Raw genomic sequence first — 113,662 nt, 5'->3', positions numbered from 1 at the left:
ACATGAGTGGTAAACATCCTTTAGTTCAAATTATTGAAAATGCTCAGTTAAGATCAGATATCCCTGCTTTTGCACCAGGTGATACTGTTATTGTATCTGTAAAAGTAAAAGAAGGTGAGCGTGAGCGTCTTCAGGCTTTTGAAGGTGTTGTGATTGCGAAGAAAAATCGTGGTTTAAACTCTGCGTTCACAGTACGTAAAATTTCAAGCGGTGTTGGTGTTGAACGTGTTTTCCAAACACATTCTCCAATTGTAGCTAAAGTTGAAGTGAAACGTCGTGGTGATGTTCGTCGCGCTAAACTTTACTACCTACGTGAATTGTCTGGTAAAGCTGCACGTATTCGTGAAAAGTTACCTGCTCGTAAAGTTAAAGCTTAATTTTAAGTTTTACTTGAGTAAAAAAATGCGCCTTAAGGCGCATTTTTTTATATTAAATATTATAGACCTTGTAGTTTTAAACGGTTGGCATGTTGACGATAGACAGCAACAGGGTCTGGGGCAAAAATAGAAAGTAGCCCAAAAAATTGGTTAATGACATCTAAATGGTTCCAGTTATAGTTATCACGAACGGTTTTACCATACTTGGCACTACAGCGTGAAACTAAGCCATCATTGTCATTAGGCGCTTGCATCAGTAAACCAGTCGCCGCCAGAAATGAGTCTGGATCGAGTACGTTAGTCAACGTTGAGTTACCCGAAAAAGAATAGAAGTAAATGCCTTTTTCCATAGCAGCCCCTTCACCACAGGCCGTTTTCGGCATACCCAGTGCATATTTTTGTGCAAAAGCTTTAGAGCCTGCCAGCGTTAAGCTTTTTCCAGCACCGAGTGAATCATGTGGGAGTGAATTTGGATTTTGTTGTTGCGCCCAAACAATGGCTTTCGAACCAAAATTGATTAAATCTACCACGGGTTGCTCTAAAGGGGTCCCTTGCACTGAAACAATGAGATCTGCTACAGGAGAACCTTTTAAAGGACTGGAAATGGCTGTGGCAGACGCGATTTTATCGGGCAAAATATTGGAGACATAAGCAATACTATGCCCGCCATGGCTATGTCCTAGCAAATTGACTTTAGGTGCATTGGTAATCGCTAAAATTTCTTCGACTTGTTGCAGCAATTGCTCACCACGCACCTCAGAGGTGTTAAACGGAGAAACACGTGTTGCCCATGCATTAGCACCATTACGGGCTAGGTCTGGCAAAATTTGATACCAATAATCCACACCAAGCTCATCTATTCCAGCACGAATCCAGCCACCCATACCATGTGCAAAAACTAAAGGGTATTTGGTTTTTGCGTAGCTAGACGTGACATAGGTGGAGTTAATGTGTGAAGCAGCTGCTTGTGTTTGTGTGGCGCTGAGTGTGCAGATAAATAGCAGTCCAGCAATCAATGATCCATATTTCATTGCTCATCCTCTTTTTTATTTTTGTGACGACAATTTAAATTGTCGAAAATTAGTATAAAGGTGGGAATAGAAAAACGTAGAAAAAATCGATTAAATTATATTCAGCTTGTGAGTGAGTAATTCATAAAAAACTTCCCTCCGAAATTTTTAAACCTCGAAGGGAAGGACTATATTAGAGGCCTTGGAGTTTTAGACGATTTGCATGCTGACGAAATAATGCAACTGGATCTGGAGAGAAAATACCACGCATCCCCAAGATTAGGTTGATCTCATCAAGGTGCGTGAGGTCATAGTTATCACGAATCACTTTACCGAAGTGAGAACTGCATGGTGTAACCAAACCATCATTATTACGATTTCCGTATGACAGTGGTGCTAAAACGCCAATGGCAGTGTCAATCGTATCAAAAATATTGGTGGTAGGTGATGCACCTGCCCATGAGTAGTAATACGTGCCATTATTTGAACTTAGGCCGTTGCTGCTACAGTTAGACGGAATAGCTGCGGTTGGATGTTCAAGATTAAACTGCGTAGAGCCTGCGACACTGATTGATTTAAGTGAACGTTCTATATTGATGGGTAAAGATGGATTACCTTCTGCCCAAGTCATGATGGGTGCAAGAATCATATCGCCAAACACGCCTACTAAGGTTGATGATGCTTTAGTACTCAATAAATCATCTGCAACTTTAGAACCTTTAAATGTACCCGCTACACCCGTCAGAGAAGCAACATATTGGGGTTTAACGCTTTCAATATAAAGTGCAGTGGGTCCTCCATGGCTATGACCAATAAGATTGACTTTACTTTTTCCAGTGATTGCTAATACCTCTTCAACCTGAGTTAAAAGTTGTTCGCCACGAATAGCCGTTGATTCTAATGGAGATACTTGAGCCGTGAACGCTGTTGCTCCATTACGCGCAAGATCAGGGAGCACTTGATAAAAATAGTCCATCCCAAATGCGCTGGTTCCTAGACGGGTAAAACCAAACATACCAGGAACCATCACAATCGGATTTTTGGTTTTGGCATACGTGGCATATTTGTCGGCTGCGATCGTTTGTAGTCCTGCTGCAGCCTGACTTTGAGTCATTGCAAATGAACTCGTTAAAGCAAGAATAGATGACAATATTATGGTCATTTTTTTGTTTTTCATCATTTTATTTTCATCCTGAAAATATAAAGTTAATGGTTATCGCTTATTCAAAAAAAGGTAATTTCCCCCCTTGGTCATGAACTGATTCAAAAGTACTGAGTCGAAGTTGTTCTTCTTTTTTATTAAAATATTGATTACGCAGTTGGTCTACCGCTTGTTGTTTAGCAGTGTCAGCTAAGCCACTTTGCATAATGCTATCGCGTTTATTTAAATAATCATTTACTTTATCTTTCCAATCAATACGTTGGCTATCCAGCTTTTCTAAGCGTTGAGTCGCTTCAGGGCCGACCAAATTGGTACGCATTTGATGAATTTCTTCTGCAGAACCGCCTCGTGTTTTAATGTCCGCAGTCAACTTTCTCAGGTCTTCAAGTTTATTCAGTTGTTCTAAATTTTCTTGCCAATCTACGGGGAGTTGATTGAATAATTCTTTTAATTTTTGAGCTTTTTGGATTTCGCTTAAACGTTTATCGCTCATGACCGCCATACGTTTTAAGGTATATTCATTGTAAATATTCTCAGCTCCAAAAAGACCTTCAATTTCATAATCAGAAAATAGCTGTTTGCGAAGATTTTTTGTATCTGCAAATATACGTTCATAATATTGAGGATGATCAGAATCAATATTGGGAGGCGTTAAGTTACCCAATTTTTCCCGATAATCGATATAACGATTCCACAAATCTAAAATTTGACTTCGTGCTGGCTCTTCATAACTTTGTTCTATATAGGATTGGAAATCTTTTTTAATCTGTTTAAGATTTTTCTCTCCAAATTGTGTAATAAAATACTCAAAACAATTGCGTGTCTGTTCATTGACAATTAAATGTTGACTGGAATCTAAGCGTAACTGACAGTTGATTTCGGTATCTTGCTGGCTTTGGCTGATGAAATGATCTTTTTGAACAGGAGTTTGAATCAAGACCGAGGCTTTTGAATTATGTTGTAAATCAGGAGATGGTTTTAAATTTATTTTTTCTGCACTGGACTGAGAAGGGGCAAGCCAAAACAGTAATGTGCATATAGCAATAATCAGAACAATGACAATTATCCATAATTTATATTTCTGCATATCCTATGCAACCTTCTTTTTTTATTTTCAGTTTAAAATATGAAATTAATCTGTCATAAAATAACAAAATCCAGAGTACAGAAGTTGTAAATGGTGACGAACGGTTGTTAACATGTGGCACGTTTGTCCTGCTTTGACTTTGCCATGAAAAAGACCTCACCCAAAATTGAACGCCGCCTCATTAGTGGTGTTTTTTTGCTCAACAAGCCTTTAGGTTTCAGTTCAAATGCAGCCTTACAAAAAGTACGTCACCTATATCGTGCAAAGAAAGCTGGACATACGGGTGCATTAGATCCACTTGCTTCAGGTTTACTTCCCATTTGTTTGGGAGAGGCGACTAAATTTTCTCATTATTTATTAGAGTCGACCAAACGTTATCACACCACTATACATTTAGGACATAGCACTACCACTGGTGATGTCGAAGGTGACGTGTTATTGACGCAAGACGTGCCGATGCTCAATGAAGAAAAAATCCAACAGGTCTTGGCTATTTTTCAGGGTGAAACTCAGCAAATACCTCCGATGTATTCTGCGCTAAAAAAAGATGGCCGACCTTTATATGAGTTGGCACGCAAAGGTATTGAAATTGAACGTGAAGCACGTCCGATTAACATAAAAGCGATTGAATTAATTTCTTTCACCGAAAATAGCTTAACTTTAGATATCACTTGTTCAAAAGGAACTTATATTCGTGTTTTGGGTGAAGATATTGCTAAAGGCTTAGGAACTTTTGGACATTTGACTTATTTACACCGGATTAAAACTGGTCATTTTGATTTGATTCCGACCTATACCATTGAATATCTCGAAAGCTTAACCGAGCTCGAGCGAGATGCATTGCTGTTACCTGTATTTGCACCTGTGGCACATTTTCCCAAAATTCAGGTTCCAGAAGGGCGTGCCGACTATTTTAGTCAAGGTATGGAAAGTAATATCGAACATGACGCTTTAGAACAGGTGTTGGTTTTTGATGAAGAAAAATGCTTGGGTTTAGCAGAAATTACCGACAAAAAGCGTTTAGTGCCTAAACGAGTTTTAAACCTCTAATTCTTCTTTTTAATTAGGTATAAAATCATATGGATATTGAACTTATCCTAAGCCTCGTTTTTTTTGCATTTTGTGCGGGTGCAATTGATGCAGCAGTGGGCGGGGGCGGCCTTATTCAGATTCCTGCATTAATGAATGCCTTTCCAAATATGGCCACAGCAACTTTGTTTGGCACCAATAAATTGGCTTCAATTTGTGGAACGGCTTCTGCTGCATTTTCATATTTACGTCAAGTTAAACTTTCATGGAAGTTACTTGCTGTGATTGGCGTCGCCGCTTTTATCAGCTCCTTTGCGGGTGCAGCATGTGTGACGCTCATTCCACAATCCGTGCTGAAACCTTTTGTTTTGGTCATGCTGATTGTGATTGCGATTTATACGTTTATGAAAAAGCAATTTGGCCAAGTACACTTTCAACAAAGCTTAACCACTAAAACTTTGGTCTTGGCCGGCATAGGTGGATTGGTCATTGGTTTTTATGATGGTATTTTTGGTCCGGGAACAGGCAGTTTCTTTATTTTTTATTTTATTCGCTTTTTAAAAGTCGATTTTTTACATGCTTCTGCTTTGTCTAAAATTGGCAATTTTATGACCAATTTTGCTGCATTGAGTTTTTTCATTCCAACAGGGCATGTACTGTTTGGTTTAGGTCTAATGATGGCTGTGGCGAATGTGCTTGGCTCAGTGATGGGCGTAAAAATGGCCTTAAAATACGGCAGTGGTTTTATTCGAATTCTATTCCTTATTTTGGTGGTGATTTTAATTTTCCGTTTAAGTTATCAAGTATTTTTCTCAGGTTAATCAAAAATTCACAAAACTTAACTGTATTATTGTGCGTCTCTGCATAAAAATAAGAATTCACAGGGGCGTTGCCCATTCTTTATAAAAAATGTTTATCACGATCATATAGCCCATCGCCAGAGGTCAATAAAACAATGAATATATTTGAAGCTTTACGTCAAAGTCATGAAATACAAAGAGCGCTTTCTGAAAAATTAATACAAACATCGGGGAATACCGAAGAACGTCGGGAGACGTTTGAGCTACTCAAAAATGAACTATTTGCCCATGCCGTAGGGGAAGATCGTTATTTGTATATTCCTTTAATGATGACCGATTCTGGTTTAAATATTACCCGTCATGCTTTATCTGAACATCATGAAATAGATGAGTTGCTTGAACAATTGACTGAAACTGAATTTAGCAATCCAGGATGGCTTGCTATTGCGAAAAAACTATCAGATAAAGTTCATCATCACTTAAAAGAAGAAGAACATGGTTTTTTTCAGCAGGCAGGTAAAATTTTAGAAGATGAGCAAAAACAAAGTTTGGCCAAACAATATTTGGCTGAATATAAAAAGTATAAAAAAGCCGATAAAGACAGTCTGGTTTAAATCTAAGCTGGATATAAAAAGAGGGTTTAAATACCCTCTTTTTTTATATCTCTGTAACTGCTTATACTTCGGGTCATTGTGTTTTTTTGGCCCTATAGGTGACCCCGACTGATGCTAACATAATGCACAGCAAGGCAATCATTTGTAAAAAGGTCATTTGCTCTTTTAATAATAACCAACCTGCTAAAGCACCTAAGGATGGGGATAAGCTGGAAAGGGTGCCATAACTGAGTTTACTTAATTGCTTAAGTGCCATGAGATCTAAAGCATAAGGAATGGCTGTTGCAAGCAAGGCAATCCCTAAGGCTTGCGGCCAGTATTGAGTTTGAATGAGTGCAGTGGGATTGTGTATGACACTGATCGGAAGCATCACCAGAGCTGACAAGACAATCGCAATACTCAATGCATGCATACCAATATTTTGTCGCACAACGCGCTGTCCAAAATAAATATAAATGGCCCAGCAAATACCTGCGCCTAATGCAAAGGCGGCACCCAAATAAGAAAAATTCTCCGCTGATGCTTGTTGCCAAGGTACCATCAATGCGACACCTAAAATCGCTAGACTCACCCAAAGATAATCACTTTTCTGTTTGATCGAAAGTAAAGCGAGAGTCAGTGGCCCTAAAAACTCTAAACCGACCGCAATCCCTTGAGGCAATTTGCCTAATGATGCATAGAACAATACATTCATTAAACACACGGAACCGCTATAAAATAATAAATCTTTCCATTTTAAATAGGGCAGGCGTCGAATGATTTTCCATGAACGGAACATCAAGATGATGAGAATAGAAGCAAAGCACAGGCGTAAGGTCACGACGGTAAGTGGGTCAAGTGCTTCAAATAGCTGTTTAGCAAATGAGGCACTGATTTGATAGGCCACCATGGATAAAACCATGAACAAAACAGCAGTCATTTGAGTATTCGGCATGATACACACAGGATGATTAAGTCAGATCATCGATGAGATGGAGGGGGGCTTAGTATAGCAATATCATTCAATTGATGAGATTCAGTTTAAAGGTAAAATGAGTATTCTCTGTGATGAGCAGGCTTATCGCTTTTTTGATAAAATCCTGCAGTCATTTTTTATCGCTTTTGTTCTTGGCTTGTTGTGTGGTGTAGGTGCAGCCGATAGAGGCACAAATAATTGTCGCAAGTGCAAGCCATTGATTCCATAACAACTGCTCACCTAAAAATATAAAACCAGAAAGTGCTGCAATAGCAGGTTCTACACTCATCAGTGTGCCGAAACTGAGTGCTGTTAAATGACGTAATGCAATCATTTCTAAAGTAAATGGCAACGCACTGGCCAGTACTGCCAAAGCAATAAAATAAATGAAATTGGACTGCTCAAATACTGCAATTGAAAAACCTGAAAATAAGGCGACTGGCATTAAACACAACATACCAATAAACATTCCCAAACAGACCGTATGATTGCCTGAAATACCTGAAGGTTTTTGTCCTGCAACAATATAAATCGCCCAGCATGCGCCAGCACCAAGTGCAAAACCAATTCCAATGAGGTCTAAATCTTCCGATACTTGATCAAAAGGAAACAATAAAATGAGCCCTAGAATCGCCAATCCAACCCATACAAAATCAAATTTTTGCCGTGCATAATATAATGCTACGCTGAGTGGACCAACAAACTCAAAAGATACTGCTATACCCAGCGGTAGTCGATCAATTGATAAGTAAAACAGCGCATTCATTCCTGCTAAAGCAAAGCCATAGCTGATAATGGCTTGCCATTTCACCTGTCTAAAATTGATTTGCCAGATTTTAAAAATCAGTGCCAAAATGAGCGCACCGAACAAAAGACGCATGGCTGCAACAGTCAAAATAGGGAAATCATGAAATAAAATTTTGGCCAGTGAACCACTACTTTGCACACTAATCATCGCAATGATTAATAAAACCAATGCTTGAACATAAGGCGTATTTTTAAAAGAGGACATGTACACATTAAACTAAATTAGATTGATGACGCGAAGCGTGGCAGATCAGCCATAAAACGATAAAAATAAAAAAACCACAGCTCTAAAGCTGTGGTTTGATATGCTCAGTTCAATTAGAACAATACACGAACTCGAATTGTACCTTCAACCTCTTGCAGTGTATCTAAGGCTTCTTTAGATGTGGTCGCATCAACATCCATGACCAAGTAACCTACATCGCCTTTGGTCATCAAAGATTGACCCGAAATGTTGATACCATGCTCAGCAAACAGGTTATTGATTTTAGACAATACACCTGGAATATTTTTATGAATATGAAGTAAACGATGTTTACCTTCAGTCAACGGTAATGCAATTTCAGGGAAGTTCACTGCAGATAAAGTCATGCCTTTATCAGAATAGGCGACAAATTTCTCTGCCACTTCTGAACCAATATTGGCTTGTGCTTCCATTGTTGAACCGCCAACGTGTGGTGTTAAAATCACGTTATCTAAACCGCGTAGTGGAGATACAAATTCTTCACCATTGGCTTTCGGTTCTTTCGGGAATACGTCAACCGCAGCGCCTGCAATATGGCCCGATTTAATCGCATCTGCTAAATCTTCAATCAAGACGCATGTACCACGTGCAGCATTAATGAAAATTGAACCTTCTTTCATTTGGGCAAATTGGTCTTTGCCAAAGAAGTTGCGGGTAGATGGCAGGTCAGGTACGTGTAGAGAAACTACGTCAGCATTTGCCAACAATTCAGCCATAGTACCGACTTGGCGTGCATTACCCATTGGAAGCTTAGTGACAGCATCATAATAAATCACATGCATGCCCAAGCTTTCAGCAAGAACTGAAAGTTGTGAACCAATTGAGCCGTAACCGACAATTCCTAAAGTTTTACCACGTGTTTCAAACGAACCGACAGCAGATTTGTTCCAACCACCACGATGCGTAGAAGCAGATTTCGCAGGCACACCGCGAAGTAAAAGAATCGCTTCAGCAAGCACAAGTTCAGCCACTGAACGTGTATTTGAATAGGGTGCATTAAAAACAGGAATACCGCGAATCATGGCAGCATTCAAGTTTACTTGGTTGGTCCCAATACAGAAACAGCCAACAGCAATCAGCTTGTTCGCTGCTGCAAAGACTTCTTCAGTCAACTGGGTGCGCGAACGAATACCGATAAAGTGGGCATCTTTGACCGCTTCTTGCAACGCTTCACCTTCAAGCGCAGTTTTACGGGAATCGATGTTGGTATATCCAGCAGCATTTAAGATGTCGATCGCGTTTTGGTGAACGCCTTCTAACAACAAGAAACGAATTTTATCTTTTGGAAGTGAAAGATGTTGGCTCATTACGGCTCCGCTACAAAGGCCAAATTTAGTTGCAGTATCATAGCATAGAGCATTGGAATATAGATATTTCGATTAAATTTACAACAATGGAATTATTTATAAACTTTCATCAATTTATTTATTTTTACGAAGTCGACAGATGTAGAAGAGACCTAATGCTATATTTTTGAAGATGAATTGTTGGATAACTAAAAATAGGATGAAATTTAATAACTTTCCTGATTCAACAAGGCAGGTCTTATATACACTTTGTGGTGATGCTATCTCTAAACCAAGCTTTATCCCGCAGCCGCTTACATGTAAAATAAAACATCATGTAGCGGTCAAACTTAAAACACTAAATTTTGGGTTTTCCGTACATCGTTCTAACTTGGACATTTTGCCAATCTTTTTTAAAAAGTCTTGATAAAGACAGTACAATCGTCCGAAAACCACTTGTTTACTTCTTGCTAGGTCTGCAAACGATGAATGCTCCAGTCGCTTTAACACCTGAGTTACTCAACCAATTGACAGTAATTGTTGGTGAAAACCGTATTAAAACTGATGGCGATAGCCTCGAAAATTGGGGGCGTGATCATACCAAGCATTTTGATCCTAACCCGTCAGTCATCGTTTTTCCGTCCAGTACAGAACAAGTGCAAGAAATTGTAAAACTTGCCAATCAATTTGATGTTGCAATTACACCTTCAGGTGGTCGTACAGGTTTATCTGCCGGTGCGGTTGCAGCCCATGGTGAAATTGTGATCAGTATGGATAAAATGAACCAGATTTTGGCGTTTTTTCCTGCTGACCGAATGGTACGTGTGCAAGCGGGCGTTGTGACGGAACAATTGCAAAATTATGCGACTGACCAAGGCATGTACTATCCCGTTGATTTTGCATCATCAGGGTCTTCGCAAATTGGCGGCAATATTGGTACCAATGCAGGCGGGATTAAAGTTATTAAATATGGTATGACACGTAATTGGGTGTTGGGTTTAACCGTGGTCACGGGTAAAGGTGATGTGCTGCGTTTGAATAAGGGCATGGTTAAAAATGCCACGGGTTATGCGTTACAGCATTTGTTTATTGGTGGCGAAGGTACTTTAGGTTTAGTCACAGAAGCAGAAATTAAACTAGAACGTCAACCACATGATCTGCAAGTGATGGTGCTCGGTATTCCTGATTTTGATTCGATCATGCCTGTATTACATGCATTCCAAAACAAAATTGATTTAACTGCATTTGAATTCTTTGGTGAATTGGCCATGCAGAAAGTGTTGGACCATGGTCATGTACAGCGTCCATTTGAAACACCATGTCCTTTTTATGTATTGCTCGAGTTTGAAGCGCCGTATGAGCCAATTATGGACGCTGCGATGGAAATTTTTGAGCATTGCATGGAACAAGGTTGGGTACATGATGGTGTTATGAGCCAAAATCTTGATCAAGTGCATAACTTGTGGCGTTTACGTGAAGATATTTCAGAATCTATTGCACCTTTTACACCTTATAAAAATGACATTTCAGTACTAATTACGCATGTTCCTGCATTTATTAAAGAAATTGATGCTATTGTCGAAGCGAATTATCCTGATTTTGAAATTTGCTGGTTTGGTCATATTGGTGATGGTAACTTACACTTAAATATCTTGAAACCTGCCGACTTAAGTAAAGATGAATTCTTTGCTAAATGTCAGGTGGTAAATAAATATGTGTTTGAAACCGTTAAAAAATATGATGGTTCAATTTCTGCTGAACATGGTGTCGGTATGACCAAAAAGCCGTATCTTGAATATTCACGTACTGCACAAGAAATTGAATACATGAAAGCCTTAAAAAAAGTATTCGATCCCAATGGAATTATGAATCCGGGTAAATTATTCGATTTATAAATTGAAGGCACATTAGCACTACAGAGTATCTATAGTGTAAACAAACAAGGCATTGCATCATAAATGTAATGCCTTTTTTTATTCTCAGATTTTTATAGGCTGGAGATTTATTTATGTTACGTTTAATGTCAGCCACTCTACTCAGTTTAGGCTTGTTGTCAGGTTGTGCAAGTACAGAAAAATTAATCAAAAAAGTCAATCTAGGGTCATCTGATACACCATTGCAACAAGTATTTAAAGTGCATCCTGATTTGAAAAAATCATCATCTAATATTGATATTCGACAGGTATTTAATCGCGTTGAATCGCCAACGGCTGCACAAGTGATTGTGACACAAACAGGATTAATGGATGATTCTGTACGTGCAATTCGAACTGTATATAGCTTTAAAAGCATTAAACAGGATTGGGCGTTGCAAAATACCCAGAAAAGTTACCAATGTGCACGTGGTAAAAATAAGGCTTTTCAAACTGCACTGTGTCCATAATCAACATTTGATTTTTGCTTGAAAGTAAAATCAGTTAGTTATATCCATAATGATTTATCAGTGTAATGCTGATCATCTAAGTTGTTGCATATCTTTTTTGAATGGAACTACATTTATTGCTATAAAAATAGCAAAAGATTTTATGTATATTAAAGAGTGGATTAAATTGAAAAAATGCCAGTTGATTGCTTAATTGACTGGCATTGGTTGGTGGGGAAATTTTATTCTTAATGTTCATTGCATTTTTGAATAAAATGACCCTATTTAAAGTTCTGAATAATTCATCAGTGGAATTTGACAGAAAAAAATGTGAATCAACTACTTCCATGTCAGCCAAATCCTAACATTAAATTGGTACAAGCCATTTTATAAGTCTGTTAAAATATAGTTTATTCATCCAGTGAATTGACTGGCTATATCATTCTCATGCTAAATTATTTTTTGATACACCTTGTGAAAACGGTGTTTTAAGTTCGTTATTACTCAATCCATTTCTAAAATTTAATTTAAAAACTCAATGCTTGTCATTGGGCTGACGCTTATCTCCCTGAAAATAGTGCCTTGCCTGACCAGCTTAAAATGATATGTAGAAAATAATGCAAAAAGTTAGAACCACCACCTTAAGCCGTGCCACGCTCATGTTTCCATTGGCATTGGTCCTGTTTGAATTTTCCGTCTATATCGGTAACGACTTAGTCCAACCCGCCATGCTTGCTATTACTCAAGACTTCGGTGTGAGCAGTTCTTGGGCACCTTCTTCTATGTCATTTTATTTGCTGGGTGGGGCATGTGTGGCATGGTTACTTGGGCCATTGTCTGACCGTTTAGGACGAAAAAAAGTATTATTGGCAGGCGTTTTGTTCTTTGTCCTATGTTGCTTACTAATTTTACTGACGCACAATATTGAAAGCTTTTTAGCCTTGCGCTTTTTACAAGGCATCGGCTTAAGCGTGATTTCTGCTGTGGGTTATGCCGCCATTCAAGAAACCTTTGAGGAACGCGATGCCATTAAAGTGATGGCATTGATGGCAAACGTGTCATTGCTTGCACCTTTGCTTGGGCCAGTACTGGGTGCATTTATGATTGACCATGTGTCATGGCATTGGGGTTTTATTGGAATTGCGTTATTGGCATTTTTAAGTTGGTTTGGTTTAAAAGCCAAAATGCCAGAAACAAACGTGAGTATTCCGAAAAAACCTTTTGCTTATATTTGGGATGATTTTAAGCAGGTCTATCAAAATAAACGCTTTTTAGCGATGACTGTAGCTTTGCCTATGGTCGCCATGCCCTTGATGCTCTGGATTGCGCTTTCACCCGTGATATTGGTGGAAGAACTCGGTTTTAGCAGTATGCAATATGGCTTAGCACAGTTTCCAGTATTGGGTGGCTTGATCTTGGGAAATATCGTGCTGCTTAAAATTATTGATAAACTGGCTTTAGGGAAATCAATTTTAATGGGTTTGCCCATCATGTTCTTCGGCACCTGTCTATTAATGCTTGGCATGATTTGGCAGGATTATCTGCTTTGGTGCTTAATTATCGGCATGACATTGATTAGTTTTGGCGAAGGCATCAGTTTTTCAGTGTTGTATCGCTTTGCTCTGATGTCATCGGAAGTGTCTAAGGGAACGGTGGCGGCTGCGGTATCTATGCTGATGATGTTTAGCTTTTTCATCATTATTGAATTGGTCCGTGTGCTCTATGAACATTACCATTTATGGGCCTATACTTTTGCCTGTTTTATTTTAATTGCGTTATGGTTTAGTTTTCCACGTGCCATGCTGAAAAAAATTCTAGCTGAGCGTGTTGAACAAGGACAATTTTAGACTGTATAGATTTTTCTTTTAAATCGCTCTCTGCGAATGATGAATAGATTCTCCTTTCCCACACCTATCGATCTAGTGGTAGGGAAAGGAAATACTGCTCTTCAGAAGCGAAGAAAAAAGAGTGGACGAACTAAAAAGTGCCACATTATTTAATGTCCTGAGCCAATAAAGCTGTTTTTAAATTCATTAATTCAGGTAAAGTTTCTAACAAAAGACTGATCTGTTTTAAGATTAATAATAAATGATCAGATAAGTGATCTTGTTCGCTGATGAGTTTAATCTCATGTAATTTCTGCTGAATATCCTGTGGTTCTAAAGATTTTTGCTGTAACAGGAGTGTAAATAATGCATTTTTACACCACAGCATTAAATCAAGCACTTGAATATCTTGAACGTATTCACGATGACTGCCTAAAGCTGATACATAGCTAAGTTGACTATGGCTATAGACCAAATAGCGAAAGGCTGAATGGATCAATTGCTGATTCGGATTCGGTTCAGTACTTAAACTCGAAATCATGCTCGACAGTTCAACTTGTGCATTATGTGCCGAACGCCGTGCTCTGCGATAATCAATACTGTTATTTTTACCTCGCTGATATTGTTTTACCACAGCATCAAAATAATCTAATGTGGCTTGATTACTTTTTTTGATGGTGTCTGAAATATTCCGAAAATCCCAATCTGGCCAAATAAAACTGACTGCACACCAAGCAATAAAACAGCCCAAAAGAGTATCAATTAAACGGGGTAAAAGAATGGCATAGCCTGCACCTTTTAAATTGAAAATCAATAACACCATTAAGGTTGCCATCAACGTCGCCATGGCATATTTTTGCGAACGTAAATAGAAAAAGGCGACCCCAAAAATAATCGTTAGAAATAATTTCCCTTCAATACTGGGAACAAAATATAAAATTGGGATACCTAAAATCACCCCCAATACCGTACCTAAAGTACGAAGTTTTAAACGCGTTTTAGTCGCGAAATAACTGATTTGGCAGACAAATAAACTGGTCAGTAAAATCCAGTAGCCATGCTGGGCAAAAGGAAGCAATGAAAAGGCATAGCCCACTGCAAAGACAGAAGCGATCCGAACAGCATGACGAAATAATGCTGATTTTGGCGTCAAATGTTGTTTCAACTTAAGCCATAAATCGGCCAAGTCATGAATATCATCATCGAGTAAATTGATGTTGTCTGGGTGCTGCATATAATTTTGTCGATAATTACTTTGCGCATCACTTAAATGAAGTAATTGTTCCTGAATATTTTTTAAGTTTCGTAAAATCAGCAGTAGGTTTTTAATTTCTAAATTGTGTGGGTTTTCTTCCATCCATAATTGAATCGAATGTTCGAAATGAGCAATTGCAATATCAGTATCTGGATTGGATTGATAAGGTTGATGCTGCAGAATATTTTGGGCCAAAGTCTGGCAGGAACTGGCATGCAGTCGAACATTTTTTTGAATACGAAAAATCAGGTCGGTACGGCTAAAATTTTGATGAATAGCTTCGTAATGTAAATAATTAGAGGTGGCCTGTTCATGAATGTCTTGTGCCAAAAAATACAGGTTCAGCCAATAAATGGTATTTTTATTGGCCCGTGATGCTTTTAAGCGAGTGAGTAATGAGGCTTTGGTGATATTTAGACTATGGACAACTTGGCTATTTTGTAGCGAGAGTTCATAAAGTAAAGATTCTATATTATCGGTATTATCAGGATCAAATAGCCGAGCTTTGGCAAAGAGAAAGGCAGCCAGTGTCTCAAAATTAGCTGCTAATTTATCTTGTAATGCTTGAGTCGGCTTCAGCAGGTAAAAAAGAATAGAACTGAAACCATACCAAATAGCGCCTAAAACAAAATAGCTAGGTTGTTGATACCAGTGATGGTATTCACCTAAACCAAACAGTGTATAAATAGACAATAAAATGGTGCCAAAAGAAATAGTCGCATAACGCTGCCCCAATGCGCCCATTAAAATAAAAAAGCCACTAGAGAATGACAAATAGAGGATAAACAGTAATTTATATGGAAGGAGGAATTCAAGAATACTGCTGACGCTAAAAAACAGAATACAGACGTAAATCAAATTGCGCAGACGAATACTTAAGCGGTCATCAAAGTCAGTCAAAGCCGCAGCAATTGTACCTAAGGTCACGGGTACAATTAAATTTTCATGACCTAAAAACAATAAGCCTAAAGTTGTCCCTGTAAAAACAATAAAAATTTGTAAACAATAAATAAGAATAGAATTTGATTTAAAGCCTTGAAACAGGTCTTTTAGATGATTCACAGTTTTTTCTAAATGAAGAATATTTTTAAATATAGACTGAGCATATTTAGCAGAGATGTCAATGAATACTCCGTCCATTTCACAATAAAACAGCAGGTCTGGAGCCTGCTGTTTTAATTGAATTGTGGATAAGTTTGATGTTACCCACAATCAAGATTATTTCATCCAACAATTTAATCAAACCATTAAATTACACCACAAGCAATGCGCTCACCACCACCACCTAAAGGTTTCGGTTGATCGGCATAGTTATCGCCACCCGCATGTACCATCACTGCTAGACCCTGAATATCAGCTACTTTCAAGCGTGGTGCAACTAAATTTTGCTTGGCATTTCCTTGAGCATCGACATTCAATACGGGTAAATCACCTAAATGACCTTGTAAAGGCGTTCCATGGTGTGGTGATTGGTTCGGGTTAAAATGACCACCCGCTGCCAACGCTGCCCCCATTTTTCCATCTTTTTCCGCAGGTTCGCATGAGCCTTTTTCATGAATGTGAAAACCATGTGGGCCAGGCGGTAGTTTAGATAAATCGGTATGAATGACGAGTCCTGCAGGACTGTCTTTGAATTGAATGGTACCAATTTCTGCTCCAACACCTGTCGCTGAAACTGTGTGTACGGAGACCTTTTCTGGAGATGAGGATGACATCGCCAAATTGGCACATCCCACCATAGTAATACTAGCGGTTGCGCATACGGTGCTGAGCTTAAGGAATGAAGACCACATTAAATTGCATCCTTTTTCTTTATCATATGATTTTCACCATTCAAACAAAGTGAGTAATGCAATTCAATATAAATTAAGTAGTTGAATGTATTAGTTTCTTAACACACTTTATTTATTTTCATCTGGATCTAAATTTTTCTCATCGCTTTCTAGATCATAAGCCATGGTGGTTTTAGGCAACATGAGTGGGCCAAATTCATTGGTTTCATGTAACCATTCACGCCAAATAGCCAACAACACCGCCAAAATAACAGGACCAATAAATAAACCGACCAGACCAAAACTGGCTATACCGCCTAATACACCAAACATAATCAGTAAGAACGGAATTTGTGTAGCGCCAGAAATCACCAAAGGACGAATCACGTTGTCTGAAGTGCTGACAATACAGACGCCCCAAGCCATAACGCCAATCGCTTCCACCGTTTGTCCTTGAGAAAATAGCCACAAGGCAACTGAACCGTAGGCCAGCGGCGTACCAAAAGGAATGAGCGCTAGCAGAAAAGTCACGATGGTCAGTACCATGGGATTCGGTACGCCTGCAACTAAATAACTTAATCCTGCCAAGACGGCTTGTGCAACTGCGGTTAGCCCAACACCATAAACCACAGCACGGGTCGTTTCAGAAATAGTATCTAAATAATGATGAATCCGTGGACCAATCACCATTTCCAAGGCTTTACTGACTTGATTTAAAATGGTTTGACCATCGCGATAGAAAAAGAACAAGGACATTACGGCAAAACAAAGCTTGATAATGTTTTTTCCAATTTCATTTAATACGAAACGACCATAATTTAAATGGCTTTGAATCCAGATAGATACCGTTTGTACAATACTATTTGGATCGGTATTGATGTCATGTAAAGTGCGGGTAATTTCTTTACCAATAAATGGCAATTGTCGAATAAAATCTGGAACATTTAAGTGACCAGAAAAAACTTGCTTCTGTAATTCGTAATATAAACTTCGACCTTCATGTTGCAACATGAAAATACCAAAGGTTAATGGAATACCAATCAACAGAATGATCAGGCTAATCATCAGTGTTGCGCTTAAGGTTGCACGCGAACCACATTTTCGATAAATCCACTGGTACCATGGCCACGTCATGTAGGCAATAATGGCGGCCCAAAGTACAGGCACAATGAAATATTTGAGTACATTGAAACTTAAAAAGAGAAGGACAAAAAACAGTCCAAACAATAAAACTTTTTGTAATGTTGGCGCGTATTGTTGCACTGCATTCACTGAATTATGTCGAAGGTCAAACCATCTTAACTGAAAAAAAAGCTCACGAAAATGGAAGCAGGGTAAGTTGTAGTGAATAATGAATTAACACATTGGATTTATTCACTACACTATTTAGCTGATAAAATTAAAACCACTTTGCTGGATCTTCGATAATACTGTTTAAAACTGGTTGCCATTGCTGTTGAATCAGCAAATAATTTTTTTGGGTTTTATCAAATACGGTTAAACCTTGCATGGCCAATTGACCATACGCCGTTCTTTCAGAAATCCAAGCCACTGGTTGCTGATCGATTTTGCTAAAAAATTCCTGAATCTCTTTAGCACTGGCGCTGTTAGATTTAACGCGGTTCGCAAGCAGTAAAATTTGAACTTTACCTTTACGAATGCGTTTTATATCTTGTAAATGTTTCAAAAAGCGACGTGTACTATCAATGTCAAAAAATGAGGGTTGTAAAGGTGTAATAATCGCGTGTGCTTCACTAATTAACTGTTCTGCCTGTTCACCAGACAAAGCGCCAGGTGCATCAATAATTAGATATTCTATATTTTTTGGCACATCTCCAATGGATTTTTCATGTCGCCAGTCAAGACTTTGAATCGGTGCAACATGATCTGGACGCTGTTTAAGCCATTGTAAGGTCGATTTTTGATTGTCGGCATCGGCCAGTGCAACGCGATATCCTTTGTGTGCTAAAGCGGCAGCAAGATTAATTGCTGTAATGGTTTTTCCGCATCCACCTTTCTGATTGGCAATTAAGATTGTTTTCATGGCCCTAACGATTTTATTCTGCTCAGACCTAGCATATCATTGTTTAATGCGATGAATATGACACGTGACCAAAGTCTTGCAAGATAAATCTGTCGCAGCCTTTTTTGATTTAGGAAAAAATAATGTCCATTTGGATGGCAATGTTAATTGGTGCAGGACTAGGTGTGATTTTGACCACGCTGATTCTGAGTAATACCCGTAATGGACGGATCAAAGCAGAATATGAACAATATATTGCAGAATTGGAACTTGAGCACCAGCAGGCGCTCATCCATGCTCAAAAACGCAGTGTCAATACCAGCCGTGCCGTCCTGAAGGGTAAAATGGCCGAGCAAATGGCGCCGATTATGCCTGAATTTCAATATCTTCCGAGTGATGCTAAATTTTTAGGTGATCCTGTGGATTATGTAGTTTTTGATGGGTATACCGACCTACGCGATGGTCAAGGCCGAGCAGAAGATATAGAAGTCGTACTGATTGATATTAAAAGTGGGGGGGCACGCTTAACCAAAGGACAGCAGGCGATTGCCAAAGCAATTGCTAACGGTCGAGTTCGTTTTGAAACCATTCGTATTGATTTTGATGATTAAATAAAGATTGAGCTTATGGGTATGACTGAAGATTTTCCGTTCATCCTGCAATTTTATAGTGATTAAATGACTGATGATTATTGAGTTACAGTTGCTGATTTGATAGCTGATTGGGTTGGTCTCTTTTGCGCTCGAGCAAAAAACATACGTTGTGCCAGTTTAGGAATACCCGTTGCATCAAAATAGTGTTGTTCTTTAAAACTAAAATTCGCTTGTAGTAAGGCTTGTTCTATATCACGGTTCAAATGACAACCATCTGCAAATCTTTTATGAATTGGAGTCATGATATTTTGTAAATAATGCAACGCCAGATTGTCTTGATATTCAACATGTTCAAGCACATGCAAAATGCCATTTGGTTTTAAGACACGATGTAATTCATTTAACGCCAGTGCTAAATGATCAACACTGCATAAAGTCCATGTGCTGACAATATGGTCAAAACTAGCATCGGCAAAAGGTAGTTTTTCTGCACGGGCTTGTACATGTTGAAGCTGTAAAGCACTTTCATGCACACGTTGTGCGGCTAATTGATATATTTCAGCGCTAGGCTCAAGCGCATATAAGGTTTCAATATTTTGATAAAAAGGTAGATTGATGCCTGTGCCAAAACCAATTTCTAGAACTTGCCCCGAAACAGGTAATAAAAGTTCTCTGCGTTGATCCATTAGACTTGGAATTTGCATAACTTGATTCAGTACATGCGGAAAAATATGCTGTTGATAAAATTGGTAAATCATTGAAAGCTCAATATTTCCGATCATTTGTTGAGTGTAGGGAATAATAACAAGAAGCAAGAAGACAAAAAAATGACTAAATCGCTCTCTATTGTTACCAAGCCTGTGATGTTATTTAATCTATTTTGTTTAAAATAAAAAATGTAAATAGAAAAATGGCAAGGCATAAAAATGATTAAACCTTTTATATTCAGTATTTTATTGGCAATCTTAATGGTGCAAGTCAGTGCAAGTGCATCTGTGGATCATAATATTTCAAAGGGTTTGGCACCGCTTGCCAAAGATCAATCCATTAAAATGCTTCAACCTTTTAAAGGCGATTTTCGGATTTTAGGTTCTAAAATTTATCACAATGATGAGCAAGCCAAGTTTTCTCCGATCGATTATGCGGTGAGTTGGGGATTATTTGCTGAACCTGAAATTGCTCGACATATTTCCGTGAATCAATATGACCGTTACTTGAACTGGAAAATGGATCGTTTACCTGTGCCTAAAGAACAAGCCATGCAAATGGTGTCAAATATGCACATTATCCCTGCCAACCCAAACATTGCTAAACAAATTAAGAATGTAAAACGTGGTGATTTAGTCCGTTTAAAGGGTGAATTGGTTGAAATTAAAGATAAAGATTTAGTCTGGACGTCATCTCTTACACCTACCGATACAGGGGATGGTGCTTGTGAATTATTTAGGGTCAGCTCAATTGAGTGGATTGAAAAAGTAAAAGGCTAATTATTTAAAAAACTATCTAAATTTATCTTACTAAAACATGAGTCCATAATGAAAGCTTTAGCAATATGTTGCGCTGTACTCTCTGGATTATGGTTAGCGGGATGTAGCAGTATGAGTCCAACTGTGGATGGAAAAACCCATGTCTATTCTCTTAAGCAACAATGTCCCAATTTACTCGAAATGAATGTCGGACAAACCTTAATGTTCACTGTTCCAGAAAACCCCTCTACGGGCTATATTTGGCAAGTGGTCAAGCCACTGCAGATTTTTAAAGTAGATGAAATTTATCAGCAGGATCAAGTCAAAAGCCAAAAACCTATACTTGGAGCTGGAGGCGAAAAGCTATTCCGTTTTACTGCCTTAAAACCGGGTGAAGAATTAATTCGTGTCAAACATGCACGGTCTTGGGAGAAAAATGCGCTTGAAGAATGGTCGTGTAGAGTAAGAGTTTCATCGTTTTTATGAATGATTGAGCGGGTAAAAAAAACATCCCTTTTGATATTCGAGAGGGATGTTTTGATCGAACTATTTAAAATGACTTATTTTGCCGTTAATGCCTGACCTTCAAATTGAATGCCATCCCAACCATTTTGCATAAACTGGCGAATATTTTGGTGATCAGTGGCATCAGGAGTAGCAACAACAGCAGCATAATGTTCAGCGAACAAACTTAATGTTTGTGCTTGATCTAAATGATTCAGTTGAGCAAAAGAAAATACTTTGGCGCTCCCTTGATTTTCATTAGCAGCATTGCTGTGTTGCCCATTTTTAAATGCAGTCGCGGTATGATGATAACGTGCTTCAATATAAGCAATGACATCGGTAAATTTAACTTCATTTGCTTTCAGTTGTTGTAATAAATTCTGAGCCATATTGTCCTCAATTAAATCGTGAATTTAAAGCCAAGACTATCACAGTTTTTGTGAATTTTATTGCGCATCATGGCTGAGTAAACACCGTCCGTTCATGCAAAATTAAAGCATTATGGTTTATCATCCGCTGAATATAAAACATTCAATAGGAAAAAATAAATGAGCTGGCTATGGGTGGCTTTAGGAGGTGCAATTGGCGCAAGTCTTCGCTATGGCACAGGTGTATTTTTAATAAAGCCGAACAGTTTATTTCCGTGGGCAACTTGGAGTATTAATATTTTAGGCTGCTTATTGGCGGGCATTTTTTTTGCCTATAGTCAAAAATTTCCCATTTTACAAAATGAAGCACGCTTATTTTTAATGGTCGGTATTTTGGGGGGCTTTACGACATTTTCAAGTTTTGGTCTGGAGACTTTTCAGTTATTAAAACATGGACAGGCGAGTTTGGCTTTTGGCTATGCTCTTTCAAGTGTAGTGGTTGGGATCCTCTTTTTAGCAGCTGGCTTTTATTTATTTGAATGGATTTTAAATAGCAAATAAACACTAGAATCATAGCTTTTATGAATTTAAAGATAAAAAAAGAAGCCTAAGTGGAGGAGGAGGCTTAGGCTTCTGAGTAATTAAAAAATAACAACTGAAACTTAATTGAATATTAACTTATTGTGAGCGTTTGAAACGTGAAAAACGCTTATTGAAATTGGCCACACGACCTTCATTACTGGTCTGACGTTGTTCACCCGTATAAAACGGATGCGAAGCGCTAGAAATATCTAAGGTGATATAGGGATACTCTTTGCCTTGATAGGTTTTAGTCTGCTGGCTGTTTAAAGTACTGCCAATAATAAAATAGGCATCCGCATTGGTATCATGAAATAAAACCTCGCGGTATGCTGGATGGATGTTAGGACGCATAAATAATTCCACACTAATAATTTGATATAGATATGTTATAACATAACAAATTATTTATCAATCACACCCAACTATAGGGTTAGGTGGTAAATCTGTTTTATTAGCGGGGTGGAACCAATTCATCAAATACATCATTCAGATTGTCATGCATTTTTAAATGAATCATATTCCAGTAATGTCCTGATACGGTGCGATTGACCATTAGGGTGTCAGGTGAGGGCTTGAACACATCCCAATATTTGAGTGATGGTTTGACTAATTCCATCCCATCATGATGTGCTGAATTTTCGGCAAAGTCATACAAAGTCGTCAGAGGGCGCATCAGGACATCTAACCATTGTTGATACAATTCAGGGGGGAATTTTCCTTGTTCTGAAATGGCATGTAGTGCATCGAGTTGCTGTTCTATACCCACTATATTGCCTTCACGTGCACACTGAATTAAATCTTTAAAATGTTGTAAGGTTGCACTGGATAATGTTTTTACGCCACCATAATCATAAATAATGACATAGCCATCTTCACGAAACGCAAAATTGCCAGGATGTGGATCGCAATGGAAACGTTTTAAATAAAAAATTTCCTGCCCAATTGCCCTAAATAAACGTCGTCCCAGTTCATTACGCATGTCTTGCGACCAAGTACTGGCCGTTTCAATACTCTCGCCTTGTTCTAAGCTTAGGGTTAAAATATGGCGAGAAGAATAGTCTTTATAGACTTGTGGAATAATAATTTTACTGTCTAAGGTTTGATGGAAAGTACGCGCTATTTCTAAATTCTGTGCTTCAATTTCATAGTTTAATTCATTGTCTAAACTTTCTTGAATTTCTTTAAATAATTGATCTTGTAATTTGCGATCAATTTTTAAAACACCCATAAGACGTAAAGCCAACCGCACCTGTTTAAGGTCGCTTTCACAGGCTTCATCTACGCCCGGATATTGTACTTTAACCACGACTTGTTGCCCAGTTGGCAAAGTCGCTTTATGTACCTGACCAATTGAGGCCGCAGCAAAGGGTTGTTCTTCAAAATGTTTAAAGATTTGAGGAAGAGGCTTACCGAGTTCTTTCTCAACTTGCGCTTTAATATCGGCAAAAGGCATGGCAGGTGCTTGACGTTGCAATTTACTGATTGCACGTGCCACTTCTGGTGGAAAAATATCTTTATATTGTGAGGCAATTTGCCCCACTTTCATGACTGCCCCTTTCATTTCTCCCAAAGTATCTGCAACCTTTAAACCAATCTCTTGAAAAAGTTGACTACGGGCAGCATTTTTTGTGTCTTCATCGGCGTTAAAGTTTTTAATTGAATTTGACACCGTTTTAGTTGCGATACTGGCCGTCATGCTGGCCAGTTTCATAAAACGACGACCGGGTGTGCGAGCCGTTTTTGCCATGCGCTATACCTTGAGATCATCATAAATGGGGTGTAATGATCATAGGCGGTAAAACTTAAATTGCATATATTAAAATGTTAAGGCTTTGTTGGTGTCTGGATATTCTGAGCAGAATGAACATGGATTTTACCTAGACCTACTTTATTTTTTATAGGATTAAGGTGATGTGTTTTGAGTGAGGCATAAAATGATTTTTACATCTGAAAACTGAATACTTTGAACTTGAATGTTAGATAAATAGAGACTCATGAATCAGATTAAATCATCGATTTGATTTCTTAAAGCAGTAGCACATGAATTTTATGACAGGAATGAAATTCACCTGTATTTTGATAAGGCTAAAAAAACGAGTTGTATTAAAACAAACGCTCGATAATTTCAGTACCAAAGCGGCATTTTTGCCGCCTACATGATGCTTAATTTTAGAGATAAATAGCGCGTTAACAGGTTTATATTGGCTTAGGAATGCTGCATTAAGCGCTGGTTATTCATATATAAACGTCTAAGCAATAATATACAGGCCACTGTTAAACCCACAATTAAGCCGACCCAGACACCTGCTGCCTTCATTTCGGTAAAGCGGGCTAGATAAATTCCGACTGGAAAAGCAATCACCCAATAGGCAAGCATGGTAATCCACATGGGCCCTTTAGTATCCTGCATACCCCGTAAACAACCTGCTGCACTGACTTGCCAAGCATCCATCAGTTGATAAGCAATTGCAAATAAAATCAAATACATCGCTACTTGTGTGACTTCAACGTCGGAGGTATAAATCGATACGATTTCTGCGCGGAACAGCCACATTAGAGCCATAGTCATTAAAGCGAAAACTGTGCCTGTCATTAAACCTAAAAATTGAACTTTTCGCATGGCCTGCCAGTTTTGTTCGCCATAATAGGTGCCAGTACGAATAGTCAGTGCAATGGCCAGTGACATTGGAATCATAAACAGTTGCGATGTGACTGAAATGGCAATTTGATGGGCAGCCACTAAAGTTTCACCCAGAGGACTCAACACAATTGCTGCAGTACTAAAAATACTGACTTCAAAAAATATGGCCAAACCAATCGGTAGACCTAATTGTAAAATCCGTTTCACCCAATATAAATCAATTTTTTCCCATGCCGCAAAAACTTGGGTTTTACGATATGCTTTGCCTTTAAAGATATATGTGGCTAAAACCAAAAGCATAATCCATTGTAAAATGGCGGTGGCAAAGCCACAACCTGCACTTCCCAGCTCAGGAATCGGACCCCAGCCATACATAAAAATAAAGTTCAGTGGAATCAACACCAGTAGTGCAGCCAGACTTATGGCAGTCACAGGTCTTGGATAGCCCAATGCTTCGGAATAACCTCTTAATGCAGCATACATCGTCACTGCAGGCATACCGAAACCAATTGCATGTAAAAATAAGCTAGATTTCGGCAATAAGGCTGCGGGCACGCCTAAAATAGGCAATAAAAAAGGCATGACTTGTAAAATTAGACCTGCAATTACGCCTAAAATAAAAGCCACCCACAGGGATTGACGCACAATAGTCGCAATTTTTTCAGGAGTACGCGCACCATTTGCTTCAGCCACTAAGGGTGTGGTTGCAATCATGATGCCACTAAATAACAACATGATGGGAATCCATAGCCCAACACCGACTGCAATTGCAGCCAGATCAGTTGGAGAAAGGTGTCCCGCCATAATGGTATCAATTAAACCCAAACCTGCTTGGGAAAACTGTGTCACCAAAATAGGAATCATCAGATGAAAGAGTTTTTTTAATTCAAAGCGATGGGTTGTCGTTAAAGCAGTGACATTAGACACAAAAAATTCTCATTATGAATGAATAAAGGTCGTGATATTTAGCGTTGCAGAGTTAAAAATACTCCAATAAAAATCACGATACTTCCTAAAAGACGTTGCCAGTGAATCGGTGTTTTTTCAGTGCCAAACCAACCAAAATGATCGAGTAACATTGACATCGAAATTTGACCAAAAATAACCACACCCGTTAGGGTCAGAAAACCAAGTTTAGGTACAGCATAAATACTTAAACTAATGGCATACACCCCTAAAAAACCACCCAGCCACAAAAACCAAGGAATTTGAATGAGGGTATTTAAAGTGGGCTTTTCTACGGATTGAAAAAACACCAGTAGGGCAAGTACTATTGTACCGACCAAAAAGGATAAAAGGGCAGCTTGCAGTGGAGAATGTAAATATTCTCTCAATTGTGTATTTAAAGCATTTTGCAAGCTCATGGCAATCCCAATACCCATCGCAAGAGGCAAGAAGAAGAGAAGTTGACTAGAAATTTTCATCATATTAAGCCATTATTCTTGTTGGATTTTTCTTAGTCTAAAACAATAACAATGAGTATTCCTTAGTGTCTTGATGCAGTCATGTTAAAATATATTTCCTGTTTCCTTGTTATTTTGAGCTTATTCCTTGGCTGAATTGAATCCTGCACTTGTTCCTTTATCTTTATATATTCATATGCCGTGGTGTGTGCGTAAATGTCCGTATTGCGACTTTAATTCGCATGCAGTACCAGATGGAAAATTATCTTTAGAATTAGAACACGAGTATTTACAGGCTTTGGTTGCAGATTTTAAGACTCAAGTGGATTTCGCTCAAGGTCGCCAGATTCACAGTGTATTTATTGGTGGTGGTACGCCGTCTTTAATTTCAGCCAAAGGTTATGTGTGGTTATTTAACCAACTTAAAAACATGATTGCTTTTGAAAATGACTGTGAAATTACCCTAGAAGCTAATCCGGGAACTGTGGAGCATGATCCTTTTGCAGGCTATCTTGCGGCAGGTATTAATCGTTTGTCGATTGGTGTGCAAAGTTTTAATACGGAGCATTTGCAAAAGTTAGGTCGTATTCATAGTAATCAGGATGCTGTGTCTGCAATTCATTTGGCGCGTGAGGCCGGTTTTAAGCGAATCAACGTCGATTTAATGCATGGCTTACCTGAACAGAGTGAAGAGCAAGCATTGTACGATTTAAAAATGGCAGTTGAACATGGCGCGACGCACGTGTCTTGGTATCAATTGACCATTGAACCGAATACTGTTTTTTTCCGGACTCAACCAATTTTGCCGACTGATGATATTCTAGAAGAGATCCAAATTCAGGGTGAAGCGTATTTAAAGGCCCATGGTTTTGTTAATTATGAAGTGTCAGCTTGGCGTAAAGAAAAGCCCTCTGCGCACAATTTAAATTACTGGCAGTTTGGCGATTATTTAGCGATTGGGGCAGGGGCACATGGGAAAGTGACACAGCCTGATGGTGTGTATCGTTTTCAGAAAACCCGTTTACCAAAAGACTATTTAGCCAAAGTTCCAGCAGAACATATACAGTTTAAACGAATTGAAGCTGATGAGATGCCATTTGAATTTATGATGAATGCACTGCGTTTAAACCAAGGAGTTGATGCACAATTATACGCAGAACGAACGGGTTTAAGTTTAGATCGCTTGGACGAACTTTTAAATTCTTTACGTTCACGAAAGTTGATGGTTGAAGATAAAGCTCGAATTTCATGTACTGAGCAAGGACATATATTTTTAAATTCGGTATTGGATCATTTTTTATAAGAAAGAATAGACATTGAAAATGCTGCTGTATCCTTAAAAGTAAAGTTATTTTCGAGTGACTTCAAGCTGGCACTTATGTACCACAATTTCGGTATATCCGTTTTAGTACGATTTATTCAAAACTAAACGACTTTGCCCTGCTAAAAATGATTTGAATTTTTGAACAGATCTTTGGTGATGAAGATGTGTTTAGTCCGAATATGAGAAAAAATCATTCGGTGGGCGGCCTGATGATTATGGAAATATTGAGTTTCATGCAATTAAGATAAAACCAGTGTGAGTTAATCGATTAAATTAAAAAAAGAGCGCCGAAGCGCTCTTTTTTTATATCTATTTATACATTAATAATCGAAACTGAAATGTTCTGCATCAAGTGACATCATGGTACGAGATGGATTAACCATGGATTCTGCATGACCTTGTGAGCGCGGTAGTAAACGCTCAAAATAAAAATCTGCCACTTTAATTTTTGCTTTGTAGAACTCAGGCGTTTCTGCACCGGTGCCAGAGGCTAATTTTTCAGAAGCAACGGCTGCTTGCTGTGCCCAGTAAAATGCCATCATTGCATAGCCTGAGAACATTAAGAAATCAACAGATGCAGAAGATACGATGTCACGGTCTTTACGAGCTGCAAGCATAATTCGAACAGTTAACGCATTCCATTGGGCACAGATTTTGGTTAAATCCCATGCAAAACGGCGCATATATTTGTTGGTAGCATGTTGCGCACAGAATCTTAAAATTTCAGCCGTATAGTCACGAACCACTTTACCTTTAGATGAAAGCAGTACTTTACGCCCAATTAAATCTAAAGCTTGGACACCCGTCGTACCTTCATATAAGGTTGCAATACGTGCATCACGTGCAATTTGTTCCATACCATGTTCTTTAATATAACCATGGCCACCGAATACTTGCATGCCGTGATTTGCAGCTTCTAAACCTAACTCAGTTAAGAAACCTTTTAAAATTGGCGTGTAAAAACCAAGTTTATCATCGTAATCTTCAAATTTGGCTTGGTCACCCTGAGATAAGGCATCCGCCATTTTATCTGCAAGTTGTGCTGCATGATAAATCATGGCACGACCACCTTCAGCAATCGCTTTTTGAGTCAATAACATACGACGTACGTCAGCATGATGAATAATGGCATCTGCAACTTGTTCAGGATCTTTTTTACCTGATAAAGCACGCATAGACATACGCTCTTTAGCATAAGGTAAAGAACCTTGGAATGCCAATTCTGCGTGTGCTATTCCTTGTACCGCGGTGCCAATACGTGCGGTATTCATGAAGGTAAACATGGCATGTAGACCTTTGTTAACTTCACCAATCAAGTAACCTGTAGCAGCATCAAAGTTGAGAACAGCCGTCGCAGACGCACGGATACCCATTTTATGTTCAATTGAGCCACAGCTCACTGGATTACGCTCACCCACACCGCCATCTGCAGTTGGAAGGAACTTTGGTACAATGAACAGCGAAATACCGCGTGTTCCTGCAGGTGCGTCTGGAAGACGAGCTAGAACAATATGGATAATATTTTCAGTCAGGTCATGTTCACCTGCAGAAATAAAGATTTTTGTACCTGTGATTTTATAGGTTCCATCCGCTTGCGGTTCAGCTTTAGATTTAACTTGTCCCAAGTCTGTACCACATTGTGGCTCAGTCAAACACATGGTGCCTGACCAAGTACCTGCGGTTAAATGTGGCATATAAGTATTTTTTTGTTCATCTGTACCAAATTGCATGATGGTATTCATACAACCCATACTCAAACCTGGATACATGGTAAATGACCAGTTGGCTGTTCCCATCATTTCAGATTTAACCAAGTTAAGTGACATCGGTAAACCTTGACCACCAAACTCTTCTGGATAAGACAAACCTTGCCATCCACCTTCTACAAACTGTTTATACGCTTCTTTAAAACCTTTTGGTGTAGTGACTACGCCATTTTCAAAATGACAACCTTCTTCATCACCTGATTGATTTATCGGAGAAAGCACATTTTCACAAAAATCTGCTGCGCCTTCCAAAATCATATCTACAGTATCGGCATCAGCAGACTCACCGTTAGATAACGTTTTGTAGTGGGCAGGATAGTCAAAGACTTCATTCATTAAAAAGCGAATGTCACGTAATGGTGTTTTATAAGCTGGCATAAAATTAATCCTAATGTAGAAATAGTTTTGGATTATCTAAATCGATGATTTAATTATTCACATTGTTCATTAAAATACATTGATGATGATGCCTTATAAAAATGTCAGAAAAGCGAATCACAATAATTGTATAGGCTTTCTAAAAATATTTTTTTGACTTTAGTCGGTTGAAAATTTTTGAACCATAATGTGAATTGATTAAGCGTTAAGTCTCAATAATATAAGGCATTTAGAAAAAAATTAGGCAAATAAACGGTTTAACTTTGTATCGGTTTGGTTTGAAGCTCGTCAATCAGCTAAAACTTGTCATTAAATCCAACCAAAAATTTAATCATGCTTAACTATAGGATGGGTTAAGGTATTTTATTTATGCATTTTTAAAGTAAATTATTACATAAAAAGCAGATTTTCCTGAAAAATCAGGGATTAAAATATTTAAAAAATTGATGGAATTTATCTAGAGGGTGTTGGTTGAATAGGGAATGCGAGATTAAATAAAAATATGTAGAGTTTAAAATCAATAATTTTTGTATACGTGCGACTTAAAAAAAATATAAGGATTTAAAGGAGCTTCATATGAAGTTCCTTTTACTTAAAGCTTATAATTATAAAAAATCTTTTAAAGACGGTTTAAGGCCATTCCAAATATAAAAAGCCTCAATCGCTTGTCCGACTAACATTCCATAACCTTCCGAGGTTGGAATGCCACGACTTTTAGCTTGATCCAAAAAGCTAGATGGTTTGCCATAGGCCATTTCATAGGCATATTTGAAATGTAAGTTCTCAGGTAAAATTAAAGCATCGCCGCTTAAACTGGCAGAAGTAGCATTAATCACTAAATCAAAATTACCCTTCAAATCATTTAAAGAAATTGCAGCGAGACTCGCTTCTGGCACTTTTTCTCTTAAATCGGCCACCAATTGTTCTGCACGTGCCAGAGTTCGATTGGCAATGACAATGTTTCTGACCCCAGCTTGAACCAGTGGATAAATGACCCCGCGTGTTGCACCTCCAGCACCAATGATTAAAATACTGGTATTCTCCAGTATCCAATCTAAGGCTTGAATAGCATCGACCAAGCCTTGACCATCTGTATTGTCACCGTAAAGTTGTCCATCTTGCATCCATAAGGTGTTGACTGCTTTGGCGATTTGAGCACGTTCAGTTAAAACATGACATTCAGCAAAGGCTTGTTCTTTAAAAGGAATGGTTACATTCATGCCTGCTCCACCTGCAGCAAAAAAAGCCTTCATGCTGGCTTCAAAACCATCAAGTGGCGCAAGGCGTTTGGTGTAATTCAGCTCAATTCCTGTTTTTTGGGCAAAGGCTTGATGAAGTTCAGGTGAGCGTGATTGTTCGATAGGATGCCCAATCACTGCAAATTGTTTGCTCATTTCAGAATATCCAGAGGCGGAAATGGTCATCAATATACGTGATTTTTAAACGCGGCTAAAGTCAGAATAAAGCAGAACAGGCCCTAATAAAAGCGTGCTCGGTTTTAAATTTCAATAGTGAAGTAAACATGTAGAGAGTGAATGGCAGATCTTTAAGGATTACAGATTTCGTGAACCATTTCTTCTAAAAGTACAACAGAGGTAAAAAATAAGGCAAAACTTGCGAAAATACTGAACGTAATCGATAAGCTATCTGAGAGTGTATTTTCAGATGACAAAGTAATGGTGATTGAGCAAAGGATCATGATCAGAATAGACCAGAATAAAAAAACTTTATGATTCAATATTTTATTTAGCATTACAGGCTCCATAAAACATGGTGTTTTTTAATTTATGCATGTTTTAAATTCGGGCAGGGGAACAATCGTGTCAGGCAGTTTAAACGATTTTATAAAATTTAAAGAGTGTAGTGCTGTAAGAAAATATGTCGGTTCCGTATATGGCAATAGCAAAAACCAACAAAAATAAAGAGAGAATAGCTTGATCAGGTTGTTATTTGAGCGATTAAAAATGATAATCAAACGAAAATAAAAGAAGTATCCAATTTATATCCCTTTGTCATCTAGTGAAAAAGGGAAGTTTAGGATCTAACTAAATGCTTGAAAATAACCCATTTAAAAGTTATTTATTTTAAACTGCTTACTTGAGTTCATTTAACCAATCACGCGGTTTTAAATAGTCATCGACTAAACGTTTTTCGGCGGAATCTTGATGCCACGCAGGTCGATATGACCAAGCCGCAAGCGGTGGCATACTGACTAAAATAGATTCAATACGTCCACCTGTTTGTAAGCCAAACAAAGTCCCTCGATCATAAACCAAATTATATTCGACATAACGTCCACGGCGATATAGCTGGAAGTCACGCTGTGCTTGAGTATAGGTTTGATTTTGATGGCGTTGAAAAATCGGTAAAATGGCTTCTAAATAGCCATTACCTACAGCTTGTATATAGTTAAAACAGGTTTCAAAATCCCACTGATTTAAGTCATCAAAAAATAAACCGCCCACACCGCGCTGCTCATCACGATGCTTTAAATAAAAATAATCATCACACCATTTTTTATGTTCTGAATACACATTTTCGCCAAAAGGTTCACAAAGATCGTGAGCTTTTTGATGCCAAGATAAAACATCAGCATCATCGGCATAAAAAGGGGTTAAGTCAAAACCACCACCAAACCACCAAATAGGCTCTTGACCTTCTGGTTCTGCAACAAATAAACGGACATTGGCATGGGATGTCGGAATATGTGGGTTTCTAGGATGAATCACCAAAGACACACCCATCGCTTGTGCTTTTGCCCCTGCTATTTGGGGATGTCGTTCTGTAGCAGAGGTTGGCAACTTTGAAATATTAATGTGAGAAAACATCACACCACCTTTTTCAATGACAGCGCCGTTTTGTAAAACACGTGAACGACCACCACCGCCTTCAGGACGTTGCCAGTCATCAATTTCAAACTGAGCAGTACTGTTGCTCTGTAATTCTTGTTGTTCTAAAGCGGAACAAATACGTGACTGTAAATCGAAGAGAAATTCGCGAACGCGTTGAATATCAGTTGAATTTGGGTTCTGCATAGATAGCCTCTATAGCACAATTTTAAGGACTCAAACCATCAAAACATAAAGTCATAAAAAAAGTAAGGGATTTTACGCTGTCTTGTTAAAATCCTTTGCTAAATGCATCAATAAAATAATGGATCAATTAAAAATCATCTTGTTTATACATGTGCGACATGCGTTCATGTTTGGTTTTTAAATAATCGGCATTCAATGGATTTAAACCCACAGTCAGCGGTACACGGTCGACCACATCAATATCCAGTTGTTTTAATGCTTCAATTTTGGATGGATTATTGGTGATTAATTTGACTTGTTTGACTTTTAAATGTTCCAACATAATCGTACACATATCATAACTGCGTGCGTCTGCAGGCAAATTTAACATGAGGTTGGCATCAACTGTATCGTGTCCTTGATCTTGTAAAGCATAGGCCCGAATTTTATTGGTGAGACCAATGCCCCGGCCTTCTTGACGTAAATACAAAATAACGCCTTGACCAAATTCATTGATGATTTTTTGTGTGGCTTGTAACTGAGGACCACAATCACATTTGAGTGAAGCAAAGGCATCACCGGTTAAGCATTCAGAATGAATACGAACCAATACAGGACCTGTAGGCGGAGTATCTAAACCCTTAGAAAGCGCGACATGTTCTTCGCCAGTTTCTGGGTCTTGAAAAACTGTAATTTTAAATTCACCAAAAGCAGTGGGTAATCTTGATGTTGCAACAAACGCTATAGGCACTGTTTAACCCGTTAAATAGTTCATTAATGCGTTAAAGTATAGCTGAATGATTGCCCATTGGTAGAACTGGTATGATGAAAATATGGATAAGATTTTCTTTTTTGTATAAAGCACACGATAATAGTTGATAAATAGTAAGATTATTCAGGATAATCTGAATTTATGAATAAACACCCAGTTGAGAGGATTCCTCAAAACTGCATCGCTAGAAATGTGGCTGATTTAAAGGTGATACAATTCGGTTAGATGATCGAATAACCCATTTTACCTAGCTTAGGATTTGCCAGGCTTTAGAAGGCTTTGCCATATATGTTGTATACAGAAATACCTACTCATCGCCCTATAACACCGTTGCTGGATACGATTGATCATCCGCAACAATTACGTTTACTTGAGCGCGACCAATTAGAAAAAGTGGCGGATGAGTTACGTCAGTACATTTTGTATGCAGCAGGTCAAAGTGGGGGACATTTCGGTGCGAACTTGGGCGTTATCGAGCTAACCGTTGCTTTACATTATTGTTTTAATACTCCGCATGATCGTTTAATTTGGGATGTAGGCCATCAAGCTTACCCACATAAAGCCTTAACGGGACGTCGTGAACAACTGACCACCATCCGTGCTAAAGCGGGTTTGGCTGCCTTTCCAACACGTGAAGAATCTGTATTTGATACTTTTGGTGTAGGGCATTCTTCAACCGCTATTTCTGCAGGTTTAGGTATGGCGTTGGCACGTCGCTATTTAAACGATCCTTGTGATGTTGTTGCGATTATTGGAGATGGCGCAATGACAGCAGGCATGGCATTTGAAGCCATGAATGATGCAGTGGCACATCAAGCTGATTTAATGGTGGTACTTAATGACAATGACATGTCAATTTCATGCAGTACTGGTGGATTTGCTAAACATCTAGCTGCTATTTGGGCACGTGGCGAGTCGGTTAATATTAGTGATGCGGGTGAAGCATATATACAACCTCATCCAGAGTGGTTGTACAACTCACGCTTACATTGTGCTGCCACAGATGCAGCAGATAATTTATTTAAAGCGATTGGTTTTGATTACTTCGGTCCATTCGATGGGCATGATGTTGTACAGTTGGTGCAAGTTTTTAAAGCTTTAAAAAAGCGTAAAGGCCCACGTCTGATTCACGTTTACACCAAAAAAGGTAAAGGTTTTATCCCTGCCGAATCAGACCAAATTAAATACCATGCGATTAATAAAATTAATACAGTGACTGCTGTGAGTACAGTACCCAAATATTCTGATGTCTTTGGGCAATGGTTATGTGATGAAGCTGCCCAAGATAAGCGACTACTTGCAATAACACCAGCGATGTGTGAAGGCTCGGGAATGGTGCAATTTTCAAAGCAATTTCCGACCCGTTTTTTTGATGTGGCTATTGCAGAACAACATGCGGTGACTTTAGCTGCGGGTATGGCTTGTGAAGGCCTAAAACCTGTTGTTGCGATTTACTCCACATTCCTGCAACGTGGTTATGATCAATTGGTGCATGATGTTGCACTACAAAATTTGGATGTAACCTTTGCCATAGATCGTGCAGGCCTTGTGGGTGAAGATGGTCCGACACATGCAGGGGCTTATGATTATGCATTTATGCGTACTGTGCCGAACATTGTGATCATGGCGCCTAAAGATGAAAATGAATGTCGACAAATGTTACATACGGGATACTTATATAACGGCCCTGCGGCAGTACGTTACCCGCGTGGTAACGGTATCGGTGTTCAAATTCAACAACAGTTGACAGCGTTGGACCTAGGTAAAGCTGAAATCGTATTAAGTTTAAATGAACAGCACGATGAGCAAATCAGTATTCTGGCTTTTGGGAGTCGAGTCAGTGCGGCTATCGAAGCAGCTCAAGCGCTTTCATTGAGGCATGATGTTGGCGTGCGTGTGGTCAATATGCGTTTTATTAAACCTCTAGATGAAGTTTTAATTTCGCAACTTGCAGAAAGTACCAACTTATTTGTGACAGTCGAAGAGCATGCCGTGATGGCAGGTGCAGGCAGTGCAGTGAATGAATATCTCGCCCAAGCCCAAATTGTTAAACCTATATTAAATTTAGGCTTAGCTGATACTTTTATGCATCAAGCCTCACATGCGCAAATGTTGGAACAGGCCGGACTAAACGCTAAAGGTATTGAAAAATCTATAGAATTGGCTTGGTTAAAACGAGCTCAAACAGCTTCTTTGTGATGCCTCAAATTTTAGAAACATTTTTTCCCTAAAAGCCCGCATATTTGCTAAAATATTCGGGCTTTTATGCATTATTCTTTATCAGTTTCTTCAAATTTGTAGTGGGTGTTCAATGGAACCTATGGTGGTTATGGCTGCGCGTGCGGCTCAGTTAGTTGGTCAAGAGCTTTTAAAAGCGCATCAAAATCGTCATAAACTCGATCTACAAGTCGAAGAAAAAGGTATTGATGGTCCAGTAACGCGTGTAGATCGTTATTTAGAAGAATTAACAATTGCAACCCTTAAAAAAAGCTATAAAAACCACAGTTTTTTAGGTGAAGAGTTTGGCATGCAAGAAGGCAAAGGTCATGATGCTGACTGGTGTTGGATTATCGATCCACTTGACGGGACTCTAAACTTCATTAATGGCGTACCACATTTTTGTATTTCTATTGCGGTTCAGCACAAAGGCGTGACTCAACACGGTGTGATTTATGACCCTGTGAAAGATGAGCTATTTTCTGCAAGTCGTGGTCGTGGGGCGATGATGAATCAGCGCCGTATTCGCGTAAATGTTAAAGACAGCCTAGAAAATACATTTATGGCTGTAGGTCATGCTTACCGTGCGCAACGTAACGGTGAAATTATTTCTTATGCGAAAAACCATTTTGAAACATTATTAAATATTACTGATGCCGGTTCGCAATATCGTCGTACAGGTTCTGCTGCATTAGATTTGGCTTATGTCGCTGCTGGCCGTTTCGATGGTTATTTTGAACTTGGTTTAAAACCTTGGGATATCGCTGCGGGTGAACTCCTCGTGAAAGAAGCAGGCGGTACAGTTGTCGATGCGCGTGGCGGTAGTGATTCAATGGAAAATGGTCAGGTCTTGGCTTGTTCAATGAAAATGTTAAAACCTTTAATGCGTGCAGTCATTCCAGCTTGGGGCGATGCCGCAAAATAAGTCAATTCAAAATAGTGAAATAAAAATGCTATTTTAAATAAATGCCAGTCAGCTCTCAGCTGACTGGCATTTTTATTTTTGAATGCATCATTTGATTGTTAAAACGTCATATCAAGCTCTAGAAAGTATACCCTAAGACAAAAATAGTTTTTTGCGATGTAGTGATGCTGAATAACAAGAGGTGGAACGATTTGCGTTATAAAATCTCACATTTTAGTAAGTAGATGGGGAATTACTCAATGCTGAATAGGAAAAATTTAAATAATTGATTTTAAAAAAGTATAATGGAGTGTATTTGGTAAGCAGATACTTCTTAGATAAGAATTCTATTTAGCATAGTTTTTTATGCGATGAACTTAAATATAGAATTTACTCACTTATCACTTATCACTTATCACTTATCACTTATCACTTATCACTTATCACTTATCACTTATTTTTCATAAATAGACTGAAAGAGAGAAAATTTATTTTATATAATTGAATAAAAAATAAACTAAATTGGGTTGTAGAATAGGTGTTTACTGAAAAAAACAGTGTGGATGAAGAATTTAATCGAAAAAAATGATTACTTTTAAAAAAAGTTCTGCTATCATGCTGCCACGCACTTAAATTTCCGTTCTTTACCTGAACATTATCTTCTAATCATTGTATGCGCGTTCTGTCCATAGAGAGGACATATCCTTCGCGCCCCAATCGCTTAAGCGATTCCTTCAGGTTTGCGGCCGTAATCATGTGTGCGTTATATCCACATCGACGTTATTCGGATCGCTGCTGAATTCATATTTTTCAGCTCTATTTGCTGTACCGCTTTTTGCCGATGTCCATATTGTAATTTATTAAATGGAGCACCCAATTTAGGGTGAACACTCTCTATGAGCAAAACTTTTGCTGATTTTTCCCTCGATGAGTCTTTAACACTAGCGATCGAAGGTTTAGGTTTTACTACACCAACTCCTGTACAAGAACAAGCAATTCCAGCGGCACTTGAAGGTAAAGACCTTCTTGTATCAAGCCAAACTGGTTCTGGTAAAACAGCTGCATTCTTACTTCCTACTTTAAATGGTTTAGCGAATCAAGATACGCTTGTACCTTTTAAAGATCGTATGAAAGCGGTAACTCAACCAAATATTTTGGTGATTTCACCTACTCGCGAACTTGCACAACAAGTATGTCAAGATGCAATTGCATTAGTACGCCATATGAAAGGTGTGCGTGTTGCTGCAATCATGGGTGGTATGCCTTTTGGTAAACAAATTCAACAGTTGAAAGGTGCACAAGTAGTTGTAGCGACTCCAGGTCGTTTACTAGATCTTGTAAACCGTCGTCAAATTAAACTTGATCAAGTTGATGCGTTAATTGTCGATGAAGCTGACCGTATGCTTGATCTAGGTTTCTCTGAAGACCTAGAAGCTATTGGTGAGTTAGCGGCAAACCGTAAACAAACTTTAATGTTCTCTGCAACTTTTGCACCGCGTATTATTACGCTTGCTGAACGTATGATGAATAATCCTGTACGTATTGCGATCGAAACTGGTCACTCTACCAATACAGACATTACTCAGACTTTGCATTGGACTGATGGTTTCGAACACAAGAAAAAATTACTTACGCATTGGTTGTCTGATGAGTCTGTAGATCAAGCTGTTGTGTTTGCTTCAACTCAAGAAGACACAGATATGTTGGCTGAAGAACTTGCTGAAGCGGGTTTATCAGTAGTTGCACTTCATGGTGCAATGCCACAAACGGTTCGTAACCGTCGTTTACGTAGTATCCGTGAAGGTCGTGCAAAAATCCTTGTTGCTACAGATGTCGCAGCTCGTGGTCTTGACGTACCAACCATTTCACACGTTATTAACTTCGGTTTACCGATGAAAAATGAAGACTATGTACACCGTATTGGTCGTACTGGTCGTGCTGGTCGTACAGGTAATGCAATTACTTTAGCGACTTATCGTGAACGCGGTAAAATTCGTGCACTTGAAGATTTCCTTGATGCACGTTTGAATGTATCTGAAATTGAAGGCCTTGAGCCATCTCCACCTCCTGCACGCGGTAGTCGTGATGGCGGCGGTCGTGGTCGTGATGGCGGTCGTGGCGGTTTCGGCGGTGGTCGTGGTCGTGATGGCGGTCGTGGCGGTTTCGGTGGTGGTCGTTCACAACGTAGCTTTGATGACAAACCACGTGGCGATCGTCCACAACGTAGTTTTGATGATAAACCACGTGGCGAACGTCCTTCTTATGGTGATGATCGTCCTAAGCGTGATTTTGGTGATCGTCCAGCACCACGTCGTGAAGGCGGTTATGGTGATCGTCCACAACGTAGTTTTGATGATAAACCACGTGGCGAACGTCCTTCTTATGGTGATGATCGTCCTAAGCGTGATTTCGGTGATCGTCCAGCACCACGTCGTGAAGGCGGTTATGGTGATCGTCCACAACGTTCATTTGATGACCGTCCAGCGCCACGTCGTGAAGGTGGTTTCGGTGATCGTCCACAACGTAGCTTTGGTGACAAACCGCGTTCGAATGATGACAACCGTGGTAACCGTGTAGATTACAAACCAGCTCGTGAAGGCAGCTATGCTGATCGTCCTAAGCGTGATTTTGGTGATCGTCCAGCACCACGTCGTGAAGGTGGTTTTGGTGATCGTCCACAACGTTCATTCAGTGATGACCGTCCTAAGCGTACTTTTGGTGGTGAAGATCGTCCTAAGCGTACTTTTGGCGGTGAAGATCGTCCACGTCGTAGCTTTGATGATAAACCACGTGCCGAGCGTCCAGCGTTTGGTGGTGAAGACCGTCCGCGTCGTAAATTTAACGATTAATTCGTTAGGTTTCGTTAAAATATAAAAAAACCGGTGGAAACACCGGTTTTTTTATGACACAACATAAGAAATGTATACTTAATCAAATTTTGCTTAAAATTTGCCAATTTCTATACTAAAATTCTTAAAATATTTACACCTTATTTCAGAGGTCATCATGCCTTATGTTGTTTTAATCCTCATATTTTTTAATTTCATATTTTACATTTATCATTCTTTTTCGTAACACAACGTCCTATATTTAGCGATGTATTTCATTAATAATCACATTAGTATTCAAATGTATTCAAAATACTTCAAGTCTGAGGCTGCTTAGCTAAAGATAACATTTTCAGTTTTAATCCTTTATAGTAGGCAAGCTGAAAAAATGTAGGAAAATGCTCAGCTATGAATAATCAAATCTCCTCAACTCAATCTTTGATTGAGGTAAAGAACCTGAGCTTTAAACGTGGGGAACGTATCATTTATGACAATGTTAGTTTAAACATTCGTCGTGGCCAAATTACGGCCATTATGGGACCTTCTGGTACGGGTAAAACAACTTTGCTGCGGCTGATTGGTGGGCAACTCATTCCAGATCATGGGCAGGTTTTGCTCGATGGTAAAGATATTGCCAGTATGTCACGTTCTGAATTGTTTGCTGCACGGGCACGAATGGGGATGCTGTTCCAAAGTGGCGCATTGTTTACCGATATGACCACTTATGAAAATGTGGCATTTCCACTGCGTGCTCATACCCAACTTCCTGAACACTTGATTGCTGAGATTGTGGCTTTAAAATTGGAGTCGGTCGGTTTGAGGGGTGCAGAACAACTGATGCCTTCAGAACTTTCAGGAGGAATGAATCGTCGTGTTGCCTTAGCGCGAGCAATTGCACTCGATCCTGAACTCATTATGTATGATGAACCGTTTGCAGGTCAGGATCCTATTGTGATGGGTGTGCTAAGTCGTTTGATTCGTTCGCTACGTGAAGCACTTGATTTAACCACCATTATTGTGTCGCATGATGTCGCAGAAACTTTATCCATTGCAGATTATATTTACGTTGTTGCAGAAGGAAAAGTGCAAGGTGAAGGGACGCCTGCTGAATTAAAACAACATGCTTCACCTTTTGTACGTCAGTTTTTGACTGGATCCATTGAAGGTCCAGTCGATTATCAATTTAGTCATCAAGCTTATTTAAGTGATGAGGTACGTTCATGAATGCCATTGCCTTATTAGGTAGACGCGTTATTGAACGTGTACGTGGAATTGGAGTAGCAACGGTAATGTTGCTACAAATTTTATTTTCTATGCCAACTCGTTTGGGCGTTAAACTTTTTATTTATCAAATGCACCGTATTGGGGTCATGTCTTTATTGATCATTGGGGTCTCTGGTTTATTTATTGGTTTGGTGTTGGGCTTACAAGGCTATTCTATTTTAGTCAATGTCGGTTCTGAAGCGATGCTGGGAACTATGGTTTCATTGACCTTATTGCGTGAACTGGCACCTGTTGTCGCTGCCTTACTCTTTGCTGGGCGTGCAGGTTCTGCATTAACCGCTGAAATAGGTTTAATGAAAGCTACAGAACAGTTGTCGAGCATGGAAATGATTGGTGTCGACCCACTTAAAAGAATTGTTTCACCACGGTTATGGGCCGGTGTGGTCAGTTTACCGATGTTGACCGTAATTTTTGCGGCAATTGGGATTATGGGCGGTAAAATTGTTGGCGTAGATTTTTTAGGGGTAGATGAAGGCTCTTATTGGAGCGGCATGCAAAGCGCAGTTCAATTTGGACATGATGTGGTAAATGGTATTATTAAAAGTATTGTTTTTGCACTGATTTGTACTTGGATTGCAGTTTATCAAGGCTATGCATGTGAACCTACTTCAGAAGGTATTGCAACATCTACAACGCGTACAGTGGTGTATTCATCATTGTGTGTATTAGGTTTTGATTTCGTGTTGACTGCGGTCATGTTCGGAGGGGTTTAATGAAATCACGTACAAGTGAGCTGACCGTCGGTATTTTTGTCATTATTTTTGGATTGGCTTTATTTTTCCTTGCGATGAAAGTCAGTGGATTATCTGGAACCAATTTACGAGATGCGTATGCTTTGACGGCACAGTTTGATAATGTTAATGGATTGAAACCACGTGCTAAAGTCACCATGAGTGGTGTCACCATTGGACGTGTAACTGATATTACTTTAGACCCTGTTTCACGTTTAGCCACCGTACATTTTGAGCTTGATGGTAAACTGACGTCATTTAATGCAGAACAGCTCAAAACGGTTACCAACAATGCCTTAGAAGAGTTGCGTTATAGCACTGACTATACTGAAGCTGCACCGACACAACAAAAAACAATGGAAAAACAACTCTTAGATAACATGAGCTCCATCACCAGCATTGATGAAGATGCTTATATTATGGTTGCAACCAATGGTTTGTTGGGCGAAAAATATTTGAAAGTGGTCCCAGGCGGTGGTCTGAATTACGTTAAACGTGGTGAAAGCATTGCCAATACCCAAGGCACGATGGATCTTGAAGATTTGATTAGCAAATTTATTACTGGCGGTGCAGGTAAATCAACAGAACCAGCAGCAAATGAAAAGACATCGAGTGAATCAGCAAATACCGAAGCTTCATTTGTTGAATAATATTTGAGAGGAGATTTTAATGAATACTTTATTTAAACAAACACTCACAGCAAGTGTTCTATCGACCATGATCGCGGCAACAGCCTTTGCAGCACCTGCAGAAGCGCCACCCGCTTTTGTCAAAAAAGTTGCAGATGGTTTAATTTCACGCTTGAAAACTGATCATGCGAAATTACAAAATAATCCTGAAGCTGTAAAAAGTATTGTTCGTCAAAATCTTGATCCGTATATTGATTCTCAGTCATTTACGCGTATTGTGATGGGAACCTATGCAACCAATCAATATAGTACTGCCGCACAACGTGCTCAATTTGAACGTAATTTCCGCGAAACATTAATTGAAAATTATGGTAGTGCATTTGCTAAATTCTCAAATCAGAGTTATAGCCTGCGTCCATATAAAGCGACAAACAGCAAAAATCCTGTAGTCACTTTAGATTTTACCAATAAAGGTGAAAAAATTCCTGTATCTTTCCAGTTGGTGGATAAAGGTAGCCAATGGAAAATTCGTAACATCAATGTTTCAGGAATTGATCTAGGTTTACAGTTCCGTAATCAGTTTGCTGCAACGGTAAAACGTAACGGTGGGAGTTTGGATAAAGCAATTGCAAACTTTAAACCTGATGCAGATGCAGCTGTTAACAATAAATAACTGAGGATGTATTCAGTGCTTGAAATCATTAATCAGGAAGTACAGGTATCTGGCAAAATTGATTATGACAATGCAGAAAGCTATTACCAACAAGGTTTGAAATTGATTCAAGCGCAAGGTCAGTTTCCTGTCGTGATTAATTTGGCCAATTTGGAACAGGGGAGTACTTTAGCGCTTGCTGTGTTAGTGCGTTGGTTGCGTCAGACTCCTCACGCCAAAGGCTTAAAGTTTAAAGCTGTACCTGACAAAATGATGAACATTATTCAGGCCTGTCATTTACAAGATGATTTACAACTGATCAGTTAAATAAAGAGCATAAAAAAAGCACCTTAAGGTGCTTTTTTTATGCTCTGTAAAATAGGTATTTATCAGATTTAGAGCGCTTTTCTTGCACTTCGCTTTGAAGCACTGCTTCAAAGTTCAATTAAATCCATTTCTTCCAACGGAAGTAAATCAGTGGACCAAAGAAGAACAGTAATAGAATGATGCCGACTATAATAAAACTTGTGGTGCCTTGCGCAAAAGGAAGTACATCGGTATTCATTCCATAGACACTGGCGACGAGCATAGGTGGTGCGAGCATGCTTGGTAAAATGGAGAAGCGACGAATCGTATCATTCTGCTCGGTGTTAATAAATCCAGAGGTAGTATCGAGTAAGAAACGTACTTTTTGGAATAAAAAAGCATCATGCTCGACCAGTGAGCGAACATCTTCACTCAATTCTCGAATATCTGCATCATAAATATGACTGCCTAATGCTCTTGGACGAGCCAGAAAAGTTAATACCCGACGTAAATCGATCAGACAAAGTTGTGCTTTTCCGAGGACATCTTCAAGTTGCGCCAAGCGAGTGATCATGTCATCCAAATCCAAAATTTGTTCTCGATGACGATTGTTGAGCACTTCTGTCGAGTATTTTTCTAGATCCTTGTGGATATCTTCCAAGATATCCGCAAGTTCATCCAGTTTAGCTTCGAGCAAACCCAAGAGCACCCAAGTCGGATCTTTGTATTCCATTTCATAGTCATTACGACGGGCACGTGCACGAAATGCACGAAATGCGACCAGTTTTTCACCGCGTAAAGTAAACAGGTGATCTTTGTGCAGGATAAAAGCTACGGTTTGAACTGTGGCTAATATACTGGCATTGTCATCTGTCTCACCATCAACTTGAAAGTTTTTATTTTTCGTTAAAAAATAGGTGCTGATATGTAAAATACCATCATCATCACGATAAAATCGTGCCGATGAAGAAATATCTTCCAGTGATTTTAGTGTGGGTAAGTTTTGATCATAGGCATCAAGTACCCATTGCTGTTCTTCTTGTGAGGGAGCAATTAAGTCAATCCACACTAATTCTGGGTGAAGATCAAAACCGCCATTAATAGTGGCGTCTTCCAAACTACCGCGCTCTGTGGCGTAAAAGGCTTCCAGCATGCTGTCTTTTCCCCTGCGCAGTATGGGTTAAATCAATGGGTGTATTTTAGACAAGGAATGGAATAAAAACACTGATTGAAGCGGTTTTTTATTAAAAAATCTCCTTTAAATGTACTTTAACAGTATGACAACTTCGAAACAGGATAAAAAAATGATGAATTCTATCGCTATTTTTTGTGGCTCAGCTCTAGGAACAGATTCCATTTTTTTAGATACTGCGCAAAAAATGGGAAAGACCATTGCTGAGCAAGGTAAAACCTTGGTCTATGGTGGTGGTCGTTCTGGCTTGATGGGTGTGGTTGCTGATAGTGCTTTGCAAGCAGGTGGGCAAGTGATTGGTGTGATTCCACATGCTTTAGTTGACCGTGAGCTGGCTCATCCGCATTTAACTGAATTGTATGTGGTCAATAATATGCATGAACGTAAAACCAAAATGTCTGAATTATCGGATGCTTTCATTGCATTACCGGGTGGGGCGGGAACATTAGAAGAAATTTTTGAACAGTGGACATGGGCTCAGTTGGGGATTCATTTAAAGCCATGCGCATTTTTAAATGTAGAAGGCTTTTATGATGATTTATTGAAATTTATCCACTTGACCACGCAGAAAGGTTTTACTCAAGCCCGCTTTACCGAAAGTATTATTGCATCGGACTCAATTGAAGACATTTTACAGCAATTTAAGACATTTCAAGCACCACAGCCCAAATGGGGCATGGCCAATCAGCAAGATTTGGTGAAATAAGCATGAAAATTATTACTGTTGCTGCTGCCATTATTCTTAATCAGCAACAGCAAATGTTGGTGGTGAGAAAGCAAAATACTACATGTTTTATGCAGGTCGGTGGTAAGTTGGAACCCAATGAACCACCTGAAGCAACTATGCTTCGTGAAATTCAGGAAGAGATTGGTTGTCAGGCACACATAAAACACTTTATTGGGTGTTTTGAAACAGCGACAGCCAATGAGCCTGATCATCACTTGGTCAGTTATGTTTACTATGTGACCTTAGATCAAGAACCAAAAATTGAAGCGGAAATTGTTGAAATGAAGTGGGTCGATTTAGACAATCAGCAAATCCAACTGGCGCCTTTGAGTACTGAAATAGTAATTCCTTGGATCAAACGTTTCTTGATAGAGGATATTCTTGCTTAATACTGTGGTTTAAGCTTTTGCACAGGCAAGACATGCAGCATAAATTTTTTGGCAACCGAGAACTTCTAATTTTTGTTTTAACGCGTACAGAGAGCTTCCCGTGGTGACCACATCGTCGAGCATGAGTACTCGTCGATAACGAAGCTTTGAACGTGTGCAAATTTCAAATTGTTGTTCAATATTTTCAATTCGTTCTAGTCGGGTTAAGCCTTTTTGTGAGTGTTGGTCTGATCTTGAAATGGGTTGCCAAACGGGAACATTAAGATGTTTTGCTAAAATTTTTGCAATGACTAAAGATTGGTTATAACCACGTTCTGCTAAACGCGGAGCCGAAATAGGCATAGGAACAATTGCTTGTACTTTCGGAAGGTGGAGTTCAATCAATGTTTCGGCCAGTAAACGCTGAAACTGTAATTGTTGTTCATATTTGTATTTTTGAATAATACGATCCATCGGGTAGCTATAATGGCAGGCAACTTGAATATCTATTTCCTGTCTTTGTACACTTGATTTCAACCAAGGCAGTTGTTGCCAGCAATCCTGACAGAGTGAATGGTATTGTTGTCGGTCTATGCCACACAGAATGCAAGATGAAAGGCCATGTATGCTTTTGTTGAGCAGTTGATGAATAAGATTGAACATATTTTTATTGTTCTTTTATTTTGCGTTAATTTTGCACAATTTTTATTAAGTTGCAACAAAATAAGCGAAGGTTCAAATCCCAAATTTTGCAATTAAAAGAATCAGCTTTTATTTGATGACATAGATTTTTTATAATTTCTAGTGCTTGATGATGGTCATTTTAAATGATCAACATCAGTTTTAAGAGAAGATTTAAATCTTCTCGCTTAACGGGAATAATCATATGATGATCAACTCGCTTGTTTTGAAAATATGATCTTTTCTATACATAGGCGTAGCGTGGTGCTTCAGGTAACCAACGTTTTAATAAAGCGGTGGCATTTTCAGGATAATCCTTAAGAATTTGTTGTGCCACATGATGTGCTTGATTGAGCAGATGATCATCACGTTCTAATTTTGCGACCCGAAATCCCATATCACCTGTTTGTTTGGTACCCAGCAATTCACCCGGTCCGCGAATTTCTAAATCTTTTTCTGCAATCACAAAACCATCATTACTTTCACGTAAAATTCTTAAGCGTTCTTGTCCATTTTGAGACAGCGGACTCTTATACAATAAAGCGCAAAAGCTGGCTGTCGCACCACGTCCCACGCGTCCACGTAACTGGTGCAATTGTGAAAGACCTAAACGTTCTGCATTTTCAATCACCATAATTGAAGCATTTGGCACATCTACACCCACTTCAATGACAGTGGTGGCAATCAATAACTGCAACTGGTTTTCTTTAAATTGTTGCATCACGGCTTGTTTATCTTGGGCTTTCATTTTGCCATGAACAAGACCAATATTAAGATGAGGAAAGCGTTCTGTCATTTCTTGATATGTTGCTTCAGCTGCTTGGGCATCTAAGGTTTCTGACTGTTCTACTAAAGTACACACCCAGTAAGCCTGTTTACCTTCGCCACAATTGCTGGCGATTCGGTGAAGCACCTCTTCACGTCTTTCTAAAGGAATGGTTACGGTTTGAATAGGAGTACGCCCAGGCGGAAGCTCATCAATGACTGAGGTATCTAAATCGCCGTAAGCTGACATGGCAAGTGTCCGTGGAATAGGGGTCGCGGTCATGACCAATTGGTGTGGCGTAGTGTTGTGGGTGCCTTTGTTACGTAAAGCCAGTCTTTGATCGACTCCAAAGCGATGCTGTTCATCAATAATCACCAAACCCAGTTTGGCAAATTCTATATTTTCCTGAAATAGCGCATGCGTACCCACGACAAGATTGGCACTACCCTGTTTGATGAGGTGTTCTGCACTCGCTCGAGCTTTGCCTTTTTGCTTGCCTGAAAGCCATGACACATTTAAACCCAGCGGTTCAAACCATTTTTTAAAATTTAAATAGTGCTGTTCTGCCAAAATTTCAGTCGGAGCCATTAATGCAACTTGCCAACCTTCTTCTAATGCATGACATGCAGTAACCCCTGCAACCAACGTTTTACCTGCTCCGACATCACCTTGAATTAAACGCAGCATCGGTTTATTTTGCTTTAAATCGGCCACTATTTCTTTGCATACTCGGCTTTGTGCATCGGTCATCCGAAACGGCAAAGTAGCCAATAATTGTTTTGCAAAATTTTTGCTGGGTGAAAAAGCAGGGGCCGCAATTTGTTGAATATAGGCGCGTCGTGATAATAAGCTAATTTGATGTGCAACCAATTCTTCAAAAATCAGTCTTTGCTGCGCAGGGTGAGAGCCTTGCGCCAATTGCAACATGTTGGCATTGACGGGCGGTTGATGAATATATTCAAGTGCTTGTTTAAGCACATAGCCATTGGTGAATTGAGGAGGTAATAATTCTGGTAAATCATCGCTGTGTTGAATAAGCGCCTGTTTAACATATTGGCGTAATTTTGGCTGTGTTAAGCCATCTGTTGCGGGATAAATGGCGGTAAGTTCAGTTTTGGGTAAAGGTGTGTGTTCAGTAATCAGTTGAATTTCAGGATGATAGAGTTCTAAACCACGCGCACCGACACGAACTTCACCAAAAATACGCAAACGTTGATCAATTTTGGCCCGATCGGTCAAGGCTTTGTAGATATGATAAAAACGTAAAGTGACTTTAGCAAAATCATCCTGCAATAGCACGGCCATCGATTTGCGTTTGCCAGGCGGGAAATCTACACCTTTGACAATACCTTCCAGCAAATAGCTACGTCCCACGATTAATTGGTTCATGGGAATGATCGTGCTACGATCTTCATAATCACGTGGCAGATGAAACAATAAATCATCTGTAGTGAAAATATTCAGCTTTTCCAGTAAAGCAGCAGAGGCAGAACCTACCCCTTGTAATTGATGGACTGCAGCCATTTACCCTCAACTTAGATTTATCATCAGGTGTTTAATGCATATTTTATTGATTGGCTATGGTAAAACATCTCAATGTATTGCCAAACAATTATTTGAACAAGGTCATCAAATTACCACAATTAGTCGAAGTCCGAAAACAGATGCATATGCAACGCATGACATGCAGGACGTACATCAGCTCGATTTAACACAAATTGCACCGATTGATGGGGTTTATGTGTTATTAAGCCCAAATGAAAGTACGCTTGAAGCTTATCAAAAAACCTATGTCGATTCTGTGCAGCCGATTTGTAATGCGTTAAAACAACATCCTGTACAAAGAATCATCGTGGTATCGTCCACGAGAATCTATGGTGAAAATCAGGGTGAACAGATAAAAGATGATTCTATTATTCAGCCCAAGGATGTGCAGGGACAATTATTATTAAAAATGGAGCAGCTCTATCAGCAGGCTTTTCCACAGCAATGCATTGTCATTCGTCCGACGGGTATTTACGGCACTTCCGTTGCCCGTATGATCAAATTGGCTGAAAATACACAACACTACCCTAATGTTCATTATAGTAACCGCATTCATATCGAGGACTTGGCAAGGTTTTTAGTGCATCTGCTTCACGTGGAACATCCCCACAAATCCTATCTTGTGACGAATTCTCATCCTATTGCCATGCATCTAATTATTCAGTGGTTTCAACAACAACTCAATTTACCTATATTGGAATTAGACAGTTTAGAAGTTTCAGGAAAACGCATTTACGCGACCCATATGCGAGAAATGGAATTTGAATTAAAGCATGAAGATTGTTTTGAAGATTATCAAAAACTATTAGCCTAAACACGAGCACAGATGTTCGAATAGATAAGGGCGTAGACCTCGGCTAACTTTCTCTTGTAACCTAAGCAAAAAGGATACAAGAGAAAGGGCTTAAGGCAAAAGGTTACTTTTTCTTACGCTTTAAGCGTTTTTTGACTTGCTGAGCTGCCACTGCATCGAGCACATTTTTAAGCTCTTGATCACTAAAGGTGGTGATGTGTTGTAACATTTGTAAAGTGACATCGTCTAAAACTAAGTTGGCATACTGTGCAATATTCTGAAATTGCTGATCGTAGACGATGGCATTTTCTGCGTTATTGCGAATATAGCCTTGCTGGGTCAAAACTTTGATGAAACTTTGGAATAAAGCTTTATCAAAGAATTCTGGCGAATTAAATTCATACAGAACAGATAAGCGTTGCCCAACCAAATGGCTCAGTTCTTCAACCTGACGGGTTGAAATATTTCCCGAACCACGTTGGGTAATCAGCGCTAATGTCATGTAGTAGCGTTCCAGACTTTGCATGACTGGCGCAGCCAAAACCATTAACTGATTATGTTCTTCTGAGTTTGGTGCGGAAGAAATTAAATGACCTTCATTATCTTCCGAAATTAAATGGGCATGAATTAAGGCTTCTACATAAGCACAGATTTGATCTTTCAGTTCGTCATCCTGCCATTTTAAAAACAGTTCCGCTTTTAAAAATGGATACAATGTACGAATAACATTAATCAAATCGCCACGTCGGATCGAGCCATTATGTTCAACCAAAGCAGCAATCAGTGACGGCAAAACAAAAGCATGTAAAATGTTATTGCGGAAATAAGTCAGTAATACAGCTTGATTGTCTGCAATAGCAATAATATCGCCCAGTACGTGTTTAACACGTTTAATCAGCTTAAGTTTTAAACCATAAGCAATAATTTCTTTACCCGAAAGTGGCGTTACTTGAGTGCGTTCATCATAAGGTAAAGCGCTGACCAAATTACGATACGCATCTAACTGTTTAATACAGATTTCTTCATCGAGCGTATGCTTCGGAGTCGCAAGTAAAATGAGCGAGAGGAGCGATACTGGATTAATGACGACTGCACGATTAATATTTTCCAAAATCGCATGGGCTGAACTGTTTACTGCATCTGAAACGGGTGACGGAATTGGATCATCATTTTTTTCAATTTTGATTTGATCTGCACCATGTTTTTTCAACATTTCATCTAAAAAAACAGGTTCGCCAAAATTGACATGAACTTTACCGAAAATGCGTTCAATTTTACGTAATGTTTTGAGAATACCGATAATCGATTCAGATTCTTTTGGCTTACCTTGCATTTCACCCACGTAGGTGGAACCTTCCATGAGACGTTCATAACCGATATAAGTCGGTAAAAATACAATGGGTTTGGCCTTACCGCGTAAATGACTATGCACGGTCATTGCCAACATTCCCGTCTTGGGTGGCAACAAGCGTCCAGTACGTGAACGTCCACCTTCAATAAAGTATTCAAGCGGTGTATTACGGGACAAAATATTAAATAAGTATTCCTTAAAAACAGTCGTATAAAGACCATTTCCGCGGAAAGTTCGGCGAATGAAAAATGCACCACCGCCACGAAGTAATTGTCCCACAAAGGGCATATTTAGATTATCACCTGCAGCAATATATGGCACCATCATGCCGCGTCTATAAATCACATACGACAAAAGCAAATAATCAATATGACTGCGATGCGAGGGGGTATAGATAATTTGATAATCTTTGGCAAGCTCACGCACTGTACTAAAGTTATGTACTTCTACACCATCATAGAGCTGCGTCCATAGACGAGTCAGGGCCATATCGGCAAAGCGGATGGCTGAATGTGAATAATCGGAAACGATTTCATTCAAATAGCCAATGGCACGACTTTCTGCTTCAATCATACTGACTTTGCTACGAATACTTTCACGACGAATCGCATCTTGGACATCAGGTGCTTTAATCAGGGAATGCATGACGTTTCGACGGTCAGATAGGTCGGGACCAAGCACCACTTCACGTTGACCATCTAAATAATTATTTAAGGTATTGAGGATATAAGTGGCAGGGGATAAATTCGGATGTGTGTTTTTGGCAAAATTGACCAAGTCGCGTAAAGATTGTCCTTGATGAAACTCTAAATAGGACTGGCGGCCATGTAAACCAATATTGACCAGTTGCTTGACTGTACCCGGCGTTGCCCAAGTATCGGTAAAAAGCAGTTTAAACCAAGAGTCTTCTTTATCAGGTGCGCGTCCCCACAATACCGTCACTGGAATAAGCTCAATATCCACTTCAGGGTGTTTTTCTAAAACGTCAATTAAACGTAACAGTCGGGGTGGAAAAGTATGTGAAGGCGGATGGAGCAGATTATTTTCATTATGATGTTGTAAAAAAAGGATAGAGGCCTTTTCTTTATGATTGCCAATCACCAGTGAGTTTAAGGCTGCTGTGAGTTTAAGGCGACGTGTTTCACCATCAACCAGCAAGGCATTGCTTCGAGAGTAATTTTGTAAGACATAACACACCACTTTTTGTCTAACGGGTGCTTGTGTGATCAAATCTGTTGCTGGAACTGTCGGTTCAGTAGGAACCTCACCAAGAACATGTGGAGTTACCACAAGGTCAAGCAGCTTACTTGAAAGCTGACGATATAATTGACCAAAGCCACTCTTGGACATAGCTACTCCTACTTCACTGACCGAAACCACAGATATTCTGAGGGGGGGATTGTTTTGCATGATTATAATTAAAATTGCATGTCATTTTCTGACAAAATGCAGTGGGGTGGTTAACTTTTATCGTTAAAAAACGTATTTTTAGCCTATCTTGCTGTTAAAACAGATGATAAGTCAGTCAAGCAAATGCTAGAGGATACGTCTAAAGTTGTGGCAAAATAGAAAAATAGTTTATCTGATTAATTTAAATTTTTCGCCTGCATTTTAGGTATCCCATATTAAATAGGTCGCTTATGAATACTTTAACTCAAGAACTGATTGAATTACTCAGTCTTGAAAAAATTGAAGAAAATCTTTATCGCGGTATAAGTCGCAATTTAGTAGGGAAGCGTGTTTTTGGGGGCCAAGTACTGGGTCAAGCCTTGCGTGCTGCATCGTATACCACTGACCGTCCTGCACATTCTTTGCATGCTTATTTTTTGTATGGGGGGGATGTAAATGCACCCATCTTATATGAAGTGGATCGCTTGAGAGATGGTAAAAGTTTTGTGAGTCGCCAAGTTCGTGCTATTCAGCATGGTCGAACCATTTTTACAGCCATGATTTCTTTTACCTATCCCGAAGAAGGTTTGAACTATCAAATCAATGAGCCTGAGTATCCTGCACCAGAACAGGTCAAATCAGAAGCTGAATTAAAAAAAATGTTAGTGGAGTTTGTACCAGAAAATGTACGCGCTAGCTTTATGCGGGATCGTCATATTGAAATTCGTCCGATTGACCCGAGTAATCCCTTTCAGCCTCAACCTGAGGCACCGTCCTATGCCCACTATTTAAAAACCCACGATAAAATTACAGCAGAAGTAGATGAGATTTCTCTACATCAAGCCATCGCTGCATTTTATTCAGATTTTACTTTAATGACCACGGCACTTCGTCCACATGGTCTAAGTTATTTATCACCAAGTTTACAATGTGCCAGTATTGACCATGCTATGTATTTCCATAAACCATTTCGCGCCGACGAATGGATGCTATACGATATGGATGCGACAGTGAGTGCCAGTTCGCGTGGTTTAAATTTTGGACGGATGTGGCAAAACGGTGAATTGGTGTGTAGTACAAGCCAAGAAGGCTTAATTCGGATTCGCGAAATTGAAACGCAGTAAGTTTTAGCATTTTTTAAAAGCCAATCATTAATGATTGGCTTTATTATTTATAATGTAGGTGAGTGACAAAAAAAATCTCGATTCTATGTATTCTGCATGGCATAGTGCTGATAGAACTTAATGATAAAAGCATGCACAAATGAGCTTGAATACACAAATTTTAGTCGCTGCGATTTTAGGCGTAGCATTTGGCTTTATTTTAAATCTTTATCCAAACACGACTTTTTTCGATGCCAGTTTATATGGATTAGGCATCGCCAGTAGTATTTTTATTGGCTTGTTAAAAATGCTGCTCATCCCCTTGATTTTTAGTTCAATTGTGGTTGGCGTCTCAAACTTAAAATCGGGTGGGCAGTTGGGTAAAGTATGGAAAATCACTTTGGCCTGCTGTGTTACGACTACCACCTTGGCACTGATTTTAGGGATTAGCAGTGCACATTTATTTGATGTGGGTAAGGGTGTGGATATTGCCATGTTCCAAGATGCTATGAGTAGTCATCAAAGCCCAGACACCTTAACTGCTAGTTCTTTTTTTACTAACTTTATTCAAAATACGCTGATTAATCCTTTTAAAGCATTTTCTGAAGGTAATGTTTTGGCGGTTGTGCTTTTTGCCTTATTTATTGGTGTGGCACTGGTTCAAGGTGGTGAGCGGTTTAAAACGGTACGTCGTTTAAGTCAGCAATTTTTTGACATTATGATGTTAATGATTACTTGGGTCATGCGCCTTGCACCTATTGGTATTTTTGCACTTTTAGCCAAACTCATTTCAACAGAAGATATTTCGGTATTAAATCGGTTGGTTGAGTTTGCTGCGGTGGTGACAGGTACCACGATTTTTCATGGTGTAGTCGTGTTGCCATTATTGTTATGGATTTTCGGTAAAATGAGTCCCATGACCTTTTTTAAAGGCACGCGCACTGCATTAATTACTGCTTTTGCCACCAGCTCCAGTTCCGCCACCATGCCATTATCGTTAAAATGTGCACAGGAAAACTTAGGCGTACGACCAGCAACAGCTGGTTTTGTTATTCCTTTAGGCACACAACTCAATATGGATGGGACGGCGCTGTATGAGGCTGCTGCTGCCTTGTTTATTGCAAATTTGATGGGCTTAGATTTAAGTATTGGGCAGCAGCTGATTGTTTGTGTAACGGCCATGATTGCATCGCTGGGTGCGCCTGGAATTCCCAGTGCTGGCATGGTGACCATGATTATGGTGTTACAATCTGTGGGATTGCCTGCAGAAGCGATTGCAATTTTATTACCCATTGATCGTTTGCTTGATACTGTACGCACTGTTGTTAATGTTCAAGGCGATATGATGATTAGTGTCGTGGTTGATCGTCACACGCGTGATGATGACGTTTTGGTTTAAATGCTATTCCACACAGATTCCAAACTATTTTCCCATATGTATCGGTTTCTGGCTTAAAAACAACCTGCATAATTAACTTAGCAATAGTTTATGCAGGTTTGTTTATTTAAGGACCTTGTTGACCCAAAATATTTTTATATTATCAGTTTAAGCCTTCGCGAATAAACTAAAGTGATTGCTATAAAGTTTGAATGATGATGTAAGTCCATGAGAGCTAGGATTTCCTTTCAATCCAATTCTTTCAATCCTTCTAGCTTTGATTCGGTTGATTTTAAATACATAAAAAATCGGGCATATAGCCCGATTTTTTATATTTCTATGTTTTTTTAGGCAACTTTAAGCGCAGCTCGTTTTGCCGCAGGAGACTGATCCAAATAAGCAATCGCATCTTCGGTTTTGGCTTCATGTACAGGGTCGTACCAAGGCATTAAATAACCCAATTGTTGTGAAACAATCCAAAACGGATTCGGCATGAGGCGATTGTCTTTTTGCGAAATGGCATACCATTCTCGCCAAATCCAAGGTTTAAATAAACTCGGTTGAATGGATTTAAAACGTGCATCCTGTTTCATAATGTGTGCTGCACCATCTACCCATAAGCCTAAGACACCAGCAATAACGAACCCACTTAAATAGTAACGCGCAATATAGCCACCGCCCAAATGGCGGTATAAATCAAAAGCCACTGTACGATGTTCAATTTCTTCTGCCCCATGCCATTTAACCAAATCTAGCATGGCAGGGTCTGCACCCAATTCTTCCCAGTGTTGATTATATAAAACATATTTTCCCAGAACGCAGGTCATGTGTTCAACCGTTGCAATAATCCCAAGACGAAATAAATCCCATTGATGTTCCAGTATTTTAGGCACTTTGAATCCTAAAGGCTGGTCTGCCAACACTTTCGTAAATAAAAAATCCATGAGGTCTAAATTACGCTGAACATCAATATTGCGTAGCGTTAAATATTCTTTATTTGCAGATGCATGTGCTTGGGCATGCATGGCTTCTTGACGAATAAAGGCTTTCACATCTTCTTTGAGTTTTTCATCGCTAATTTGCGGCAAAACTTTGTTGTAAAGGCGACAAAACCAAAATTCGCCCGCCGGTAAGATCATATTAATTTCATTAATAAAATAACTGACAAAAGGCTGATTTGGAATCCAGTCCACAGGCGTATCTTGCCAGTCAAATTTTACTTTCCGCGGCTTAATTTGATATTCAATTGAAGAGCCAATTTTAGACTTCTTAAATAAAGATAAAAGTTTCATCATCTGATCCTATTGTTTTTCTAAACGTTTATTACTTGAGATTAAGTATAAAAAAATGCCCTCTATTGTGTTTAGCAATAGAGGACATTCAGATATCAATAGATGATGAATGTGATCAGATAAGAGGACTTAGGTCGAAGATGATCCATTTTTAGATACATCAGTTAAATTATGGTCAATACTTTGGTTTTCGGCAGTATGCTCAAATTCATTTTCATCAAACACGAGTTCAGCGTCTTCAATAAATTCCTCACCTTCAACAAATTCAATATCATCTGTTGATGCGTCAGGGATACTGTCTAAATTAAATTCACTGGCTTGTTCAAGGGTAAAGTTCAGACGGCCCCCCATGACACTGGCCAGTTCTTCTAATCCTTGTTTGTTCATAGATGAGAACAATTGAATCGAGAACTGGAGCTTCATTTTTTTCAATTGTTGTTGAACTTCTTGCAATACTTTTGATGCAGGACCACGATTTAACTTATCGGATTTGGTCAAAAGCACATGTACGAACAATTGGCGAGAGTATGCCCATTCCAACATCATGACATCGAAATGTTGTAATGGATGACGAATATCCATTAATAAGACCAAACCTTGTAGGCTTTGGCGATGAATCAAATAATTTTCCAGCTCTTTTTGCCAAACCAATTTCATCGCTTCAGGTACGGCTGCATAACCATAACCGGGTAAATCGACCAGACGTTGATCAGGATTACCCAAGCTAAAAAAGTTGATCATTTGGGTACGGCCAGGTTTTTTAGAGGCCCGCGCCAATTGTTTTTGATTGGTCAATGCATTGATAGCACTCGATTTACCAGCATTCGAGCGACCTGCAAAAGCTATTTCATAACCTGTATCGTCAACGCACAAATTCAGTTTTGGTGCACTCATTAAGAATTCAGCTTGACGTAACCAGTTGAGTGAACGCACAGAATATTCAGTAATGGCGGAATCAACTTTTTTCTCATAGCTGATCTTTTGCTTAGGCGCACTGGCCGTCTTACTGTTTTTGGATTTTCCTCTGCTGTGGTGCATAACTCAACTTCAATAAATGATCTACAAGGAAGCATTATAGAGGAAGTCGTCTAGGCAAGCGACCTTTGCATTTTGAAAGCTGAAAACTTTGCGTGAGTATTTAGACATTAATGAGAGGAATAGGGGATGAAACCGTATATTTACTTGGCGTATTTGGGTCGACGACATCGCTTAACCGATACTGATCTAAAGATTGATAAAAGTCTTCAAGTGCTTGATCTAGAATTCCTTTTAAATCACAATTGTTGCGGAATACACAGGGTGGGGTATGACATTCTACTATCGGATTTTGGCCCTGCAAAATACGCACAATTTGACCGAGATTTAAATTTAATGTTTCTGCATTTAAACGAATACCACCGCCTTTACCGCGTGTGGTCATAATCCATTTTTGTTTTCCCATAAAATGCACAATTTTGACCAAATGATTTTGTGAGACATGCAAATCTTGTGCAATATCTGCAATGGTGTAAGCGTTTTCTCTAGGCCGTGCAATATACATTAAAATGCGCAAAGCATAGTCAGTAAACTTGTTAAGCTGCATGATTATACTGATATTTTCATTGATTAAATAAATTAGGGCTAGTCTATCATAAGCAGACTAGCCCTAGATATTTTGCTGATAGGTTTAGATTAGTGGTGAACACCACCTGTTCCAAATGCTTCACTGTGGATATTTTCAGCAGCAATACCTTGAGCAAGTAGTACTTTCTGCTGTTCAGCCATAAAAGGCATTGGGCCACATAAATAGTAATCTGCATCTGGCGACAGTAATATACGATCTACAGCATTTAAGTCTAGACGACCTGTTGCGTCATAATCTTCGTCTAATTTATCGCTTTGATGTGGGAATTCGTAAACTGTAAATGTGCTTAAACGCGGATATTGAGCCTTTAATTCATGAATATGCTGTTTCATTGCGTGAACATGTTTACTTCGGCAAGCATGAATAAAGGTCACGGGTTGCGGCATATCTAAAGTCACCAATTGGTTCAGCATGGCAACCATTGGTGTTAGGCCTACACCCCCACTGATAAAGACATTACGTTTGTTGGGATCGATCAGAAAAAAGTTCCCCGTTGGTGCAGAAACTTCTATTTCTGAACCTTCAAGTAAATGGTGTAAAGTATTCGATACCCAGCCTGCCGCCAGATCATGCTTTTCATCTTCCCGTTTTACTGAAATACGTAAATAATCTGCTTGCGGGCTAGTGGATAAAGTGTATTGACGAGGTTGTTTTAATCCCAATTCTGCAACAAAAACTCGCACTGAAATATATTGGCCCGCTTCATATTTTGGCAACTCGCCACCATCGCTAGGTGAAAGGTAAAATGAGGTAATTTCGTCGCTTTCAACCACTTTTTTAGCAATTTTAAAGTTACGCCAACCTAACCAGCTGCCTTTGGTTTGTTGATGTTGATCATAGATGGCTTTTTCAGTACGAATAAAAAGATCAGCTAATTGACCATAAGCCGCTGCCCAAGCATCAATCAGTGGATCTTGCATAGAAATGCTAAGTACTTCACTAATCGAATGCAGTAAATTTTCACCCACAATATTGTAGTCTGGTGCTTGAATATTCAAGCTGACATGCTTGTGTGCAATAAGTTCAACCACAGGCAACAGCACAGAAGGATCTTCAATATTTTCAGCATATGCTAAAACTGCACCCGCTAAAGCTTGCGCCTGTGCGCCACTACGTTGATGTCCCATATTGAAGGTTTCTTTTAAATGGGGATTGTTGCCTAACATGCGATTATAAAAATAACCCGTCAAGGCGACGCCATTTTCACGTAGTACAGGAACGGTGGCTTTTACAAGGTCAATTTGCTGCGGAGTCATAACTGATCTCTCATGGCGATAAATTTATAAGATATATTTAAAATACATCTTTAGAAGTGTATTGTAAATACACTTTATAAAAAACCATAAAAAAAATATGGAATATTTTAATATTCCATATTTTCAAAATTTAAAGCGGGAAAGGGTGGTTTATTTTCTACCAAACAGTGAACCCAGTAAGCCACGAACAATTTTTTGTCCAGTACTGCCGCCTAAACTACGAGCTGCGCTTTTAGCAAATGTCCCGACAATATCTTGAGTCATTTTTTCACGTTTTTTTGCAGCCTGTTCAACTTCTTTCTGTTGTTCACGGGCAATGCGTTCTTGCTCGCGCTGTTGTTGTTTTGCTAGGGTATCTTGTTCTTTTGCTTGTTGTTTGTTGATGATTTCTTGCTCTTTCGCTTGTTGTTTGGCTGTTTGTTCAGCGACTTCTTGCTGTTGGCGTTGGGCTACTTTTTGCTGTAACAGTTCATAAGCACTTTCACGGTCGACAGCTTGCTCATAAATCCCAGCCACAATACTTTGACTGATTAAAACTTTACGTTCATCTAAGCTAATGGGACTAAACGATGAATACGGTGGCATGACCCAACCTCGTTCTACAATTTGTGGAATACCTTGTTCATCTAAACAGCTAATGAGTGCTTCTCCGACACCCAGTGCTGTAATGGCTTCATCCACTTTAAACTCAGGGTTAGCACGAAAAGTATCTGCTGCTGTTTTCACCGCTTTTTGGTCTTTGGGTGTAAAGGCACGCAAAGCATGTTGTATGCGATTTCCCAATTGTCCCAGTACGCTTTCAGGTAGATCAAGTGGATTTTGTGTCACGAAATAAATACCGACACCTTTGGAGCGAATCAGACGAACCACTTGTTCAATTTTTTCTTGTAAGGCACTACTGGCATTATCAAACAGTAAATGTGCCTCATCGAAAAAGAACACCAACTTCGGTTTATCCATATCACCTACTTCTGGTAATTGCTCAAACAGTTCTGAAAGCATCCATAACAAAAAGGTGGCATACAGTTTCGGTGTATTCATCAGTTTATCTGCGGCCAATAAATTAATGTAGCCTCGTCCTTCACTATTTGTTTGAATAAAATCTAAAATATTGAGACTGGGCTCACCAAAAAATTGTTCACCACCTTGGTCAGCCAGCGCCAATAAATTACGCTGAATTGCACCTAAACTGGCGGGGGACAAATTGCCATATTCAGCCTGAAATTCTGTTGTGTGCTCAGCCACATAAGTGATCATTGATTTTAAATCTTTAAAATCAATGAGTAATAAACCTTGGTCATCTGCAATACGGAAAATAGCGGAAAGTACACCTTCTTGGGTGTCATTTAAATTCAGCATACGGGCTAAAAGTAGCGGGCCAATTTCTGATACTGTAGTACGGATAGGGTGACCTTGTTGCCCAAATAAATCCCAAAACACCACGGGTGATGCTGTAAAAGTAACAGGCTCTAAATTTAAAACTTTCAGTCGTTCATCAAATTTAGGGCTGCTTGAGCCTGCTTTTGCAAGGCTTGAAACATCCCCTTTTGCATCAGCTAAAAATACAGGTACACCAAGACGAGAAAAACTTTCCGCCAGTACTTTTAAGGTTACGGTTTTCCCTGTTCCTGTTGCACCCGCAATGAGACCATGGCGATTGGCAAACTGAGAATGTAAAACAATTTCTTGTTGTGTATTCGACGTTTTTTTGGCAATAACGATTGGTGTGCCCATATTTATTCCTATTTTATTTTTGTGTTTGAATGATTGATGTCACTATATATTCAATTGTTTTAGTGCATTTTCTATATCTTGAATTAAATCGGCAGGATGTTCTAGTCCTATACAAAAACGAACCAATAAACCTTGTTGTAAATGTGTATTTTCTAAAGTTCGCATTTCCTTTAAGTTATATAACATCACCAAGCTCACTGGGCCGCCCCAACTAAATCCAAGCTTGAACAGATTAAGTGAATCGCAAAACTTCCGAATGGCATTTAAATCATATTCAGGTTTGAAAATAACACTGACTAAACCTGCGCTTTGATCTGTCGTACAAATCTCTTTCCAATAGTAATGACCCGCAGAATTTTCATTTGCTGGATGCAGAATTTGTATGAACTGTGGTTGTTGCTTGAGCCATTTTAATAATTGCACCGTACTTCGCGATTGTTGCTCATAACGAAGTTGCATAGAGGCTAAGCTACGTTGTACTTGTGCTGCATCATCAGCCGAAATTGCAATACCTTGAATGGCATGCATGAGAAATAATTGATGATGCAAATTTTGATCTTGCGTCACCACTGAGCCCATTAAAATATCACCACCGCCACTTGGATATTTGGTTAAGGCGTGCACACTAATATCAACACTCAAATGTTCTTCGGAAAAATCAAAAGCATTAAAAGCGAGTCCAGCACCCCACGTATTATCCAGTGCAGTGAGAATATTCGCTTGTTTGGCTTTTTTGACCAGATTGACTAAGTCTGGAAATTCTAGAGTGACAGAACCTGCCGCTTCTAACCAAATCAGTTTTGCTTTTAATGTGGGTTCAAAAGTAGACACATCTATTGGATTGTAGACTTTAACTTGAATCCCATAACGGGTTTCCAGATTGCGCAAATGCTCCATATTTGGACCATAGATGTTGTCGGCTACCCAGACTTCATCGCCCTGACTTAAAAAACAGGCATTAACGAGGTTAATGGCAGATAATCCACTTGGTGCAAGGAGGCAATGTTTTCCGCCTTCAAGACGAGCAATATTGTCCGCTAAAGTAAAGGTGGTGGGTGTACCGTGTGTACCATAACTATAGTCATATTCATCTGTCCAATGGCGATTAAACAGTGCATGGGTGTTTGGGAAAATAATGGTTGATGCACGAAACAAGGGAGGTTGTACGGTTGATATGTATTGCGGTGCTCGCCGTGGTGCATGAATGAGTTCTGTTTGTAAATTCTTTTTCAAAATTTGGCTCTAATTTGTTCATTATTGCGTCTTAGCTTAAGAGAAACGGAGTGATTAGGCTATACCCATGCTGAAATGTATAAAATCAGATACATTTAAAAAAATTGGCTCTATTTTTGCAAAGTTCTCCCGAGAACATAACAATAGGTGAGAACAGATGAAGTCACATTTGAATGTCCATTATTTTCAGCATATTGCAGGTGAGGGATTTGGAAGTTGTTATTCATTTCTTAAACAACATCAAGCACACATTACTGCAACCGAATTTTTTGCCCTGCCTGTGGATCAACCTCTAGAAATAGAAGCACTACCAAGCGTTACCGACGTAGATTTGCTGATTATTATGGGGGGAACGATGAGCGTAAACGACGAAGCAAATTTTCCATGGTTGAAAATTCAAAAACGCTGGTTAAGACGCTACTTGTCAATGGGTAAGCCTGCAATTGGACTGTGTTTCGGTGGACAGTTGATCGCCAATGCCCTTGGAGCCGCAGTCAATAACAATCAGAATCAAGAATTGGGCTGGATGGACGTTCATAAAGTCAAACAGCAGGCTGAAGAATGTTTTCAATTACCCGAGAAATTCAATGTCATGCATTGGCATAGAGAAACTTTTGAAATTCCCAAAGGTGCAATTCATTTGGCAGAAAATGATGTTTGTCGAAATCAAATGTATCAGATAGGGAAAAATGTTTTGGGGTTTCAGTTCCACCCAGAAATCACTCCCGAAAGTTTAACCTTATTTCTAAATGATGACGATGAGTTGGAAAGCTTTAAAGGTAAATATGTACAAAGCGAACAACAATTAAAAATTACACCTAAATCGTCTTTTTATGCAGGAAATCTATTGCTGAATCGAGCAATAGAGTATGTTTTACAAGATACTTATTGTTGATTTATTTTTGAACAAATTAATAAGTCATTTAACAGGATAAATAAGCAAAAAGTTGAAAAGAGATTTGCTTAAGCGTTAAACAATCGCTATAATGAGCGACCCTTGAATAAAGGGGCTGACTGCGAATAAAGTAGTTAGCATCGTGACAGTCGTGGCATCGATCATGACCTTAGTGATATTTCACTGCCTTTGACACTTGCCTACTTAATAGTGGGGTGAGATGCGTCAAGGGTGATTCTTTATATATTTGGCTTGGAGTTAACTGGTATGTCTAACCAGAGAATTCGTATCCGTTTGAAGTCTTTTGATCATCGTCTGATTGATCAATCTTCTCAAGAGATCGTAGAAACAGCAAAGCGTACAGGCGCACAAGTGTGTGGTCCTATCCCGATGCCTACTCGTATCGAACGCTTTAACGTTTTAACATCACCACACGTTAATAAAGATGCGCGTGACCAATATGAAATCCGCACATATAAACGTTTGATCGACATCGTTCAACCAACAGACAAAACTGTTGATGCGTTGATGAAGTTGGATCTAGCAGCTGGTGTTGATGTTCAGATCGCATTGGGTTAAGGCTTTCGGTTAATTAACGTTATTAAGTTAATTAGGCCGCTTTTTTAGAGGTTTATGCACATGGCTATTGGTTTAGTCGGTCGCAAGTGCGGTATGACCCGTATCTTTACAGATGCTGGTGTTTCTGTACCTGTTACAGTGATTGAGGTTGATCCTAACCGCATCACTCAAATCAAAACGCTTGAAACTGATGGTTATCAAGCGATTCAAATCACTACTGGTGAACGTCGCGAATCTCGCGTAACCAACCCTCAGAAAGGTCACTTCGCTAAAGCGGGTGTTGCTGCTGGTCGTTTGGTTCAAGAATTCCGTGCTACAGAAGTTGATCTTGAAGGTCGTGAAGTTGGCGGTACACTTACTGTTGAACTGTTCACAGTTGGTCAAGTTGTTGACGTAACTGGTCAGTCTAAAGGTAAGGGTTTCCAAGGTGGTGTTAAGCGTTGGAACTTCCGTACTCAAGATGCTACTCACGGTAACTCACTTTCTCACCGTTCTCTAGGTTCAACTGGTCAAAACCAGACACCTGGTCGCGTGTTCAAAGGCAAAAAAATGGCTGGCCATTTAGGTGCTGAGCGCGTAACAGTTCAAGGTCTTGAAATTGTTTCTATCGATACTGAACGTTCAATCCTAGTTGTGAAAGGTGCAATTCCTGGCGCGACTGGTGGTGACGTTACTGTTCGTCCTACGATCAAGGCTTGAGGGGAAATATTGTGAATTTAAATACTGTTTCCGGTTCTGCTGTTGAATTATCTGAAGTTGCTTTTGGACGTGAGTTCAATGAAGCTCTTGTACACCAAGTTGTTACAGCTTATTTAGCTGGTGGTCGTCAGGGTTCTAAAGCTCAGAAATCACGTGGTGATGTATCTGGCGGTGGTCGTAAACCATTCCGTCAAAAAGGTACGGGCCGTGCACGTGCTGGTTCTATTCGTAGCCCGATCTGGGTTGGTGGTGGTAAAACTTTTGCTGCGCGCCCACAAGATTGGTCTCAAAAAGTAAACCGTAAAATGTACCGCGGTGCTATGCAATGCATCCTAGCTGAACTTGTTCGTCAAGATCGCTTGGTTTTGGTTGAAGAGTTTTCTGTTGAAGCTCCAAAAACTAAAGAATTGCTTGCTAAGCTTAACGACTTAAACGCAACTCGCGCGTTGATCGTTACGGATGTTGTAGATGAAAATCTATACCTTGCTGCACGTAACATTCCACATGTAGATGTGGTTGATGCTGCTGCAATTGATCCTGTTAGCTTGATTGCGTTCGATAAAGTTGTTATGTCTGTAGCTGCTGCTAAGAAAATTGAGGTAGAACTCGGATGAACAACGAACGTATCTATCAAGTCCTACAAGGACCTGTATTCTCAGAAAAAGCACAAGCTTTAGGTGAGGCTGCTGGTGTTCAAGTTTTTAAAGTTGCGATTGATGCAAACAAACTTGAAATCAAAAAAGCAGTTGAACAACTCTTTGGTGTAGACGTTGTTAAAGTTAACACGACTATTACTAAAGGTAAGACTAAACGCTTTGGTAAAACATTAGGACGTCGTTCTGATGTTAAAAAAGCATACGTCACCCTGAAAGCTGGCCAAGATGTTGAAATGGCTGACTTGGGCGATACCGCTGAAAGCGCAGCGGAATAAGGACGAAATTTATGCCTATTCAAAAATGTAAGCCAACGTCTCCAGGACGTCGCTTTGTAGAGAAAGTCGTTCACGACCATCTTCATAAAGGCGCACCGTACTCTCCGTTGGTTGAAGCTAAAAAACGTACTGGTGGTCGTAATAATAACGGTCACATTACAACTCGTCATGTTGGTGGTGGTCATAAACAAAACTACCGTCTTGTTGACTTCAAACGTAATAAAGATGGCATTCCAGCCACTGTAGAACGTATTGAATACGATCCTAACCGTACTGCACACATTGCTTTAGTTTTGTATGCTGATGGTGAGCGTCGTTATATTATTGCAGCTAAAGGTTTGCGTGCTGGTGATAAAGTACAATCTGGTAACGATGCTCCAATTCGTCCAGGTAACTGCTTGCCACTTCGTAACATGCCTATTGGTTCTACTCTTCACAACGTCGAACTTAAAATCGGTAAAGGCGCGCAGTTAGCTCGTTCAGCTGGTACTTCGGTTCAGTTGTTGGGTCGTGACGGTTCTTACGCTATTGTTCGCCTACGTTCTGGTGAAATGCGTAAAATTCACGTTGAATGTCGTGCTGTACTTGGTGAAGTTTCTAACCAAGAAAGCAACCTTCGTTCACTTGGTAAAGCAGGTGCATCTCGCTGGCGTGGTATTCGTCCTACCGTTCGTGGTATGGCGATGAACCCAGTTGACCATCCACATGGTGGTGGTGAAGGGCGTAATAAAGGTATTCAACCTGTAAGCCCATGGGGTCAAAAAGCGAAAGGGTACAAGACACGTACCAACAAGCGTACGACTAAGATGATTATTCGCGACCGTCGCGTTAAGTAACAAGTAAAGGAATCTGACAATGCCTCGTTCTCTGAAAAAAGGCCCATTCGTCGATGCGCACTTGTTCGCTAAGGTTGAAGCGGCTATCGCGGCTAATAACCGTAAGCCGATCAAAACTTGGTCGCGTCGTTCGATGATACTCCCAGATTTTGTTGGTTTAACAATTTCTGTTCATAATGGTCGTAACCATGTTCCGGTAATTGTATCTGAGCATATGGTTGGTCATAAACTCGGTGAATTCGCGCCAACTCGTACCTATCGTGGTCACGGTGTTGATAAGAAATCTAAACGTTAAGGTGCTATGATGGAAGTTACTGCTAAGTTACGCGGTGCCGCTATCTCGGCACAAAAAGCACGTTTGGTTGCAGATTTAATCCGTGGCAAATCTATTGCCCACGCTTTAAATATCTTGAACTTCAGCAATAAAAAAGCTGCAGCGATAGTGAAAAAAGCATTGGAATCTGCAGTTGCAAACGCTGAACACAATAACAGTTTAGATGTAGACGACCTTAAAGTTTCTACGATCTACGTTGATGAGGGCGTTAGCCTGAAACGTATTATGCCACGTGCCAAAGGCCGTGCAGATCGTATTACTAAGCGTACTTGTCACATCACCGTTAAGGTAGGGGTTTGATATGGGTCAGAAGGTTCATCCAATCGGTATCCGCCTAGGTGTTGTGAAACGTCATAACGCTAACTGGTATGCGAGTCCGAAACAATACGCTGAATATTTGCTTAAAGATCTTCAAGTTCGTGAGTTTTTAACTAAAAAACTTAAAAATGCGATGATCAGCAAAATTCTTATCGAACGTCCAACAGGTGCTGCTAAAATTACTATTAGCACTGCTCGTCCTGGTATCGTAATCGGTAAAAAAGGCGAAGACATTGAGAAACTACAGCGTGAATTAACATCTATTATGGGTGTTCCTGCACAAGTAAGTATCAACGAAATTGATCGCCCAGATTTAGACGCTCGTCTAGTTGCTGAAGCAATTGCTTCTCAATTAGAGAAACGTGTAATGTTCCGTCGTGCTATGAAGCGTGCGGTTCAAAACTCAATGCGTGCTGGTGCTAAAGGTATCAAAGTTGAAGTTTCTGGTCGTTTAGGTGGTGCAGAGATTGCGCGTACTGAATGGTATCGTGAAGGTCGTGTACCTTTACATACACTTCGTGCAGACATCGACTACTCTACTATGCGTGCTGAAACAACTTACGGTACGATTGGCGTTAAAGTTTGGATTTTCCGTGGCGAGATTTTAGGTGGCATGAAACAAGTCATGAACCCTGCTCCTGCTGAAGATCGTCCAGCTAAACGTGGTCGCGGTCGTGGTGAAGGTCAAGAGCGTCGTGGTCGTCGCAATGATCGTTCTGCTGAAAAAGGAGAATAATCCATGTTGCAACCTAAACGTACTAAATTCCGTAAGGTACAAAAAGGCCGTAACACTGGTCTAGCGCATCGTGGTAGCACTGTATCTTTTGGTTCTATTGCGCTTAAAGCAGTTGAACGTGGTCAAATGACTGCGCGTCAAATTGAAGCTGCGCGTCGTACAATTAGCCGTCGTGTAAAACGTGGTGGTAAGATCTTTATCCGTGTTTTCCCAGATAAACCAATTACTCAAAAACCATTAGAAGTACGTATGGGTAAAGGTAAAGGTTCTGTGGAATACTGGGTTTGCCAAATCAAACCAGGTAAAATCTTGTACGAAATGGATGGTGTAAGCGAAGAGTTAGCGCGTGAAGCATTTACGCTTGCTGCTGCGAAGCTTCCGTTTAAAACCACTATCGTGACTCGGACGGTAATGTAATGAAAACTAATGATCTACGTGAAAAATCGGTAGAAGAGTTGACAGCTTTGCTTGATGAGCAACAGCTTAACCAATTCCGTCTTCGTATGGCGAAAGCAACTGGTCAATTGGGTAAATCGCATGAAGTTGCGCTTACTCGTAAAACTATTGCTCGCATCAAGACACTCCTTACCGAAAAACAGGGGAACGGACAATGAGTGAACAAACAGTTCGCACGTTAACCGGCAAGGTCGTAAGCGACAAAATGGACAAGTCTATTGTTGTGCTTATTGAACGCCGCGTTCAACACCCGTTGTATGGCAAATCAATCCGCCGTTCAACTAAATTACACGCTCATGATGAGAATAACACTGCTAAAACTGGCGATGTTGTAACCATTAAAGAAAGCCGCCCAATTTCTAAAACTAAAGCTTGGACTTTAGTGGAAGTTATTGAAGCTGCTGCTGAGTAATTAGACGTTCTTGTTGCATCATCGGTTAATTTCGAGTACTCTTTGAGCCTTTCGAAATTGTGACCGGTGATGCTCGGTTTTGGAGTAGGGCAATGATTCAAACCGAAAGTATGCTCGACGTAGCAGACAACAGTGGTGCTCGCCGCGTACAATGTATTAAAGTACTAGGTGGTTCACACCGTCGTTATGCTTCTGTTGGCGATATTATTAAAGTTACTGTAAAAGAAGCAATTCCGCGTGGCCGTGTTAAAAAAGGCGACGTAATGAATGCTGTAGTTGTACGTACAAAATTCGGCATCCGTCGTTCAGATGGTTCAGTTATTCGTTTCGATGATAACGCTGCTGTTATTTTGAACAACAACAAAGCGCCGATTGCAACTCGTATTTTCGGACCAGTGACTCGTGAACTTCGTACCGAACAGTTCATGAAAATCATTTCATTGGCTCCTGAAGTTCTATAAGAGGCACTCATGGCTAAGATTAAAAAAGGCGATCAAATTATTGTGATCGCAGGTAAAGAAAAAGGCAAACAGGGAACTGTTTTGTCTGTTTCAAATGATCGAGTTAAGGTTGAAGGCCTTAATTTGGTGAAGAAGCATCAAAAGCCGAACCGAGCTACTGGCGCTGAAGGCAGCATCGTAACTCAGGAAGCTACGCTTCATATCTCAAACGTGGCAATTTTTAATGCTACAACCCAAAAGGCTGACCGTGTTGGTTACCAAGTTGATGCTGAAGGCGTGAAAACTCGCGTATTCAAATCAAATGGTGAATCAGTGGCGGTAGCGAAGTAATAGGTTGAACTAGGCTATGGCCAGACTTAAAACACGTTATAACGACGAACTTAAAGCTCAGTTATTAGAGCAATTGGGCGTTAAGAATGTGATGGAAATTCCTCGCATTACCAAAATTACCATTAATATGGGCGTTGGTGCTGCATCAGCTGACAAGAAATTGTTAGATGGCGCTCTTTCTGATATGCAAGCAATTGCAGGTCAAAAGCCAGTTCTTACATTAGCGCGTAAATCGATTGCGGGTTTTAAAATCCGTGATGGTTGGCCGATCGGTTGTAAAGTTACTTTACGCGGCGAACGTATGTACGAATTCTTAGACCGTTTGATCGCGATCGCAATCCCACGTATTCGTGACTTCCGCGGTTTTTCTGCGAAGTCGTTTGATGGTCGTGGTAACTATTCGATGGGTTTGAAGGAACAAATCATGTTCCCTGAAATCGATTTCGATAAGATTGATCGTATTCGTGGTATGGATATTACCATTACTACGACTGCTCGTACTGATGACGAAGGCCGTGCGCTTATGCGTGCATTCGGCTTCCCGTTCAAATAAGAGGTCGATATGGCTAAGAGAAGTATGATTAATCGCGAATTAAAACGCGAAAAGACAGTTGCTAAATTTGCTGCAAAACGTGCTGAGTTAAAAGCAACGATTGCAAATGTAAATGCAACTGACGAAGAGCGTTTTGAAGCGACTTTGAAGTTACAAGCATTACCACGTAATGCGTCTCCAGTACGTCTTCGTAACCGTTGTGGTTTAACTGGTCGTCCTCATGGTTACTTCCGTAAGTTCGGTCTAAGCCGTAACAAACTACGTGAAACAGTAATGCAAGGTGATGTACCGGGCGTTGTTAAGGCAAGCTGGTAAGGAGCGACTATAAATGAGTATGCAAGATACCGTTGCCGACATGTTAACCCGTGTTCGTAACGCACAAATGGCAAAGAAACAGACCGTTTCTATGCCCAACTCTAAGTTGAAGGTAGCTATTGCTAACGTTCTTCAACAAGAGGGTTATATTTCTAACGTAGAAGTTGCTGATGCTGAAGGTAAGGCAACTTTAACGATTACGTTAAAATATTTTGAAGGCAAACCAGTTATCGAAACTGTGAAACGCGTAAGCCGTCCAGGTTTACGTCAATATCGCGGTAAAGATGCACTTCCAAGCGTTAAGCAAGGTTTAGGTATTGCAATTGTTTCTACAAGCAAAGGCATCATGACTGATCGCGCTGCACGTGCTGCGGGCATCGGTGGTGAAGTTATTGCTTTTGTTTCTTAATAGGTGATTCCTCATGTCTCGTGTGGCTAAAGCCCCAGTAACTGTGCCTAACGGCGTAACAGTTACTCAGAACGGCCGGCAGGTCGAAGTGAAAGGCAGCAAAGGTACTTTGTCTTTCAACCTGCATGCGCTGGTCGAGCTTAAACAGGAAGAAGGTAATCTTCAAGTTGCTCCAGTTAAAGAGTCGAAAGACGCTTGGATGCAAGCTGGTACAGCTCGCGCTGTTCTTAACAACCTTGTTAAGGGTGTTAGTGAAGGCTTCGAACGTAAGTTACAACTAATCGGTGTTGGTTATAAAGCTGCGGTTAAAGGTGATGTTGTTCACCTTAACCTTGGTTATTCACACCCTATCGATTACAAACTTCCTGAAGGTGTAACTGCTGAAACTCCAACAGCTACTGAAATCATTTTGAAATCAGCAAGCAAACATATGTTGGGTCAAGTAGCTGCAGATATCCGTTCATATCGTGAACCAGAGCCTTATAAAGGTAAAGGTGTTCGTTATTCGGATGAAGTTGTTCTTCGTAAAGAAGCTAAGAAGAAATAAGGCGCGAGGTTCTTATGAACGAAAAGAAACAATCCCGTTTGCGTCGTGCGAAAAGCACACGCTTGCACATCCGTGCATTGGGTGCGACTCGCTTGTGTGTAAACCGCACTCCGCGTCACATCTATGCACAAGTTATCTCAGCAGATGGTGGCAAAGTTTTAGCGCAAGCTTCGACTTTAGATGCTACTTTACGTGCTGGTACAACTGGTAACGTTGATGCAGCAACTAAAGTAGGTGCTCTAATCGCAGAACGCGCTAAAGCAGCTGGTGTTACTAAAGTTGCATTTGACCGTTCTGGTTTTAAATATCATGGTCGTATCAAAGCCTTGGCTGATGCTGCTCGTGAAAACGGCTTGGAGTTCTAATCATGGCTAAAGTTGAACAAAACGAAGGTCTTGTTGAAAAGCTGGTTGCCGTTGATCGTGTAGCCAAAGTTGTTAAAGGTGGTCGTATCTTTTCTTTCACAGCATTGACTGTGGTAGGTGATGGTAATGGTCGCGTAGGTTTTGGTCGTGGTAAAGCGCGTGAAGTTCCAGCTGCTATTTCTAAAGCACTTGAAGCTGCTCGTCGCAACATGATTACTGTTGAGCTTGTTGACGGTACTGTTCAACACCCTATTAATGCTCGTCATGGTGCAAGCCGTGTTTACATGCAGCCTGCATCTGAAGGTACTGGTGTAATCGCTGGTGGTGCTATGCGCGCAGTTTTAGAGGCTGTTGGTGTACGTAACGTATTAACAAAATGTTATGGTTCTACAAATGCTGCTAACGTAGTTAACGCAACTTTTAAAGGTTTGCGTGATATGACTTCTCCTGAGAAAGTCGCTGCGAAACGTGGTCTTTCAGTAGCACAAATTCAAGGGTAATCAATCATGAAAACGATTAAAGTTACCCAGACTAAATCTTCTTCGCATCGTTTGAAAAATCACAAACTTTGCCTACAAGGTCTAGGTCTGCGTCGTATTGGTCATACTGTAGAAGTTCAAGATACACCTTCTAACCGTGGTATGGTCAACAAAGTTTACTATATGGTTAGTGTAGAGGAATAAGCCATGACTCTGCGTTTAAATGAGCTTGCACCTGCTGAAGGTGCAAAACGTGATAATCTTCGTCTAGGCCGTGGTATTGGTTCGGGCGTTGGTAAGACTGGTGGCCGTGGTGTTAAAGGTCAGAATTCACGTAAAAGCGGTGGTACTCGTCCAGGATTTGAAGGTGGTCAAACTGCGTTATATCGTCGTTTGCCTAAATTCGGTTTTACGAGCCAAATTGCTTTAAAAACTGCTGAAGTACGTTTGTCAGAGCTTGCTAAAGTTGAAGGTGATGTTGTTTCACTTGAAACTTTAAAAGCAGCGAATGTTGTACGTAAAGATATGATTCGTGCTCGTATCGTACTTTCTGGTGAAATTACTCGTGCATTCACTGTTCAAGGTGTTGCATTGACTAAAGGCGCTAAAGCTGCTGTTGAAGCTGCTGGCGGCAAAGTCGAGGAGTAATCGCTAGTGTCTATGTCTCCTAGTTCTTCAGGTCATGTTAACATGATGAAAGGGCAGCCATTTCATGTGAAATATCGTGAAATTATTCGCCGAATGATGTTCCTGATTGGGGCGTTGATGGTCTTTCGACTAGGGGCACATATTCCAGTACCAGGCATTAATAATGCCGCACTTGAAAACCTTTTTAATGCAAACCAGGGCACGATCCTTGGTTTGTTTAATATGTTTTCGGGTGGTGCATTAGAGCGAATGTCCATCCTTGCTTTAGGGATTATGCCTTACATTTCTGCTTCAATTATTGTGCAGTTAATGTCGACGGTTGTTCCTTCGCTAGAAGCTTTAAAGAAAGAAGGCGAGCAGGGTAAGCGTAAGATTAATCAATATACGCGACAAGGCACATTGTTACTTGCATTAGTACAGTCTGTTGGAATGTGCGCAGGACTTATTAGTCAAGGTATTACTTTGACTGCTGGTCTTGCTTTTTATATTCCTGCAGTAACTTCACTGGTTGCAGGTACCATGTTCTTAATGTGGTTAGGTGAGCAAATTACTGAACGTGGAGTGGGTAATGGTATATCCATGATCATTTTCGCGGGTATTGTTGCAGGATTGCCAAATTTAATTATGCAGTCTTTATCATCTGTAGATAATGGCCAAACCAGTCTTATCGGCTTGGTAGTATTTGGTCTTCTATCTATTGGTGTATTAGCAGCGATTGTGTTTATTGAAAAAGCACAACGTCGTATACCAGTCAATTACGCTCAAAAACAACAAGGTCGTCGTGTATTTACTGCACAGCAGACACATTTGCCATTAAAAATTAATATGGCCGGTGTGATTCCCGCAATTTTTGCAAGTTCATTGCTTTTGTTCCCCGCGAGCTTAGGTCAATGGGTGGGAAGTTCTGATCCGAGTGCAGGGATTGTCAAGCGAAGTCTGCAAGACTTGGCATTGGTATTGTCGCCTGGACAGCCGTTGTATTTGGTGCTCTTTGGTGCGTTAATTATCTTTTTCTGCTACTTCTATACGGCACTGGTATTTAGTCCGAAAGAAGTTTCAGAGAACTTGAAACGCAGCGGAGCTTATGTGCCTGGAATTCGACCAGGTGAGCAAACTGCTCGTTACTTAGATCATATTCTTAATCGTTTGACCTTTATTGGCGCGATTTATATCACAGTGATTTGTTTAATGCCGATGGTATTACAGAGTTCATTTGGTATTCCATTCTCTTTGGGTGGTACCTCTTTACTCATCGTTGTGGTAGTCGTGATGGACTTTATGGCTCAGCTTCAAGCACATCTGACTTCACACCAATATGATAATCAAACGTTAATGAGAAAAACGACTGCTCATCCTAAGGGATAAGCGCACTTGAGGTTTCATCATGAAAGTACAAGCTTCTGTAAAAAAAATTTGTGGTAGCTGCAAAGTTATCCGTCGTAATGGGGTTATCCGCGTGATTTGTAGCGCTGAACCTCGTCATAAGCAGCGTCAAGGTTAATCTAATCAAGACCTGTTGATTTCAGTAGGTGAATTAGGTTAATATCCGCCCCTCAAGGTTTTTGTCGGGCGGTTGATTATCTCTACCGCCTTTTTGGAGAAAGTGAATGGCTCGTATTGCCGGTGTAAACATTCCGGATAACAAGCATGCTGTTATCTCCCTCACGTATATTTTTGGTATTGGTCGCCATACTGCTAAGAACATCTTAGCGGCTGTTGGTATTCCGACTACAACTAAGATTCGTGAATTGGATGATGCTCAACTTGATGCGATTCGTGCAGAAATTACCAAGGTTCCGACCGAAGGTGATTTACGTCGCGAAATTTCCATGAACATTAAACGTTTAATGGATTTAGGCTGCTATCGTGGTCTTCGTCATCGTCGCAGCTTGCCTGTCCGTGGACAACGCACCAAAACTAACGCACGTACCCGTAAAGGTCCGCGCAAACCTATTAAGAAATAAGATTTCTGGAAGCTAAAAGATGGCTAAAGATACTCGCGCACGCAAGAAGGTCACTCGTACCGTCTCTGAAGGTGTCGCACACATTCACGCTTCTTTTAATAACACCATTGTGACTATTACCGATCGTCAAGGTAATGCATTGGCTTGGGCCACCTCAGGTGGACAAGGCTTCCGTGGATCACGTAAATCAACACCGTTTGCTGCTCAGGTAGCTGCTGAAGTTGCTGGTAAAGCTGCTTTAGATTATGGTTTGAAAAACTTGGACGTCCTTGTAAAAGGTCCTGGTCCTGGTCGTGAATCTGCGGTTCGTGCTTTAGGTGCAGTGGGTTATAAAATTAACAGCATTACCGATGTGACGCCAATCCCGCACAACGGTTGTCGTCCACCTAAAAAACGTCGCGTCTAAGGAGAATCATTCATGGCTCGTTATATTGGTCCAAAATGCAAACTCTCTCGCCGCGAAGGGACAGACCTGCAACTTAAATCAGGCGTTAAACCGTTTGATGTTAAGACAAAAAAACATGCGAAAGCTCCTGGCCAACACGGTGGAGCTCGTGGTAGTAAACAATCTGAGTACTCACTACAATTACGTGAAAAACAAAAAGTACGTCGTACGTATGGTGTTTTAGAACGTCAATTTAGTAATTACTATAAAGAAGCTGCTCGTGTTAAAGGCGCAACAGGTGAAAACTTGTTGAAATTGCTTGAAAGCCGTCTTGATAACGTCGTTTATCGCATGGGTTTTGGTTCTACACGTGCAGAAGCTCGTCAGCTTGTATCTCACCGTTCAATCACTTTAAATGGTCGTCGCGTTAACATCGCGTCAATCCAAGTTAAAGCGGGTGACGTGGTTGCAGTTCACGAAGGTGCTAAACAACAATTGCGTATTAAAGGCGCAATCGAGTTAGCAACTCAACGTGGTATTCCTTCTTGGATGGAAGTTGATCATTCTAAGTTGGAAGGTACGTACAAAGCTGCACCGGATCGTTCTGATTTACCTGCTGAAATCAACGAAAGCTTGATTGTAGAATTGTATTCTAAATAATCCTTGAGGTAGCAATAATGACGCGTACTGCAAATGAGTTTCTAACTCCGCAAGCGATTAAGGTCGAAGCGGCTAGCGGGACCTCGGCAAAAGTGATTCTAGAACCATTAGAGCGTGGCTTCGGTCATACTCTGGGTAATGCTTTACGTCGTATCCTTCTTTCTTCTTTACCTGGCGCTGCTGTGGTTGAAGTTGAAATAGAAGGGGTCGAGCATGAGTACAGTACCTTAGAAGGCTTGCAGCAGGACATCGTCGAGCTCTTGCTGAACCTAAAAGGATTGTCGATTAAGCTGTTCGATCAAAACGAAGCATATTTGACATTAGAGAAACAAGGTCCTGGTGATGTAACAGCCGCTGATCTTCGTTTACCTCATAATGTTGAAGTGGTAAACCCTGAGCATTTGATTGGCACATTAAGTGCTTCAGGCTCACTAAAAATGCGCCTGAAAGTTTCTCAAGGCCGTGGTTATGAGACATCTGACTCACGTTTCCCAGAAGGCGAAACTCGCCCAGTGGGTCGTTTACAGTTAGATGCTTCTTATAGCCCGATCAAACGTGTGTCTTATACCGTTGAAAATGCGCGTGTAGAACAACGTACTGACCTTGATAAATTGATCATTGATCTTGAGACCAATGGTACAGTTGATCCTGAAGAAGCAATCCGCAAAGCGGCAACAATCTTGCAACAACAAATTGCAATTTTTGTTGATCTTCAGAAAGATCAAGCTCCTGTTGCTCAAGAACCTCGCGAAGAAGTGGATCCAATTTTGCTTCGTCCAGTAGATGATCTAGAGCTTACTGTTCGTTCTGCTAACTGTTTGAAAGCAGAAAATATTTACTACATCGGTGATTTGGTTCAACGTACTGAAGTAGAGTTATTAAAAACTCCTAACTTAGGTAAAAAATCGTTAACTGAAATCAAAGATGTTCTGGCTTCAAAAGGCTTACAACTCGGCATGCGTTTAGAAAACTGGCCACCAGCTAGTTTACGTATGGACGATCGTTTTGCCTATCGCAGCCGTTAATTAAGTAGGACTATCACCATGCGTCATCGTAATAGTGGTGTGAAATTAGGCCGTACAAGCAGCCATCGTAAAGCGATGTTTCAAAACATGGCGAATTCTTTGTTTGAGCACGAGTTGATTAAAACAACTGTGCCTAAAGCAAAAGAGTTACGTCGTGTAGCTGAGCCTTTAATCACTTTAGCTAAAAACGATACTGTTGCAAACCGTCGTTTAGCGTTTGCTCGTACTCGTTCAGCAGCAACTGTTGGTAAATTATTTACCGTTCTTGGCCCTCGTTACAAAGAACGTAACGGCGGTTATCTACGTGTTCTTAAAGCGGGCTTCCGTGCAGGTGATGCTGCGCCGATGGCTTACGTTGAACTTGTAGATCGCGAAGTTAAATAATTTCGTACAGATCTGTTCAGTTGTTCAAAAAAGACCAGTGTTTCACTGGTCTTTTTTATGTCTGATTGTTAGACAATTAATCATTTTGTCCTCAATTGATATAAATTTTATTAGATTTCTTTAAACTTGACATTGAGTATTGTCAGATTTATGCTTTAATAAAATAAAGTTCAAACAAGGTAATAAAAACAAAATGGAAAAGCATGTTGATATTTTGATTATAGGTGCAGGCATTTCAGGTCTCGGCTTAGCTGCACATCTTTCAAAAATTTGTCCGCAACGTCAATTTGATATTATTGAACGTCGGGAAAGTTTTGGTGGAACATGGGATTTATTCAAATACCCAGGGATTCGTTCTGATTCAGATATGTCCACTTTTGGTTATAATTTTAAACCATGGCAAAAAAGTAATGTTTTGGCAGATGGTTCAGCCATTAAAAATTATTTATCAGAAGTTGTTGATGAATATCAGCTCAAAAATAAAATTCATTTTAAACATCGTGTCATCAGTGCAAATTATGATTCATCACTTAAAAAGTGGTTGGTTAAAATTGAAGATCAACAACAAAAACAACAGATTTGGATTGCCAATTTTGTATTGGGTTGTACTGGGTATTATAATTATGATCATGGCTTTCAACCTGATTTTCCAAATCAAGAAGCCTTTAAAGGTCAAATCATTCACCCACAACATTGGCCAGAAAATTTTGATTACAGTGGTAAAAAAGTGGTCATTATTGGCAGTGGGGCAACAGCGATTACTTTAGTTCCTGCAATGGTCAAAGGTGGAGCTAAACATGTCACCATGTTACAACGCTCACCGACCTATATTGCTTCAGTGCCTTCTATCGATTTTGTTTACGATAAAATGCGTAAAGTACTGCCTGAAGACTTGGCCTATAAATTGACCCGAGCCCGTAATATCGGTGTACAGCGAGGTATCTATGCACTTGCACAGAAGCAACCTAAACTATTGCGTAAACTGTTATTAAAGTCGATTGAAATGCAATTAAAAGGTAAAGTGGATATGAAGCACTTTACCCCAACATATAATCCATGGGATCAGCGTCTTTGTGTTGTTCCTGATGGAGATCTATTTAAGATTTTGCGTTCTGGTCAAGCAAGTGTCGCCACAGATCAAATTGATCATTTCACAGAAACAGGAATTTTACTGCAATCAGGTCAGCATTTAGAGGCGGATATTATTATTTCTGCTACAGGATTAGAAATTCAAATTTTAGGTGGAATGAAAGCGACAATTGATCATCAACCGATAGATACTTCCAAACATATGCTCTACCAAGGAATTATGGTGAGTGATGTGCCAAATATGGCCATGATTATTGGCTATATCAATGCTTCTTGGACTTTAAAAGTGGATATTGCAGCGGATTATATTTGTCGTCTAATTAATCATATGGATAAAAATGGCTATGCTGAAGTGATTGCACAGGGTGACCAAAAAGAATTGATGGATGATACTGTGATGGGTAATTTATCTTCGGGTTATATTGCACGTGCAGCAAATGTCATGCCTAAACAAGGTAAGCATGCGCCATGGAATATCACCAATAACTATTTGGCGGATCGGAAAGAATTGAAACAAGCTAAATTCAATGATCCTGTACTCAAATTTGAAAAGCGAGTAGAGGAAGAGCCTCGTAAGCCTCAACTGGTCTCTTGATTGAGCGTTTAAGATATAAATAAAAAGGAGCATATGCTCCTTTTTATTTATATCGTCGTTCTAAAGTGAGCGGGAAATCAACTCTTTCATAATTTCATTGGTACCTGCATAAATACGGTTAGCTCGATTATCGATATAAGCACGTGCAATTGGATATTCCATCATGTAACCATAGCCACCATGGAGTTGTAGGCATTCATCAACAACTTTAGAAAACATATCAGAAATTTTATATTTTGCCGCTGCTGCCGCATCAATACCTAAATTTTCATCTAATTGTAATTCCATACACCGATCTAAATAACTACGGCAAAAATCGATTTCTGTACGTAATTCTGCAAGTTTAAATCGTGTGTTTTGAAAAGATGAGATCGATTTTCCAAAAGCTTTGCGATCTTTGGTGTATTGAACTGTATGTGCGAATGCAGCTTCAGCACCTGCTTGACAGATAATAGCCACCAACATGCGTTCCCAAGCCAATTCTTTCATCAGCATCATAAACCCCATGCCTTCCATACCTAAAAGATTAGCTTTGGGCACCCGCACATCATTAAAGAATAATTCGCAAGTATCTTGACCTTTCATACCAATTTTATTTAGAGGTTTACCCTTGCTAAATCCAACGCGGTCAGCTTCTACAATAATGAGAGATAAGTTAGCCGAACCTTTATCTTCTTGGCCTGTTTTACAAACCACAATGACCATGTCGCATAAATAGCCATTGGTAATGAAGATTTTAGAACCATTAATAATATATTCATCACCATCCAAAACAGCAGTCGTGCGAACTGCTTGTAAATCTGACCCTGTTCCCGGTTCTGTCATGGCAATGGCTGTGACAGTTTCTCCAGATGCCATTTGTGTTAACCATTTTTGTTTTTGCTCATGGTTGCCGAAATTATGAATATAATTCGCTACGATGTCAGAATGTAGTGAAAAGCCCGTACTAGAATCCATGGCATAGGCTTGTTCTTCAATCAGAATCATACTATAAAGACGATTTACCCCATAACCTCCATATTCTTCAGGCATCGTGGCACACAGTAAGCCCAAATCACCTGCTTTGTTCCATAAATCACGATCAACATGTTGCTGTTTCTCATATTTTTCAATATTGGGAATCACTTCTTTTTCATAAAACTTACGTACAGTTTCACGAAAAGCATCATGTTCTTCAGAAAATAAGTTACGTGGTAGCATATTGGTTAATGGGCGAATAGCTCCAGATTGCATTTTTTATATCCATTTATAAAAATAAGTTTCTTAATGAAAATAAAAGATCTGTTGAGTGACAACAATAGGATGAATGCTCAAAGAATGAAGCTGAATGATGAATTTGGTCAATTGAACTAAATGAATCCATTTTTTATTTTCGATCAGGTAAACTAGAAAAAATTTTCACCCATTAATAAGAGATGTTATGACTGAAGAAATCAGCTTGGAAGAACGTAAAGTAATTTATCGTGCACGTCGTGGTTTAAAAGAAATTGATGTGTATTTTGATCCTTATGTAAAAAATTATTATTTGCTTGCAGATTCTGCAGAAAAAGAAATTTTTGCGGCTTTAGTCGATCAAGAAGATCCAGATTTACTTGATTGGTTCATGGAAGTTTCTGAGCCGCCTCGCCCTGAAATGAAAACTTTAATTATAAAATTGAAGCATTACGTGCATGGCTAATCAGTCATTTCATCTGAAGCGCAGTTGTTTAGCGATTGTGTTTCAGTGTAGTTTTTTTATCTTATTCTTGATTGTATTGCAGCAAACATTATCGATATGGCTCTGGTTGTTGTGTTGCATCTTGGCTTTTATTGGTTACTTCTTTTTATTAAAAGCACCTCGTACGTTATATTTTGAACATTTACAAGCACAAGAGTGGTCACTTTTAAAGACAGACCAGTCGGTTGTGCAGAAGGTGATGATTCATCATTTGGTCGATCATCAACTGTATATCGTGGTTCATTTTCAAAAAGGACAGCACAACTCTCTGGTGATTTGGAGAGATCAATTGCCGCGATTAGAATGGAAAGCATTAAAAAAACTTGCTCAATTGCTGTAATTGTTTGACAATTTACTTGGTTTAAATCTAATTAAAATATTATTAATCAATAGATTGAAAAAAATATCCACATTTGTGTAAGACAAGATAACGAGAAAATTCTGAAATATTTCTATTGTTAGACAATTTTGTCTTCCAAATCGCTTGCTTAAATGTACATTAGCTTTACCCACAGCAAATGAGGAAATCATGATGATGATTCCAACTTGGATGTTTCTGGTGGTAGCAATTGTTTTAGCGATTGTTATTGGACGACTAGGAACAGTGCTGAAGGATCAGTTTGTAAGACAAAAAAGCCATTAGGCTTTAAACCCTTAATAAGTAGCATGTGCCGAACCGTCGCAATGCTACTTTTTTTTGCCTAAAATTTCAAACTTTCCTAGATGCAGTCAATTTGCTTGATCTCATTCCGTGGCAAAGTATCAGATCCAATGAGAGTGAATACTCTTTTATTCAGATTTAGCATCTGATATGTTTAGTGATTATGGACATAAACACAATTATAGAGGACAGGAAAATGTCGAAAGTCCAAAAAATATGCCAAGGTGTGGCAATTATTACAGTTGCAAGTACTTTATTCTCAGGTTGCTCTCAAGTGGTCAAATCAGGAGCAAATATTGCAATTGGATTTAGTGAAAAACATATTGTTCCCCCTATTTTAGCCATGGATGATGCAGAAATGGCGTGTAGTTCGGGCACGGCTTTAACGCCAGCGATTATGGCAACCAAAGATATGGGGGCAGATCCAACACGTATTGCTGTTTTACTTTATGCTTCATCTGGTATTTGTGCAGAAAATCAGGCACTCGAATCTGAACTGCGTTATTTGCGTGCAGCGAAAGCAGGCCAAGTAACAGAAGCGCAAGATGCACGTATTGAACAAAAAAGATGGGCTGCAATTGCTGCACAACGCCAGTATGCTGGTTATCAACTGTTTGAAAAACGTTGGGAAAAAAAATATAAATACAAATTGGGCGAAGAATGTCCAAAAATGAAAAATGATTTGGATCAAACCGTTTATCTGATGGGTTTATTGAGTGGTCTACAGGCTATGACCAATGACATCAATTCAGGTGGTGCAGTTAATGTTCCAAAAGATATTGCGGCTGTGGTTGAGCGTGGTATGACCTGTTTGGATAATGCCAAATTCTGGGGTGCACCGAATGCGACACGTGCTGTGATTTGGACATTGTTACCAGGGGCAGGTGATGGTAAGCCAGATCCTTATCAAACCTTAAAACAGTCTATTCAATTGGGCGAGCAAAAAGGTGTACGTTTATCTCATGCTTTATATGCAGTTGCTGCACAAGCAAGTGGTGACGATGCCAAAATTCGTGATGCACTTAAAACATTTGCAGCTTCACGCTCTGAAGAAAAACCTGTCAATCCGCAATTTAAATTGATTGATAGTATGGCCAAAAATATGGTTCAAGGAATTTCAGATCGTTACTGGACAGAGCATACAGGTGTACGCACAAGTGATAGCGGTATGGAACGTTTTTGGGATGAAGAAGAAAACACCTCAGAATTAGATGAGTTGTTTAGTGAAGGCGAAGAAGCTCAACCCGAAGTGCAGAACAATTAAAATATTCTTCTAATGACCTTTAATGATGGATTTATGAGATGAATCCATCATTTTTTAACTGGAGGACATGCCAATGAAAGATCCAATGCTTTTACGAAAAATTGTTTTTATTGCATTTGTGGTGTCATTTTCAGCATGTCTTCAGGTTTTTGCAGACTTATTTATTTATTGGAGAGCTAGTTTATTTGACGAGTTTTGGCGTTTATGGACTGCGCATTGGGTGCATGTAGGCTGGATGCATTATGTACTCAATATGATGGCTTTTTGCTGCTTACCTTTTATTTTTCCTAAAGTTAAAATTTGGCATTTTACTGCGTTGCTTTTCTTATTACCTGTTTTGATTAGTATCAGTTTTTACTATTTTTATCCAAATATTGAAGCATATGCTGGTTTGTCTGGTGTATTGCATGGTGCATATGTTGCAGTTGCTGGTGTACATTTGCTTGATCGAAAGGAACGTCCTTTTGCAGCAGGGGTTTTGGCTTTAATTTTAGCTAAGCTGATTTGGGAAAATACGATGGGCAGTGTTGGAACAGCTGAGCTCATTGGTAGTCCTGTACTGGTTGAAGCGCATTTATTGGGTGTCATTGGTGGAGTTGTAATCGCAATAGTTTATATCTGCTGGAAATATATTTTAAAAGAAAATTAGATTGACCTTTAAAACACAAAAGAAAAATGATGTTGTCATTTTTATTTCAACTATATTGGTGCAAATTTATCCATAACAATAAAGGGATTGGATAGAAAAGGGTTTTTTCATCTCGAAAGGAAAATTGGTTGTACTGGACGCGTGGTAACGACCAAAATAAAAAATAGGAATGCACATGCAAAATGAGGAAAATAACAGATCAGGATTAGGTCTGTTACGTTATATATGGATAGAGTGGTTTTCTACTTTTGTCATTCTACTGCTACTTTTATTGACACTCATCATTGGTACGGGTGAGATGATTCATGGTCAGTTATTGCGTGGAGGGGAGCGTTTGTATGGTAATGAAGCCGTTGGGATGCAATATTCTTTTCTACGTGCCGAACCTACTCAACCCAGTTGTGACCGCCATCCAAATATAGATGCCCAAGTACAACAGCAAATGAAAACCAATGCCAATGACGAGTTTGCTGATATTTTTGGGACAACGTCAGAAGCTGATGTTCGTGCTTCTGTATTGGCTGGGCAACAGCAATGTGAAGAAAAATATCAATTCTATGATAAAGCTATTAAATATATAGATGATCATCCAAGTTTAAGAACTTACCGTACCATTGAAACATCATTTTTTGGTGTATTTAAATTTGGTACAGAAAACCGTGTCATTATTTTATTGTTGATGGTCGTGGTTGCTGCCATTACCGCATCAGTGAAGTTCCATCATATTGGTCTGCGAGCACCGACAACCAAATTAGATTATCGCGTTTATGCATTCTTTATGCTGCTGGCGAATGGTTTATTGACAGGATCGGTACTTAGCCAATATCACTCAATTATTAATTCAGGGGTCACCTCAACCTATGAAACCTTAGTGGTCTATTGGTTATGGATTTTCCTGTTTGTTACTTTGACCTTGATCAGTTTGGTTCAATTATTTAAGCCACCAGTGGTCCAACAAGAAGGTAAAGGCAATATTGGCCTAGCCTTACTCAGTGTTCCTTTATATGCTTATATGGCATTGGTGACGGGTCTAGTCTTTACCTTTGTGATGGATTACCCGATGGGTCAAGGGATTTATCTTGGAATTCTGGTTGAATTCTCAGGTATTTTCTTAAATCTTGCGCTATTCATTTGGGCAGGTATGTTACTGACGCAAACCCGCGTTATGGATTTATTCCTAGGTATATTACGCCCGTGGAATCTCGCGCCAGAAACCTTAACTTGGCTTATTTTGATTGCTGCTGCTATTCCAACTGCTTATACCGGTGCTTCGGGAATTTTCGTTGTTGCGGCGGGTGCGATTATTTATAGAGAAGTGTGGAATTCAGGTTCACGCCGTCAATACGCTTTAGCCGTCTCTGCCATGTCTGGTTCCTTAGGTGTGGTTATTCGACCATGTCTATTGGTCATTTTGATTTCAATGCTTGATAGTCGTCATGTAACTTCTGATGAATTGTTTGATCATGGTATTTATGTATTCTGGTTAACTGCATTTATATTCCTTGGCATATCTCTCTATCTTGCAGAAACACGGTTCCGTGTGAACTCACCTAAAGTTGCTGTTCCAGCCATGCTTAAAGCCGTGGTTCCAGTCATTCCTTATATTGTGATCACGATTATTGTCATTGGGCTGTACAAGTATGGCCTAGATACCAAAATGGATGAATTCACAGCACCTGTGATTTTACCGATTATCTTGATTGCCTATATTATGTTTGACAAGTGGTGGGGCGACCGCTTTGTGACACCGCCTGATGCACATGCTGCTTTGGCTTTAGAACATGAAAAGCAATCGACTTTTATGCGTGAACATACGCCACATGTCGGAGAGAAAACACGCGGTTTCCGTCACTCTCTTTGGTTTGCTTCAGCTGAAACTGTAGGGCACATTGGTGCACTTATCATCTTGATGGCATTGTCTGCAAGTGTAGGCGGCCTAATTGAGCGCAGTGAAGTGGTGGAGTTATTACCAACTCATTTGAGTAATATTTATATTTCATTGGCATTTATTGCATTGCTATTGGCGATCATTGGGATGACCACTGATCCATTTGGTGCGGTCATTTTAGTTGCAGCAACAATTGCACCTGTCGCTTATGAAAACGGTATACATCCAATTCATTTCTGGATGATTGTACTGGTTGCTTTTGAGCTAGGTTATGTTACGCCACCTGTTGCACTGAATCATCTATTGACACGAATGTCGGTCGGAGATGCGGAAGTTCGCGCAGCAGATGCGGAAGCTAAGGCCAAATACAACAAGTTCTATTATCGTTATGAACGTTGGCTATTACCGATTATGGTGTTATTCCCATCATTATTGATTGTAACTTACGCACCTTATCTCTTTAAGATGTTTGGTTGGTATCAGTAATAAGCCTTAATCTAGTTTAGAAAAAGCACTCCAATAAGGGGTGCTTTTTTTATTTGAATCTTTGGTATTCAATCTGCATGAGGATGAAAAAAGATATGGTTTAAAGAAGTGAAAATTAAAGTGAGGATTTTTAGTTATGCATATTATCTTTTAAATCATCATTTACGACAATTTAATGGCATCAAGTTTTAGCTCACGAACTTCGATAAATAACGATTATTTTTAGAACATGCTTGAGAGAAGTAAGCTCTTATCTCGCAAAAATGAACTAGAAATTGAAAAATAAAAAATCATAGATTATTAATGAGTTAACATCATGATAGAAGCATAGAAATTTATTGAATAAACTTCAGATGAAGAGCTAAAAACACATTAAAAATAAATGAAATTGAGCCTATTTAAATGTGTTTTAAATAAAAAATGGATAAAATTCATCTAAATTGATTTGAAAATTTTACTTTTAGGACTTTCTATTTTTAGTACTCTTAAAGGTAGTCATCGGATTATTTTTGGACCAATTGCGCTTCAATTAATTTAATTTGCTCTTCTTTTAGCGTGATCAGCTGATCTGCATCATTATGTTGTGCTTTGAGTATATTTTCTTGATCATGTAATTGAGTCTGAATATCTTCAAGTTTTGCCACTTCTTCTTTGGCTAAAGCTGGATCGTTTGGAGTAGCAGTTTTCAAAATGCTTTCGTCGACCAGTTGAATGGTTTTTTCATCCAGAGTGCGAACAGGTTCACTTGGTTTTACTGGCGTGGATACGGTAGAGTTGATGCTTTCAGATTCAGTTGTTACTTCGCTTGATGAATTCATAAACCATTGATAGGCAAAAAAAAGCACAATAATGGCTACCATGCCTCCAATAATGCCCATTAAAAGCTTAGGACTATTTCTTTGATCTGACGTCATTTATTTTAACCTTTATTATTTTGGCTGACGAGGTTTGAATTGAATGACACCAACTTCATCCGCTATTTCTGGTAGCTGTGGTTCATCAATATGGGTCGGACGATTTTCGCTATATCCACATTCGATGCATTCAATCCACTCATCATTACCAGAGATAAGCATGACCACTCGATCTAACGCTTCACATTTAGGACACTTAGCACCTGCAATGAAACGACGTTTAATAGTCATCTGACTTACCTTCTGATCAATTAAGCCGCCTATTTTAAGGGTTTTTAGAGGGGTTCGTCCAACCTTGATGACGTAATAACGCATCTATTTTTGGTTCTCGTCCTCTGAAATTGATAAATGCATCAAGTGCTGTATCTTTTCCGCCAACTGCTAGAATAAATTGACGAAACTCTTTTCCGGTTTGTGTGTTAAAAACACCTTCCTCTTCGAAACGATCAAAAGCATCACTGGCCAAGACCTCTGCCCACTTGTAAGAATAGTAACCCGCCGCATAACCACCCGCAAAAATATGGCTAAAGCTATGTTGGAAACGGTTATAAGGCGCAGTTGGAGCAAGGGCATATTTCTGACGGATCTCATTCAAGGTGGTCTGTACCTGTTCGGCATTTAAAGCAGAACGGTGCTTGTGAATAGACAAGTCGAATAAGGCAAACTCAATTTGACGTAAAGTTTGCATTCCAGACTGAAAGAAGCGGGCGTCCAATAAAGCCTTGAGTAAATCTTGTGGTAAATGTTGCTGGGTTTCGATGTGCTCACTCAGCAGATCAAGACTATCATGATCCCATGTCCAAAATTCCATAAACTGACTTGGCAATTCAACTGCATCCCAAGCTACACCATGTGTACCCGCCACTGAAATTTGATCGACCTCGGTCAACATATGATGTAAACCATGACCAAATTCATGAAATAAAGTATTGACCTCATCATGTGTGAGCAATGCAGGCTGTGTTCCTACCGCGGGAGTGAAATTGCAGACCATATAGCAAATGGGTTTTTGTATGCCATTTCCCGTTTGCATACGAGAACGGAAACCACTCATCCATGCACCACCACGTTTACCACTTCTTGCGAATAGGTCGAAATAGAAACCGCCTAATACAATGCCTTGCTCTTCAAGTTCAAAATAACGCGCATCAGGATGCCAAACGGGTGCTTTACGTTCGACGATATTGATCCCGTATAAACGGTTTACAATACTGAATAAGCCTTGCAAAATTTTAGGTGCAGGGAAATACGGTTTTAATGATTCTTGGGATAAATTAAATTGTTGAACTTTGAGTTTTTCAGAATAATATCCAGTATCCCAAGGTTGTAAATCGCTAACGCCATCTTGCGATGCAATGGCATGGAGTTCGGCAATTTCTTGTGTAGCAGGAGCGCGTGCATGTTCTGCAAGCTCAATTAAGAATTGATTGACTGCTTCGACATTCGGTGCCATTTTACTGGCCAATGAAAACTCAGCGTAATGACTAAAGCCTAAGAGTTGTGCCATTTCATGACGAAGACTTAAAATTTCTTCCATCACGGAAGTATTATCAAATTCTAAATGTTCTGATTGATCCGAGGCACGTGTGGTATATGCTTTATACAGTTCTTCACGCAAGTCGCGATCATCTGCATAGGTCATAATCGCAAGATAGGCAGGAATATCTAAAGTTGCAACGGCTTGTTCAAGTTCACGTTGTTGTCCATATTGTTTTAACAGTTCGATACTACTGGGCGGCAGACCTTGCAATTGTGCTTCAGCCAACGGCTTAAAATAAGCTTGAGTCGCATCAAGCACATGATTGGAAAAATCAGATGCAAGCTGAGACAAACGCGCAGAAATCTCTGCATAACGTTTTTTTGCATTTCCCTCTAGAGCCACACCCGATAACTTGAAATCACGCAGTGCAAGTTTAATCGCACTTTGCTGTGCAACCGGCAAGGTATCAAATAAAGCCACATCATGGACATGTTGAAAAGTTTGGTACAACACCGTGTGTTGACCCAATTCGGTATAGTACTCACTCAAAGCAGGGAGGAGAGACTGGTAGACTTCACGGGTTTCTGTATTGTTCATCACGGCATTAAGATGAGAGAGAATACCCCAAACTTCACTCAGATTATTTTCGAGAGTGTCTACTTGTTCTAAGACTAAAAGCTGTGCCTGAATATTTTCAGGAACTTCTGTTAAATTATTTAAAAAATTTAATCCTTGTTGAAGAGATTGTTCAATTTGTTGTTTTAAATCGGCAAGTTGAATTTGATCAAATTGAGGAACAGGCAAAGTGGCCTTGTCTAAAGTCATTTCTATACGCCATAACATTGATAAACTTAATAGTAGATGTAGGGCTTAGACTTCAGAAAATCAAGGTTTATATTGGTTTTAGTCTGTAAATAGCAACATATATGAACAATTGAAAAAAATGAGAGCCGAAGCTCTCATTTTATTTCGACATTAATCCTGCTTTATTTTAGCATTGGATTTTTTCTTTTTGGGTTTGGACTTTTTCTTCACTTTATCTTTGTCTTTAATTTTGCCATCAGACTTGGTTGAAGATTTTTTATCTGCAGAAGTGGCTTTGGTTTTTGGCTTTTTCTTACGAATCGGCTGTTCACCATTTTCACTCAATACCGCTTTAGCACGAGGATTAAACACTTCTTCTTTAGTTGAAGCTTTGACAACCCGCGGCGCTCGGCTACGAATAGCACGACCAGCATGAGACAACTGTTGCAATAATTCAAAATCTATTTTGCGATCTTCTAAATTTACCGCAGCAACTTTAATTTTGACTTCATCACCCAGACTAAAAGTTTGTCCACGATTTTGTCCGACTAAGCTTTGGCTGGCTTGATCATAAACAAAGAAGTCATCACCCAATTGACTCACATGAATCATGCCATCGACATATAAGTCTTTAAGTGTCACGAACAAACCAAACTCAGCCACTGCGCTGATCATGCCCACAAATTCTTCACCTAAATGCTGTTGCATATAGTGACATTTTAGCCAAGTGGTGACAGAACGAGATGCTTCATCTGCACGGCGCTCGGTTTGTGAAAAATGCTCACCTGCATCATCTAAAGCGGCTCCTGAAAGAGGGGACGGCTTTTGTTTTAAATGTGCTTTAATTGCGCGGTGCAACAACAAATCAGGGTAACGACGAATAGGCGAAGTAAAGTGGGTGTAGGCATCATAGGCCAAACCAAAATGTCCCGCATTGTTTGCGCCGTAATAGGCTTGCATCATGGAACGTAATAAGACTGCATGAATACTTGGTGCATCAATACGGTCTTTCGTTGCTTCAATGACCATCTGGTAATCTTTTTGCGTGGGTTGTTCTGGGAAAGGTAAACCCAGTAACTTCACATATTCACGTACTTTTTGAATGCGTGAAAATTCAGGTGGTTCATGTACACGATACAACATCGGGATGTCATTTTCTAAGGCATATTCAGCTGCTGCTACATTGGCCAGCAGCATACATTCTTCAATCAGTTTATGCGCTTCATTACGTGAACGCGGTAAAATTTCTTTAATGCCACCCAGTTCATCAAAAGTCATATAGGTTTCGACAGTTTCGAATTCCATGGCATGACGTTCTGCACGTAAGCCTTTAAGGACTTGATAAAGTTGGAACAACGTATTAATGGATTTACGAACGTCACGATCCTCTGGAATCGCTGCACTATCGCCATCAAAATATTGTGCCACTTGGGTGTAGGTTAAACGTGCTTTTGAATGCATCACCGATGGATAAAACTGGAAACTTGTGACTTTACCTGCACGAGATAAATTTAAGTCGCAGACCATACACAGGCGATCTAAATGTGGATTGAGCGAACACAATCCATTTGAAAGCGCCTCAGGCAACATGGGTAAAACAAAATGCGGAAAATACACCGAAGTGCCGCGCTCTTTGGCTTCCTCATCTAAAGGTTTGTCAGGACGTACATAATGACTCACGTCCGCAATTGCAACCACAACACGGTAACCACCGCCAGGACGCTTTTCTGCGTACACGGCATCGTCAAAATCACGGGCATCTTCGCCGTCAATAGTGACTAAGGCTAAATCACGTAAATCAATACGACCTTCACGGTCTTGAGCATTTGGCTCTTTAAAGTGTTCTGCGTCACGGATCACTTCTTCTGGAAACTCATACGGCAAACCAAATTCTAAAATGGTTTGCGGAATAATAATTTCAGTATCAGCTTTGTCCGCCATAGATTGAACAATATGACCTGTGGGTAATTCTTCACGCGTAGGGTAATCATCAATTGCGACACGAACAGAATCACCCAATTTGACTTGTGCGTGCTGGATCAATTCTTTTTCTAGGGTAATTGGTTGATGTGCATTTGGACTGGCAGGTTGAATAAAATACTCACCATCATAAATGGACACTTTACCAATAATCTGTTTCACACGGTGTTGCAGGACTTCAGTAATAAATCCCCACGCTTTACCTTTTCGATCTACAGAGGTTTGTCGCACTTTAACGCGGTCACCATTGAACACCAAACGCAGTTCTCGCTCAGCCAATAGCACGTCATCATGATTGGCAATTTTTGCAGTACCTAAACCTTTTGCATTAATGTAGACGGTTGCTTCATGGATCGGTTGGCTGGTTGCAAGTTGGAACTTTATTCCATCTTTCATTAATTGGCCATCGCGTACCATTGCACTTAATCGATGGCTCAAAGCTTCTATACTTTTTTCATCTGCAAGATTGAACTGCTCGACTAAATCGGCATGAGATTGTGGTGCTTGTAATTTTTCAATCGTTTCTGAAATTAGAATACGGCTTGGAATAGGATTGTCATAACGCTCAGCTTCAGCTTTAGCTTCAGGATCGACCCAATTTTTCATCATGTCTTTGGCTTCATGTCAGAAGATAGGATTAGCATAAGTCATGCAGCGTGATACTGCACGTAAATGATTGCATTATTGTGTTTTAAGCTTCGATTTTAGCGTGCGATGTGCTATTTCAAAAGCTGAAATATGATTGAAGAGCAGAAAAGTAGCTCACATTACGCCAAAATCGTTTAAAAAGTAGTTGATTGATCAAAAATATCAGAATTTTTTGAAATGTGACTTGAAGAATGAGAGTTTAGTTTGTATTATGGCGGCTCGTTACGGTGAGGTGGCCGAGTGGCTGAAGGTACTCCCCTGCTAAGGGAGCGTGGGTCTTAAAGCCCACCGAGGGTTCGAATCCCTCCCTCACCGCCACGAATAACTTGAAATGCGCTCATAGCTCAGCTGGATAGAGCACTTGGCTACGAACTAAGGGGTCGGGAGTTCGAATCTCTCTGAGCGCACCAATCAAGTTAAACGTGTAATTTTTTATTATTCAATTGAATGATGTTAAAATAGTAACGATGTCGAAAGACAACTCAAGTACGCGCTCATAGCTCAGCTGGATAGAGCACTTGGCTACGAACTAAGGGGTCGGGAGTTCGAATCTCTCTGAGCGCACCAACTTGAACACATCGAAAGATGTAAAGTTAAAGAAACCGCATCTATTGCGGTTTTTTTGTGTCTAAAATTTATTAGAGAAATTATTTTTTAAATCATCAGCTTTTAGAAGATCTGAAGGCTAATCAAGTTTGGTCGATTTTAATAGTGTATTACTCTAAATCTACTTTAAAAAATCGTTTTGCCCAATAACTGTCCATTTGATTTCAGTTTGGTGAAAAAGCACTTAACAGGATGTTAAAAACGCGTATAATGCAGCTCATCAAGACGTCGCGCTCATAGCTCAGCTGGATAGAGCACTTGGCTACGAACTAAGGGGTCGGGAGTTCGAATCTCTCTGAGCGCACCAACTTGATCATCGTAAGATGTAAAATTAAAGAAACCGCACATGTTGCGGTTTTTTGTCATTTAAGTTTTAGAATCAAAATGAGATCAATAATTTTATTCATTCTTTCACTTGCTGTTTCATTTTGAGTGCCAATACTGTATTTCCACCAATCGCAGGCAACATCTCATGATAGGGCAGGCTTCGCATTGCGCGAAGCAAAAATGGCGCTTTATCATGAATTTTCATGGCACTACTGATTTGAAGTAAGGTTCCTGAATGTTGTGGAATAAGCTGCATACCACCTTGAATAAATTTTAAATCCCCGCCTACTGCATAAAATCTGTTGGCTAAATTGTTAGAATGATTAAAACGAAGTTTGAAGTCAAAAGGAATGTTAATGACGCCTAAGCCCACTGAAATTTTGTAATCAGCGTCTATTGTATTGGCATCAAATTTTTGAATATTCATCTTTTTAATTTGGCGTGGAAAAAGTACCTGAAAAGAAGTGGGCTCTAACCAGCGTTGCATCTGCTGTGGAGCTTGCGCAAAATACTGATAACTGCGACTAAAGCGTAAATTCTCTAGACCGTGTGAATACGACACTTTGGCTGTTGGAAAAATAAATGAAACGGGTTGCTGTGAGCGTTGACTTAAGGCAGTAATTTTTTGTATTTGAATAGAATTTAAGTGCAGTTCAGGTAGTTGTCCCATTTTTAACACGGGGGAACGGGGTGTTTTAAATTTTTGTTGTAATGCTTCGAGTAGAAAAGCATTGGTACTGGCAGGAATTCCCAATTTAGCCTCTGGAATAGCCTGCAAAATTTTACTTAATAGAAAACCTTGAGGATGGTTTAGGTCACCCCATTGGGTTAGGGTCACTAAAGTCTGTTGATTGCCCAGATCAAACCATTCAATTTTACCTGCCCCATAAGGAATGGGTGCATCGACAACAAGGGTTGAAATACTACTGTTGTTTAAATGATGCTGCATTACTACATTTTCTTTAAAATTGAGAATGGGAATAGGCGTGGGAATATGTACTTGGTATTTTACTTGGGTAATATCGCCTTGCTGTTCTAAAATTTTGGCCGATTTTAGTGTAGGGAATACATTCACATAATGAGTGTAATGCGTCAGAGTTTTTGCAATGTATTGTGCATCGACAGGAACGACAACAGCTGCACTATAAAATTGTGCAGCAATTTTGGTATTGTTGCGGTAAGTTGGCAGCTGAAAACTTTGTTGAGGATGGGCATAAATAAAAATACCGTTACCTGTAAGTGCGGCCAGCTGTTGAGGATCGTTATTAAAACTCTTTAGACTGCTGGGGACTTGTGCATCCCAAGGGATTAATTTTGCCCAAGAATAACTGCTGAATATACAGCCTAAAAATAGGGCTATAAACTGAATCGTGCGCATAGAACAACATCCTGTTTATCGCTGTTTTAATTATTTCTATGCTGTTTTAACGCTTTTTAAGCCGATTAAAAAGTAGGCTTGTGTAATTCTAAACATGAAAAAATAAGGAAATATGGAAATTCAGTGTAATATCTTGCCTTAATATTTATACATGTTTGATGATGGAATTATGTCAGAAAATCAGCCTGCCTTGTCTTTACGATATTTCCTGAATTTAGAAGAATCTCAGGATGGTTTTGCACTTGCAACTTTTGGTAAAAAACAAATCACACGTTTTATTACGCCGTTGGTGAGTATAGCCATTATGGTTTGGGGCTTTATGCTCGGTTTTAGTGGTGTCGGGCGCTATTACGTGGCATTGGGGGCTTTTTTCTTAATCATGCAAATGATCATGCGTTATTGGTTTTTACCAATGATGTTTAAACGACAATTTGTCAAATATCAGTTTGGTAAGAGTGAGCAAGGGATTGAATTATTTCAAGATCATGCTGAGATTTTTGCGAATGGTCGCAAACAAGCGTTTAATTATAGCGAAGTGCAAAAATTTGCCATGGGTAAATTAACCTATATGCTTGAGCTTAAAAATCGGACTGTGATTATTGTGCCTAAACGTGCTTTTGAGCAATCAGCCGATCAGACATTATTTGAACATACATTTAAGCAGTAAGTTTTTTTAAGAACTCAGTTTTTTAATCGCGTAGAAATGAAATATAAAGGAAGATCATGAGTACACGTCCATCAAAAATTATCTGTGTCGGTCGTAGTTATGCAGACCATGCTAAAGAATTAGGCAATGCCATTCCTGATCGTCCAGTTTTGTTTATAAAGCCACCCAGCAGCTTAATTCCTTTGGAACAAGGGATTTCGTGGAATTCTGCATGGGGCAGTTGCCATTATGAGTGTGAATTAAGCTTACGCATTGATCGAACCTTAAAAGCCGAAACCGATCCAGCTAAAGTTTTACAGGCTGTAGGCGCTGTGACGCTGGGGTTAGATTTAACTTTACGTGATTTACAAAATGATTTGAAACAGAAAGGTGAGCCTTGGGAACGTGCAAAAGCCTTTGATGGTTCTTGTGTTTTGGCAGACTGGATTGATGTTTCAGAAATTAAAGACTGGCACAACGCTCAATATAGTTTTCATGTAAATGGTGAGTTGCGTCAAGCAGGAGATACAGCTTTTCTTATTTTTGATATTGCCACATTACTGGTCAATATTAATCAGGTTTTTACCCTAGAACCAGGTGATGTGGTAATGACAGGTACGCCTGCAGGTGTAGCAGCATTAAAAGCAGGGGATCAGTTGAGTATGACTTTGCAAGGTAAAACTCAAGATTTTGTCTGGAAAACTTTTGTTCAAGCCTAAGGTAAATTAAAAAAAGGACGACATGATGTCGTCCTTTTTTCATTGTATTTTTTGTTTCATCCTTGCTACTCAGTAAATATAGTTAAAAATAAAATTATATTTGGCCCTACTTAAATTGACTATTATTTCTGTTCTAAAATTTTAGATAACGGAATAGCCAATTTTGCTGACAAATAATCATCCGTTTCAATCAGTGTGGGCCCGAGTTTCTGCATCCATTCATCATCAGGATGAATGTTGCCTACATCATGGCGTTGCGGAAGTGGGTAAGGAAGTTTTGAATAGAAACTCCAGAAATCGACTTGAGATAAATTGCGTACCAATACAAATTCATTATCATCCGTCCGTTTGACTAGATTCTGTTGTTCCAACATTTGTACATACGCAGGCCAGCGCCCAATTTCTTCTCTTCCTAAAACATCTAAAGCTTCTTTATCGGTGACGCTTTCGCCCTTAAGTTGTTTTTTATAAAATAATTCTAATAAATCTAACAACATAATAATGGGATGGCGTTTTTGTTCTTTGCCTGTATAAAATGCGGTTAAGGCATAACTAATTTCTACACCCAATAAAATAATATTCCAAGATAAGAAAATCCATAAAAGAAAAATTGGAACAGCAGCAAAAGCACCATACACAATTTCATAGCTAGTAAAATTGGACATGATAAACCCGAATAAATTCTTTAATAATTCAAATACCACTGCACTGAATGTACCTGCAATTAAGGCAGATTTGATAGGAACGCTACGGTTTGGAATAGTCCAATTGAGAATAAAAAAACCTAAAATGGTGAGTGAAAAGGAAATACACCAAAAAATAAATGCGCCATTCACTTCATAGCCTGCAAAATTATTACTCAGTACATTTAAAGAGGCGACCGCAGATGAAATCACGAATGCACTACCCAGTAAAATTGGGCCAAGTGAAATAATGGTCCAATAACGCATAAAACCAATAATCCCGCCGCGAGTTTCTCGTACTCGCCAAATTCGATTGAAAGCAGTTTCAATGCTGGTCAGCATCATCACAGTCGTAATAAACAGAAATAAAATACCAATGACAGTCAGATTGCTGGATTTATCAGTGAAGGCATTAAAGGCTTTATCAAATGCGATTGTGGTTTTAGGTAAGAAATTACTATAAATCAATTGCTGTAATTGCTGACGCGCAGGTTCAAGTGCTTTAATAGATGAAATAATCACCAAAAAAACTGTCAGCATCGGAACAACGGCAAACAAGGTTGTATAAGTCAACGAGCCTGCTTGTTCACGGCAACGATCTGCTTCAAAACGTCTGATCACAAATAAAACAAATTGAAACCAAGTTTTGTTATAAAAAGGAAGTTTACTTAAATATTTTTCTAACATAGATATAAAGTCTCAATTTTTTTAATCATCTTAATGAATTTTCATCACCAAGCTTAACCAAAAAATAGAAAAAATACCGTATAGTTTTCTTCTTTGATCTTGATTATAAAAAATTATGCAGCCTTATGTTCTTGTTTTATATTACAGCAAATACGGTTCAACCAAAGAAATGGCCCATTTAATTGCCAATGGGATTGAAGCTACAGGAATAGCAGTCAAAATTCGTACTGTTCCAGAGTTGTCTACTGTAGTCGAAATGGCAGCACCGAGTATTCCTGCTGAGGGGGATATTTATTGTCGTTTGGATGATTTGGAAAATTGTTCAGGTCTGGCTTTAGGCTCACCAACACGCTTTGGCAATATGGCGAGTGAAATGAAGTATTTTTGGGATCAGACCACCAGTCTTTGGTTAAATGGGGCATTGCACCATAAACCTGCCTGTGTATTTACTTCATCAGGTTCTATGCATGGTGGTCAGGAAAGTACACTTTTGAGCATGCTTCCACCATTGTTTCATCATGGGATGATGATCATGGGATTACCCAATGCGAACCCTGCCTTATCTCATACCAAGTCGGGGGGAACACCTTATGGCGCAAGTCATGTCAGTGGGCCACGTCATGATTTGACATTAAGTCAGGATGAAAAGATTCTATGTGAAGAGCAAGGCAAATATTTAGGTCAAATTGTGCAAAAATTACAATCGCTTTAATCTTCGATAAGGTTGCACATTCTTCTCAAAAAGTGAGCTAAATCAGCTCACTTTTTATCTTGGATGACGTCGATTTTTATTTTTTGTTTAAAGCGGTGCTTACACTTTAAGCATTTGTAATCTAAGAAAATATTTTTATCGATAATCACACCTGCTTTTTTACCTAATACATTACCTAAGACACCGCCAGTTACCCCAGCAGCGATAGCACCGACAAAAGTACCCACTGTCCCGCCGAAAATAACGCCTAAAGGGCCTGCGACAGCTCCAATCGCTGCACCTGTAGATGCGCCAGTTGCTGCACCACCGACTGTGCCTGCTGTTGCACCAGCAGAAGTCATCAATAAACCACTAATGGTTCTTAATTGTTTTTCATGATTTCGTTTTTCAACGTCAGCAGATCCACATTTTGGGCATTGAATAGATTGTTCCATTTACTTTTATCTCTGATTCATCTTGTTATAAGGTTTAGAAATGTTGTTAAAATTGCTAACATTTGCTAAAAAATTATGTCTATCAACAACATAAAATTTCGGAATATTTTATATTTGTCTAATTTTAGCTGAAGATGGACTTGAGAAGTTTATCTAAGTTGTAAATGTAAACTGTTCATTAAGGAAAAAGGTTTTATACAAAGAGTGTCGATTTATCTATAGCGACGACTAGAAATTGAAATTGAATTCCCATCAGGATCTTTTGTATTGGAAAACTGATAACCATTTGCTTGATGTGTGACACCAAAGACCAAGCCATTTTCGAAAGCTTGTTGCTTGAAAGCATTTAAATCTACAACTGAAAACACCAATTTAATATTCGCTTGTCCTGTTTTTAAGCTTTTAGCGGCTTGGTGAATTAAAATTTGTATGTTTCCACTTTCTGAATTTAATTCAATTAAGCCATCTGTAATTTCTTTATTACTCTGAAAGTTAAAATGTTTTGTATAAAAAAGTGCTGTTTTTTGCATATCTTTCGCGTAGATCATAATACTTTGCAAAGAAGAAGTAATCATTTTAATCCTGCATAAAATTTTAAAAAGTGAAAATGTTTTGGATGTACTCTATATTGAACTATTGATAATATTTTAGTGCTCTATTTTGCAATCAGCTGTTTACGATTATATGATTTATATACAATCTAAAATAAAAAAGAGTGCTTAAGCACTCTTTTAAAATTTACATTGAAACTTAGTCTCGTACAAATTCAACAGTGCCGTGACTTAAAGATTGAACCCGTGCTAAAGATTCTACGCGATATCCTTTTTCAAGCAAAATGTCGCGACCTGATTGGAATGATTTTTCAATCACAATCCCGACACCCACCACTTCAGCATTGGCTTGATGAATTAAGTCAATTAAGCCCAAAGCAGCTTGACCATTTGCCAAGAAGTCATCAATCACTAAGGCTTTATCGCTAGCACTAAGATGTTTGTTTGAAATCGCAATGGTACTTTCGGTTTGTTTGGTGAAAGAAAATACTTTAGAACGGTATAAATCATCTTTTAAGGTTAAAGACTGATATTTACGTGCAAAAATCACAGGTACACCCAGTTCTAAACCCGCCATAACAGCAGGTGCAATGCCAGATGCTTCGATGGTAATAATCTTGGTGATACCAGCATCTTTAAAACGTGCAGCAAATTCTTTACCAATTTGCTGCATCAGTACAGGATCAATTTGATGATTCAGGAAAGCATCAACTTTCAGAACTTGATCTGATAGAACGATACCTTCAGTTAAGATTTTCTGTTCTAGTGCGTGCACGGGAGAGTCCTCTAAGGGCAAATGCTTGTTCAAGCAAAAGCGTATTTTAAAAAGGCTCTCAAAAAATGCAAGTAAAATTGACCAAATGGTTTAATTTGTTGAGCCTTTGTAGCCAGTTAATAGCAATCCATAAGAAGTTTTACCATCTTGATGAGACACTTTTACTGGTGCGTAGTCCAATTTAGGCGCTAACCAGAAAATTGTATCGCGGTTTGGCTTATCATGTTTCATTACTACTTTAATGGTGTCAAAAGTACCATAAGATGTTTTAACTTTCTCTGAACCCTGTTTGACGAAACGACGGGCTTCAATTTCTTTGGCATCAGCAATCGCATAACTTGGCTTTAAACCAGACGTTTTTAAATCTTCACGGAGTTGTAATTCTGCATTCAATTCATCCAGTACTCCAGCCTTCCATGCAAATGATCGCGCTTTATCATCTTTTTTAGTCGAAATGGTTTTTGTATTTGGATTGAAATTAATACTCATTGTGTTGTTATGCACTAAAATCTTGCTGCTTCGGCTAAAACTATTTGAAATGATGTCGTTGCCGCTTAAGCTGAAACGACTGGTTTCAGTTGCAGAAGCGATAGCACCTGCTTTTGCAGCAAAGACATAACTCCAGTTATTGCCTGACTTGCTTAAAGTCCGTGTAGCCGAACCCATATTTTTGCCATTATAGCTAAACTGATAACTTGCTTGGAATGGACTCATGGCAAAGGTCTGGCTTGAGAACCCTGTGAACAATAAGGTCGCCATTACGCCCGTGGCCATCGCAATTGTTTTCAATACATGTTGAGCCATAAGTCATCTTTTCCTATGAAGTTGAATTAAAATACAGTTCATTTTACTTATGCAACATTATGCACTTGGATGATGAAGATAAAATTTGGATTTTTATCTCATCTGTATCTTTGTGTAGTCTTTTTGGATAATTGAATACAGTTGAACTAATCAAATTATGAATTTACTTTTTGCTTGATGGGACTGACTTCGGTTTCAGATAATTCCTCGTCAAGTGACCAGTCTTCTATCGGGTCTTCAGACATTTTTCTAAACAGTGCTGTCAGATTGACATTACCCATGACCACCAGTTTGGCTTCACGTAAAACGGCATGATTGACATGAACTTTGGCTAAAGTATCAATAATAGAGCGTTGTTTACCTAACCAGCGATTTAAATCTAGATAGAGTAAATCGTCTTTCACTGTTATGACATTGAGCTTTTCTAAAATCATGCCTAAAGGATCTTTATTTAAAACTTTTTGATAGAAAAATAAGGCCATATTGACGGCTAATTTTTGGAATACATTTTTAAATTTTGCATAAATGACTTGCGTGTCACTGATTTGTTCAAAAACAATGAGTTGGGTGTCTTTATTCATTTCCATTTGAATCAGCTTTAAGTCGACTGACAAAGTAATATTCAGGCCTTTAAAGTCTAATGTGGCATATAAGCGTAGCCAATCCTCATGTAAGTCCGCATGCAAATCTTTCAGCATAGACACATTATCAGTCACGAAACGTTGAAAAGTGGCGTTCAGAAAAACTTGCGACAATGGGAATTCACGCTCATCTTCAATAAACCCTTCTGCTTTTTGATACACTTGGCGTATACGTTTAGAGATATTGGATAGTAGCGTTTGCATATTAGGCATCCTAGCTAATTCATCTTTTTACTTGGATAAATTTTTTCGAAAGTATTAAAAATACAAGTATTCTGTCTTGCAGTTTAGCAAAATTAATTGCACCATTTTCATGATTTTAATTGGGTATAGCTGGCTTATTGATAGAGTTCTCGTTTTTCGCTCATAAGTAGAAGCTGTAATTATTTTATACTGCATAATGCAGTTTGGGGAACCAGACATTTTGTCGGTTTAATGTGATGCTTAAAAAAATTAGTTTTGCACCTTTTATGCATGCATGGTGGAAAGACCCTGTTTTTAGCAGTGCCGTTATTTTGGCTGTAGTTCTGCATTTGATTGTTTTAACCTTGCAGTTTGCAATGCCACAAGAAAGCGATGCAGCAGTCAAAGAAATTGCAGTAACTTTACGCCCAAGTAAAGATCAAATTAAAAATGCAGATTTTTTGGCACAGGCCGATCAGCAGGGTTCAGGCACATTTCGTGAGGCACATCGTATGTCAAGTGATATGCCTGCTGCTGAAATTGAACAGACTACGGGTGAGCAAGAACAAGAAACTTTAGAGCGTTTACAACAAAAAAGTGAACTAAGCTTCGAGGAAAAGGTTTTAATGACCACCCTCAGTTGGAAAAAAGAAGCGGAACAAAATCAACGTAAAAAGGCCATGCAAGCGTTAAATAGCCAGTTTCAGGCCAAAGCTGCAATGGTCGCCAGTCTTGAAGCACAATATTTACAACGTCAGCAAAACTTTAGCCGTCAGCAAAAAATTAAAACAGTCGATGGCATTCAAGCTAAACGAGATATTTCTGCAGCATATTTAGAAAAATTTCGGCAGAAAGTGGAGTTCTACGGCAACCGCTATTATCCTGATACTGCAAAAGAGCAACGTTTAGCTGGTGAAGTTCGTTTAATGGTGATCTTAAATAAAAATGGCGGTATTCGCGCACTGCGTTTAATTGAAAGTTCAGGGCATCCAGTTTTAGATGAAGCTGCTAAAACTTCGGTGCGCAAGGCTGCGCCATTTGGTGGTTTTGATCAAAATATGAAGGATATTTCAGAGCTTCGGGTTGTACGAACGTGGCGTTTCGATCCTGCTGAAGCTGAATTTGAAGTGCATTGATGATTTGCCAGTAATGATTTCTATTTCACGATTTCAATGATTTATATTTTATGGCGTGGCACGGATATAATGTCCTTGATGGCTGCCATTCATCCAAGTGACCATTAAATGAGCATCTGAGATGTTTAAACGAGTAGGAAAAATTTCTAACTGTTTGGTGTATTTCGGAAATGCTTTTAAGCCAATACAGTTGCCATTTTTCCACCATGTGCCTTCGGCATATTGGTCTAAAGATCCCACGGCTAAATACCATTTAAATTTGCCATGGTCTTGAAGTAACAGTTCTGAGCCGACTTCCATGACACCTTGTAAATAATAATGCCCAGTCCAAGCTTGATCTGTCGCTTGAAATTTTACCTCTTTACAGTCGGTTGCATCATTGGCATAGAGTGGGGTGGTGCAACATAATGCGAGTACACATACTATTTTCGAAATCGGCTGATACATTTTATGAGGCCTAGATCTATTTTTTAATATTGGATTATTTTTAGCATAAATAAACCCGACTCATCTAGATGCATCGGGTTTGATTTTTTGGATATAAAAATTATTGTTCTAGATAGGGATTTTCAAAACCTAATTTGGCTAAAATTTGAATCTCCAAAGCTTCCATTTCTTCCGCGTCTTGCTCAGATGTTTCATGATCATAACCCATTAAATGTAATGTGCCATGCACGAGCATGTGGGTAAAATGCTCAATCGGTGTTTTGTTTTGCTCAATTGCTTCTTGTAACACCACAGGAATACAAATCACTAAATCACCAAGAGGAAATGTATCTAAAATTTGTGCCATTTCATCAGGCAAGTCACTCGGGAAAGACAGTACATTGGTTGGCTTGTCTTTATCTCGATATTGAAGGTTGAGTTTATGACTTTCATCATGATTGACACAGGCAATACCCATTTCACAATCACTTTGTGTATCGATATAGCGGAGTGTCGTTTCAATGACTTTTTTTAAATAAACACGTTTGAGCACCAATTCAGGTGCTTCAAACGCTTGTTGAATCGATAGACTAAGTTTCAAAACAATCCTTACTATTTTCTTGACTTTGCTCTGTCTGCCCATGATGTTGAGCATCTGCAGCTGAGTCATTTTCAGAAATTAAGGCATCTTGACGAGCTTTACGTTCAGCACGTCCTTCTGCACTTAATCGGTGTTGTTCACTGTCCCAGCCTTCATAGGCTTCAACAATTTTTTGTACTAGCTGATGACGGACCACATCACGTGAATGGAAGCGCGTGATATGAATTTCTTTAATGTTTTCAATCACACGCAATGCATGAGATAAACCAGACTGTTGGCCGCGTGGTAAATCGACCTGAGTAATGTCACCCGTAATGACCGCACGTGAGCCAAAACCTAAACGGGTCAAGAACATTTTCATTTGTTCTGGCGTGGTATTTTGTGCTTCATCTAAAATGACAAAAGAATGATTCAGCGTTCGACCACGCATATAGGCAAGGGGTGCGACTTCAATCACCTGACGTTCAATCAGTTTTGCAACTTTTTCAAAACCCAACATTTCATATAAAGCATCGTAAAGAGGCCGCAAATAAGGATCGATTTTCTGGCTTAAATCGCCAGGTAAAAAGCCAAGCTTTTCACCAGCTTCAACAGCAGGACGCACCAAAAGAATACGTTGAATTTCATTACGTTCCAACATATCCACTGCTGCGGCTACAGCCAAATAGGTTTTACCTGTACCTGCAGGACCAATACCAAACGAAATGTCACTTTGTAAAATACGTTGTACATATCGCTTTTGATTGGCGCCTCGTGGATTAATACGACCCTTACGAGTTTGTAACCAGACCTCTTCCAAACCTGTATGTTCCTGATCTGGATCAATCTGTAATTCACGGTCAGTTTGACTGCCCTGAATCATCAAATGAATAACATCGGCACTGATTTGTTGTGAGAGTTCCGCTTCTTCATGCAAACGCTGCAATAAGCTTTCGGCTCTCTCAACCGCATCTATTTCACCGTCGATATAAAAACTATCGCTTCGGTGCGCTATTTTGACATCTAAACGTTGTTCGATTTGTTTCAGATGTCCGTTATAAGCACCTAACATACTTTTTAAACGGTCTACTGAAATGCCTGGAAAAGCCACGGTACGTCGAATCGCTGCAGTCAAGATAATTCCTTATAATGATTGTGTGTCAGCTCTTACATTACGCCACGTCAGGCTCAAGATTCAATAGCTCACCGTAAACAAAATTTAAAGTTTTAATTTCAGTAATTTCGATTTCTGCAAAACGCCCGACCCACGCAGCATCACCAATAAATGAGACTAAACGCGTGTTGTCTGCAGTTCCGACCAATAAATTTGGATCTTTGTTGGATACATTTTCAATCAAAACGCGTTGAACTGTACCTAACATGGCATCTGTTTTATCAATGCTTGAACGTTTAATCCAGCGTTGAACTTTACCTAAACGATCTTTTTTGACATCTTCAGGAGTATTGTCTGGCAAGTCAGAAGCAGGTGTACCTGGGCGTTTTGAATAAATAAAACTGTAAGAATGATCAAAATCTAAATCTTGAATAAACTGGTAGGTTTCTTCAAAGTGCGCATCCGTTTCGCCTGGGAAACCAATGATGAAATCGCTCGATAAATGCATATCCGGACGGACTTGACGTAAACGCGCAATTTTATCGATATATACATCAATAGTGTGGTTACGCTTCATGGCCTGAAGGACATCATTTGAACCACTTTGAACAGGCAGATGCAGATGCGAGACCATTTGCGGCAGATCACTGTAGCATTGAATCAGATCATCATTAAATTCAAGCGGGTGCGAGGTTGTATAACGCAAGCGACCAATGCCCGGAATTTCTGCAACCAGACGTAATAAATCGGCAAAGGTACAAATTTCACCTTCGAAAGTTTCACCACGGTAGCCATTCACGTTTTGACCTAAAAGCGAAATTTCACGTACACCTTTTTCAGCCAAGCCTGCAATTTCAGCCAATACATCATCTAAAGGACGAGAGACTTCTTCACCGCGGGTATACGGAACCACACAGAAAGAACAGTATTTTGAACAGCCTTCCATAATCGAAACAAAGGCTTTATAGCCTTCAACGCGTGGCTCAGGTAAAAAGTCGAATTTTTCAATATCAGGGAAAGAAATATCCACCAATTTGATTTTGTCTTTTTTCGGCTTTTCAATTTGATCAGAGTGTTGATCGAGCATTTGCGGTAAGCGATGCAGGGTTTGGGGACCAAAAACCATGTCCACATAAGGCGCGCGTTTTTGAATGTTATCGCCTTCTTGTGATGCCACACACCCACCGACACCAATCACCAAGTCAGGATTTTTTTCTTTTAGCTTACGCCAGCGACCCAGTTCAGAAAAGACTTTTTCTTGCGCTTTTTCACGAATAGAGCAGGTATTCATCAGGAGAATATCGGCTTCTTTTGGATCTTTGGTGAGCACATAGCCATGTGAGTCGCCCAAAAGATCTGCCATACGATGACTGTCATATTCATTCATCTGACACCCTTGCGTTTCAATGTACAGTTTTTTGACTGAATCTTGAACATGGGTGTGCTGTGGCTGGGTGACAGTGTTTTCTGAAGCAGCTTGGGCACTTTTTGGAATGAAGGTTTGAACCGTCATGTAGGCTCCTAGAAGGATAAATCAAAGAAATCACAATTTTAGATTTCCCTTATTTCCCATGAGTGAAATGGGACGCAGGGAGAACCACTTTTCTTTTTGATTTCAATTTTGGATTAAAACTGAAGTGAAAAAATTAGGCTGGCTCAATCTGTCTAATTGTAATTTGAATAGAAGAAAGGCGCATATTTTAGCAGGAATTGAAGATAAACTTATAGATATAAATAAGCGCATAAAAATATTGATTTATGCAGTAAAAATGATTGAAAATTAATATTGTCTAATCATGAGGTTACATAACAGAACAGTAGACCTATTGAATAGTACTTAAACTATTTACACATGATTAGGCAAGATCTATACAAGATTAAAGGACGGAAGACCAGCATATGTTCAATCGGGTAATTCATAAAAAATATTATAAAATGCTTGCGTTGAGCTTGGCATCAACAGGTTGTATGTCCCTAAGCCATGCGGCAGATGAACAATTTAATGATGCTTTAAGAGCCGCCAATTCTGGAAATATAGGGTTACTTCAACAATACCAAAGCTCTATGCAAAATGATGTATTAGGCTATTATCCTGAATATTGGGCACTCAATTCCAATTTAGCTGCACAATCATCCAGTCAAATTACCAGTTTTGCCCAACGTTATCCACAATCTGCTATGACCGAAAAATTGGCAGCAGATTATGTTGAGGAAAAAGTTAAACAAGCAGATTTTGCATCTGCACAGCCGGTTTTGCCGTATGTAACCAATGCAGATCAGGCAGAAAGCTGTGCAGTGGCTCAAGTGCGAGCCAAGTCAGGTGATCCACTGGTTTTTGCCGAATTTAAAGATGTGTGGTTGATGACCAATTCACAGCCAGAATTATGTACAGGTCTGGGGCGTATGATGCTATCTAGCCCCTTAATGACGGAACAAGATCGGCAACAACGCGTATGGGGGCAACTTCGTGCAGGTCAGTCAGGTCAGGCATTAGCCACAGCACAAACATTAGGCATTAATTTATCTCTAGCACAGCTCAATCAAATTCAGGCAAATCCATTAAATTATTTATGGTCTGCACCCAAAGCATCAAGCGTTGATCACGCTTATTTAATTTTTGCAATGGGACGATTAGCGGACAGTGATTTAAATTCTGCGCTATCTTCAGTTCAGCGTGCAGCACAAGGGACACCTGTACAAGTACAAAAAGCCTTATATCGTGCAGTCGGATATATTGGTGGTACAACGGTCATGAAAAATAACTTTAACCGTGAAGTGCTGAATTATTTAGATGCCAGTTATGGTCTGCCTTTTAGTTCAGAAGAAGCAGAAATTTATGCCCGTCAAGCGATTCGCTTTAGCGCATGGGAAAGCTTGATTCGCGCCATCGATGCGATGAGCGTCACCCAAAAACAAGAAGATCGTTGGCAATATTGGTTGGCGCGTGCTTCAGAACAGCGTGGCGATGCATCATCAAAACGTGCAGCACAACAGATTTTTAAAAAACTGGCTGAAGGTGATGACTATCATAATTTGTTGGCTAAAGACCAGTTGGGGCAAAAATACAGCAACCTACCGAATAATGTTCAACCCTCTAATCATGATTTACAACGGTTGAATCAGGATATTCATTTTAGTCGGGCCTTTGCTTTGCGCCGTGTAGATGCTCCTGAAAATTATATTAATCGTGAATGGAATTGGGCAGTGCGTCAGGCCTATTTAAAACATGATGATGGTCTTCTATTGGCCGCAGCTAAACGTGCCACAGATATGGGGTGGTATGACCGTGCCATTTATGCTGCAGATCGGACTGAAAATAAACATAATTATGCTTATCGTTATGCCATGCCACATCAAAACTATGTGGTCAGTCACAGTCGTAATGCTGGCGTCGATCCAGCATGGGCGTATGGTCTGATGCGCCAAGAAAGTCGTTTTGTGACCAATGCACGTTCACATGTAGGTGCGGGTGGTCTAATGCAAATTATGCCAGACACGGCAAAACTGATCGCAAGACAAATGGGTGAAAGTTATAATCCTGCTGCATTGACTGATATGAACACCAATATTCGTTATGGTACGTTCTACTTATCTATGATTCAAAGTCAGTTAAGCAATAGCCCTGTTTTGGCTACTGCGGGTTACAATGCTGGTCCAAATCGAGCACGTCGTTGGCAACCTGAAACTCAAGCGATTGCGGCTGATCAATATACAGAATCGATTCCCCTGACTGAAACACGTGATTATGTTAAACACGTCATGACCAATGCTACACATTATGGTGTATTGCTTGGACAAGGTGCACAGTCACTTGAAAAACGTATGAATATTATTCCTTTAAGAAACAATCCTTAATATGAGTTGTAGCGATAGGTCTGGTTTGTTGATGATTTTTTTTGAATACATGCCTGCGTTAAAAAAGTGGGCAGCTTTTGGCTTGAGTGGAGTAGGACTCATCCTGATAACGCCTCGTATTTATGCAGCACCCGTGCAGGGCTATGTCATGGTGATACAAATGACGCCTGCCGTATGTATGTTAGATACCCATAGCTCAAAGAAAAGGAAATGTTTAGAGGGGTATGCATTAAATATTTCAGGTTTATATCCTGAAACATCAAAAACCGATTGCAAAACTAATTCTTCCGCTGAACTCTCACCGTTACAAGCAAAAGTCGTTGCTCGTGTTATGCCTGATGGAAATACTCGGTTACAACTCTGGAGATCGATTGGTGGGTGTGTCCCGATGAATGCCAGTCAATATTTTCGTACAGTGATTAATTATGCTGAACGTTTAAAAATACCCAGTGAATTAACCAGTCCTGAAACGCGTACGATCCAACTTACTGAGTTTCGTTCACAATTTTTGCGTTTAAACCCAACGCTGCCAAGTCAAGCGCTTAGATTTAATTGTGCCGCTATTCAACAAAACACCATTTTAACGGAAGTCAAACTTTGCTATAAAACCAATGGTCAATATAAGCAATGCTCAGTCACCGTAGACACGAATTGTCCAGCCTCATTTACAATAAAAGGTTCTTACTAGTCTTTTTGACCTATTTTATTGATACTTCCTATCAGACTTTTGTTGAAATTCATTCTCTTTTGCATGCATCGGTTGATTGATTGGAGTACAATCTTTGGCGATTACGATTATTAGATTAAATGGACTAACTATTTAATCGCATTGACTATCCTCAATTGGAGATAATTAGATGAAGCAAGCCGTTCGTGTTGCCGTTACTGGTGCTGCAGGTCAAATTGGTTATAGCTTACTATTCCGTATCGCAAGCGGCGAGATGCTAGGTAAAGATCAACCGGTTATTTTGCAGTTGCTCGAAGTTCCTTTTGAGAAGCCTCAAGCTGCGCTTAAAGGCGTCATGATGGAACTTGAAGACTGTGCATTCCCTCTATTAGAAGGCATGATCGGTACTGATGATCCAGATGTGGCATTTAAAGATGCTGATTACTGCTTACTTGTAGGTTCTCGTCCACGCGGTCCTGGTATGGAACGTGCTGAACTTTTACAAGAAAATGCTAAAATCTTTACTGTTCAAGGTAAATCAATTAACGACCATGCAAGCCGTGACGTTAAAGTTCTTGTTGTAGGTAACCCTGCGAACACGAATGCTTATATTGCGATGAAATCTGCTCCAGATCTTAATCCAGGTCAGTTCACTGCGATGCTTCGTCTTGATCATAATCGTGCCCTTAGTCAAGTTGCGGCTAAAACAGGTAAAGCGGTTAAAGACATTAAAAACCTTACTGTTTGGGGTAACCACTCTCCAACCATGTATGCTGACTACCGTTTTGCGACCATCAATGGCGAAAGCGTTAAAGACATGATCAACGATCAAGAATGGAACGCAAACGTATTCCTTCCTACGGTTGGTAAACGTGGCGCTGCAATCATTGAAGCACGTGGTTTATCTTCTGCTGCTTCTGCTGCAAATGCTGCAATCGACCATATGCGCGACTGGGCTCTTGGCACAAATGGCGAATGGGTAACGATGGGTATTCCTTCTGACGGTTCTTATGGTATTCCTGAAGGCGTGATGTACGGTGTTCCAGTAACATGTGAAAACGGTCAATACAAACGTGTTGAAGGCCTAGAAATTGATGCATTCAGCCGTGAACGTATGGATGTTACACTTGAAGAATTAGAAGGTGAACGTGCAGCAATTGCTCACTTGTTTAACTAATTTTTTAAAATTTAGTTTTTAAACTAAGTTGTAAAAAGCACTCTAACAAGAGTGCTTTTTTAATGCCTGAACTTTGTAAAGGGAACAAAACCATAACAAGATAATAAGGAGTTCTAGCTGAACTCTTTACTAAATCACGTTATTTTGAGTATTCAGAATAAAAACTTGAGGAAAAAAGATGTTTGATGAGCAACCGACCCTAGAACTTTTATTCCAACAGTTAGGCTTAGAGCATAACCAAGAAGCTATTGAGAAATTTATTCAAACCCATCAATTGGCTGCTGAGACTAAACTCCATTGTGCAGATTTTTGGAGTGAAGGGCAGCGCGAGTTTTTACAAAGTCATTGGAAAAAAGATGATGAATGGGTCATTGTAGTCGATACATTAAATGAACAATTACATAGTGATGCACATGTGCATTTGTAAGACAGTGTTTTAATCACAAATTGAAACAACATAATAGTTTGGATAGCTATTATTTTGCTGATATTTCTTATAAGTTAAATGTATAACAAATGACAATTTAGCAAATAAGGAGTATCCGATGCTCATGAATAATAAGCCTTCTTTGGAATTACTGTTTTCTCAACTTGGTCTTGCCAGTAGCCAAGCAGCGATAGAGTTGTTTATTCGTACCCATCAATTGCCTGCACATATCAATCTGCATGATGCACCGTTCTGGACGAAGTCTCAGCGTGAGTTCCTTATTCGTTATTTAGTAGAAGATGCGGATGAATGGGTCATGTGGGTGGATGAGTTGAATCAACAGCTGCATATGAATGCGTCTAAAGCACATATGGCTTAAAAAATATCTGATAAAATTTGATTAAAATAGAACATCAAAAAACTAAAAACTCCGGTTGAAGGAGTTTTTAGTTTTTTTTAATTTAAATCTTTAATTTTTTAATTAATGAAGCTTGGTCTGAAGTAATTCGACAAACCACGGATCTTGTTGAATATTTTTAAAAGCAGGATGCGTTTGCAAAAGTTCTAAATCAAAATCATTGGTTTTACTGTATTTAATTAACCAATGGCGTGTAAGCGCAATCTCATTTTTAGAAATAGAGGCATATGCCAGTAAAAAATAAATATCACTATGCGCATGCTGATTAAGCGGTTTTAAAATTTGCTGTGTAATTAATGCAAAACGTACTTCTTTACTGATGTCGAAATACATCATATATGCTTTAGCCAATTGAATAGACAAGTCTAAATAAACCCGCATAGGCATTTCTTCATATTCAATACGCGCTTGCTCTAAAAGAACAATTGCTTCTTGTAGAAAATGTATCTGTTCTTGGCGGGAATTGCTAAAGACCACCAGTTGTAAGCGCAAGTCTGCACGTTCTAAAGCAAGTTCAGGCGTATTATTTGTTAAATACAATTGATCGGTCTCACCGATACGCTCGATAATTTGTTTTGTATTTTCAAACATTGGCCCAACCTCATAAATGAATAATCGGTATATCGGGTCAAATTTAAGAATTAAAAGGGTGTAGCTGCATTCTGCTTTTAAAAGCATCAATTACAATACAGAACAACCATTACGTAGCCATGCAGTGATAGACAGACGTTGATGTTTTGCTACAAGTACTTCATGCAATAAATCACTTTGAAATAATACCAAGCGATTGGGATGAGGTTGAATGGTATGCCATTTTTGATTTTTGTCTTGAAGGTGTAATTCTCCACCCCAATCTTGTTGCCACTCTTGATGTAAGTAATAAACACTCGAAATCACACGATTATTTTTTTGTTGTGGATTGTCTCGATGTAAAGCGTAATATTCGCCTGATTGATAGCAGGCAAAATGCGCTTCCACTTCTTTAATCCCTAAGTAGAAATTTTGATTAAGGAGCTGAGAGAGATGCCGTAGTATTTCAATATGCTGTTGGGCTATGTCCAAATCATACTCAATCCAAAGAATATGATCACTGCGGATTTTACTGATAACACCACTCTGAATAGCAGCATTGCGAAAATGATTTAAATTGGTTATGCATTCTTCCAATAAAGAACTCATGTAGTCGAGCGGGTAAGTATGATCAATAATCGTAAAACCCTGTTGATCTAAATCGTCAATGATTTGATCAACATGACATGACTTTGGGAGTCGAGTTGCATCCATATCGCTATACTCAAAAATAATAAGAAAAAGGGTGGCGTATTCTAGAGCAAGATATCCTTCGGAATGAAACAATTTTTCATGCTAAAATATCGATTGATTATAGGAATGAAAGAAACATGAATTACCGTCACCATTTTCATGCAGGCAACTTTGCTGATGTTATGAAGCATGTGTTATTGCTCCAACTTTTAACACGTTTAAATGCAAAAGATAAACCTTATCGCTATATCGATACGCATGGTGGTGCAGGTAAATATGATTTATCGACATCGGCTGCACAAAAGTCAGGTGAGTTTTTAAATGGTATTCATCGTTTAGTTAAACTAGATGATTCAATTACGCGTAATGCGCCAGAAGCAATCAAACAATATCTTAAAATTGTTGCAGATATGCGTGCAGGTTCAGGTCAAGGTGCTTATCCAGGTTCACCTTGGTTTGCCTTAGAGGGCATGCGTGAAACTGATCAAGCCACTATTTTTGAAATGCAAAGCGAAGTTTTTCAGCAATTATATTTTAATATTCGTGATCGCCGTGCAGGTCTGCATGAACGTGATGCGTATGAAGGATTGTTAGGCGTTATTCCACCGAAAGAAAAGCGTGGTTTAGTGATGATTGATCCGCCTTACGAATTAGAACGTAAAGATTTTCCACAATTGGTAGAATTGTTGGCGATGGCACATAAAAAATGGCCAACAGGTGTTTTTGCTGTGTGGTATCCAATTAAAGATCGCGCCATGATTGATCGTTTTGAAAAGAAAATGATCAAAACTGGGATTCGTCGTCAATTGGTGTGTGAAATTTGTGTATGGCCTGATGATACTCCTGTGGGATTAAATGGTTGTAGTTTATTGGTGATCAACCCACCTTGGAAATTCTCACAAGATGCAGATGAAGCACTCCAATGGTTATTTCCACATTTGCGCATGAGTGAAAATGGTGGTCATGCTGCGGTACGCTGGTTGGTTGGCGAGTAAGATAAGCGCTTAAGAAGAGATACGGTTACAGTTAGGATCGACAAGAATGACAAATATAAACAAACCTGAAAGTAAGTCTTCTACAGTGGATGAGCATGCTTTTGATGGCATCACCTTTGAAGTTGAAGAAGAGGAACATACCCAAGAAGGGCAAAAGGTAAAACGTCGTGGAATCTATCTGTGGCCGAATCTGATTACCACTGCTGCTTTACTGTCGGGTTTTTATTCAATTATTGCCAGTATGAATGGTGATTATACCCAAGCGGTGTACGCCATTTTTATCGCGGCATTACTTGACGGTCTAGATGGGCGAGTGGCACGCGCAATTGGTGCACAAAGTCCGTTTGGTGAGCAATTTGACTCCTTGTCGGATTTACTCGCATTTGGTGTTGCGCCAGCTATTTTAATGTATAGCTGGAGCCTGCATGATTTAGGTCGTTTGGGTTTGGCAGCATGCTTTGTTTATACTGCATGTGCTGCATTTCGTTTGGCACGTTTTAATGTACAAATTGGTGTAGTCGATAAACGCTATTTTATTGGTGTTGCCAGTCCATTGGCTGCGGTGATGATTATTTCATTAGTACTGGTCGCGCGAGATTTTCCAGCAGTTTTCGATTTACGTGAAAAAGGTATTCAAGCTATTAATGCCGCTGTCATTATCTCAGTGGGTTTGTTGATGATTTCAAATATCAAATATTATTCGTTTAAAACAGTAGATCGTAAACGTGTACCTTTTGCAGTTTTACCGATTATTGTTTTTATATTGGCGGCAGTTACTTATAATATTCCAGTCGGCATTTTGATCATTTCAATTATTTATGCGTTGTCTGGTTTTGTGACAACATTTATGGCAAAAAAAAATAACCCTATATAAAATGAGATTAATATAACGATAATAAAAAGGAGCATGAGATGCAGTTGTTTCCAGATTTATTTGACCAATCCAAACAACTCAGTCAGGCTCCTTTTCAAGCCCAGCTTGCTTATCATCCACCAAAAGGGCGATATAAAATCATTCATCAGGGCTTGATCATTCCTGATCTACCTGCTCCCTTACATTATTTAAACTTTCGAAGCCTGATGGGGCAGCCCAATGTGCCTATATTGCGTAATGAAAGTGCAATTTGTAGCACTGCTCAAGATACTGCGACTGTGATGGTTAGCACAAGTCCACATATGGTTGGGCAATTCAATGCTTATTCAATTGTTAAAGAGTGTCAATTCCAAAAAGAGCAATTCCAGTTTGCTGAAAGGGAACTTATTTCGGGATGTTTTCCACACTTCCATATCTTACGTAAAGATAATGAGCTCAGTTTTGATTTAAATATTCATACCAGTAATATTATTTCTTATTTTATTAAATTGCCGATGGGGATGGCTGAATATTGGTCGGTGTTGTGCACATGTGAAGGTGAGGTAGTCTACAAAGATCAGAAATTTAGCATTCAACATATAGGTGCATTTGAATATGGGCGAGCAATTAACTTTTCATATTTACCTCTTGCTTTTTTTACCCACCAGATCATCAATTTAGCCAACAATCGTCAACTTGTTTTAATCCAGCTCCGTGATTCATTTAACCGAATTTTACAATCTCGGTTGTATTTAAGAGATGCCAGTAATGGCACAGTGCAAATGTTTGATCAAAATGTTCATTTCAAAGTTCATCGTGTTTATCCAAAAGTCAAAACTCCAAATGGGCATAGCATGTATTTACCACGCGAGTTTGAATGGCGTTATTTGGGTAAAGATGGTTATGCTCTTTCAGTTCAAGCGCAAAGTCGTGGTGATTTTAAGTTTGGGTTGGCTGCGGGTTATGTTGGAAGCTTTAAATATCAAGTTAAAATAAATAATGAAGAACAAGAGGGGGAAAGTGGGTATTGTGAATACATCGATTGCCGCTCTTTAAGGTGGCAAGAAAAAAACAAACAAGCAAAAATAAAAGATGATTTTGCACATTCTGTACCTTTTGCATGCAAAACCTAGTATTTAATTTAGCAAATAGAAGAATAAATAAACATTTGAAGCATTTTTAATAAAATAAAATAAAAAAGGGGTTGTATGGTGATTAAAATGCTGTAGAATGCACATCCATCGGCGGTGATGTTGATTAAAACTTGTTGAGAAACAAGGATTTAGCTTAAAGGGTTAAATCTAGG

General features: G+C 39.4%; 119 protein-coding genes, 4 tRNA genes and 1 pseudogene. 76 read left to right on the top strand and 48 right to left on the bottom strand.

Annotated features, from left to right (window positions below; all coding sequences use genetic code 11):
• The first annotated feature begins 2 nt into the window (after positions 1-2).
• Complete coding sequence (rplS, locus tag GA0116959_RS04305) at positions 3-377, top strand: 50S ribosomal protein L19 (protein WP_053579449.1); 375 nt, start codon at positions 3-5, stop codon at positions 375-377.
• Positions 378-436: 59 nt separating this feature from the next.
• Here rplS and GA0116959_RS04300 read toward each other — a convergent pair whose 3' ends face one another.
• The 3 genes from GA0116959_RS04300 to GA0116959_RS04290 all read right to left on the bottom strand — a co-directional run bounded on the left by GA0116959_RS04300 (position 437) and on the right by GA0116959_RS04290 (position 3,636).
• Positions 437-1,408, bottom strand: a complete 972-nt coding sequence (locus GA0116959_RS04300) for an esterase/lipase family protein (RefSeq protein WP_092718696.1) — start codon at positions 1,406-1,408, stop codon at positions 437-439.
• A 172-nt stretch (positions 1,409-1,580) separates the two neighbouring features.
• A complete protein-coding gene (locus GA0116959_RS04295; protein WP_092718855.1) occupies positions 1,581-2,564 on the bottom strand; it encodes a lipase family alpha/beta hydrolase in 984 nt (327 codons plus the stop codon).
• A gap of 43 nt (positions 2,565-2,607) precedes the next feature.
• Entirely contained in the window at positions 2,608-3,636 is a 1,029-nt protein-coding gene (locus tag GA0116959_RS04290) for a lipase secretion chaperone (RefSeq protein WP_092718693.1), read from the bottom strand.
• 144 nt (positions 3,637-3,780) lie between these two features.
• On the opposite strand from GA0116959_RS04290, the gene truB reads away from it, so the two are divergent.
• The 3 genes from truB (at position 3,781) to GA0116959_RS04275 (ending at position 6,079) form a co-directional block, all read left to right on the top strand.
• On the top strand, positions 3,781-4,686 hold the full coding sequence (truB, locus tag GA0116959_RS04285) for a tRNA pseudouridine(55) synthase TruB (protein ID WP_092718690.1): 906 nt from the start codon (positions 3,781-3,783) through the stop codon (positions 4,684-4,686).
• Between the two features lie 29 nt (positions 4,687-4,715).
• Positions 4,716-5,486: a sulfite exporter TauE/SafE family protein gene (locus GA0116959_RS04280; RefSeq protein ID WP_053579453.1), complete on the top strand. Its 771-nt coding sequence runs from the start codon at positions 4,716-4,718 to the stop codon at positions 5,484-5,486.
• Positions 5,487-5,620: 134 nt separating this feature from the next.
• Positions 5,621-6,079 carry a hemerythrin domain-containing protein gene (locus tag GA0116959_RS04275; protein WP_053579454.1) on the top strand — a complete coding sequence of 153 codons (459 nt, stop codon included), beginning with the start codon at positions 5,621-5,623 and terminating at the stop codon, positions 6,077-6,079.
• Between the two features lie 73 nt (positions 6,080-6,152).
• Here the strand turns inward: GA0116959_RS04275 and GA0116959_RS04270 are convergent, their stop codons facing one another.
• The 3 genes from GA0116959_RS04270 to serA form a co-directional block, all read right to left on the bottom strand.
• Entirely contained in the window at positions 6,153-7,013 is an 861-nt protein-coding gene (locus GA0116959_RS04270) for an EamA family transporter (RefSeq protein WP_092718687.1), read from the bottom strand.
• 151 nt (positions 7,014-7,164) lie between these two features.
• Positions 7,165-8,046 carry an EamA family transporter gene (locus GA0116959_RS04265; protein ID WP_092718684.1) on the bottom strand — a complete coding sequence of 294 codons (882 nt, stop codon included), beginning with the start codon at positions 8,044-8,046 and terminating at the stop codon, positions 7,165-7,167.
• Positions 8,047-8,159: 113 nt separating this feature from the next.
• Positions 8,160-9,392, bottom strand: a complete 1,233-nt coding sequence (gene serA, locus GA0116959_RS04260) for a phosphoglycerate dehydrogenase (protein ID WP_092718682.1) — start codon at positions 9,390-9,392, stop codon at positions 8,160-8,162.
• Between the two features lie 464 nt (positions 9,393-9,856).
• Between serA and GA0116959_RS04255 the strand changes: the two genes are divergently transcribed.
• From GA0116959_RS04255 to craA, 3 genes are all read left to right on the top strand, one after another.
• On the top strand, positions 9,857-11,266 hold the full coding sequence (locus tag GA0116959_RS04255; RefSeq protein WP_092718679.1) for an FAD-binding oxidoreductase: 1,410 nt from the start codon (positions 9,857-9,859) through the stop codon (positions 11,264-11,266).
• A gap of 113 nt (positions 11,267-11,379) precedes the next feature.
• The gene (locus GA0116959_RS04250) at positions 11,380-11,754 is read left to right on the top strand and encodes a hypothetical protein (protein WP_092718677.1); all 375 of its coding nucleotides are present in this window, start codon (positions 11,380-11,382) and stop codon (positions 11,752-11,754) included.
• A gap of 596 nt (positions 11,755-12,350) precedes the next feature.
• Complete coding sequence (gene craA / locus GA0116959_RS04245) at positions 12,351-13,580, top strand: chloramphenicol efflux MFS transporter CraA (protein ID WP_092718674.1); 1,230 nt, start codon at positions 12,351-12,353, stop codon at positions 13,578-13,580.
• Between the two features lie 145 nt (positions 13,581-13,725).
• On the opposite strand, the gene yccS is transcribed toward craA, so the two are convergent.
• The 4 genes from yccS to GA0116959_RS04225 all read right to left on the bottom strand — a co-directional run bounded on the left by yccS (position 13,726) and on the right by GA0116959_RS04225 (position 18,630).
• A complete protein-coding gene (gene yccS / locus GA0116959_RS04240; protein WP_092718852.1) occupies positions 13,726-15,876 on the bottom strand; it encodes a YccS family putative transporter in 2,151 nt (716 codons plus the stop codon).
• Between the two features lie 185 nt (positions 15,877-16,061).
• The gene (sodC, locus tag GA0116959_RS04235; RefSeq protein ID WP_425304197.1) at positions 16,062-16,553 is read right to left on the bottom strand and encodes a superoxide dismutase [Cu-Zn] SodC; all 492 of its coding nucleotides are present in this window, start codon (positions 16,551-16,553) and stop codon (positions 16,062-16,064) included.
• Positions 16,554-16,715: 162 nt separating this feature from the next.
• Positions 16,716-17,849: an AI-2E family transporter gene (locus tag GA0116959_RS04230; RefSeq protein ID WP_171256861.1), complete on the bottom strand. Its 1,134-nt coding sequence runs from the start codon at positions 17,847-17,849 to the stop codon at positions 16,716-16,718.
• Between the two features lie 136 nt (positions 17,850-17,985).
• Complete coding sequence (locus GA0116959_RS04225; RefSeq protein WP_053579463.1) at positions 17,986-18,630, bottom strand: ParA family protein; 645 nt, start codon at positions 18,628-18,630, stop codon at positions 17,986-17,988.
• A gap of 122 nt (positions 18,631-18,752) precedes the next feature.
• Between GA0116959_RS04225 and GA0116959_RS04220 the strand changes: the two genes are divergently transcribed.
• A complete protein-coding gene (locus tag GA0116959_RS04220; RefSeq protein WP_053579464.1) occupies positions 18,753-19,220 on the top strand; it encodes a Holliday junction resolvase-like protein in 468 nt (155 codons plus the stop codon).
• A gap of 77 nt (positions 19,221-19,297) precedes the next feature.
• Here the strand turns inward: GA0116959_RS04220 and GA0116959_RS04215 are convergent, their stop codons facing one another.
• Positions 19,298-19,960, bottom strand: a complete 663-nt coding sequence (locus tag GA0116959_RS04215) for a class I SAM-dependent methyltransferase (protein ID WP_092718665.1) — start codon at positions 19,958-19,960, stop codon at positions 19,298-19,300.
• 168 nt (positions 19,961-20,128) lie between these two features.
• On the opposite strand from GA0116959_RS04215, the gene GA0116959_RS04210 reads away from it, so the two are divergent.
• Positions 20,129-20,689 (top strand): hypothetical protein, encoded by a 561-nt coding sequence (locus GA0116959_RS04210; RefSeq protein ID WP_053579466.1) that lies wholly within the window; start codon positions 20,129-20,131, stop codon positions 20,687-20,689.
• Positions 20,690-20,737: 48 nt separating this feature from the next.
• A complete protein-coding gene (locus tag GA0116959_RS04205; RefSeq protein ID WP_092718662.1) occupies positions 20,738-21,154 on the top strand; it encodes a protease inhibitor I42 family protein in 417 nt (138 codons plus the stop codon).
• A 74-nt stretch (positions 21,155-21,228) separates the two neighbouring features.
• Here GA0116959_RS04205 and GA0116959_RS04200 read toward each other — a convergent pair whose 3' ends face one another.
• Positions 21,229-21,561, bottom strand: coding sequence for a HopJ type III effector protein (locus GA0116959_RS04200; protein ID WP_053579468.1), 333 nt, complete (start codon positions 21,559-21,561; stop codon positions 21,229-21,231).
• Between the two features lie 159 nt (positions 21,562-21,720).
• Here GA0116959_RS04200 and crcB point away from each other — a divergent pair, with 159 nt between their 5' ends.
• Positions 21,721-22,101 carry a fluoride efflux transporter CrcB gene (crcB, locus tag GA0116959_RS04195; protein WP_053579469.1) on the top strand — a complete coding sequence of 127 codons (381 nt, stop codon included), beginning with the start codon at positions 21,721-21,723 and terminating at the stop codon, positions 22,099-22,101.
• A 117-nt stretch (positions 22,102-22,218) separates the two neighbouring features.
• Here the strand turns inward: crcB and GA0116959_RS04190 are convergent, their stop codons facing one another.
• The 4 genes from GA0116959_RS04190 to GA0116959_RS04175 all read right to left on the bottom strand — a co-directional run bounded on the left by GA0116959_RS04190 (position 22,219) and on the right by GA0116959_RS04175 (position 26,190).
• Positions 22,219-22,473, bottom strand: coding sequence for a type B 50S ribosomal protein L31 (locus GA0116959_RS04190; protein ID WP_053579470.1), 255 nt, complete (start codon positions 22,471-22,473; stop codon positions 22,219-22,221).
• Between the two features lie 100 nt (positions 22,474-22,573).
• Positions 22,574-23,869 (bottom strand): ABC1 kinase family protein, encoded by a 1,296-nt coding sequence (locus GA0116959_RS04185; protein ID WP_092718659.1) that lies wholly within the window; start codon positions 23,867-23,869, stop codon positions 22,574-22,576.
• Between the two features lie 459 nt (positions 23,870-24,328).
• Positions 24,329-25,690: an MATE family efflux transporter gene (locus GA0116959_RS04180; protein ID WP_092718656.1), complete on the bottom strand. Its 1,362-nt coding sequence runs from the start codon at positions 25,688-25,690 to the stop codon at positions 24,329-24,331.
• Between the two features lie 38 nt (positions 25,691-25,728).
• Positions 25,729-26,190 (bottom strand): DMT family transporter, encoded by a 462-nt coding sequence (locus tag GA0116959_RS04175; RefSeq protein ID WP_053579473.1) that lies wholly within the window; start codon positions 26,188-26,190, stop codon positions 25,729-25,731.
• A 124-nt stretch (positions 26,191-26,314) separates the two neighbouring features.
• On the opposite strand from GA0116959_RS04175, the gene hemW reads away from it, so the two are divergent.
• The gene (gene hemW, locus GA0116959_RS04170) at positions 26,315-27,469 is read left to right on the top strand and encodes a radical SAM family heme chaperone HemW (protein ID WP_092718653.1); all 1,155 of its coding nucleotides are present in this window, start codon (positions 26,315-26,317) and stop codon (positions 27,467-27,469) included.
• A 341-nt stretch (positions 27,470-27,810) separates the two neighbouring features.
• Here the strand turns inward: hemW and GA0116959_RS04165 are convergent, their stop codons facing one another.
• From GA0116959_RS04165 to ribA, 4 genes are all read right to left on the bottom strand, one after another.
• Positions 27,811-29,634: an acyl-CoA dehydrogenase C-terminal domain-containing protein gene (locus tag GA0116959_RS04165; RefSeq protein ID WP_053579475.1), complete on the bottom strand. Its 1,824-nt coding sequence runs from the start codon at positions 29,632-29,634 to the stop codon at positions 27,811-27,813.
• 605 nt (positions 29,635-30,239) lie between these two features.
• Positions 30,240-31,028, bottom strand: coding sequence for a shikimate dehydrogenase (aroE, locus tag GA0116959_RS04160; RefSeq protein WP_092718650.1), 789 nt, complete (start codon positions 31,026-31,028; stop codon positions 30,240-30,242).
• A 699-nt stretch (positions 31,029-31,727) separates the two neighbouring features.
• A complete protein-coding gene (hemF, locus tag GA0116959_RS04150; protein WP_092718645.1) occupies positions 31,728-32,669 on the bottom strand; it encodes an oxygen-dependent coproporphyrinogen oxidase in 942 nt (313 codons plus the stop codon).
• A 127-nt stretch (positions 32,670-32,796) separates the two neighbouring features.
• Positions 32,797-33,399: a GTP cyclohydrolase II gene (ribA, locus tag GA0116959_RS04145; protein WP_053579479.1), complete on the bottom strand. Its 603-nt coding sequence runs from the start codon at positions 33,397-33,399 to the stop codon at positions 32,797-32,799.
• 309 nt (positions 33,400-33,708) lie between these two features.
• Between ribA and dxs the strand changes: the two genes are divergently transcribed.
• The 8 genes from dxs to GA0116959_RS04105 all read left to right on the top strand — a co-directional run bounded on the left by dxs (position 33,709) and on the right by GA0116959_RS04105 (position 42,992).
• Positions 33,709-35,619 (top strand): 1-deoxy-D-xylulose-5-phosphate synthase, encoded by a 1,911-nt coding sequence (gene dxs, locus GA0116959_RS04140; protein ID WP_092718642.1) that lies wholly within the window; start codon positions 33,709-33,711, stop codon positions 35,617-35,619.
• 112 nt (positions 35,620-35,731) lie between these two features.
• Positions 35,732-36,562 (top strand): inositol monophosphatase family protein, encoded by an 831-nt coding sequence (locus tag GA0116959_RS04135; RefSeq protein ID WP_053579481.1) that lies wholly within the window; start codon positions 35,732-35,734, stop codon positions 36,560-36,562.
• Positions 36,563-37,437: 875 nt separating this feature from the next.
• Positions 37,438-39,390: a DEAD/DEAH box helicase gene (locus GA0116959_RS04130; protein WP_092718639.1), complete on the top strand. Its 1,953-nt coding sequence runs from the start codon at positions 37,438-37,440 to the stop codon at positions 39,388-39,390.
• Between the two features lie 387 nt (positions 39,391-39,777).
• Positions 39,778-40,593, top strand: coding sequence for an ABC transporter ATP-binding protein (locus GA0116959_RS04125; RefSeq protein WP_092718637.1), 816 nt, complete (start codon positions 39,778-39,780; stop codon positions 40,591-40,593).
• The gene (mlaE, locus tag GA0116959_RS04120) at positions 40,590-41,366 is read left to right on the top strand and encodes a lipid asymmetry maintenance ABC transporter permease subunit MlaE (protein ID WP_053579484.1); all 777 of its coding nucleotides are present in this window, start codon (positions 40,590-40,592) and stop codon (positions 41,364-41,366) included. Before GA0116959_RS04125 ends, mlaE begins: the two co-directional genes overlap by 4 nt.
• Positions 41,366-42,034: an outer membrane lipid asymmetry maintenance protein MlaD gene (gene mlaD, locus GA0116959_RS04115; RefSeq protein ID WP_092718634.1), complete on the top strand. Its 669-nt coding sequence runs from the start codon at positions 41,366-41,368 to the stop codon at positions 42,032-42,034. The genes mlaE and mlaD overlap by 1 nt, the downstream gene beginning before the upstream one ends.
• Positions 42,035-42,053: 19 nt before the next feature.
• Positions 42,054-42,686, top strand: a complete 633-nt coding sequence (locus tag GA0116959_RS04110; protein WP_053579486.1) for an MlaC/ttg2D family ABC transporter substrate-binding protein — start codon at positions 42,054-42,056, stop codon at positions 42,684-42,686.
• Between the two features lie 15 nt (positions 42,687-42,701).
• The gene (locus GA0116959_RS04105; RefSeq protein ID WP_092718631.1) at positions 42,702-42,992 is read left to right on the top strand and encodes an STAS domain-containing protein; all 291 of its coding nucleotides are present in this window, start codon (positions 42,702-42,704) and stop codon (positions 42,990-42,992) included.
• 118 nt (positions 42,993-43,110) lie between these two features.
• Here GA0116959_RS04105 and GA0116959_RS04100 read toward each other — a convergent pair whose 3' ends face one another.
• Positions 43,111-44,124, bottom strand: coding sequence for a CorA family divalent cation transporter (locus GA0116959_RS04100; protein WP_053579488.1), 1,014 nt, complete (start codon positions 44,122-44,124; stop codon positions 43,111-43,113).
• 154 nt (positions 44,125-44,278) lie between these two features.
• On the opposite strand from GA0116959_RS04100, the gene GA0116959_RS04095 reads away from it, so the two are divergent.
• Together GA0116959_RS04095 and GA0116959_RS04090 are read left to right on the top strand one after the other, a co-directional pair.
• Complete coding sequence (locus GA0116959_RS04095; RefSeq protein ID WP_053580295.1) at positions 44,279-44,869, top strand: LOG family protein; 591 nt, start codon at positions 44,279-44,281, stop codon at positions 44,867-44,869.
• Between the two features lie 2 nt (positions 44,870-44,871).
• Positions 44,872-45,279 carry an NUDIX hydrolase gene (locus tag GA0116959_RS04090; RefSeq protein WP_092718628.1) on the top strand — a complete coding sequence of 136 codons (408 nt, stop codon included), beginning with the start codon at positions 44,872-44,874 and terminating at the stop codon, positions 45,277-45,279.
• Positions 45,280-45,288: 9 nt separating this feature from the next.
• Here the strand turns inward: GA0116959_RS04090 and GA0116959_RS04085 are convergent, their stop codons facing one another.
• Positions 45,289-45,921, bottom strand: a complete 633-nt coding sequence (locus GA0116959_RS04085) for a ComF family protein (protein WP_092718625.1) — start codon at positions 45,919-45,921, stop codon at positions 45,289-45,291.
• A gap of 262 nt (positions 45,922-46,183) precedes the next feature.
• On the bottom strand, positions 46,184-48,229 hold the full coding sequence (gene recG, locus GA0116959_RS04080; protein WP_092718623.1) for an ATP-dependent DNA helicase RecG: 2,046 nt from the start codon (positions 48,227-48,229) through the stop codon (positions 46,184-46,186).
• Between the two features lie 34 nt (positions 48,230-48,263).
• Here recG and GA0116959_RS04075 point away from each other — a divergent pair, with 34 nt between their 5' ends.
• Complete coding sequence (locus tag GA0116959_RS04075) at positions 48,264-49,064, top strand: NAD-dependent epimerase/dehydratase family protein (protein WP_092718620.1); 801 nt, start codon at positions 48,264-48,266, stop codon at positions 49,062-49,064.
• A gap of 103 nt (positions 49,065-49,167) precedes the next feature.
• Here the strand turns inward: GA0116959_RS04075 and plsB are convergent, their stop codons facing one another.
• Positions 49,168-51,744, bottom strand: coding sequence for a glycerol-3-phosphate 1-O-acyltransferase PlsB (gene plsB / locus GA0116959_RS04070; protein ID WP_092718617.1), 2,577 nt, complete (start codon positions 51,742-51,744; stop codon positions 49,168-49,170).
• A 290-nt stretch (positions 51,745-52,034) separates the two neighbouring features.
• Between plsB and GA0116959_RS04065 the strand changes: the two genes are divergently transcribed.
• Both GA0116959_RS04065 and GA0116959_RS04060 read left to right on the top strand, forming a co-directional pair.
• Positions 52,035-52,907: an acyl-CoA thioesterase gene (locus GA0116959_RS04065; protein WP_092718614.1), complete on the top strand. Its 873-nt coding sequence runs from the start codon at positions 52,035-52,037 to the stop codon at positions 52,905-52,907.
• Positions 52,908-53,046: 139 nt separating this feature from the next.
• The gene (locus tag GA0116959_RS04060) at positions 53,047-54,285 is read left to right on the top strand and encodes a dicarboxylate/amino acid:cation symporter (protein ID WP_092718612.1); all 1,239 of its coding nucleotides are present in this window, start codon (positions 53,047-53,049) and stop codon (positions 54,283-54,285) included.
• 326 nt (positions 54,286-54,611) lie between these two features.
• On the opposite strand, the gene GA0116959_RS04055 is transcribed toward GA0116959_RS04060, so the two are convergent.
• The 6 genes from GA0116959_RS04055 to GA0116959_RS04030 all read right to left on the bottom strand — a co-directional run bounded on the left by GA0116959_RS04055 (position 54,612) and on the right by GA0116959_RS04030 (position 61,403).
• Positions 54,612-55,559: a metal-dependent hydrolase gene (locus tag GA0116959_RS04055; RefSeq protein WP_171250322.1), complete on the bottom strand. Its 948-nt coding sequence runs from the start codon at positions 55,557-55,559 to the stop codon at positions 54,612-54,614.
• Positions 55,560-55,685: 126 nt separating this feature from the next.
• Positions 55,686-56,594 (bottom strand): ribosome biogenesis GTP-binding protein YihA/YsxC, encoded by a 909-nt coding sequence (yihA, locus tag GA0116959_RS04050; protein ID WP_092718609.1) that lies wholly within the window; start codon positions 56,592-56,594, stop codon positions 55,686-55,688.
• A 100-nt stretch (positions 56,595-56,694) separates the two neighbouring features.
• Complete coding sequence (locus tag GA0116959_RS04045; protein ID WP_092718606.1) at positions 56,695-57,138, bottom strand: RrF2 family transcriptional regulator; 444 nt, start codon at positions 57,136-57,138, stop codon at positions 56,695-56,697.
• A gap of 89 nt (positions 57,139-57,227) precedes the next feature.
• Positions 57,228-58,436: an NO-inducible flavohemoprotein gene (hmpA, locus tag GA0116959_RS04040; protein WP_092718603.1), complete on the bottom strand. Its 1,209-nt coding sequence runs from the start codon at positions 58,434-58,436 to the stop codon at positions 57,228-57,230.
• A 150-nt stretch (positions 58,437-58,586) separates the two neighbouring features.
• On the bottom strand, positions 58,587-60,170 hold the full coding sequence (locus GA0116959_RS04035) for a helicase HerA-like domain-containing protein (protein ID WP_092718600.1): 1,584 nt from the start codon (positions 60,168-60,170) through the stop codon (positions 58,587-58,589).
• Between the two features lie 42 nt (positions 60,171-60,212).
• Positions 60,213-61,403: a PLP-dependent transferase gene (locus GA0116959_RS04030; protein ID WP_092718597.1), complete on the bottom strand. Its 1,191-nt coding sequence runs from the start codon at positions 61,401-61,403 to the stop codon at positions 60,213-60,215.
• A 157-nt stretch (positions 61,404-61,560) separates the two neighbouring features.
• Here GA0116959_RS04030 and GA0116959_RS04025 point away from each other — a divergent pair, with 157 nt between their 5' ends.
• The 30 genes and pseudogenes from GA0116959_RS04025 (at position 61,561) to GA0116959_RS03880 (ending at position 77,808) form a co-directional block, all read left to right on the top strand.
• Positions 61,561-62,298 carry a type 1 glutamine amidotransferase gene (locus GA0116959_RS04025; RefSeq protein WP_092718594.1) on the top strand — a complete coding sequence of 246 codons (738 nt, stop codon included), beginning with the start codon at positions 61,561-61,563 and terminating at the stop codon, positions 62,296-62,298.
• 267 nt (positions 62,299-62,565) lie between these two features.
• Positions 62,566-62,877 carry a 30S ribosomal protein S10 gene (gene rpsJ / locus GA0116959_RS04020; protein WP_004725677.1) on the top strand — a complete coding sequence of 104 codons (312 nt, stop codon included), beginning with the start codon at positions 62,566-62,568 and terminating at the stop codon, positions 62,875-62,877.
• 60 nt (positions 62,878-62,937) lie between these two features.
• On the top strand, positions 62,938-63,576 hold the full coding sequence (gene rplC, locus GA0116959_RS04015) for a 50S ribosomal protein L3 (protein WP_053579503.1): 639 nt from the start codon (positions 62,938-62,940) through the stop codon (positions 63,574-63,576).
• An 11-nt stretch (positions 63,577-63,587) separates the two neighbouring features.
• The gene (gene rplD, locus GA0116959_RS04010; protein ID WP_053579504.1) at positions 63,588-64,190 is read left to right on the top strand and encodes a 50S ribosomal protein L4; all 603 of its coding nucleotides are present in this window, start codon (positions 63,588-63,590) and stop codon (positions 64,188-64,190) included.
• On the top strand, positions 64,187-64,507 hold the full coding sequence (gene rplW, locus GA0116959_RS04005; protein WP_053579505.1) for a 50S ribosomal protein L23: 321 nt from the start codon (positions 64,187-64,189) through the stop codon (positions 64,505-64,507). Before rplD ends, rplW begins: the two co-directional genes overlap by 4 nt.
• An 11-nt stretch (positions 64,508-64,518) precedes the next feature.
• Positions 64,519-65,343 (top strand): 50S ribosomal protein L2, encoded by an 825-nt coding sequence (gene rplB, locus GA0116959_RS04000; protein ID WP_053579506.1) that lies wholly within the window; start codon positions 64,519-64,521, stop codon positions 65,341-65,343.
• Positions 65,344-65,362: 19 nt separating this feature from the next.
• Positions 65,363-65,638, top strand: a complete 276-nt coding sequence (rpsS, locus tag GA0116959_RS03995; RefSeq protein WP_004281508.1) for a 30S ribosomal protein S19 — start codon at positions 65,363-65,365, stop codon at positions 65,636-65,638.
• 9 nt (positions 65,639-65,647) lie between these two features.
• Positions 65,648-65,977, top strand: coding sequence for a 50S ribosomal protein L22 (rplV, locus tag GA0116959_RS03990; RefSeq protein WP_053579507.1), 330 nt, complete (start codon positions 65,648-65,650; stop codon positions 65,975-65,977).
• Position 65,978: 1 nt separating this feature from the next.
• Positions 65,979-66,795: pseudogene (rpsC, locus tag GA0116959_RS03985) on the top strand (30S ribosomal protein S3).
• Positions 66,735-67,148 carry a 50S ribosomal protein L16 gene (gene rplP, locus GA0116959_RS03980; RefSeq protein ID WP_053579509.1) on the top strand — a complete coding sequence of 138 codons (414 nt, stop codon included), beginning with the start codon at positions 66,735-66,737 and terminating at the stop codon, positions 67,146-67,148. Before rpsC ends, rplP begins: the two are co-directional and overlap by 61 nt.
• Positions 67,148-67,345: a 50S ribosomal protein L29 gene (gene rpmC, locus GA0116959_RS03975; protein ID WP_005012982.1), complete on the top strand. Its 198-nt coding sequence runs from the start codon at positions 67,148-67,150 to the stop codon at positions 67,343-67,345. The genes rplP and rpmC overlap by 1 nt, the downstream gene beginning before the upstream one ends.
• On the top strand, positions 67,342-67,599 hold the full coding sequence (gene rpsQ, locus GA0116959_RS03970) for a 30S ribosomal protein S17 (protein WP_004725698.1): 258 nt from the start codon (positions 67,342-67,344) through the stop codon (positions 67,597-67,599). The genes rpmC and rpsQ overlap by 4 nt, the downstream gene beginning before the upstream one ends.
• A 92-nt stretch (positions 67,600-67,691) precedes the next feature.
• The gene (gene rplN / locus GA0116959_RS03965) at positions 67,692-68,060 is read left to right on the top strand and encodes a 50S ribosomal protein L14 (protein ID WP_053579510.1); all 369 of its coding nucleotides are present in this window, start codon (positions 67,692-67,694) and stop codon (positions 68,058-68,060) included.
• Positions 68,061-68,069: 9 nt separating this feature from the next.
• Positions 68,070-68,390 (top strand): 50S ribosomal protein L24, encoded by a 321-nt coding sequence (rplX, locus tag GA0116959_RS03960; RefSeq protein WP_053579511.1) that lies wholly within the window; start codon positions 68,070-68,072, stop codon positions 68,388-68,390.
• Between the two features lie 16 nt (positions 68,391-68,406).
• Positions 68,407-68,943, top strand: coding sequence for a 50S ribosomal protein L5 (gene rplE, locus GA0116959_RS03955; RefSeq protein WP_053579512.1), 537 nt, complete (start codon positions 68,407-68,409; stop codon positions 68,941-68,943).
• A gap of 9 nt (positions 68,944-68,952) precedes the next feature.
• Positions 68,953-69,258 carry a 30S ribosomal protein S14 gene (rpsN, locus tag GA0116959_RS03950; RefSeq protein ID WP_053579513.1) on the top strand — a complete coding sequence of 102 codons (306 nt, stop codon included), beginning with the start codon at positions 68,953-68,955 and terminating at the stop codon, positions 69,256-69,258.
• Positions 69,259-69,271: 13 nt separating this feature from the next.
• Positions 69,272-69,667: a 30S ribosomal protein S8 gene (gene rpsH, locus GA0116959_RS03945; protein ID WP_053579514.1), complete on the top strand. Its 396-nt coding sequence runs from the start codon at positions 69,272-69,274 to the stop codon at positions 69,665-69,667.
• 13 nt (positions 69,668-69,680) lie between these two features.
• Positions 69,681-70,214 (top strand): 50S ribosomal protein L6, encoded by a 534-nt coding sequence (rplF, locus tag GA0116959_RS03940; protein WP_092718592.1) that lies wholly within the window; start codon positions 69,681-69,683, stop codon positions 70,212-70,214.
• 14 nt (positions 70,215-70,228) lie between these two features.
• The gene (rplR, locus tag GA0116959_RS03935) at positions 70,229-70,579 is read left to right on the top strand and encodes a 50S ribosomal protein L18 (protein ID WP_053579516.1); all 351 of its coding nucleotides are present in this window, start codon (positions 70,229-70,231) and stop codon (positions 70,577-70,579) included.
• Positions 70,580-70,581: 2 nt separating this feature from the next.
• Positions 70,582-71,079, top strand: coding sequence for a 30S ribosomal protein S5 (rpsE, locus tag GA0116959_RS03930; RefSeq protein WP_053579517.1), 498 nt, complete (start codon positions 70,582-70,584; stop codon positions 71,077-71,079).
• 6 nt (positions 71,080-71,085) lie between these two features.
• Positions 71,086-71,262 carry a 50S ribosomal protein L30 gene (gene rpmD, locus GA0116959_RS03925; protein WP_003653652.1) on the top strand — a complete coding sequence of 59 codons (177 nt, stop codon included), beginning with the start codon at positions 71,086-71,088 and terminating at the stop codon, positions 71,260-71,262.
• Positions 71,263-71,265: 3 nt separating this feature from the next.
• A complete protein-coding gene (rplO, locus tag GA0116959_RS03920) occupies positions 71,266-71,706 on the top strand; it encodes a 50S ribosomal protein L15 (protein ID WP_053579518.1) in 441 nt (146 codons plus the stop codon).
• Positions 71,707-71,751: 45 nt separating this feature from the next.
• Positions 71,752-73,071: a preprotein translocase subunit SecY gene (gene secY / locus GA0116959_RS03915; RefSeq protein ID WP_171250376.1), complete on the top strand. Its 1,320-nt coding sequence runs from the start codon at positions 71,752-71,754 to the stop codon at positions 73,069-73,071.
• A 19-nt stretch (positions 73,072-73,090) separates the two neighbouring features.
• Positions 73,091-73,207, top strand: a complete 117-nt coding sequence (gene rpmJ, locus GA0116959_RS03910) for a 50S ribosomal protein L36 (RefSeq protein WP_000867907.1) — start codon at positions 73,091-73,093, stop codon at positions 73,205-73,207.
• A 106-nt stretch (positions 73,208-73,313) separates the two neighbouring features.
• Positions 73,314-73,670 carry a 30S ribosomal protein S13 gene (gene rpsM, locus GA0116959_RS03905; protein ID WP_053579520.1) on the top strand — a complete coding sequence of 119 codons (357 nt, stop codon included), beginning with the start codon at positions 73,314-73,316 and terminating at the stop codon, positions 73,668-73,670.
• 19 nt (positions 73,671-73,689) lie between these two features.
• A complete protein-coding gene (gene rpsK, locus GA0116959_RS03900; protein ID WP_004281491.1) occupies positions 73,690-74,076 on the top strand; it encodes a 30S ribosomal protein S11 in 387 nt (128 codons plus the stop codon).
• Positions 74,077-74,088: 12 nt separating this feature from the next.
• The gene (rpsD, locus tag GA0116959_RS03895; protein WP_053579521.1) at positions 74,089-74,715 is read left to right on the top strand and encodes a 30S ribosomal protein S4; all 627 of its coding nucleotides are present in this window, start codon (positions 74,089-74,091) and stop codon (positions 74,713-74,715) included.
• Between the two features lie 17 nt (positions 74,716-74,732).
• Complete coding sequence (locus GA0116959_RS03890) at positions 74,733-75,740, top strand: DNA-directed RNA polymerase subunit alpha (RefSeq protein WP_004650465.1); 1,008 nt, start codon at positions 74,733-74,735, stop codon at positions 75,738-75,740.
• Positions 75,741-75,758: 18 nt separating this feature from the next.
• Positions 75,759-76,124 (top strand): 50S ribosomal protein L17, encoded by a 366-nt coding sequence (gene rplQ / locus GA0116959_RS03885; RefSeq protein WP_004691290.1) that lies wholly within the window; start codon positions 75,759-75,761, stop codon positions 76,122-76,124.
• Between the two features lie 193 nt (positions 76,125-76,317).
• Complete coding sequence (locus tag GA0116959_RS03880; protein ID WP_092718590.1) at positions 76,318-77,808, top strand: flavin-containing monooxygenase; 1,491 nt, start codon at positions 76,318-76,320, stop codon at positions 77,806-77,808.
• Positions 77,809-77,868: 60 nt separating this feature from the next.
• On the opposite strand, the gene GA0116959_RS03875 is transcribed toward GA0116959_RS03880, so the two are convergent.
• Positions 77,869-79,041, bottom strand: coding sequence for an acyl-CoA dehydrogenase family protein (locus GA0116959_RS03875; protein ID WP_053579523.1), 1,173 nt, complete (start codon positions 79,039-79,041; stop codon positions 77,869-77,871).
• A gap of 187 nt (positions 79,042-79,228) precedes the next feature.
• Between GA0116959_RS03875 and GA0116959_RS03870 the strand changes: the two genes are divergently transcribed.
• The 5 genes from GA0116959_RS03870 (at position 79,229) to GA0116959_RS03845 (ending at position 84,473) form a co-directional block, all read left to right on the top strand.
• Entirely contained in the window at positions 79,229-79,486 is a 258-nt protein-coding gene (locus GA0116959_RS03870; protein ID WP_053579524.1) for an FAD assembly factor SdhE, read from the top strand.
• The gene (locus GA0116959_RS03865) at positions 79,479-79,865 is read left to right on the top strand and encodes a hypothetical protein (protein ID WP_092718587.1); all 387 of its coding nucleotides are present in this window, start codon (positions 79,479-79,481) and stop codon (positions 79,863-79,865) included. Before GA0116959_RS03870 ends, GA0116959_RS03865 begins: the two co-directional genes overlap by 8 nt.
• Before the next feature lie 517 nt (positions 79,866-80,382).
• Positions 80,383-81,450: a hypothetical protein gene (locus GA0116959_RS03855; protein WP_053579526.1), complete on the top strand. Its 1,068-nt coding sequence runs from the start codon at positions 80,383-80,385 to the stop codon at positions 81,448-81,450.
• Between the two features lie 73 nt (positions 81,451-81,523).
• Positions 81,524-82,099, top strand: a complete 576-nt coding sequence (rrtA, locus tag GA0116959_RS03850; protein ID WP_092718582.1) for a rhombosortase — start codon at positions 81,524-81,526, stop codon at positions 82,097-82,099.
• Between the two features lie 175 nt (positions 82,100-82,274).
• Positions 82,275-84,473 (top strand): TRAP transporter large permease subunit, encoded by a 2,199-nt coding sequence (locus tag GA0116959_RS03845; protein WP_053579528.1) that lies wholly within the window; start codon positions 82,275-82,277, stop codon positions 84,471-84,473.
• Between the two features lie 503 nt (positions 84,474-84,976).
• Here the strand turns inward: GA0116959_RS03845 and GA0116959_RS03840 are convergent.
• The 4 genes from GA0116959_RS03840 to rnr all read right to left on the bottom strand — a co-directional run bounded on the left by GA0116959_RS03840 (position 84,977) and on the right by rnr (position 90,260).
• Positions 84,977-85,387, bottom strand: coding sequence for a hypothetical protein (locus GA0116959_RS03840; protein ID WP_092718581.1), 411 nt, complete (start codon positions 85,385-85,387; stop codon positions 84,977-84,979).
• A gap of 15 nt (positions 85,388-85,402) precedes the next feature.
• Positions 85,403-85,612: a YheV family putative zinc ribbon protein gene (locus GA0116959_RS03835; protein ID WP_171256860.1), complete on the bottom strand. Its 210-nt coding sequence runs from the start codon at positions 85,610-85,612 to the stop codon at positions 85,403-85,405.
• A 40-nt stretch (positions 85,613-85,652) separates the two neighbouring features.
• Entirely contained in the window at positions 85,653-87,710 is a 2,058-nt protein-coding gene (locus GA0116959_RS03830) for a M3 family metallopeptidase (protein ID WP_244878557.1), read from the bottom strand.
• A gap of 132 nt (positions 87,711-87,842) precedes the next feature.
• Positions 87,843-90,260: a ribonuclease R gene (gene rnr / locus GA0116959_RS03825; protein ID WP_092718572.1), complete on the bottom strand. Its 2,418-nt coding sequence runs from the start codon at positions 90,258-90,260 to the stop codon at positions 87,843-87,845.
• 265 nt (positions 90,261-90,525) lie between these two features.
• On the opposite strand from rnr, the gene GA0116959_RS03820 reads away from it, so the two are divergent.
• The 4 genes from GA0116959_RS03820 (at position 90,526) to GA0116959_RS03805 (ending at position 91,212) form a co-directional block, all read left to right on the top strand.
• Positions 90,526-90,617: transfer RNA gene (locus tag GA0116959_RS03820), tRNA-Ser, on the top strand.
• Between the two features lie 15 nt (positions 90,618-90,632).
• Positions 90,633-90,709: transfer RNA gene (locus GA0116959_RS03815), tRNA-Arg, on the top strand.
• An 80-nt stretch (positions 90,710-90,789) separates the two neighbouring features.
• Positions 90,790-90,866 (top strand) — tRNA-Arg (locus GA0116959_RS03810).
• Positions 90,867-91,135: 269 nt separating this feature from the next.
• A tRNA-Arg gene (locus GA0116959_RS03805) sits at positions 91,136-91,212 on the top strand.
• A gap of 96 nt (positions 91,213-91,308) precedes the next feature.
• Here GA0116959_RS03805 and GA0116959_RS03800 read toward each other — a convergent pair.
• Positions 91,309-92,610: a hypothetical protein gene (locus GA0116959_RS03800; RefSeq protein ID WP_092718569.1), complete on the bottom strand. Its 1,302-nt coding sequence runs from the start codon at positions 92,608-92,610 to the stop codon at positions 91,309-91,311.
• A 169-nt stretch (positions 92,611-92,779) separates the two neighbouring features.
• On the opposite strand from GA0116959_RS03800, the gene GA0116959_RS03795 reads away from it, so the two are divergent.
• On the top strand, positions 92,780-93,277 hold the full coding sequence (locus tag GA0116959_RS03795) for a YcxB family protein (RefSeq protein WP_053580296.1): 498 nt from the start codon (positions 92,780-92,782) through the stop codon (positions 93,275-93,277).
• Between the two features lie 56 nt (positions 93,278-93,333).
• Positions 93,334-93,975 carry a fumarylacetoacetate hydrolase family protein gene (locus GA0116959_RS03790; protein ID WP_092718566.1) on the top strand — a complete coding sequence of 214 codons (642 nt, stop codon included), beginning with the start codon at positions 93,334-93,336 and terminating at the stop codon, positions 93,973-93,975.
• Positions 93,976-94,097: 122 nt separating this feature from the next.
• Here the strand turns inward: GA0116959_RS03790 and GA0116959_RS03785 are convergent, their stop codons facing one another.
• Positions 94,098-95,345, bottom strand: coding sequence for a YihY family inner membrane protein (locus tag GA0116959_RS03785; protein WP_053579535.1), 1,248 nt, complete (start codon positions 95,343-95,345; stop codon positions 94,098-94,100).
• Positions 95,346-95,460: 115 nt separating this feature from the next.
• Between GA0116959_RS03785 and wrbA the strand changes: the two genes are divergently transcribed.
• Positions 95,461-96,057 carry an NAD(P)H:quinone oxidoreductase gene (gene wrbA, locus GA0116959_RS03780; RefSeq protein ID WP_053579536.1) on the top strand — a complete coding sequence of 199 codons (597 nt, stop codon included), beginning with the start codon at positions 95,461-95,463 and terminating at the stop codon, positions 96,055-96,057.
• A gap of 47 nt (positions 96,058-96,104) precedes the next feature.
• Here the strand turns inward: wrbA and GA0116959_RS03775 are convergent, their stop codons facing one another.
• From GA0116959_RS03775 to GA0116959_RS03755, 5 genes are all read right to left on the bottom strand, one after another.
• Positions 96,105-96,491 (bottom strand): hypothetical protein, encoded by a 387-nt coding sequence (locus GA0116959_RS03775; protein ID WP_053579537.1) that lies wholly within the window; start codon positions 96,489-96,491, stop codon positions 96,105-96,107.
• 212 nt (positions 96,492-96,703) lie between these two features.
• Positions 96,704-97,039 carry a VOC family protein gene (locus tag GA0116959_RS03770; RefSeq protein ID WP_280513247.1) on the bottom strand — a complete coding sequence of 112 codons (336 nt, stop codon included), beginning with the start codon at positions 97,037-97,039 and terminating at the stop codon, positions 96,704-96,706.
• 202 nt (positions 97,040-97,241) lie between these two features.
• Positions 97,242-97,817 (bottom strand): xanthine phosphoribosyltransferase, encoded by a 576-nt coding sequence (locus tag GA0116959_RS03765; protein ID WP_053579538.1) that lies wholly within the window; start codon positions 97,815-97,817, stop codon positions 97,242-97,244.
• 90 nt (positions 97,818-97,907) lie between these two features.
• Positions 97,908-98,621: a DUF3108 domain-containing protein gene (locus GA0116959_RS03760; protein ID WP_053579539.1), complete on the bottom strand. Its 714-nt coding sequence runs from the start codon at positions 98,619-98,621 to the stop codon at positions 97,908-97,910.
• Positions 98,622-98,776: 155 nt separating this feature from the next.
• Positions 98,777-99,466, bottom strand: a complete 690-nt coding sequence (locus GA0116959_RS03755) for a hypothetical protein (RefSeq protein ID WP_092718563.1) — start codon at positions 99,464-99,466, stop codon at positions 98,777-98,779.
• Between the two features lie 236 nt (positions 99,467-99,702).
• Between GA0116959_RS03755 and GA0116959_RS03750 the strand changes: the two genes are divergently transcribed.
• Positions 99,703-100,581 (top strand): energy transducer TonB, encoded by an 879-nt coding sequence (locus GA0116959_RS03750; RefSeq protein WP_092718560.1) that lies wholly within the window; start codon positions 99,703-99,705, stop codon positions 100,579-100,581.
• 48 nt (positions 100,582-100,629) lie between these two features.
• Here the strand turns inward: GA0116959_RS03750 and GA0116959_RS03745 are convergent, their stop codons facing one another.
• The 4 genes from GA0116959_RS03745 to miaB all read right to left on the bottom strand — a co-directional run bounded on the left by GA0116959_RS03745 (position 100,630) and on the right by miaB (position 104,214).
• Positions 100,630-101,028 (bottom strand): hypothetical protein, encoded by a 399-nt coding sequence (locus GA0116959_RS03745; RefSeq protein ID WP_092718558.1) that lies wholly within the window; start codon positions 101,026-101,028, stop codon positions 100,630-100,632.
• Between the two features lie 100 nt (positions 101,029-101,128).
• Positions 101,129-101,608, bottom strand: coding sequence for an rRNA maturation RNase YbeY (ybeY, locus tag GA0116959_RS03740; RefSeq protein WP_053579543.1), 480 nt, complete (start codon positions 101,606-101,608; stop codon positions 101,129-101,131).
• Positions 101,598-102,722: a PhoH family protein gene (locus GA0116959_RS03735; RefSeq protein WP_092718555.1), complete on the bottom strand. Its 1,125-nt coding sequence runs from the start codon at positions 102,720-102,722 to the stop codon at positions 101,598-101,600. The genes ybeY and GA0116959_RS03735 overlap by 11 nt, the downstream gene beginning before the upstream one ends.
• Before the next feature lie 37 nt (positions 102,723-102,759).
• Positions 102,760-104,214 (bottom strand): tRNA (N6-isopentenyl adenosine(37)-C2)-methylthiotransferase MiaB, encoded by a 1,455-nt coding sequence (gene miaB, locus GA0116959_RS03730; RefSeq protein WP_092718553.1) that lies wholly within the window; start codon positions 104,212-104,214, stop codon positions 102,760-102,762.
• 422 nt (positions 104,215-104,636) lie between these two features.
• Here miaB and GA0116959_RS03725 point away from each other — a divergent pair, with 422 nt between their 5' ends.
• From GA0116959_RS03725 to GA0116959_RS03705, 5 genes are all read left to right on the top strand, one after another.
• The gene (locus GA0116959_RS03725; protein ID WP_425304196.1) at positions 104,637-106,556 is read left to right on the top strand and encodes a lytic transglycosylase domain-containing protein; all 1,920 of its coding nucleotides are present in this window, start codon (positions 104,637-104,639) and stop codon (positions 106,554-106,556) included.
• Positions 106,557-106,605: 49 nt separating this feature from the next.
• Positions 106,606-107,244 carry a ribonuclease T2 family protein gene (locus GA0116959_RS03720; RefSeq protein ID WP_053580298.1) on the top strand — a complete coding sequence of 213 codons (639 nt, stop codon included), beginning with the start codon at positions 106,606-106,608 and terminating at the stop codon, positions 107,242-107,244.
• Between the two features lie 169 nt (positions 107,245-107,413).
• Positions 107,414-108,400 (top strand): malate dehydrogenase, encoded by a 987-nt coding sequence (locus tag GA0116959_RS03715; RefSeq protein WP_092718545.1) that lies wholly within the window; start codon positions 107,414-107,416, stop codon positions 108,398-108,400.
• Between the two features lie 178 nt (positions 108,401-108,578).
• Complete coding sequence (locus GA0116959_RS03710) at positions 108,579-108,827, top strand: DUF2789 family protein (RefSeq protein ID WP_092718541.1); 249 nt, start codon at positions 108,579-108,581, stop codon at positions 108,825-108,827.
• Positions 108,828-108,945: 118 nt separating this feature from the next.
• Positions 108,946-109,206, top strand: a complete 261-nt coding sequence (locus GA0116959_RS03705; protein WP_053579549.1) for a DUF2789 family protein — start codon at positions 108,946-108,948, stop codon at positions 109,204-109,206.
• Between the two features lie 102 nt (positions 109,207-109,308).
• Here the strand turns inward: GA0116959_RS03705 and GA0116959_RS03700 are convergent, their stop codons facing one another.
• Complete coding sequence (locus tag GA0116959_RS03700) at positions 109,309-109,836, bottom strand: hypothetical protein (protein ID WP_092718538.1); 528 nt, start codon at positions 109,834-109,836, stop codon at positions 109,309-109,311.
• Positions 109,837-109,926: 90 nt separating this feature from the next.
• Positions 109,927-110,529 carry a 2OG-Fe(II) oxygenase gene (locus GA0116959_RS03695; protein ID WP_092718536.1) on the bottom strand — a complete coding sequence of 201 codons (603 nt, stop codon included), beginning with the start codon at positions 110,527-110,529 and terminating at the stop codon, positions 109,927-109,929.
• A gap of 116 nt (positions 110,530-110,645) precedes the next feature.
• Here GA0116959_RS03695 and GA0116959_RS03690 point away from each other — a divergent pair, with 116 nt between their 5' ends.
• From GA0116959_RS03690 to GA0116959_RS03680, 3 genes are read left to right on the top strand one after another with little or no spacing between them, the layout of a single operon-like run.
• Positions 110,646-111,503 (top strand): 23S rRNA (adenine(2030)-N(6))-methyltransferase RlmJ, encoded by an 858-nt coding sequence (locus GA0116959_RS03690; protein WP_053579552.1) that lies wholly within the window; start codon positions 110,646-110,648, stop codon positions 111,501-111,503.
• A gap of 46 nt (positions 111,504-111,549) precedes the next feature.
• Positions 111,550-112,377 carry a CDP-diacylglycerol--serine O-phosphatidyltransferase gene (pssA, locus tag GA0116959_RS03685; protein WP_053579553.1) on the top strand — a complete coding sequence of 276 codons (828 nt, stop codon included), beginning with the start codon at positions 111,550-111,552 and terminating at the stop codon, positions 112,375-112,377.
• Positions 112,378-112,415: 38 nt separating this feature from the next.
• Positions 112,416-113,489, top strand: coding sequence for a DUF6670 family protein (locus GA0116959_RS03680; protein ID WP_092718534.1), 1,074 nt, complete (start codon positions 112,416-112,418; stop codon positions 113,487-113,489).
• The last annotated feature ends 173 nt before the right edge of the window (positions 113,490-113,662 follow it).

The organism is Acinetobacter albensis (assembly GCF_900095025.1).
Lineage (GTDB): Bacteria > Pseudomonadota > Gammaproteobacteria > Pseudomonadales > Moraxellaceae > Acinetobacter > Acinetobacter albensis.
The sequence above is the reverse complement of the archived record's forward strand: the minus strand, read 5'-3'. Positions and strand labels throughout refer to the sequence as shown.

What these genes read in the sequence shown, in the direction of transcription:
- GA0116959_RS04300 (WP_092718696.1), bottom strand. Translation starts at nt 1,408, where the DNA reads ATGAAATATGGATCATTGATTGCTGGACTGCTATTTATCTGCACACTC.
- GA0116959_RS04275 (WP_053579454.1), top strand. Translation starts at nt 5,621, where the DNA reads ATGAATATATTTGAAGCTTTACGTCAAAGTCATGAAATACAAAGAGCG.
- GA0116959_RS04055 (WP_171250322.1), bottom strand. Translation starts at nt 55,559, where the DNA reads ATGATGAAACTTTTATCTTTATTTAAGAAGTCTAAAATTGGCTCTTCA.
- GA0116959_RS03700 (WP_092718538.1), bottom strand. Translation starts at nt 109,836, where the DNA reads ATGTTTGAAAATACAAAACAAATTATCGAGCGTATCGGTGAGACCGAT.
- GA0116959_RS04075 (WP_092718620.1), top strand. Translation starts at nt 48,264, where the DNA reads ATGCATATTTTATTGATTGGCTATGGTAAAACATCTCAATGTATTGCC.
- rplO (WP_053579518.1), top strand. Translation starts at nt 71,266, where the DNA reads ATGACTCTGCGTTTAAATGAGCTTGCACCTGCTGAAGGTGCAAAACGT.
- GA0116959_RS04100 (WP_053579488.1), bottom strand. Translation starts at nt 44,124, where the DNA reads ATGCTGGAAGCCTTTTACGCCACAGAGCGCGGTAGTTTGGAAGACGCC.
- plsB (WP_092718617.1), bottom strand. Translation starts at nt 51,744, where the DNA reads ATGTCCAAGAGTGGCTTTGGTCAATTATATCGTCAGCTTTCAAGTAAG.
- secY (WP_171250376.1), top strand. Translation starts at nt 71,752, where the DNA reads ATGAAAGGGCAGCCATTTCATGTGAAATATCGTGAAATTATTCGCCGA.
- GA0116959_RS04065 (WP_092718614.1), top strand. Translation starts at nt 52,035, where the DNA reads ATGAATACTTTAACTCAAGAACTGATTGAATTACTCAGTCTTGAAAAA.
- GA0116959_RS04295 (WP_092718855.1), bottom strand. Translation starts at nt 2,564, where the DNA reads ATGAAAAACAAAAAAATGACCATAATATTGTCATCTATTCTTGCTTTA.
- GA0116959_RS04045 (WP_092718606.1), bottom strand. Translation starts at nt 57,138, where the DNA reads ATGCAGCTTAACAAGTTTACTGACTATGCTTTGCGCATTTTAATGTAT.
- GA0116959_RS03800 (WP_092718569.1), bottom strand. Translation starts at nt 92,610, where the DNA reads ATGCGCACGATTCAGTTTATAGCCCTATTTTTAGGCTGTATATTCAGC.
- GA0116959_RS03720 (WP_053580298.1), top strand. Translation starts at nt 106,606, where the DNA reads ATGCCTGCGTTAAAAAAGTGGGCAGCTTTTGGCTTGAGTGGAGTAGGA.
- rpsD (WP_053579521.1), top strand. Translation starts at nt 74,089, where the DNA reads ATGGCTCGTTATATTGGTCCAAAATGCAAACTCTCTCGCCGCGAAGGG.
- GA0116959_RS03695 (WP_092718536.1), bottom strand. Translation starts at nt 110,529, where the DNA reads ATGGATGCAACTCGACTCCCAAAGTCATGTCATGTTGATCAAATCATT.
- GA0116959_RS04255 (WP_092718679.1), top strand. Translation starts at nt 9,857, where the DNA reads ATGAATGCTCCAGTCGCTTTAACACCTGAGTTACTCAACCAATTGACA.
- GA0116959_RS04250 (WP_092718677.1), top strand. Translation starts at nt 11,380, where the DNA reads ATGTTACGTTTAATGTCAGCCACTCTACTCAGTTTAGGCTTGTTGTCA.
- GA0116959_RS03830 (WP_244878557.1), bottom strand. Translation starts at nt 87,710, where the DNA reads ATGTTATGGCGTATAGAAATGACTTTAGACAAGGCCACTTTGCCTGTT.
- GA0116959_RS04130 (WP_092718639.1), top strand. Translation starts at nt 37,438, where the DNA reads ATGAGCAAAACTTTTGCTGATTTTTCCCTCGATGAGTCTTTAACACTA.
- GA0116959_RS04060 (WP_092718612.1), top strand. Translation starts at nt 53,047, where the DNA reads ATGAGCTTGAATACACAAATTTTAGTCGCTGCGATTTTAGGCGTAGCA.
- GA0116959_RS03775 (WP_053579537.1), bottom strand. Translation starts at nt 96,491, where the DNA reads ATGGAACAATCTATTCAATGCCCAAAATGTGGATCTGCTGACGTTGAA.
- GA0116959_RS03855 (WP_053579526.1), top strand. Translation starts at nt 80,383, where the DNA reads ATGTCGAAAGTCCAAAAAATATGCCAAGGTGTGGCAATTATTACAGTT.
- GA0116959_RS04125 (WP_092718637.1), top strand. Translation starts at nt 39,778, where the DNA reads ATGAATAATCAAATCTCCTCAACTCAATCTTTGATTGAGGTAAAGAAC.
- GA0116959_RS03690 (WP_053579552.1), top strand. Translation starts at nt 110,646, where the DNA reads ATGAATTACCGTCACCATTTTCATGCAGGCAACTTTGCTGATGTTATG.
- rplN (WP_053579510.1), top strand. Translation starts at nt 67,692, where the DNA reads ATGATTCAAACCGAAAGTATGCTCGACGTAGCAGACAACAGTGGTGCT.
- rpsN (WP_053579513.1), top strand. Translation starts at nt 68,953, where the DNA reads ATGGCTAAGAGAAGTATGATTAATCGCGAATTAAAACGCGAAAAGACA.
- GA0116959_RS04175 (WP_053579473.1), bottom strand. Translation starts at nt 26,190, where the DNA reads ATGATGAAAATTTCTAGTCAACTTCTCTTCTTCTTGCCTCTTGCGATG.
- GA0116959_RS04085 (WP_092718625.1), bottom strand. Translation starts at nt 45,921, where the DNA reads ATGTTCAATCTTATTCATCAACTGCTCAACAAAAGCATACATGGCCTT.
- rplF (WP_092718592.1), top strand. Translation starts at nt 69,681, where the DNA reads ATGTCTCGTGTGGCTAAAGCCCCAGTAACTGTGCCTAACGGCGTAACA.
- rpsM (WP_053579520.1), top strand. Translation starts at nt 73,314, where the DNA reads ATGGCTCGTATTGCCGGTGTAAACATTCCGGATAACAAGCATGCTGTT.
- GA0116959_RS03745 (WP_092718558.1), bottom strand. Translation starts at nt 101,028, where the DNA reads ATGTATCAGCCGATTTCGAAAATAGTATGTGTACTCGCATTATGTTGC.
- wrbA (WP_053579536.1), top strand. Translation starts at nt 95,461, where the DNA reads ATGCAGCCTTATGTTCTTGTTTTATATTACAGCAAATACGGTTCAACC.
- rpsH (WP_053579514.1), top strand. Translation starts at nt 69,272, where the DNA reads ATGAGTATGCAAGATACCGTTGCCGACATGTTAACCCGTGTTCGTAAC.
- hemF (WP_092718645.1), bottom strand. Translation starts at nt 32,669, where the DNA reads ATGCAGAACCCAAATTCAACTGATATTCAACGCGTTCGCGAATTTCTC.
- GA0116959_RS04135 (WP_053579481.1), top strand. Translation starts at nt 35,732, where the DNA reads ATGGAACCTATGGTGGTTATGGCTGCGCGTGCGGCTCAGTTAGTTGGT.
- pssA (WP_053579553.1), top strand. Translation starts at nt 111,550, where the DNA reads ATGACAAATATAAACAAACCTGAAAGTAAGTCTTCTACAGTGGATGAG.
- recG (WP_092718623.1), bottom strand. Translation starts at nt 48,229, where the DNA reads ATGGCTGCAGTCCATCAATTACAAGGGGTAGGTTCTGCCTCTGCTGCT.
- rpmJ (WP_000867907.1), top strand. Translation starts at nt 73,091, where the DNA reads ATGAAAGTACAAGCTTCTGTAAAAAAAATTTGTGGTAGCTGCAAAGTT.
- serA (WP_092718682.1), bottom strand. Translation starts at nt 9,392, where the DNA reads ATGAGCCAACATCTTTCACTTCCAAAAGATAAAATTCGTTTCTTGTTG.
- rplP (WP_053579509.1), top strand. Translation starts at nt 66,735, where the DNA reads ATGTTGCAACCTAAACGTACTAAATTCCGTAAGGTACAAAAAGGCCGT.
- GA0116959_RS04205 (WP_092718662.1), top strand. Translation starts at nt 20,738, where the DNA reads ATGAAAGCTTTAGCAATATGTTGCGCTGTACTCTCTGGATTATGGTTA.
- GA0116959_RS04200 (WP_053579468.1), bottom strand. Translation starts at nt 21,561, where the DNA reads ATGGCTCAGAATTTATTACAACAACTGAAAGCAAATGAAGTTAAATTT.
- GA0116959_RS04090 (WP_092718628.1), top strand. Translation starts at nt 44,872, where the DNA reads ATGAAAATTATTACTGTTGCTGCTGCCATTATTCTTAATCAGCAACAG.
- GA0116959_RS03840 (WP_092718581.1), bottom strand. Translation starts at nt 85,387, where the DNA reads ATGACGTCAGATCAAAGAAATAGTCCTAAGCTTTTAATGGGCATTATT.
- dxs (WP_092718642.1), top strand. Translation starts at nt 33,709, where the DNA reads ATGTTGTATACAGAAATACCTACTCATCGCCCTATAACACCGTTGCTG.
- rplC (WP_053579503.1), top strand. Translation starts at nt 62,938, where the DNA reads ATGGCTATTGGTTTAGTCGGTCGCAAGTGCGGTATGACCCGTATCTTT.
- yihA (WP_092718609.1), bottom strand. Translation starts at nt 56,594, where the DNA reads ATGCACCACAGCAGAGGAAAATCCAAAAACAGTAAGACGGCCAGTGCG.
- GA0116959_RS04190 (WP_053579470.1), bottom strand. Translation starts at nt 22,473, where the DNA reads ATGCGTCCTAACATCCATCCAGCATACCGCGAGGTTTTATTTCATGAT.
- GA0116959_RS04025 (WP_092718594.1), top strand. Translation starts at nt 61,561, where the DNA reads ATGAAGTCACATTTGAATGTCCATTATTTTCAGCATATTGCAGGTGAG.
- GA0116959_RS04265 (WP_092718684.1), bottom strand. Translation starts at nt 8,046, where the DNA reads ATGTCCTCTTTTAAAAATACGCCTTATGTTCAAGCATTGGTTTTATTA.
- rpsE (WP_053579517.1), top strand. Translation starts at nt 70,582, where the DNA reads ATGGCTAAAGTTGAACAAAACGAAGGTCTTGTTGAAAAGCTGGTTGCC.
- GA0116959_RS04270 (WP_092718687.1), bottom strand. Translation starts at nt 7,013, where the DNA reads ATGCCGAATACTCAAATGACTGCTGTTTTGTTCATGGTTTTATCCATG.
- GA0116959_RS03865 (WP_092718587.1), top strand. Translation starts at nt 79,479, where the DNA reads ATGGCTAATCAGTCATTTCATCTGAAGCGCAGTTGTTTAGCGATTGTG.
- GA0116959_RS03680 (WP_092718534.1), top strand. Translation starts at nt 112,416, where the DNA reads ATGCAGTTGTTTCCAGATTTATTTGACCAATCCAAACAACTCAGTCAG.
- truB (WP_092718690.1), top strand. Translation starts at nt 3,781, where the DNA reads ATGAAAAAGACCTCACCCAAAATTGAACGCCGCCTCATTAGTGGTGTT.
- GA0116959_RS03875 (WP_053579523.1), bottom strand. Translation starts at nt 79,041, where the DNA reads ATGCAATCTGGAGCTATTCGCCCATTAACCAATATGCTACCACGTAAC.
- GA0116959_RS04110 (WP_053579486.1), top strand. Translation starts at nt 42,054, where the DNA reads ATGAATACTTTATTTAAACAAACACTCACAGCAAGTGTTCTATCGACC.
- GA0116959_RS03845 (WP_053579528.1), top strand. Translation starts at nt 82,275, where the DNA reads ATGCAAAATGAGGAAAATAACAGATCAGGATTAGGTCTGTTACGTTAT.
- GA0116959_RS04220 (WP_053579464.1), top strand. Translation starts at nt 18,753, where the DNA reads ATGTCCATTTGGATGGCAATGTTAATTGGTGCAGGACTAGGTGTGATT.
- GA0116959_RS04280 (WP_053579453.1), top strand. Translation starts at nt 4,716, where the DNA reads ATGGATATTGAACTTATCCTAAGCCTCGTTTTTTTTGCATTTTGTGCG.
- craA (WP_092718674.1), top strand. Translation starts at nt 12,351, where the DNA reads ATGCAAAAAGTTAGAACCACCACCTTAAGCCGTGCCACGCTCATGTTT.
- rpsS (WP_004281508.1), top strand. Translation starts at nt 65,363, where the DNA reads ATGCCTCGTTCTCTGAAAAAAGGCCCATTCGTCGATGCGCACTTGTTC.
- rplV (WP_053579507.1), top strand. Translation starts at nt 65,648, where the DNA reads ATGGAAGTTACTGCTAAGTTACGCGGTGCCGCTATCTCGGCACAAAAA.
- mlaE (WP_053579484.1), top strand. Translation starts at nt 40,590, where the DNA reads ATGAATGCCATTGCCTTATTAGGTAGACGCGTTATTGAACGTGTACGT.
- GA0116959_RS03795 (WP_053580296.1), top strand. Translation starts at nt 92,780, where the DNA reads ATGTCAGAAAATCAGCCTGCCTTGTCTTTACGATATTTCCTGAATTTA.
- GA0116959_RS04095 (WP_053580295.1), top strand. Translation starts at nt 44,279, where the DNA reads ATGAATTCTATCGCTATTTTTTGTGGCTCAGCTCTAGGAACAGATTCC.
- GA0116959_RS03760 (WP_053579539.1), bottom strand. Translation starts at nt 98,621, where the DNA reads ATGGCTCAACATGTATTGAAAACAATTGCGATGGCCACGGGCGTAATG.
- rplW (WP_053579505.1), top strand. Translation starts at nt 64,187, where the DNA reads ATGAACAACGAACGTATCTATCAAGTCCTACAAGGACCTGTATTCTCA.
- GA0116959_RS04035 (WP_092718600.1), bottom strand. Translation starts at nt 60,170, where the DNA reads ATGGGCACACCAATCGTTATTGCCAAAAAAACGTCGAATACACAACAA.
- crcB (WP_053579469.1), top strand. Translation starts at nt 21,721, where the DNA reads ATGAGCTGGCTATGGGTGGCTTTAGGAGGTGCAATTGGCGCAAGTCTT.
- rplE (WP_053579512.1), top strand. Translation starts at nt 68,407, where the DNA reads ATGGCCAGACTTAAAACACGTTATAACGACGAACTTAAAGCTCAGTTA.
- rrtA (WP_092718582.1), top strand. Translation starts at nt 81,524, where the DNA reads ATGAAAGATCCAATGCTTTTACGAAAAATTGTTTTTATTGCATTTGTG.
- GA0116959_RS04215 (WP_092718665.1), bottom strand. Translation starts at nt 19,960, where the DNA reads ATGATTTACCAATTTTATCAACAGCATATTTTTCCGCATGTACTGAAT.
- GA0116959_RS03750 (WP_092718560.1), top strand. Translation starts at nt 99,703, where the DNA reads ATGCTTAAAAAAATTAGTTTTGCACCTTTTATGCATGCATGGTGGAAA.
- rnr (WP_092718572.1), bottom strand. Translation starts at nt 90,260, where the DNA reads ATGATGAAAAATTGGGTCGATCCTGAAGCTAAAGCTGAAGCTGAGCGT.
- GA0116959_RS03870 (WP_053579524.1), top strand. Translation starts at nt 79,229, where the DNA reads ATGACTGAAGAAATCAGCTTGGAAGAACGTAAAGTAATTTATCGTGCA.
- hmpA (WP_092718603.1), bottom strand. Translation starts at nt 58,436, where the DNA reads ATGACTCCGCAGCAAATTGACCTTGTAAAAGCCACCGTTCCTGTACTA.
- GA0116959_RS03790 (WP_092718566.1), top strand. Translation starts at nt 93,334, where the DNA reads ATGAGTACACGTCCATCAAAAATTATCTGTGTCGGTCGTAGTTATGCA.
- GA0116959_RS03710 (WP_092718541.1), top strand. Translation starts at nt 108,579, where the DNA reads ATGTTTGATGAGCAACCGACCCTAGAACTTTTATTCCAACAGTTAGGC.
- rpsK (WP_004281491.1), top strand. Translation starts at nt 73,690, where the DNA reads ATGGCTAAAGATACTCGCGCACGCAAGAAGGTCACTCGTACCGTCTCT.
- sodC (WP_425304197.1), bottom strand. Translation starts at nt 16,553, where the DNA reads ATGGTGGGATGTGCCAATTTGGCGATGTCATCCTCATCTCCAGAAAAG.
- rplQ (WP_004691290.1), top strand. Translation starts at nt 75,759, where the DNA reads ATGCGTCATCGTAATAGTGGTGTGAAATTAGGCCGTACAAGCAGCCAT.
- GA0116959_RS04165 (WP_053579475.1), bottom strand. Translation starts at nt 29,634, where the DNA reads ATGCCAGCTTATAAAACACCATTACGTGACATTCGCTTTTTAATGAAT.
- GA0116959_RS04210 (WP_053579466.1), top strand. Translation starts at nt 20,129, where the DNA reads ATGATTAAACCTTTTATATTCAGTATTTTATTGGCAATCTTAATGGTG.
- GA0116959_RS04225 (WP_053579463.1), bottom strand. Translation starts at nt 18,630, where the DNA reads ATGAAAACAATCTTAATTGCCAATCAGAAAGGTGGATGCGGAAAAACC.
- GA0116959_RS03785 (WP_053579535.1), bottom strand. Translation starts at nt 95,345, where the DNA reads ATGTTAGAAAAATATTTAAGTAAACTTCCTTTTTATAACAAAACTTGG.
- GA0116959_RS03755 (WP_092718563.1), bottom strand. Translation starts at nt 99,466, where the DNA reads ATGCAAACGCTACTATCCAATATCTCTAAACGTATACGCCAAGTGTAT.
- rpsJ (WP_004725677.1), top strand. Translation starts at nt 62,566, where the DNA reads ATGTCTAACCAGAGAATTCGTATCCGTTTGAAGTCTTTTGATCATCGT.
- GA0116959_RS03880 (WP_092718590.1), top strand. Translation starts at nt 76,318, where the DNA reads ATGGAAAAGCATGTTGATATTTTGATTATAGGTGCAGGCATTTCAGGT.
- rplS (WP_053579449.1), top strand. Translation starts at nt 3, where the DNA reads ATGAGTGGTAAACATCCTTTAGTTCAAATTATTGAAAATGCTCAGTTA.
- GA0116959_RS04290 (WP_092718693.1), bottom strand. Translation starts at nt 3,636, where the DNA reads ATGCAGAAATATAAATTATGGATAATTGTCATTGTTCTGATTATTGCT.
- GA0116959_RS03705 (WP_053579549.1), top strand. Translation starts at nt 108,946, where the DNA reads ATGCTCATGAATAATAAGCCTTCTTTGGAATTACTGTTTTCTCAACTT.
- GA0116959_RS03770 (WP_280513247.1), bottom strand. Translation starts at nt 97,039, where the DNA reads ATGATCTACGCGAAAGATATGCAAAAAACAGCACTTTTTTATACAAAA.
- rpsQ (WP_004725698.1), top strand. Translation starts at nt 67,342, where the DNA reads ATGAGTGAACAAACAGTTCGCACGTTAACCGGCAAGGTCGTAAGCGAC.
- rpmC (WP_005012982.1), top strand. Translation starts at nt 67,148, where the DNA reads ATGAAAACTAATGATCTACGTGAAAAATCGGTAGAAGAGTTGACAGCT.
- rpmD (WP_003653652.1), top strand. Translation starts at nt 71,086, where the DNA reads ATGAAAACGATTAAAGTTACCCAGACTAAATCTTCTTCGCATCGTTTG.
- GA0116959_RS04185 (WP_092718659.1), bottom strand. Translation starts at nt 23,869, where the DNA reads ATGGCAAAAACGGCTCGCACACCCGGTCGTCGTTTTATGAAACTGGCC.
- mlaD (WP_092718634.1), top strand. Translation starts at nt 41,366, where the DNA reads ATGAAATCACGTACAAGTGAGCTGACCGTCGGTATTTTTGTCATTATT.
- aroE (WP_092718650.1), bottom strand. Translation starts at nt 31,028, where the DNA reads ATGAGCAAACAATTTGCAGTGATTGGGCATCCTATCGAACAATCACGC.
- GA0116959_RS03890 (WP_004650465.1), top strand. Translation starts at nt 74,733, where the DNA reads ATGACGCGTACTGCAAATGAGTTTCTAACTCCGCAAGCGATTAAGGTC.
- GA0116959_RS03715 (WP_092718545.1), top strand. Translation starts at nt 107,414, where the DNA reads ATGAAGCAAGCCGTTCGTGTTGCCGTTACTGGTGCTGCAGGTCAAATT.
- GA0116959_RS03725 (WP_425304196.1), top strand. Translation starts at nt 104,637, where the DNA reads ATGCTTGCGTTGAGCTTGGCATCAACAGGTTGTATGTCCCTAAGCCAT.
- miaB (WP_092718553.1), bottom strand. Translation starts at nt 104,214, where the DNA reads ATGACGGTTCAAACCTTCATTCCAAAAAGTGCCCAAGCTGCTTCAGAA.
- rplR (WP_053579516.1), top strand. Translation starts at nt 70,229, where the DNA reads ATGAACGAAAAGAAACAATCCCGTTTGCGTCGTGCGAAAAGCACACGC.
- rplX (WP_053579511.1), top strand. Translation starts at nt 68,070, where the DNA reads ATGGCTAAGATTAAAAAAGGCGATCAAATTATTGTGATCGCAGGTAAA.
- rplB (WP_053579506.1), top strand. Translation starts at nt 64,519, where the DNA reads ATGCCTATTCAAAAATGTAAGCCAACGTCTCCAGGACGTCGCTTTGTA.